Source organism: Streptomyces hesseae, assembly GCF_031845785.1.
GTDB lineage: Bacteria > Actinomycetota > Actinomycetes > Streptomycetales > Streptomycetaceae > Streptomyces > Streptomyces hesseae.
In genome coordinates this window covers 57672-170828 of the sequence record NZ_JAVRFI010000001.1, presented here as the reverse complement: position 1 = coordinate 170828, position 113157 = coordinate 57672, and the positions used below count along the sequence as shown (strand labels likewise).

105 protein-coding genes, 1 tRNA gene and 1 pseudogene (2 of these 107 running past the window's edge) are annotated in these 113157 nt (G+C 73.0%); 41 read left to right on the top strand and 66 right to left on the bottom strand.

The window, feature by feature from the left end; genetic code table 11:
* The 4 genes from RM609_RS00740 to RM609_RS00725 all read left to right on the top strand — a co-directional run.
* Window positions 1-1691, top strand: partial view of an Orn/Lys/Arg family decarboxylase gene (locus tag RM609_RS00740; protein WP_311606988.1) — the 3' portion only. It extends 673 nt beyond the left edge of the window; 1691 of the gene's 2364 nt are visible here — the last part of the coding sequence; its start codon lies beyond the left edge, outside the window; it ends in the stop codon at window positions 1689-1691.
* A gap of 16 nt (window positions 1692-1707) precedes the next feature.
* Window positions 1708-2505, top strand: coding sequence for a 3-hydroxybutyrate dehydrogenase (locus tag RM609_RS00735; RefSeq protein ID WP_311606986.1), 798 nt, complete (start codon window positions 1708-1710; stop codon window positions 2503-2505).
* Window positions 2506-2569: 64 nt separating this feature from the next.
* The gene (locus RM609_RS00730) at window positions 2570-3346 is read left to right on the top strand and encodes a hypothetical protein (protein ID WP_311606984.1); all 777 of its coding nucleotides are present in this window, start codon (window positions 2570-2572) and stop codon (window positions 3344-3346) included.
* Between the two features lie 65 nt (window positions 3347-3411).
* Complete coding sequence (locus RM609_RS00725; protein ID WP_311606983.1) at window positions 3412-4605, top strand: saccharopine dehydrogenase family protein; 1194 nt, start codon at window positions 3412-3414, stop codon at window positions 4603-4605.
* Window positions 4606-4639: 34 nt separating this feature from the next.
* Here the strand turns inward: RM609_RS00725 and RM609_RS34695 are convergent, their stop codons facing one another.
* Window positions 4640-4717 (bottom strand): hypothetical protein, encoded by a 78-nt coding sequence (locus tag RM609_RS34695; RefSeq protein WP_472926819.1) that lies wholly within the window; start codon window positions 4715-4717, stop codon window positions 4640-4642.
* A gap of 119 nt (window positions 4718-4836) precedes the next feature.
* Between RM609_RS34695 and RM609_RS00720 the strand changes: the two genes are divergently transcribed.
* Window positions 4837-5937, top strand: a complete 1101-nt coding sequence (locus RM609_RS00720; protein WP_311606982.1) for a calcium:cation antiporter — start codon at window positions 4837-4839, stop codon at window positions 5935-5937.
* 47 nt (window positions 5938-5984) lie between these two features.
* On the opposite strand, the gene RM609_RS00715 is transcribed toward RM609_RS00720, so the two are convergent.
* The 8 genes from RM609_RS00715 to RM609_RS00680 form a co-directional block, all read right to left on the bottom strand.
* On the bottom strand, window positions 5985-7175 hold the full coding sequence (locus tag RM609_RS00715) for an MFS transporter (RefSeq protein ID WP_311606979.1): 1191 nt from the start codon (window positions 7173-7175) through the stop codon (window positions 5985-5987).
* A complete protein-coding gene (locus RM609_RS00710) occupies window positions 7172-8191 on the bottom strand; it encodes an agmatine deiminase family protein (RefSeq protein WP_311606969.1) in 1020 nt (339 codons plus the stop codon). Before RM609_RS00710 ends, RM609_RS00715 begins: the two co-directional genes overlap by 4 nt.
* A gap of 76 nt (window positions 8192-8267) precedes the next feature.
* Window positions 8268-9134 carry an aminoacyl--tRNA ligase-related protein gene (locus RM609_RS00705; protein WP_311606968.1) on the bottom strand — a complete coding sequence of 289 codons (867 nt, stop codon included), beginning with the start codon at window positions 9132-9134 and terminating at the stop codon, window positions 8268-8270.
* Window positions 9124-9381 (bottom strand): phosphopantetheine-binding protein, encoded by a 258-nt coding sequence (locus RM609_RS00700; protein WP_311606962.1) that lies wholly within the window; start codon window positions 9379-9381, stop codon window positions 9124-9126. The genes RM609_RS00705 and RM609_RS00700 overlap by 11 nt, the downstream gene beginning before the upstream one ends.
* On the bottom strand, window positions 9365-10252 hold the full coding sequence (locus RM609_RS00695) for a diiron oxygenase (RefSeq protein WP_311606959.1): 888 nt from the start codon (window positions 10250-10252) through the stop codon (window positions 9365-9367). Before RM609_RS00695 ends, RM609_RS00700 begins: the two co-directional genes overlap by 17 nt.
* 116 nt (window positions 10253-10368) lie before the next feature.
* Window positions 10369-11739, bottom strand: a complete 1371-nt coding sequence (locus tag RM609_RS00690) for a condensation domain-containing protein (protein ID WP_311606956.1) — start codon at window positions 11737-11739, stop codon at window positions 10369-10371.
* Window positions 11740-11879: 140 nt separating this feature from the next.
* The gene (locus tag RM609_RS00685; protein WP_311606952.1) at window positions 11880-12647 is read right to left on the bottom strand and encodes an antibiotic biosynthesis monooxygenase; all 768 of its coding nucleotides are present in this window, start codon (window positions 12645-12647) and stop codon (window positions 11880-11882) included.
* A 132-nt stretch (window positions 12648-12779) separates the two neighbouring features.
* Complete coding sequence (locus RM609_RS00680; protein ID WP_311606950.1) at window positions 12780-13712, bottom strand: LysR family transcriptional regulator; 933 nt, start codon at window positions 13710-13712, stop codon at window positions 12780-12782.
* A gap of 86 nt (window positions 13713-13798) precedes the next feature.
* Between RM609_RS00680 and RM609_RS00675 the strand changes: the two genes are divergently transcribed.
* Complete coding sequence (locus RM609_RS00675) at window positions 13799-15187, top strand: MFS transporter (RefSeq protein ID WP_311606948.1); 1389 nt, start codon at window positions 13799-13801, stop codon at window positions 15185-15187.
* Window positions 15188-15212: 25 nt separating this feature from the next.
* On the opposite strand, the gene RM609_RS00670 is transcribed toward RM609_RS00675, so the two are convergent.
* From RM609_RS00670 to RM609_RS00650, 5 genes are all read right to left on the bottom strand, one after another.
* Complete coding sequence (locus RM609_RS00670; RefSeq protein WP_311606947.1) at window positions 15213-16124, bottom strand: LysR family transcriptional regulator; 912 nt, start codon at window positions 16122-16124, stop codon at window positions 15213-15215.
* 177 nt (window positions 16125-16301) lie between these two features.
* Complete coding sequence (locus RM609_RS00665; protein ID WP_311606946.1) at window positions 16302-16976, bottom strand: type 1 glutamine amidotransferase domain-containing protein; 675 nt, start codon at window positions 16974-16976, stop codon at window positions 16302-16304.
* 47 nt (window positions 16977-17023) lie between these two features.
* Window positions 17024-17752, bottom strand: a complete 729-nt coding sequence (locus RM609_RS00660; protein WP_311606944.1) for an HAD family hydrolase — start codon at window positions 17750-17752, stop codon at window positions 17024-17026.
* Between the two features lie 91 nt (window positions 17753-17843).
* Window positions 17844-18404, bottom strand: a complete 561-nt coding sequence (locus RM609_RS00655) for a DJ-1/PfpI family protein (protein ID WP_311606943.1) — start codon at window positions 18402-18404, stop codon at window positions 17844-17846.
* A gap of 38 nt (window positions 18405-18442) precedes the next feature.
* Window positions 18443-19228: a cupin domain-containing protein gene (locus RM609_RS00650; protein ID WP_311606941.1), complete on the bottom strand. Its 786-nt coding sequence runs from the start codon at window positions 19226-19228 to the stop codon at window positions 18443-18445.
* Window positions 19229-19520: 292 nt separating this feature from the next.
* Here RM609_RS00650 and RM609_RS00645 point away from each other — a divergent pair, with 292 nt between their 5' ends.
* The 8 genes from RM609_RS00645 to RM609_RS00610 all read left to right on the top strand — a co-directional run bounded on the left by RM609_RS00645 (window position 19521) and on the right by RM609_RS00610 (window position 28734).
* On the top strand, window positions 19521-20348 hold the full coding sequence (locus tag RM609_RS00645) for a DJ-1/PfpI family protein (protein ID WP_311606940.1): 828 nt from the start codon (window positions 19521-19523) through the stop codon (window positions 20346-20348).
* On the top strand, window positions 20345-21601 hold the full coding sequence (locus RM609_RS00640; RefSeq protein ID WP_311606939.1) for a ferritin-like domain-containing protein: 1257 nt from the start codon (window positions 20345-20347) through the stop codon (window positions 21599-21601). The genes RM609_RS00645 and RM609_RS00640 overlap by 4 nt, the downstream gene beginning before the upstream one ends.
* Before the next feature lie 26 nt (window positions 21602-21627).
* Complete coding sequence (locus tag RM609_RS00635) at window positions 21628-22359, top strand: SDR family oxidoreductase (protein ID WP_311606937.1); 732 nt, start codon at window positions 21628-21630, stop codon at window positions 22357-22359.
* Between the two features lie 134 nt (window positions 22360-22493).
* Window positions 22494-24536, top strand: coding sequence for a M6 family metalloprotease domain-containing protein (locus RM609_RS00630; protein ID WP_311606936.1), 2043 nt, complete (start codon window positions 22494-22496; stop codon window positions 24534-24536).
* A 101-nt stretch (window positions 24537-24637) separates the two neighbouring features.
* Window positions 24638-25702, top strand: a complete 1065-nt coding sequence (locus tag RM609_RS00625; protein WP_311606934.1) for a chitinase — start codon at window positions 24638-24640, stop codon at window positions 25700-25702.
* A 430-nt stretch (window positions 25703-26132) separates the two neighbouring features.
* A complete protein-coding gene (gene uppS, locus RM609_RS00620) occupies window positions 26133-26879 on the top strand; it encodes a polyprenyl diphosphate synthase (RefSeq protein ID WP_311606933.1) in 747 nt (248 codons plus the stop codon).
* Window positions 26880-26925: 46 nt separating this feature from the next.
* Window positions 26926-27513 (top strand): GNAT family N-acetyltransferase, encoded by a 588-nt coding sequence (locus RM609_RS00615; RefSeq protein ID WP_311606932.1) that lies wholly within the window; start codon window positions 26926-26928, stop codon window positions 27511-27513.
* Window positions 27514-27522: 9 nt separating this feature from the next.
* Window positions 27523-28734 carry a cytochrome P450 gene (locus RM609_RS00610; protein WP_311606931.1) on the top strand — a complete coding sequence of 404 codons (1212 nt, stop codon included), beginning with the start codon at window positions 27523-27525 and terminating at the stop codon, window positions 28732-28734.
* A 15-nt stretch (window positions 28735-28749) separates the two neighbouring features.
* On the opposite strand, the gene RM609_RS00605 is transcribed toward RM609_RS00610, so the two are convergent.
* Window positions 28750-28965: a ferredoxin gene (locus RM609_RS00605; protein ID WP_311606929.1), complete on the bottom strand. Its 216-nt coding sequence runs from the start codon at window positions 28963-28965 to the stop codon at window positions 28750-28752.
* Window positions 28966-28970: 5 nt separating this feature from the next.
* The gene (locus RM609_RS00600) at window positions 28971-30161 is read right to left on the bottom strand and encodes a cytochrome P450 (protein ID WP_311606927.1); all 1191 of its coding nucleotides are present in this window, start codon (window positions 30159-30161) and stop codon (window positions 28971-28973) included.
* A gap of 149 nt (window positions 30162-30310) precedes the next feature.
* Between RM609_RS00600 and RM609_RS00595 the strand changes: the two genes are divergently transcribed.
* Complete coding sequence (locus RM609_RS00595; RefSeq protein WP_311606921.1) at window positions 30311-30883, top strand: TetR/AcrR family transcriptional regulator; 573 nt, start codon at window positions 30311-30313, stop codon at window positions 30881-30883.
* A gap of 27 nt (window positions 30884-30910) precedes the next feature.
* Window positions 30911-32497 carry a phytoene desaturase family protein gene (locus tag RM609_RS00590; RefSeq protein WP_311606920.1) on the top strand — a complete coding sequence of 529 codons (1587 nt, stop codon included), beginning with the start codon at window positions 30911-30913 and terminating at the stop codon, window positions 32495-32497.
* A 47-nt stretch (window positions 32498-32544) separates the two neighbouring features.
* Here RM609_RS00590 and RM609_RS00585 read toward each other — a convergent pair whose 3' ends face one another.
* The gene (locus RM609_RS00585; protein WP_311606918.1) at window positions 32545-32940 is read right to left on the bottom strand and encodes a hypothetical protein; all 396 of its coding nucleotides are present in this window, start codon (window positions 32938-32940) and stop codon (window positions 32545-32547) included.
* 121 nt (window positions 32941-33061) lie between these two features.
* Between RM609_RS00585 and RM609_RS00580 the strand changes: the two genes are divergently transcribed.
* Window positions 33062-33931, top strand: a complete 870-nt coding sequence (locus tag RM609_RS00580) for an ATP-grasp domain-containing protein (protein WP_311606917.1) — start codon at window positions 33062-33064, stop codon at window positions 33929-33931.
* Between the two features lie 3 nt (window positions 33932-33934).
* Here RM609_RS00580 and RM609_RS00575 read toward each other — a convergent pair whose 3' ends face one another.
* Window positions 33935-34807 (bottom strand): class II glutamine amidotransferase, encoded by an 873-nt coding sequence (locus RM609_RS00575; RefSeq protein WP_311606916.1) that lies wholly within the window; start codon window positions 34805-34807, stop codon window positions 33935-33937.
* A gap of 165 nt (window positions 34808-34972) precedes the next feature.
* Here RM609_RS00575 and RM609_RS00570 point away from each other — a divergent pair, with 165 nt between their 5' ends.
* On the top strand, window positions 34973-35611 hold the full coding sequence (locus RM609_RS00570) for a maleylpyruvate isomerase N-terminal domain-containing protein (RefSeq protein WP_311606914.1): 639 nt from the start codon (window positions 34973-34975) through the stop codon (window positions 35609-35611).
* Window positions 35612-35638: 27 nt separating this feature from the next.
* Here RM609_RS00570 and RM609_RS00565 read toward each other — a convergent pair whose 3' ends face one another.
* The 11 genes from RM609_RS00565 to RM609_RS00515 all read right to left on the bottom strand — a co-directional run bounded on the left by RM609_RS00565 (window position 35639) and on the right by RM609_RS00515 (window position 48709).
* The gene (locus tag RM609_RS00565; RefSeq protein WP_311606913.1) at window positions 35639-36916 is read right to left on the bottom strand and encodes a CAP domain-containing protein; all 1278 of its coding nucleotides are present in this window, start codon (window positions 36914-36916) and stop codon (window positions 35639-35641) included.
* A gap of 102 nt (window positions 36917-37018) precedes the next feature.
* On the bottom strand, window positions 37019-37807 hold the full coding sequence (locus RM609_RS00560; protein ID WP_438828360.1) for an endonuclease/exonuclease/phosphatase family protein: 789 nt from the start codon (window positions 37805-37807) through the stop codon (window positions 37019-37021).
* A gap of 71 nt (window positions 37808-37878) precedes the next feature.
* The gene (locus RM609_RS00555) at window positions 37879-38511 is read right to left on the bottom strand and encodes a class I SAM-dependent methyltransferase (protein WP_311606911.1); all 633 of its coding nucleotides are present in this window, start codon (window positions 38509-38511) and stop codon (window positions 37879-37881) included.
* Between the two features lie 57 nt (window positions 38512-38568).
* Entirely contained in the window at window positions 38569-40461 is a 1893-nt protein-coding gene (locus RM609_RS00550; RefSeq protein ID WP_311606910.1) for a hypothetical protein, read from the bottom strand.
* Window positions 40462-40565: 104 nt separating this feature from the next.
* A complete protein-coding gene (locus RM609_RS00545) occupies window positions 40566-41798 on the bottom strand; it encodes an MFS transporter (protein ID WP_311606909.1) in 1233 nt (410 codons plus the stop codon).
* Window positions 41795-42988 (bottom strand): ATP-grasp domain-containing protein, encoded by a 1194-nt coding sequence (locus RM609_RS00540; RefSeq protein WP_311607624.1) that lies wholly within the window; start codon window positions 42986-42988, stop codon window positions 41795-41797. The genes RM609_RS00545 and RM609_RS00540 overlap by 4 nt, the downstream gene beginning before the upstream one ends.
* Before the next feature lie 29 nt (window positions 42989-43017).
* Window positions 43018-44196 (bottom strand): DegT/DnrJ/EryC1/StrS family aminotransferase, encoded by a 1179-nt coding sequence (locus tag RM609_RS00535; RefSeq protein WP_311606907.1) that lies wholly within the window; start codon window positions 44194-44196, stop codon window positions 43018-43020.
* Window positions 44193-45338, bottom strand: coding sequence for an arginine 2,3-aminomutase (gene blsG, locus RM609_RS00530; protein WP_311606906.1), 1146 nt, complete (start codon window positions 45336-45338; stop codon window positions 44193-44195). Before blsG ends, RM609_RS00535 begins: the two co-directional genes overlap by 4 nt.
* Before the next feature lie 69 nt (window positions 45339-45407).
* On the bottom strand, window positions 45408-46334 hold the full coding sequence (blsF, locus tag RM609_RS00525) for a CGA synthase-related protein (RefSeq protein ID WP_311606905.1): 927 nt from the start codon (window positions 46332-46334) through the stop codon (window positions 45408-45410).
* Window positions 46322-47311, bottom strand: coding sequence for a cytosylglucuronate decarboxylase (gene blsE, locus RM609_RS00520; protein ID WP_311606904.1), 990 nt, complete (start codon window positions 47309-47311; stop codon window positions 46322-46324). The genes blsF and blsE overlap by 13 nt, the downstream gene beginning before the upstream one ends.
* A 69-nt stretch (window positions 47312-47380) precedes the next feature.
* Complete coding sequence (locus RM609_RS00515; RefSeq protein WP_311606903.1) at window positions 47381-48709, bottom strand: hydroxymethylcytosylglucuronate/cytosylglucuronate synthase; 1329 nt, start codon at window positions 48707-48709, stop codon at window positions 47381-47383.
* Window positions 48710-49414: 705 nt separating this feature from the next.
* Here RM609_RS00515 and RM609_RS00510 point away from each other — a divergent pair.
* Window positions 49415-51073: an APC family permease gene (locus RM609_RS00510; RefSeq protein ID WP_438828368.1), complete on the top strand. Its 1659-nt coding sequence runs from the start codon at window positions 49415-49417 to the stop codon at window positions 51071-51073.
* Window positions 51074-51088: 15 nt separating this feature from the next.
* On the opposite strand, the gene RM609_RS00505 is transcribed toward RM609_RS00510, so the two are convergent.
* Entirely contained in the window at window positions 51089-51925 is an 837-nt protein-coding gene (locus tag RM609_RS00505) for an SAM-dependent methyltransferase (protein WP_311606900.1), read from the bottom strand.
* 89 nt (window positions 51926-52014) lie between these two features.
* Window positions 52015-53055, bottom strand: coding sequence for a hypothetical protein (locus RM609_RS00500; RefSeq protein WP_311606898.1), 1041 nt, complete (start codon window positions 53053-53055; stop codon window positions 52015-52017).
* Between the two features lie 107 nt (window positions 53056-53162).
* On the opposite strand from RM609_RS00500, the gene RM609_RS00495 reads away from it, so the two are divergent.
* Window positions 53163-53603: a MarR family winged helix-turn-helix transcriptional regulator gene (locus tag RM609_RS00495; RefSeq protein ID WP_311606897.1), complete on the top strand. Its 441-nt coding sequence runs from the start codon at window positions 53163-53165 to the stop codon at window positions 53601-53603.
* Between the two features lie 174 nt (window positions 53604-53777).
* Window positions 53778-54128 (top strand): peptidase inhibitor family I36 protein, encoded by a 351-nt coding sequence (locus RM609_RS00490; RefSeq protein WP_311606895.1) that lies wholly within the window; start codon window positions 53778-53780, stop codon window positions 54126-54128.
* 78 nt (window positions 54129-54206) lie between these two features.
* Here RM609_RS00490 and RM609_RS00485 read toward each other — a convergent pair whose 3' ends face one another.
* The 14 genes from RM609_RS00485 to RM609_RS00420 all read right to left on the bottom strand — a co-directional run bounded on the left by RM609_RS00485 (window position 54207) and on the right by RM609_RS00420 (window position 70666).
* The gene (locus tag RM609_RS00485; protein WP_311606894.1) at window positions 54207-56219 is read right to left on the bottom strand and encodes a PTS fructose transporter subunit IIABC; all 2013 of its coding nucleotides are present in this window, start codon (window positions 56217-56219) and stop codon (window positions 54207-54209) included.
* A gap of 92 nt (window positions 56220-56311) precedes the next feature.
* Window positions 56312-57256, bottom strand: a complete 945-nt coding sequence (gene pfkB, locus RM609_RS00480; RefSeq protein ID WP_311606892.1) for a 1-phosphofructokinase — start codon at window positions 57254-57256, stop codon at window positions 56312-56314.
* The gene (locus RM609_RS00475; protein WP_311606891.1) at window positions 57253-58014 is read right to left on the bottom strand and encodes a DeoR/GlpR family DNA-binding transcription regulator; all 762 of its coding nucleotides are present in this window, start codon (window positions 58012-58014) and stop codon (window positions 57253-57255) included. Before RM609_RS00475 ends, pfkB begins: the two co-directional genes overlap by 4 nt.
* Before the next feature lie 215 nt (window positions 58015-58229).
* Window positions 58230-60776, bottom strand: a complete 2547-nt coding sequence (locus tag RM609_RS00470; RefSeq protein ID WP_311606890.1) for an FtsX-like permease family protein — start codon at window positions 60774-60776, stop codon at window positions 58230-58232.
* Window positions 60773-61588, bottom strand: a complete 816-nt coding sequence (locus tag RM609_RS00465) for an ABC transporter ATP-binding protein (protein WP_311606889.1) — start codon at window positions 61586-61588, stop codon at window positions 60773-60775. The genes RM609_RS00470 and RM609_RS00465 overlap by 4 nt, the downstream gene beginning before the upstream one ends.
* Before the next feature lie 183 nt (window positions 61589-61771).
* Window positions 61772-62446: a transglycosylase SLT domain-containing protein gene (locus tag RM609_RS00460; RefSeq protein ID WP_311606888.1), complete on the bottom strand. Its 675-nt coding sequence runs from the start codon at window positions 62444-62446 to the stop codon at window positions 61772-61774.
* Between the two features lie 291 nt (window positions 62447-62737).
* Window positions 62738-63619, bottom strand: coding sequence for an SAM-dependent methyltransferase (locus RM609_RS00455; protein ID WP_311606887.1), 882 nt, complete (start codon window positions 63617-63619; stop codon window positions 62738-62740).
* A gap of 55 nt (window positions 63620-63674) precedes the next feature.
* Window positions 63675-63932: a hypothetical protein gene (locus RM609_RS00450; protein ID WP_311606886.1), complete on the bottom strand. Its 258-nt coding sequence runs from the start codon at window positions 63930-63932 to the stop codon at window positions 63675-63677.
* A complete protein-coding gene (locus RM609_RS00445; RefSeq protein ID WP_311606885.1) occupies window positions 63929-64678 on the bottom strand; it encodes a TNT domain-containing protein in 750 nt (249 codons plus the stop codon). The genes RM609_RS00450 and RM609_RS00445 overlap by 4 nt, the downstream gene beginning before the upstream one ends.
* Window positions 64679-64873: 195 nt before the next feature.
* Window positions 64874-65887, bottom strand: a complete 1014-nt coding sequence (locus RM609_RS00440) for an ETX/MTX2 family pore-forming toxin (protein WP_311606883.1) — start codon at window positions 65885-65887, stop codon at window positions 64874-64876.
* A 211-nt stretch (window positions 65888-66098) separates the two neighbouring features.
* Window positions 66099-67175: an FAD-dependent oxidoreductase gene (locus RM609_RS00435; protein ID WP_311606882.1), complete on the bottom strand. Its 1077-nt coding sequence runs from the start codon at window positions 67173-67175 to the stop codon at window positions 66099-66101.
* Complete coding sequence (locus RM609_RS00430; protein ID WP_311606881.1) at window positions 67172-68827, bottom strand: methionine--tRNA ligase; 1656 nt, start codon at window positions 68825-68827, stop codon at window positions 67172-67174. The genes RM609_RS00435 and RM609_RS00430 overlap by 4 nt, the downstream gene beginning before the upstream one ends.
* 53 nt (window positions 68828-68880) lie before the next feature.
* The gene (locus tag RM609_RS00425) at window positions 68881-69231 is read right to left on the bottom strand and encodes a cupin domain-containing protein (RefSeq protein WP_311606880.1); all 351 of its coding nucleotides are present in this window, start codon (window positions 69229-69231) and stop codon (window positions 68881-68883) included.
* A gap of 43 nt (window positions 69232-69274) precedes the next feature.
* Entirely contained in the window at window positions 69275-70666 is a 1392-nt protein-coding gene (locus RM609_RS00420; protein ID WP_311606879.1) for a lysine N(6)-hydroxylase/L-ornithine N(5)-oxygenase family protein, read from the bottom strand.
* A gap of 226 nt (window positions 70667-70892) precedes the next feature.
* On the opposite strand from RM609_RS00420, the gene RM609_RS00415 reads away from it, so the two are divergent.
* The 4 genes from RM609_RS00415 to RM609_RS00400 all read left to right on the top strand — a co-directional run bounded on the left by RM609_RS00415 (window position 70893) and on the right by RM609_RS00400 (window position 75801).
* Window positions 70893-71591, top strand: a complete 699-nt coding sequence (locus RM609_RS00415) for a pyridoxamine 5'-phosphate oxidase family protein (RefSeq protein ID WP_311606878.1) — start codon at window positions 70893-70895, stop codon at window positions 71589-71591.
* Window positions 71592-71702: 111 nt separating this feature from the next.
* A complete protein-coding gene (locus RM609_RS00410; protein ID WP_311606877.1) occupies window positions 71703-73082 on the top strand; it encodes a diaminobutyrate--2-oxoglutarate transaminase family protein in 1380 nt (459 codons plus the stop codon).
* Window positions 73079-74758 carry a pyridoxal phosphate-dependent decarboxylase family protein gene (locus RM609_RS00405; RefSeq protein ID WP_311606875.1) on the top strand — a complete coding sequence of 560 codons (1680 nt, stop codon included), beginning with the start codon at window positions 73079-73081 and terminating at the stop codon, window positions 74756-74758. The genes RM609_RS00410 and RM609_RS00405 overlap by 4 nt, the downstream gene beginning before the upstream one ends.
* Window positions 74759-74850: 92 nt before the next feature.
* Entirely contained in the window at window positions 74851-75801 is a 951-nt protein-coding gene (locus RM609_RS00400; RefSeq protein ID WP_311606874.1) for an esterase/lipase family protein, read from the top strand.
* A 25-nt stretch (window positions 75802-75826) separates the two neighbouring features.
* Here RM609_RS00400 and RM609_RS00395 read toward each other — a convergent pair whose 3' ends face one another.
* From RM609_RS00395 to RM609_RS00375, 5 genes and pseudogenes are all read right to left on the bottom strand, one after another.
* Complete coding sequence (locus tag RM609_RS00395; RefSeq protein ID WP_311606873.1) at window positions 75827-76423, bottom strand: HD domain-containing protein; 597 nt, start codon at window positions 76421-76423, stop codon at window positions 75827-75829.
* A 34-nt stretch (window positions 76424-76457) separates the two neighbouring features.
* Window positions 76458-77342, bottom strand: coding sequence for an NAD(P)-dependent oxidoreductase (locus RM609_RS00390; protein WP_311606871.1), 885 nt, complete (start codon window positions 77340-77342; stop codon window positions 76458-76460).
* A 159-nt stretch (window positions 77343-77501) separates the two neighbouring features.
* Complete coding sequence (locus RM609_RS00385; protein WP_311606870.1) at window positions 77502-79520, bottom strand: transglycosylase domain-containing protein; 2019 nt, start codon at window positions 79518-79520, stop codon at window positions 77502-77504.
* Between the two features lie 187 nt (window positions 79521-79707).
* Window positions 79708-80382, bottom strand: coding sequence for a zinc ribbon domain-containing protein (locus RM609_RS00380; protein ID WP_311606868.1), 675 nt, complete (start codon window positions 80380-80382; stop codon window positions 79708-79710).
* A gap of 141 nt (window positions 80383-80523) precedes the next feature.
* Window positions 80524-81189 (bottom strand): annotated as a pseudogene (locus RM609_RS00375) (NADPH-dependent F420 reductase); the annotation flags it as partial.
* A 279-nt stretch (window positions 81190-81468) separates the two neighbouring features.
* On the opposite strand from RM609_RS00375, the gene RM609_RS00370 reads away from it, so the two are divergent.
* Entirely contained in the window at window positions 81469-82140 is a 672-nt protein-coding gene (locus tag RM609_RS00370; RefSeq protein WP_311606867.1) for a hypothetical protein, read from the top strand.
* A gap of 102 nt (window positions 82141-82242) precedes the next feature.
* Here the strand turns inward: RM609_RS00370 and RM609_RS00365 are convergent, their stop codons facing one another.
* Window positions 82243-83343 (bottom strand): hypothetical protein, encoded by a 1101-nt coding sequence (locus RM609_RS00365; protein WP_311606866.1) that lies wholly within the window; start codon window positions 83341-83343, stop codon window positions 82243-82245.
* A gap of 149 nt (window positions 83344-83492) precedes the next feature.
* On the bottom strand, window positions 83493-84698 hold the full coding sequence (locus tag RM609_RS00360) for a cytochrome P450 (protein ID WP_311606864.1): 1206 nt from the start codon (window positions 84696-84698) through the stop codon (window positions 83493-83495).
* Window positions 84699-84918: 220 nt separating this feature from the next.
* On the opposite strand from RM609_RS00360, the gene RM609_RS00355 reads away from it, so the two are divergent.
* From RM609_RS00355 to RM609_RS00345, 3 genes are all read left to right on the top strand, one after another.
* Window positions 84919-86238 (top strand): aldehyde dehydrogenase family protein, encoded by a 1320-nt coding sequence (locus RM609_RS00355; RefSeq protein WP_311606858.1) that lies wholly within the window; start codon window positions 84919-84921, stop codon window positions 86236-86238.
* An 84-nt stretch (window positions 86239-86322) separates the two neighbouring features.
* Window positions 86323-87543 carry an anhydro-N-acetylmuramic acid kinase gene (locus RM609_RS00350; RefSeq protein WP_311606857.1) on the top strand — a complete coding sequence of 407 codons (1221 nt, stop codon included), beginning with the start codon at window positions 86323-86325 and terminating at the stop codon, window positions 87541-87543.
* A 155-nt stretch (window positions 87544-87698) separates the two neighbouring features.
* A complete protein-coding gene (locus RM609_RS00345; protein ID WP_311606856.1) occupies window positions 87699-88307 on the top strand; it encodes a trimeric intracellular cation channel family protein in 609 nt (202 codons plus the stop codon).
* A 36-nt stretch (window positions 88308-88343) separates the two neighbouring features.
* Here the strand turns inward: RM609_RS00345 and RM609_RS00340 are convergent, their stop codons facing one another.
* On the bottom strand, window positions 88344-88763 hold the full coding sequence (locus RM609_RS00340; RefSeq protein WP_311606855.1) for a DUF7144 family membrane protein: 420 nt from the start codon (window positions 88761-88763) through the stop codon (window positions 88344-88346).
* Between the two features lie 386 nt (window positions 88764-89149).
* Here RM609_RS00340 and RM609_RS00335 point away from each other — a divergent pair, with 386 nt between their 5' ends.
* Complete coding sequence (locus RM609_RS00335; protein ID WP_311606853.1) at window positions 89150-89824, top strand: transglycosylase SLT domain-containing protein; 675 nt, start codon at window positions 89150-89152, stop codon at window positions 89822-89824.
* Window positions 89825-89908: 84 nt separating this feature from the next.
* Here RM609_RS00335 and RM609_RS00330 read toward each other — a convergent pair whose 3' ends face one another.
* Both RM609_RS00330 and RM609_RS00325 read right to left on the bottom strand, forming a co-directional pair.
* The gene (locus RM609_RS00330) at window positions 89909-91378 is read right to left on the bottom strand and encodes a purine-cytosine permease family protein (protein WP_311606851.1); all 1470 of its coding nucleotides are present in this window, start codon (window positions 91376-91378) and stop codon (window positions 89909-89911) included.
* 108 nt (window positions 91379-91486) lie between these two features.
* Entirely contained in the window at window positions 91487-92146 is a 660-nt protein-coding gene (locus tag RM609_RS00325; protein ID WP_311606850.1) for an NADPH-dependent FMN reductase, read from the bottom strand.
* A 232-nt stretch (window positions 92147-92378) separates the two neighbouring features.
* Here RM609_RS00325 and RM609_RS00320 point away from each other — a divergent pair.
* Window positions 92379-92451 (top strand) — tRNA-Ala (locus tag RM609_RS00320).
* A gap of 62 nt (window positions 92452-92513) precedes the next feature.
* Here RM609_RS00320 and RM609_RS00315 read toward each other — a convergent pair.
* The 4 genes from RM609_RS00315 to RM609_RS00300 all read right to left on the bottom strand — a co-directional run bounded on the left by RM609_RS00315 (window position 92514) and on the right by RM609_RS00300 (window position 97318).
* On the bottom strand, window positions 92514-92885 hold the full coding sequence (locus RM609_RS00315; RefSeq protein WP_311606848.1) for a DUF937 domain-containing protein: 372 nt from the start codon (window positions 92883-92885) through the stop codon (window positions 92514-92516).
* Between the two features lie 90 nt (window positions 92886-92975).
* A complete protein-coding gene (locus RM609_RS00310) occupies window positions 92976-94199 on the bottom strand; it encodes a benzoate/H(+) symporter BenE family transporter (RefSeq protein ID WP_311607622.1) in 1224 nt (407 codons plus the stop codon).
* Window positions 94200-94509: 310 nt separating this feature from the next.
* Window positions 94510-95454, bottom strand: coding sequence for a phosphotransferase (locus tag RM609_RS00305; protein ID WP_311606847.1), 945 nt, complete (start codon window positions 95452-95454; stop codon window positions 94510-94512).
* Window positions 95455-95509: 55 nt separating this feature from the next.
* Complete coding sequence (locus RM609_RS00300) at window positions 95510-97318, bottom strand: fatty acid desaturase (protein WP_311606845.1); 1809 nt, start codon at window positions 97316-97318, stop codon at window positions 95510-95512.
* A gap of 159 nt (window positions 97319-97477) precedes the next feature.
* Between RM609_RS00300 and RM609_RS00295 the strand changes: the two genes are divergently transcribed.
* Window positions 97478-97852: an ArsR/SmtB family transcription factor gene (locus RM609_RS00295; RefSeq protein WP_311606843.1), complete on the top strand. Its 375-nt coding sequence runs from the start codon at window positions 97478-97480 to the stop codon at window positions 97850-97852.
* The gene (locus tag RM609_RS00290; protein WP_311606842.1) at window positions 97849-98331 is read left to right on the top strand and encodes an SRPBCC family protein; all 483 of its coding nucleotides are present in this window, start codon (window positions 97849-97851) and stop codon (window positions 98329-98331) included. Before RM609_RS00295 ends, RM609_RS00290 begins: the two co-directional genes overlap by 4 nt.
* A gap of 103 nt (window positions 98332-98434) precedes the next feature.
* Here RM609_RS00290 and RM609_RS00285 read toward each other — a convergent pair whose 3' ends face one another.
* Window positions 98435-99838, bottom strand: coding sequence for an amino acid permease (locus tag RM609_RS00285; protein ID WP_311606840.1), 1404 nt, complete (start codon window positions 99836-99838; stop codon window positions 98435-98437).
* Window positions 99839-99979: 141 nt separating this feature from the next.
* Between RM609_RS00285 and RM609_RS00280 the strand changes: the two genes are divergently transcribed.
* On the top strand, window positions 99980-100339 hold the full coding sequence (locus tag RM609_RS00280) for an MmcQ/YjbR family DNA-binding protein (protein ID WP_311606839.1): 360 nt from the start codon (window positions 99980-99982) through the stop codon (window positions 100337-100339).
* Window positions 100340-100363: 24 nt separating this feature from the next.
* Entirely contained in the window at window positions 100364-101149 is a 786-nt protein-coding gene (locus RM609_RS00275) for an alpha/beta fold hydrolase (protein WP_311606837.1), read from the top strand.
* Between the two features lie 18 nt (window positions 101150-101167).
* Here RM609_RS00275 and RM609_RS00270 read toward each other — a convergent pair whose 3' ends face one another.
* The 3 genes from RM609_RS00270 to RM609_RS00260 all read right to left on the bottom strand — a co-directional run bounded on the left by RM609_RS00270 (window position 101168) and on the right by RM609_RS00260 (window position 103107).
* The gene (locus tag RM609_RS00270; RefSeq protein ID WP_311606836.1) at window positions 101168-101587 is read right to left on the bottom strand and encodes a hypothetical protein; all 420 of its coding nucleotides are present in this window, start codon (window positions 101585-101587) and stop codon (window positions 101168-101170) included.
* 86 nt (window positions 101588-101673) lie between these two features.
* Window positions 101674-102387 (bottom strand): GNAT family N-acetyltransferase, encoded by a 714-nt coding sequence (locus RM609_RS00265; protein ID WP_311606835.1) that lies wholly within the window; start codon window positions 102385-102387, stop codon window positions 101674-101676.
* 246 nt (window positions 102388-102633) lie between these two features.
* Entirely contained in the window at window positions 102634-103107 is a 474-nt protein-coding gene (locus tag RM609_RS00260) for a MarR family transcriptional regulator (protein ID WP_311606833.1), read from the bottom strand.
* A 94-nt stretch (window positions 103108-103201) separates the two neighbouring features.
* On the opposite strand from RM609_RS00260, the gene RM609_RS00255 reads away from it, so the two are divergent.
* Window positions 103202-104734, top strand: coding sequence for an FAD-dependent monooxygenase (locus RM609_RS00255; RefSeq protein WP_311606832.1), 1533 nt, complete (start codon window positions 103202-103204; stop codon window positions 104732-104734).
* A gap of 28 nt (window positions 104735-104762) precedes the next feature.
* On the opposite strand, the gene RM609_RS00250 is transcribed toward RM609_RS00255, so the two are convergent.
* From RM609_RS00250 to RM609_RS00240, 3 genes are all read right to left on the bottom strand, one after another.
* Window positions 104763-105146 (bottom strand): hypothetical protein, encoded by a 384-nt coding sequence (locus RM609_RS00250; protein WP_311606830.1) that lies wholly within the window; start codon window positions 105144-105146, stop codon window positions 104763-104765.
* A gap of 117 nt (window positions 105147-105263) precedes the next feature.
* Window positions 105264-106310 (bottom strand): aldo/keto reductase, encoded by a 1047-nt coding sequence (locus RM609_RS00245; protein ID WP_311606829.1) that lies wholly within the window; start codon window positions 106308-106310, stop codon window positions 105264-105266.
* Between the two features lie 48 nt (window positions 106311-106358).
* Complete coding sequence (locus RM609_RS00240; protein ID WP_311606827.1) at window positions 106359-107645, bottom strand: alpha/beta hydrolase family protein; 1287 nt, start codon at window positions 107643-107645, stop codon at window positions 106359-106361.
* Between the two features lie 142 nt (window positions 107646-107787).
* Here RM609_RS00240 and RM609_RS00235 point away from each other — a divergent pair, with 142 nt between their 5' ends.
* From RM609_RS00235 to RM609_RS00215, 5 genes are all read left to right on the top strand, one after another.
* The gene (locus RM609_RS00235) at window positions 107788-108795 is read left to right on the top strand and encodes a helix-turn-helix domain-containing protein (protein WP_311606826.1); all 1008 of its coding nucleotides are present in this window, start codon (window positions 107788-107790) and stop codon (window positions 108793-108795) included.
* Between the two features lie 277 nt (window positions 108796-109072).
* Window positions 109073-110314, top strand: a complete 1242-nt coding sequence (gene hemA, locus RM609_RS00230; protein WP_311606825.1) for a 5-aminolevulinate synthase — start codon at window positions 109073-109075, stop codon at window positions 110312-110314.
* A 56-nt stretch (window positions 110315-110370) separates the two neighbouring features.
* Window positions 110371-111531 (top strand): MFS transporter, encoded by a 1161-nt coding sequence (locus RM609_RS00225; protein ID WP_311606824.1) that lies wholly within the window; start codon window positions 110371-110373, stop codon window positions 111529-111531.
* A gap of 110 nt (window positions 111532-111641) precedes the next feature.
* Complete coding sequence (locus RM609_RS00220; protein ID WP_311606823.1) at window positions 111642-113015, top strand: MBL fold metallo-hydrolase; 1374 nt, start codon at window positions 111642-111644, stop codon at window positions 113013-113015.
* A gap of 31 nt (window positions 113016-113046) precedes the next feature.
* Window positions 113047-113157, top strand: the 5' portion of a protein-coding gene (locus RM609_RS00215) for a hypothetical protein (protein WP_311606822.1). Its footprint extends 57 nt past the window's final position; 111 of the gene's 168 nt are visible here — the first part of the coding sequence; it begins with the start codon at window positions 113047-113049; its stop codon lies off the right edge, out of view.

Genomic DNA, 113157 nt, shown 5'->3' with positions numbered 1-113157 from the left:
AGGCCGAGCGCAACGCCGCCCGGATCTTCGGCGCCGACCGCACCTACTTCGTCCTCCACGGCAACTCCACCGCCGACCGCATGGTCGGCCACTACTGCGTCGCCCAGGACGAGATCGCCCTGGTGGACCGCAACTGCCACAAGTCCGTCCTCCACGGACTCGTCCTCTCCGGCGCCCGCCCGGTCTATCTCGTGCCCACCCGCAACGGCTACGGACTGGCCGGCCCGCTGCCCCCGGGGGAGATCGGGGCGGCGTCCGTGGCCGGCCGTATCGCCCGCAACCCGCTCACCCAGGGCGCGGTGTCACCCCACGCCGAATACGCCGTTCTTACCAACTCCACCTACGACGGCCTGTGCTACGACGCGATCCGGGTCGCCCGTGAACTCGCCCCCAGCACCCCGCGCGTCCACTTCGACGAGGCGTGGTTCGCCTACGCGCGCTTCCACCCCCTCTACACGGGCCGCTACGGGATGTCCGTCGGGCCCGACACCTTCGAGGGGCCCGACCGCCCCACGGTCTTCTCCACCCAGTCCACCCATAAATTGCTGGCGGCGCTGTCGCAGAGCGCGATGGTGCACGTCAAGCCCTCACCGAGGGCACCGGTCGAACACGAGCGGTTCAACGAGGCGTTCATGATGCACGGGACGACCTCGCCGCTCTACCCGGCCATCGCCTCCCTCGACGTGGCGGCCGGGATGATGGACGGGCCGCAGGGCCACTGGCTCATCGACGAGGCGGTCACCGAGGCGATCCGCTTCCGCCAGGCGGTCGCCCGCACCGGACGGCGCGTCGCGGAGGCGGGCGACCGCCCCGCCTGGTTCTTCGGCGCCTGGCAGCCCCCGGCCGTCACCGACCCGGCGACCGGCGAGCGCTACGACTTCGCCGACGCCCCCGCCGAGCTGCTGCGCTCGCACGCCTCGTGCTGGCAGCTCGAACCGGGCGCCGACTGGCACGGCTTCCCCGGCCTCGCCGACGGCTACTGCCAGCTCGACCCGGTCAAGGTCACCCTCACCTGCCCCGGTATCGACGCCACCGGCACCTGGGCCGACTGGGGCATCCCGGCCCGGATCCTGACGGCCTACCTCGCCACCCGCAACATCGTCGTGGAGAAGACCGACAGCTACACCACGCTCATCCTCTTCTCCATGGGTATCACCAAGGGCAAGTGGGGCACCCTGCTGGACGCCCTGATGGACTTCAAGGCGCTCCACGACGAGGACGCGCCCCTGGACCGCGTACTGCCCGGGCTGGTGGCCCAGTACCCCCGCCGCTACACCGGCACGACCCTGCGCGAACTGTGCCGCTCCATGCACGACCACCTGCGCGACGCGGACCTCGTCGGCCTCCTCGACACCGCCTTCCAGGAGTTGCCGCGCCCGGTCGTCCCGCCCCAGTGGTGCTACCAGCGCCTGATCCGCCAGGGCACCGAGCGTGTCCGTCTCGCCGACGCGGCGGACCGTGTGGCCGCGGCCATGGTCACCGTCACCCCGCCCGGCATCCCGGTCCTGATGCCCGGCGAGTCCATCGGCGCCGCCGACGGCCCCCTGTTGCGCTACCTCGGCGCGCTGGAGTCCTTCGACCGCCGCTTCCCCGGCTTCCGCAGCGAGACCCACGGCGTCACGGTGGACGACGAGACCGGCGACTACGCGATCGAGTGCGTACGTCAGGACGAGGACATCCCCGCTCCCTGACACCTAGGGTGCGGGTATGACCGCCACTTCCCTGCCCGCACCCCCGTCCGGCACCCCCGGCCACCACGGCCGCACCGCGCTCGTCACCGGAGCCGCGAGCGGCATAGGGGCGGCCTGCTCCTTACGTCTCGCGGCCGCCGGAGCCCACGTCCGCGCGCTGGACCGCGACGCGGCCGGTCTCGACGAGCTCGTCCGGCGGGCGTCCGGGCTGCCCGGAACTGTCGAGGCCGTCGTCCTCGACCTCACCGACCTCGACGCCGCCGAACAGGCAGCCGCCGGCGCCGACATCCTCGTCAACAACGCGGGAATCCAGCTCGTCCGCCCCGTCCAGGACTTCCCGCCCGACGCCTTCCACACGATGCTCACCATCATGCTGGAAGCCCCCTTCCGGCTGATCAGAGGCGCCCTCCCGCACATGTACGAACGGGGCTGGGGCCGCGTCGTCAACATCTCCTCCGTCCACGGGCTGCGCGCCTCCGCGTACAAGTCCGCCTACGTCACCGCCAAACACGGCCTCGAAGGGCTGTCGAAGACCGTGGCCCTCGAAGGCGCCGCCCACGGAGTCACCTCCAACTGCGTCGGCCCCGGCTACGTCCGCACCCCCCTCGTGGAGAAACAGCTCGCCGACCAGGCCGCCGCCCACTCCCTGTCCGTCGAGGACGTCCTGACCGACGTCCTCCTGCGCGACACGGCGCTCAAGCGGCTCGTCGAGCCGGAGGAAGTGGCCGAGGCCGTCGCCTACCTCTGCGCGCCGCACGCCTCCTTCATCACCGGCACCACCCTGGTGATGGACGGCGGCTGGACCGCCCACTGACCGGGCGAGCGTGAGGCAGGCCCCGGATAAACTCCCCGAAGATCATTACGGGGAGGACATGTTCATGACGGAGCGACAGCGGCCGGCGGCGGAGGAAGGCCATGGCTGCCTGGGGATACTGACCAACGCCCGCACGGTCGCGCACACCGTCTTCGCCACCCCCGGACCCGGCCGGGTGGCCGACCCGGTCGTGGACCGCGTCCAGAAGGCCCGCGCGGTCGTCGGCGCGCTGACGACGTTTCTGCTGATATCCGTCTACGGCGTGGACGGCGGCTGGAGCGCGGTGGCCGAGGACGGGTTCACCAAACTCTTCCTGGCGCCCCTGGTCCTCATCCTGGTCGGCCCGCTCGTCGTCGCGGGCTTCATCTGGTACGCGCCGCCGTCCCACCGCCCGCTGCTGCGCGCACGGCTGCGCTACCCGCTCAGGGCCATCGCCTGGTTCCTGGGCGCGCCGGCCGTGGCCGTCGGCGCCGTCATCGGCTTCGCCTTCCTCGCGAAGGTCCTCGACGACTACTACCTCGCCCAGATGCTGGTCTACCTGGTCACCCTGGTGGTGGGGATCCCCGTCCTGGTGTGGGCCGCGGCCTTCGTCTTCTTCGCCTCGGGCGCCGCCGCCCGCTACGCCTTCAACACCGCCGACGTCCACGCCGCGCTGCCCGCCGTCCTCACGGCCGTCCTGGTGTGGGTGCTCAACCTCGTCCAGCTCGGCGACGGCCTGCCGAACGGCCCCCTGGCCGTACGGATCGCGGCGTTCCTCGGCGGTCCGGCGTCCGTCACCGCCGTCTCCTGCTGGGAGCTGTACATCCTGCGGAATCGTTACGGCGTACGGGTGCGCGGCTGAGCAGGGCCCGTGCCCGCCGGGGCGCGCACGGTCTAGAGTGACCGGACCCTGGAGACGGAGGCGCCATGAACAGACAGGACGGGCCCCAACGGCCCTACGACGTCGTGCTCTTCGGAGCGACCGGGTTCGTCGGCGAGCTCACCGCCGAATACCTGCTGGCACACGCGCCGAAAACCTGCCGGCTGGCGCTCGCCGGGCGCGACCGGACCAAGCTGGAACGGCTTCGGGAACGGCTGGCGGCGGTGGACCCGGCGCGGGCCGCCGAGTTGGGGATCGTGACGGCCGACGCGTCCGACCCGGTGGCCCTGCGGGCGCTCGCGGAGTCCACGCACGTCGTCGCGTCGACCGTCGGGCCGTACATCCACTACGGCGAGGAACTGGTGGCTGCGTGCGCGGAGGCGGGCACCGACTGCACGGACCTCACGGGCGAGCCGGAGTTCGTGGACCTGATGTTCGTCCGGCACGGCGCGCGGGCCCGGGAGACCGGCGCGCGGCTCGTGCACGCGTGCGGCTTCGACTCGCTGCCGCACGACCTGGGGGCGTACTTCACCGTGCGGCAGCTCCCGGAAGGGGTGCCGCTGACGGTCGACGGGTTCGTCCGGGCGATGGGCCTGATCTCCGGCGGCACGCTCGCCTCTTCGCTGACGATCCTCTCCCGGCGGGCCCAGGCGGCGGCCGCGGCCCGGGAACGGCGACGGTACGAGCCCCGGCCGGCCGGGCGGCGGGTCGGGGCGCCGCTGGGGGCGCCGCGGTTCAGCAGGGAGACGGGCACCTGGGCGCTGCCGCTGCCCACGCTCGACCCGGTGGTCGTACGGCGCTCGGCCGAGGCGCTGGAACGTTACGGCCCGGACTTCCGCTACCGCCACTACGCGTCCGTGAAGACCCTGCCGATGGCGCTGGCCGGGCCCGTCGCGGTGGGTACGGTCGCGGCCCTCGCGCAGGTGCCGCCCGTCAGGTCATGGCTGACGGCGCGGTACGGGCCGGGACGTGGGCCGGACGAGCGCCTGCGGGACCGCGGCCGGTTCCGGCTGCGGTTCGTGGGGGAGGGCGGCGGACGACGGGTGTTCACCGAGCTCACCGGCGGCGACCCGGGCTACGGCGAGACCGCGAAGATGTTCGCCGAGGCGTCGCTGTGTCTGGCGCTGGACGACCTGCCGACGACGTCCGGACAGGTCACCCCCGCCGTGGCGATGGGCGACGCGCTGTTGGCACGGCTGGCCGCGGCCGGCCTCCCGTACCGCGTCAGGCACGCGCGCTGACGCGGTCCTCGGGACAGGGCCGCCGGGCCTTGTCTCAGCACTGGGGCCGGCGGCCGTGGTTGGCCGCGTGCTTGCGGCGCTGCTTCTTCTTGCGACGGCGCTTCGACGACATGACGCCTCCTATCCAGGGGAGCTTCCGTCCAATTTATCCGGCTCATGGCTGGTTCGCTCGGTGATGGTGAGGTCAATCCGCCTTGGTCGGGTTTTCAGGTCATCTGCGAAGCTTGGGGCATGACTACTCGCTTCCGCTTGCCCGTCGCCCACTGGCCCGCCGTCGTGCCCGTCGTGGCCGCCGTCGTGCTGGCCATGACCTGGGGACGGTCACTGTCCGTCGGGATGGTCGTCCTGGTCAGCTGCTGTCTGGCCGGCGCGGTCCTCGCCGCCGTGCACCACGCGGAAGTGATCGCGCACCGGGTCGGTGAACCATTCGGGTCACTGGTCCTGGCGGTCGCGGTGACGATCATCGAAGTGGCGCTCATCGTCACGCTGATGGCCGACGGCGGCGAGAAGAGCAGCTCCCTGGCCCGGGACACCGTCTTCGCCGCCGTCATGATCACCTGTAACGGCATCGTCGGACTGTCCCTGCTGGTGGGCGCGCTCCGGCGGCGGGTGGCGGTGTTCAACGCCGAGGGCACGGGCGCCGCCCTCGCGAGCGTCACGACGCTCGCGGGCCTCAGCCTGGTCCTGCCGACCTTCACCACCAGCACCCCGGGGCCCCGGTTCTCCCCGCCCCAGCTCGTCTTCGCGGCGACCGCCGCGCTCATCCTCTACGGCCTGTTCGTGGCGACCCAGACCATCCGCCACCGCGACTACTTCCTGCCCGTGACCGCCGAGGGCGAGGTCATCGACGGCGACGACCACGCCCACCCGCCCTCCACCCGCGTCGCCCTGGTCAGCCTCGGTCTGCTGGGCGTCGCCCTGGTCTCGGTGGTCGGGCTGGCCAAGGGCGTCTCGCCCACCATCGAGTCGGGCGTGGCGGCGGCCGGCCTGCCCGCCTCGGTCGTCGGCGTCGTCATCGCGCTGCTGGTGCTCCTCCCGGAGACGATCGCGGCCCTGCGCGCGGCCCGTCGCGACCGCGTCCAGACCAGCCTCAACCTCGGCCTGGGCTCGGCCATGGCCAGCATCGGGCTGACCATCCCCGCCGTCGCGGTGGCCTCGGTGTGGCTGGAGGGCCCGCTCGTCCTCGGCCTGGGCGCCACCCACATGGTGCTGCTCGCCCTCACCGTCGTCGTCGGTACCCTGACCGTCATCCCGGGCCGGGCCACCGTGCTCCAGGGCGGCCTCCACCTTTCGCTCCTGGCCGCCTACATCGAGCTCGCGGTCACCCCCTGACCGTGGGGGGGCGACTCGGCCGTCACCGAGTCGCCCCCCACGTGCCGTCAGCCTTCCGGCGTCCTGCGGTGGTCGTCGTGCGCGGGGACGGCCCGGCTGCCCGCGGCGATCAGGAGCGCCGCCACCGTCATCAGCCCGATCCCGGTGCGCAGCGTGCTCGCCTCGGCGACGAACCCGATGACGACAGGGCCCACCAGCAGCCCCGAGTAGCCCATGGCCGACACCTGGGCGATGGCCGCGTCCGAGCGGCCCGGCGCGACCGTCCCGGCCAGCGACATCGTCAGCGGGACGACCACGCACACCGCCAGGCCCGTCAGCGCGAACCCCGCGATCGCGCCCGGCGCCGTCCCGGCGGTGACGACCACCAGGACGCCGACGGCCGTCGCCCCGCCCGCCGCCGCGAGCAGCGGCCGGCCGCCGACCCGGACGCGCAGCCGGTCGCCGAACAGCCTGCCCGTGAGCGTCGCGAGCTCGAACGCCGGGTAGGCGAGCGCGGCGAGCGCCTCGGAGGCGTGGAGGTCGCCGTGGAGGAGCAGTCCGCTCCAGTCGGCGACCAGCCCCTCCAGCAGCAGGCCCAGGAACGAGATCGCGCCGATCACATAGACGCTGGCGGGCAGGCCCCGCCGCCCCTCGGACGTCTCCTCCTCGGCCGGCTCGTCCAGATACGTCCTGCCCACCGCCAGCGCGACCGGCAGCGCGCACACCGCGACGGCCACCACCGACGCGGTGTACGAGACGTGGAGGGCGGCCAGCAGCGCCGCCAGCAGCCCGCCCGTCACCGCCCCGGTGCTCCACCCGGCGTGGAGACCGTTCATCAGCGGCCGGCCGGAGAGCCTTTCGACCAGACTGCCCTGGGCGTTCATCATGGTCTCGGCGACACCGGAGGTCATCCCGAAGCAGGCGGCCGCCGCGAGGAGCAGCGGATAGCTGGGGCTGAGGCCGAAGAGGCCCACCGCGACGGTGACCGCCGGGGCGCCGACGCGCAGCAGTGCCCGGTTGCCCAGGGCGGCGACGAGCCAGCGTACACACTGCATCGTCACCGTGGCCGCGATGCCCCAGGTGAGGATGAGCACGCCGACCTTTCCGGCGTCCAGCCCCAGCTTGCCGGCGAGCCCCGGGAGGCGCGCCACCAGGATGCCGTTGACCACGCCGATCAGCGCGAAGGTGGCGAAGACCCCGATGTGGGCCCGGCGCAGGGTGTCCGCTGGTACGCGTATGTCGCCGACGGGGGCGCTCACGGTGCCCCCGCTTCCCGGCGTGCCGCGGGCAGTTGCAGCGTCACGCAGTGGATTCCGCCGTCGCCCAGGGCGAGGGCGCGGGCCTCCACGCCGACGACCTTGTGCTCCGGGAAGACGGCCGCGAGGGTGGCGAGGGCGTCCGCGTCCGCGTCGGTGCCGGCCAGGGGCACCACCACTCCGCCGTTGGCGATGTAGAAGTTCGTGTAGCTGACGCCCACGTCCTCGCCGTACGCGCGCACGGTCTGCCGGGGCGGCAGCTCGACGATGTCCAGGGGGCGCCCGTGTGCGTCGGTGGCGGCCTCCAGGACGGCGCGGTTGGCCTTGAGCCGCGCGTGGTCCGGTCCGGCGGGGTCGCCGGGGGCCTCGACGACGACCCGGCCCGGCCCCACGAACTGGCACACGTGGTCGACATGCCCGTCGGTGTCCCCCTCCAGGTGGCCGTACGGCAGCCAGATCACCTTGGTCACCCCGAGCAGGTGCCCGAGCTCGGCCTCCATGTCGCGCCGGCCCAGCCGGGGGTTGCGGTTGGGGTTGAGCAGGCACTGCTCGGTGGTGACGAGGGTGCCCTCGCCGTCGACGGTGATCGCCCCGCCCTCCAGCACCGTCATGGTGCCCCGGCGTTCGACGCCGAGTTCGCGCAGGAGGCGTTCGCCGGCCTTCTCGTCCTGGTCGTAGGGGAAGAACCGCTCGCCGAAGGAGTTGAACCGGAAGTCCACGCCGACCGGTTCGCCCGCCGGGCCGTGGACGAAGACCGGGCCGGAGGCCCTGAGCCAGGAGTCGTCCAGCGGGATCTCGACGGTGTCGATCTCCACGCCGCACAGCTCCCGCACCCGGCCGGCCCGGCCGGGCGGCACCACGACGGTGACGGGCTCGAACTCCGCGACGGCCCGGACCGTCGCCGCGTATTCGCGCTCGGCGCCCTCGAAACCCTCACCCCACAGCGACTCCCGGGTCGGCCACGCGATCAGGCAGGCCGCGTGCCGATGCCACTCCGCGGGCATCCGCAGTTGTGTCACAACACATCTCCTCAATCAAAAGGACGGCCGGTGAGCCCGCTTTGGAGGGGCTCACCGGCCGGGTACGTCCGCCCCGTCAGCCGGCCGTCACGGGGGCGAAGGACGTCACCGCCTCGTACGCCGCGTCCCAGTCGCCGTCGAAGCGGCCGGCGAGCACGTGCAGCCACCGTTCGACGCCGAAGGCCACGCACGAGGTGCTGGCCTGCACGCCGGACACCAGGATGTCGGCCCGTTCACCGAAGAAGTTGCGGTGGTAGTTCACCGACGCGATGGCGAGCCCGCCGCCGCTGACGAACTCCTCCTTGGTGGGGAAGAGCTTCTGCATCACGGCACGGGAGCCGTTGGCGTCGAAGAACGGGTCGGTGGCCGTCTCGGTCGCCAGCTTCAGCCCGAGGTGGTCGGCGAACCGCAGGATGAGCGACTTGTGGGTGTCCAGGTGTTCCTTGACGGTCTCCGGGTCGCCGATCGCGATGATCTCCCGCATGGTGAAGCCGTGCAGCCGGCGCAGCCCGGTGTACTCGTTCTCGCGGCGGAAGCACTGCGCGATCGTCGTCAGCTTCACCGGCCGGTCCAGCCGGGCGCCCGCCAGGGCCAGATAGGCGTTGTAGCAGGCCGCCGACGGGAGCATCAGCCCGGCGTCGCCCAACCGGTCGGCGCGCAGCCGCTCGTCGCGGGCGACCGGGTGCCGGGGCAGGCCGCCGGTGTCCGAGGTGTCCACGGGCGCCGCGGCGAGCGCCAGGTGCGGGAAGTTGACGAAGTAGTCGAAGCGCGCCAGGTCGGCGACCCGGGTCAGCGGGGGATAGAGGACCTCGGCGGCACCGGCCGCGGCGGCCCAGCCGGTGAAGACCGCGTCGAGGGCCGAGCGGAGCCGGACGGCGGTGGGGCCGAGGGTGACGAAGCCGTCGGCGACGTCGACCGGCGGGAACAGATGGTCACTGGGCATGTCCGGCACCGCCGATCAGCGCGTGGATGCGGTTGAGGGTCCGGAAGTTCTCCACGTCGATCGTCCCGGGATCGACGGGCGCACCCGTGACCTCCTCCAGCAGGACGAGGAACTCGACGAAGGCCAGCGAATCGAGGATCCGCAGCTCGATGAGGTCCTGGTCCCAGTTGAGGGCGTCGGTGGCGTCGTTGGTCCTCCGGAGGAAGTCGACGACCTTCTCCATGGCCTCGTCACTTGCTGACGTCATTGCCGACCCCCCAAGCGGTCTGGAAAATCCCGGCTGCCACGAAGAACCTGTCGACGCGAGCCATCACCTTGCTGTGGAACGCCTCCCGCACCGGGTGCGCCATCGCCTTCCGGCGCGTCTCGAGGGCGTTCGGCATCCCGGAGTCGCGATAGGCGTGGGGGCTGTAGAGGCTGCGCACCGAGTACGTCATATAGGACTTGATGTAGTTCTCTATCTCCAGGCGGCGCTCGGGCCCCGCCTGGTCCTGCTCGCAGGCCCGCGCGTAGAGGTGCTTGAGCAGCTGCTTGCCGAACGCCACGTGCCGGCTCTCGTCGTGGTGGTGCACGGCGTGGATCTCCCGCAGGATCCCGGGGATCTCACCGGACTTGCCCAGCCGGCTGTTGAAGTAGTCGAAGATCTCTTCGAAGATCAGGATCCTGGCGAAGACCACGACGTCCTCCCAGGCGGGGCCGAAGCCCTCGCCGCGTACCGGGGAGTACGCCTCCGGGTAGATCCCGCCCGCGTAGCGGTAGCAGAACTCGGCGAAGAACCACATGTGTGCGTTCTCTTCGCCGATGAAGTGGTGGAGGTATTCGTTGTAGTCGGCGAAGTCCGGGGTGTGGATGCGCCGGGACACCCCGATCATCAGCTCGCGGATGCCGTGGACGTGGAGGCTGAAGAAGTTGACGGTCTCACGGCGGGCCAGCGCCTTGAGGATCCTCTCGTCCTCGACCAGGCCCGTGCCGTGCACGGTGAGGTACTCCGGCGTCATCCACCAGGAGTCCTCGGGTACCTGATCCGGCCAGGAGAACCGGGTGTACGGGTTGTAGTGGTCGTGCCGCGACTTCTCGGAGAGCCGCGCGAGCATGGCGCCGGTACCGGCGTCGTTCATGGTGCACCTCTGACTGGCCGCCCGGAGGACGGCGGAGGGTTCGCGATGGGTTGTCGTGAGTGGGGGATTGCGTGGGGGATTGCGTGGGGGATTCGGAAAGCCGGTACGGCCGCGGGTCAGCCGCCGGCGGCGCGCACGTGGGCGGCCGCGGTGACGAGGGAGCTCTCCAGTGCCCGGAGGAAGCCCTCGGTGTCCGCCGGCGTGAAGTGCGCGGCGTCGCAGGTCAGGGAGAACTCCATGGCCTCCTGGTCGCCGTCGACGACCAGGTAGAAGGGTTCCCGCTCGGTGACCGGGAGCCGGGTGAGCGTGGAGTCGTCCAGGAGGTCCTGGGGGTCCGTCCCGGGGGCGAGGGGGACCGGTTCGGTCCGGCCGCGCTTGTCGTTGAAACAGTGGAGGAGCTTCAGCGGGGCGTCGGGCCCGTCCCCGAGGCGGCCGAGCAGGGCGGCCAGCGCGTCGGTGGCGCAGCCCGCGTTGCGGTAGGCGCTGATCGACGCCCGCCACGAGCGCTTGATGATCTCGAAGACATCCGCGCCGGTGACGTCGACGGAGAAGTACGCCTCCTGCATCAGGGTCGCGACCATGTGCCGCAGGTCCCGGTCGAACCGCTGGGAGCTGGTGAGGAGGAGGTCCACGGTGCCGCTGCCGGTCGTCTCGCCGAGCAGCGCGGCCGCGCAGCCGAGGACGACCGACGTCGTGCTCATGCCCATGTGCCGGGCGATCACGCCGGTCGCGAGGTTCGCGGCGGGCGAGCGCAGGGCGGCCCGGTGGTGCCCGGGGCCGGCCGCGTCCGTGCCGAGCGCCGGGGGCAGGAACAGCAGTGGCCGGCCGCCGAAGGTCGCCTCGATGTGGCGCAGGGCGCGGGTGCCCTTGGCGACGCCCTCGGGCGACGCCTGCCAGTTCGCCAGGTCGGCCGGGCGCGTCGCGTCGTCGGCGAGCGGAGGCAATGTCTCGCCGTCGCGGAAGTAGGCGCGGACCTCCTGGAGCAGGGCGTCGAGCCCGAACCAGTCGACGGCCATGTGCGAGAACGCGTAGACGGCCGCGCGGACGTCGCCGCCGGAGACGACCAGCCCGATCCGTACGGGGAGTTCGTCCGCGTACGAGAAGGGCCGGGAGCCGAAGTCCTCGCGTAACGCGGCGGTGAGCCCGGCGACGCCGAGTCCGGCGGTGTCCGGCTCGTCCGTGCGCGCCACCGCGACGGGGACAACGCCCTCTCGCAGCACCCGCTGGGAGACCCGTCCGTGCCGGTCCCGGGGGAAGAGCGTGCGCAGTGCCTCGTGGCGCGAGACGAAGAAGGACACCGCCCGCAGACAGCGGAGTTCGTCGACGCGCGTGCCGTCCGGGACGTCGATGACGCCCACCACGTTGTAGACGTGGTCCTCGGGTGCCGCGTCCTCGATGAGGGACCAGATCTCCTGCTGGCTCCAGGTGAGCCCGGCCTCGACGCTCCGTGTGCCCGTGAAGGCCGCCTGTTTTCGTTCGGGACTCATCACGCCGTCGTTCCGCCCCCGTGTCGACCACCGCTTGTCATGAGCATCTCTGTCGGTTCAGAGGGTGATCATTATTGGGGAGCGGTACCGGCGGCACAAGACTTCCCGCGCACTTGATCGTTGGGAGCAGAACGTCCCGTTCACTCCGGGTAGCGCCCGGTGCGCACCCACTCCTCGATCGGCGGCCGGTCGCTCAGACCGACGTACTCGACACGCGCGCCCAGCAGATCGGGAGCGGTGATCACGGCGAACGGGGTGGCGCCCGGACCGGAGCGGAAGCAGGCGTCCACGCCGACGCCCTGTTGCCGCAGCCGCTCCAGCCGGGCGTCCATGTCGGGCTCCCAGACGCCGTAGTAGAGGATCCTCCCGCAGTGGGCGGCCGAGATGATGCCGTCCCCGGCGGCCTGGATGAGCTCGTAGTAGGGCGCTCCCGTGCGGGAGAACACGGCGGTCAGCTCCGCAGGGTGCGGATCCGGGTCCTCCAGCCGGGGGATCCGGAAGACATGCGGTTCGGTGAACTCGATGCCGAGCACGTCGGAGTGGAGCGCCATCGCCTTCTCCAGGTCGGGCACCACCATGCCGACGTGGAACAGGGAATCCGGCACGGAATCCGGCCCGGGCGCCACGTTCCGGTATGTGGTGACCTTCGGGAATTCGGTCAGGCAGGCCAGCAACCGGGGCAGGAATTCCCGGAGATGACGCGATCCCCGGTGGGTCTCCAGCGCCGCCGCGTCACGGTACTCCTCGACGACGAGGCGGCGCAGCGGTGATTCCTCGGTGCGGACGTAGTCGAAACGCAGACAGCCCGGCTCGCTCTCGAGAATGGCGTCGCGCAATCCGGTCATCAGGGCGTCGAGTTCCTCTTCACGGCCCGGGACGACCCGCTGCTCGGCTATCACGGTGATCACGTGGTTTCCCCCTTGAACTCCGTTGGGAACCCGAGTGAAGCAGCGGCCCGGAAGCGCGGCAAATAAGGAGAGGCCGCAGGGGCATCGCCCGCTGAATATCCGCATATCCGCGGTCACCCACCGCCGGGCGGGTCAGGCGGAGCGCGCCACACCGGTGAGCGACGACTCCGCGGCCCAGGGCGCGTTGCGGCGGGCCAGGGAGATCAGCGCCTGGAGGGGGCGCTCGGCGGGGCCGAGCCCCGTGCGCCAGCGGGCCTCGATACTGACCGGCTCCAGGCCCTGCCGGACGTCCAGCTCGACCAGCTCGCCCGTGTCCAGATCCTGCCGGGCGGCGAGGTGGGGGAGGAGCGCGATGCCCCGGCCGTGGGCGGCGAGGCGGCGGAGGGCGGCGAGGGAGCCGGTGACCATGCCCAGACGGGCGCGCGGGGACAGGTCGCGGCCGAAGCGGTCGACGAGCATCTGCGAGGTGCAGCCCGCCTCGGCCACCAGGAACTCCTCCTCCAGCAGCTCCTCCGGGGCGAGCCCCCGGGCCCGGGCCAGCCGGTGCCCGGGCCCGGTGACCGCGACGGTCCGGTCGTGGCCGACCACCAAGGACGGGCCGCCACCCGGAGCCCCGTTGTCGAACAGAAAGACGAGGTCCAGCCGCCCGGCGGCCAGCTCCTCCTGGAGCACGGCCCGCCCCGCGACCTTCAGCCGCACCTCCGCCGCCCCGGTGCCCGGCCCGGCCGCCCCGCGCCCGAACGCCGCGAGGATGTCCGGCAGCCACTCCACCGCGAGGGACTCCAGTGCCCCCAGCCGCAGCCGGGGCGCCCGGTCGCCGACGGCGCGCCGCATCCGCTCCTCCAGCTCCAGCGACTCCCGGGCGTACGGCAGCAGCAGCCGTCCCGCCTCGGTGAGGGTGGTGCCGGTCGGCGAGCGGCGCAGCACCTCCGCGTCCAACTCCTTCTCCAGCCGCCGCAGCTGGACGCTGAGCGTGGACTGCGCGTAGCCGAGCGCGGCGGCCGCGGCCGAGATCCCGCCCGTGTCCACGACCGTCACAAAGGCCCTGAGATAGCGAGAGTCCATGGCCCCAGCATGCCATCGGGAAGTTCGATGGGGTCATCGAAGAACCGGCCTGGCCGGATGTCCCCCGGGCCGCGAGCCTTGGGGCCATGCCGACAACGAATGACAGAGCCGAACGGATCCCACGGACGGAGCCCGGGGCGAAACACGGCGCGGCGCGCCCGTCCGGCCCGCGCCTGCTCTTCGCCGGGGTGGTCGCCGGCAACTTCCTCGTCCTCCTGGACACTTCGATCCTCAATGTGGCGCTGCCGGACGTACGGGAGGACCTCGGCGCCCCGGCGGCGGCCCTGCCGTGGGCGGTCGACGCCTACACCGTCGTCTTCGCCGGGCTGCTGCTCGTCGCCGGCGTCGTCTCCGACCGCTTCGGGCCCCGCCGTGTCTACCGCGCGGCGCTCGTCGGCTTCGGGGCGATCTCGCTGCTCAGCGCCCTGGCCCCGAACGTGGGCACGCTGATCGCCGGACGGGCGCTGCTGGGCGTGGCAGCGGCCGGGCTGGTGCCCGCCTCGCTGGCACTGCTGGCCCGGCTCCATCCCGACCCCAAGGAACGGATGCGGGCGGTGGGTTCCTGGGCGGCGCTCAGCAGCATCGGGCTGATCGCCGGGCCGGTGCTGGGCGGCCTGCTCGTGGACCAGGGCGGCTGGCGGCTGGTGTTCCTCGTCAACCCGCCGATCGCCTTCCTCGCCCTGCTGGCCGCCCGCCGGCTCAGCGGGGAACGACCCGAGTCCGCCGCCCGCCCCGACCGCGCCGGGATGCTGCTGTCGGTGCTCGCCCTGGGCTCGCTCACCTACGGCCTGATCGCGGCGAACACGGACGGCTGGGGACGGCCGCTGCCGCTGGCGGCGCTGGGCGTGGCGGCGCTGGCCCTGGTCCTGCTGGCGCTCGCGGAGCGGCGCGCCGAGGCCCCCGCCCTGCCGCCCGCGCTGACCGGCCTGCCCCGGGTCCGCGCCGACCTGGTGGCTGGCGGGATGGCGTCCTTCCTCTTCTACGGGCTGTTGTTCGCCCTCACCCAGTGGCTCGTCGACGAGCGCGGGCTCTCACCCTTGCGGACCGGGCTGGCGTTTCTGCCGATGACCCTGCCCATGTGCTTCATGCCGTACTTCACCGGCCGGATCGTCGCGCGCTGGGGCGCCCGGCCCGTGCTGTACGCGGGGCTGGGGCTGGACGCCGCCGCGGGCGCGGCCCTCGCGTTCTGCTCGCAGGACTCCCCGTTCGCCCTGATCACGGTCGCGCAGGTGCTGCTGGCCTTCGGCTCGACCCTGGCCATCCCCGGGGCCACGGCCGACATGGCGGCCGCCGCCCCCGCCCGGTACGCCGCCACCGGCCAGGGGGCGCTCAACGCCTGCCGGCAGGCGGGCGCCGCGCTGGGCGTCGCGGTGCTGGGCACCCAGGCCACCCTCCACGCCTCGGGCGTCACCCTGGCCGTGGGCGCCGTCCTCGCGCTGGCCCTGGTGGCCGCGGCCCGGCCGGCGCCCGCGTGACCGCCGGGCGCGGCACGGGCCGGGCTCAGCCCCACAGCGGCGCCTTCAGCAGCAACTGGCCGTGCACCAGCTGGACATGAGGCTGGTGCCGGCCGCCCGCGCGGGTGGTGAGGTAGATGGTGTTGATCGGCGGGATCTCCGGCTCCAGCAGCGGCACCACCTCACCGCGCGCCAGCTCGTCCCCGCACAGATACGTGGGCAGGACGGAGATTCCGGCGGAGGCGCGGACGGCCGCCAGGACGCCCCGTAGATCGGGCACCACCACGGCGGGCGCCGTCCCGGGCGTGGCGTCGAAGACGCTGCGCCAGTAGCGGCGCACGATGGGCAGCGACTCCGCGTAGGCGATGACCGGGTACTTCTCCAGCACGGCGGGGCCCTCGTCGACCATCCGGTCCAGCGGGATCTCGTCACGCAGCCCGGGCGAGGCGAGCAGGACGAACTCCTCGTCGAAGAGGGCGATCGCCGAGAACGCCCGCGACCGCGGCCGCTTGGTGGACAGCACCAGGTCGAAACGGCCGTCCGACAGCTCCTGGAGCAGCGCGTCGGCCAGCCCGAACCCGCACCACAGCCGCACCCCGCCGCGTACGAGCTCGCTGACGGCGGGCAGGACGCGGGTGGTGAGCAGCTCGTTGGGCCCGCCGAGGAGGACGGGCCGGTCCGGCACCGCCCTGGAGCAGCTGGTGATCCGGTCGGTGACCAGCCCCAGGGTGTCGATGGGCGACTCCACCTCACGGATGAGGGTCTCGGCGGCCGGAGTGGGACGCGCCCCTTCCGGCATCCTCTCGAAGAGCTGTCTGCCGAGCTTCGTCTCCAGCGCCCGGATCTGCTGGGTGACCGCCGGCTGGGACAGCCCGAGCTCCCGCGCGGCCCGGGTGAACGAACCACGCCGGTATACGTAGACGAAGGTACGGAGCCACCCCAGCTGCATGGACTGCATCGGCCTGTCTCCCCCGTGATGACGCCGACAGTATGTTCGCTGTTCGTACATTTCGCTGTTCGTACATGAAGATGCTCGGCGGCGGTGAGGCGTTGCGGCGGACGCCGAGCTTGTGGGTACGGCATACGGAAGCACCAGCTCCCAGGGGGAGCTGGTGCTTTGTGTTCGCGCCGTCGCTCAGGGCCGCGACGCGGCCAGCGCGAGCCGGGCCACCTTGACGGCGGAGGCGGGGTTCTGCCCGGTCACCAGGCGGCCGTCGGCGACGGCGTGCTCGGTGAAGTCCGGGGCCTTGGAGAACTTCGCGCCCCGCCGCGTCAGCGTGGTCTCCAGCGGGAACGGCACCACGCCGGTCAGTCCGACGGCCGCCTCCTCGTCGTCGGTGAACGACGAGACCTGTTTGCCCTCGACGAGGTGGGTCCCGTCGGAGAGCCGCAGATCGACCAGCCCGGCCGGCCCGTGGCACACCGCCGCCACCACGCCGCCGCGCTCGTACACCCGGGCGCCGAGCGCGGCCAGGGCGGTGTCGTGGGGGAAGTCCCACATGGCGCCGTGCCCGCCGGCGTAGTAGAGGATGTCCACCGATCCGGCGTCCACCGCGTCCGCGGTGGGGGTCTCGCTCAGCGCGCGCCGCGTCGCGGGGTCGGCGAGGAAACCGGCGACGACGGTGTCGTCCGGCTTCACCCCGTCCCGGGGCGGCGCGCCGCCCTGCACCGAGACGAAGCCGATCTCGCAGCCCGCCTCCGCGAACACCCTGGCCGGATGGGCCACTTCCGGTACGTAGAAGCCCGTGGCGCGACCCGTGTCGCCCAGCCTCCCATGGCTGGTGAGGGCGAACAGAACCTTGACGGTCATGACAGTGCGCTTCCTCTCGCTCGCGTTCCCGATGGCCGTGGCGGGCGTCATGCCGAAAGCCCGGCCAGTTCCGGCAGATAGACGCGGGGCACGCGCCGCCGCAGCGACTTCCGTACGTCGTCGGCGGTGTGATAGCCCCAGTAGGCCCACAGGGCGCGGGCGCCGGTGTCCCGCACCTGGAGGGCGTTGCGCAGGTTGTCGTCGACGAATGTGGCGTGCTCGGGCCGCAGCCCGTCCTCGGCGACCAGCTCCAGCACCGCGGCGCGCTTGTCGGAGCACTCGCCCACCACCGACACCACGGCACGGTCGAGGCCGTGGTGGGCGAGGATCTCCCACACGGACGCCTCGTCCTTCGCGGTGACGATGCCGGTGCGCCCCGAGTGCCGCTCCAGCAGGCCGCGGATCCCGGGGTACAGCCGGTGCATCCCCAGCCACTCGGCGCGGTGCCGGCGGCGCAGTTCCGCCCGGAGCGCGGTGGCCCCCGCGACCAGCCGCTCCCGCCGGTCGGCCGGGATGTCGTCGAACAGGGCGGTGAACTCCTCCTGGCCCCCGAGGCGTTCGCTGCGGGGGTCGAGGGCCACCATGAAGTGGTCCAGCAGCCGGGAGTGCGGGCGCACGGCCCGGAACCGGTCGAGGAACGCCGGGGCGAGCCCGGCGGCCAGCTCGGCCGGGGACTTCGCGGCGGTGGCCGCGGCGCCGTCCCCGGCGTGGCGGGTGACGACCGCGCACTCCTCGAAGGCGTCGCAGACGACGCCGTCGAAGTCGAGTATCAGCATGGCTGTGCTCCTTCGTGGGCGCGCGGGGACGGGCGGGGGTTCCGGGACGGAACGGCTCGCCCGTCCCCGCGCCTGCGGTGGGCCCGCACGCTCAGGGCGCCACCGGCTCGGGAGTCGCCGTACGGTTCCGTACGGTCTCGAGGACGGCCTGCATGAAGCGGCCGACGTAGCCGTAGTAGGAGCAGGTGACGATGTGGCCGTCCACCACCACGTCGCCGTCCACGACATGGGCGCCCGCGTTGACGACGTCGTCCCGCAGCCCGATGTAGGCGCACGCCTTGCGGCCCCTGAGCACCCCGGCGCTGACCATGATCCACGGGCCGTGGCAGAGCCCCGCGACGACCTTCCCCGCGGCGTCCATGCCCCGGACGAAGTCCAGCACCCGCGCGTCCTGGCGCACCCGGTCCGGGGCCTCGTGGCCGCCGGTGAGGATGACCGCGTCGTACCCGGCCACGTCTAGCTGGTCGAAGGAGACGAGCGGCTTGGCGGTCTTGTCCATGGGCAGCGGCACCCCGTACTTGCCGGTGACCTCGCCGCCGTCCCTGGTGGCGACGTCCGCGTGCCAGCCCTCCTCCAGGAGGCGGTAGTAGGTGTAGACGACGTCGTGGTCCTGGAATCCCGGACCGGTGACGATCACCGCGCGATAAGTCATGACGGATCCTTTCTCCTGTTCGTTCATGACGTGTGCGTTCATGCCGTGGTGGCGAGCGCGAGGCTCAGGTAGTACTCGTCGACGGCCGGCCGCCGGTTGTCGCCGCGGGCCGGCGCGAGGATCCCCAGCTCCCCGGTGACCACTCCGGTCAGTCCCAGCGGGATGTGGAAGAGGTCCTCCGGGCGGGGCCGGTAGAAGATGTCCATGCCCGCCCGGATCTCGAACCGGAAGCCGCCGCAGGGCGAGCGGTCGCGCATCCGGGCCTCGGGCAGATACGGCACCGGGCGGACGGGCAGCTCCGCCAGTTCCCGGTGCTCGGACTCGTAACCGCTGTTCTCCCGGCTGTACCCGTCGCGCAGCCGGATCAGGTCGAACTTGTTGCGGGGCGCCTCGACCTCGACGAGGAAGAGCGGGCCGGGCCCGAGCGAGCGCGTGGAGTGGAACGCCCCGCCGCCGATCCTCAGCAGGGTGCCGACGCCGACCGGATACTCCGCGGAGAGGGTCCTGGCGACGCCCTGCCCACCCAGGCAGAGCAGATAGGTCAGCTTGCGCGGATGGACGTGCAGCGAAGTGGCGTGCCCCTCCTCGATCCGCAGATTCCATACGTCGAGGAAGTCGTCGACGAACACCCGGTATTCCAGGCCCCAGGGCTTGGGAATGACCTCGTTCAGATGCTCGTCCGCGTCCAGCCGCTCGTTTCCCACCCGGCTTCCCTTGCGGACCACTTCACGGAGCACCGCGAAGTCGCGCGGGCCCGGATCGATCCGCACCACTAGGTTTTCCGCGACGTCGACGGGTATGACGTCATTACTCGGTACGGGCATTGTCTCCCCCTCTTGCGTGCAATCCCCGCGGCCCCCGGGAAACCGTCCCCGAACCCCCTCGTCCGGCGGGCCGACGCACTGACGCTATACCGTCCGGGAAGGCGGGCCAAATAGTTCTCCATGCACCCCCGATAAGGAATCCTTTCGTCCGGGATCCCCGATACGGATTGCGTCATTTCCTCTTATGGGCGGCCCCGGTTCCGTTATTTGCCGGGGCGTCCGGGGCGCTGATTCACTCTTCTGCGTTCACCGCGCGCAGTGCCGCGCGAACGAATCCGAGGGGGAAATCGCCATGACGACGGGGACACGGGAGACGGCGGAGGAAGTACGTCCGGGCGCGGGCGGCGGTGTCGTCCGCTCCATCGCGGTGCTCGGCTACGAGAAGTGCAGCGAGCAGGACACCATCACCCCGCTGGAGATCTTCAAGGGCGCCGCGATGGTGACCTCCGGCGGCATCGCGCCCTGGCAGCGCGAAGCGGCGCCCCGGGAGCTGGACGTCCGCCTGGTGGGGCTGACACCGGGGGTGGTGACCATGCAGATGGGCACCCAGGTGGTCGCGGACTCCGTCCTCGACCCGGACGAACTGTTCGACATCCTCTACGTGCCCGGCGGCGTCGGCTCCGGGGAGCTCACCTCCGACGAGCGGGTACTGAAACTGATCCGCCGTCACCACGAGGCGGGCCGGGTCGTGGCCGCCAACTGCTCCGGCGTCGGCGTGCTCGCCCGCGCCGGCGTCCTGGACGACTCGCCCGTCACCTGCGTCGCCGCCGTGGCCCGCGGACTGCGGGCCGAGGGCTTCAACGTGCCGGCCGGCCGCCGGATGTGGATCGGCAACCCCGGCACCGGCATCTGGACGTCCACCGGCTCGTACGGGGTGCACGGCGGCGCCGTCGCCATGGTGGCGCACTACCTGGGCCGGGAGACCGGGACGATCGTGTCGATGATGTTCGACACCCTCAGCGGGCTGGGCGACGTCATCTTCGAGGAGGTCGGCCCGGAGTTCTACCAACACCCCGAACTCGAGCAGTCCTTCCAGGACTACTTCCAGGACATGCTGCTGCCCCGCGTCGCCGAGGAGCCGTCCGCCGGCGCCCCGGCCGGCCGCGAGGGACGCCGGTGAGCCCGCGTTCGGTCGTCACCGCCGCCGGACCGCCCGGGGCCGCCGTACGCACCGGGCCCGGCATCCGCACCACGCCCCCGGCCCTGCGCGACCTGGACTGGATCCGGGGCGCCCTCCAGACCGCGGTGGCCCTCGAACACGCCACCATGCCGCTGTACTCGGCCGCCATGTACTCGCTGGAGGTGCAGAACTACCCCTCCTACAACACCATCCGCAGCGTCCTGATGGAGGAGATGGTCCACATGGCCATCGCCGCCAACATGCTCGCCGCGCTGGGCGGTTCACCGGACATCAAGGGCCTCGGGCCCCGCTACCCGGCACCGGGCGGCGGCCTGCCCGGCGGGGTGATGCCGGACCTCACCCCGGTCCTCGCCCGGCTCTCCGCCCGCCAGCTGGACGACTTCCTGCGGATCGAGGCCCCCGCCCGCCTCCTCTCCGAACGCGAGCGGCGCTCCGCCTACCCCACCATCGGCCACTTCTACGACGCCCTGCGCCAGGCCGTCACCGCCAACGCCGACCGGGTGCGCCGGGCCGTACGGGCCGGGGGACCGGCCAACCAGGTCGGCGGCAACCTCGGCTACCCCACCTTCGGCCCGGACGACCCCGCCGACCCCGTCGAGCGGTTCCTCCACGGCATCGACATCATCACCCACCAGGGAGAGGGCGAGCACGAGCACACCATCGAGGCGGGCGGCACCTATCAGCACGAGGGCTCGCACTACGCCCGGTTCGCCGAGCTCCGCCACCGGCGCCGCTACCGCGCCCCCGACCCGGCGCGGCCGCTCACCCGGGACACCGAGGCGGACTTCTTCCGGGGTGAGGAGATCCCCTGGCCGGTCGTCATCAACACCCTCGCCGTCCCGGCCGACGGCTACGCGGCCGTGCTCGCCGAGGACCCGGACGGCCCGGCCGCGCAGCTGGAACTGGACGCCTTCGACGCCGCGTACACCGCGATGATGACGGCCCTGGACCGCGCCTGGAACGGCCCCGCCGAGACCTGGTGGCCCGCCCTGGGCGCCGCGGTGGAGCGGATGAACGACATGCGGGTGCTGTCCTGCTTCAACGTCATGCGGCAGCCGGTCCCGGAGGCGGTCGTGGAGCGGCTGGAAATCCTCTACCCGGGGGAGCACAAGCTGCTGGCGGACCGCACCGATCTCGGCCGGCCGGTGTTCTACGGGCCCAGGTTTCAGAACAACGCCGCCCGTAACAACGCCGCCCGCAACAACGCCGTCCGTAACAACTCTGCCCTCTGATGAAGGAGTTGAGTGAGAATGCGGCCATGACGGACACCACCGCACCGAACGGGCCCGAGGGTCCCGTCACTCTGATCACCGGCGGCTCGACCGGCATCGGCGCCGCCACCGTGCTCCGGCTGCTGGGGGCCGGCCACCGGGTCGCGGCCACCGGCCGGGACGCCGACAGGCTCGCCGCGCTCGCCGGGCGGGCGGCCGCCGGGGACCGTCTGCTCACCCTGCCCGGCGACGCCGGCGACCACGAGGCCGTCGCCTCGGCGGTCGCGGCGACGGCCGAGCGGTTCGGCAGGCTCGACCACGCCGTCGCCAACGCCGGGTTCTCCACCCACGACACCGTCGCCGACGGCGACCCGGCCGGCTGGCGGGACATGGTGCTCGCCAACGTCCTGGGACCGGCGCTGCTGGTGAACGCCGCCCTGCCGGCCCTGCGCGAGACCCGTGGGCGGATCGTCCTCATCGGCAGCGTCGCCGGGGTGAAGAACACCCCGGGCAATATGTACTCCGTCACCAAGTGGGCCGTGCACGCCCTCGCGGAGAACACCCGGATGCAGGTCACCGCGGACGGCGTCGGCGTCAGCCTGATCGCCCCCGGCAGGGTCGAGACGCCCTTCTGGGACAGCCGCCCCGGCGGCACCCGCCCGCCCGGCCCGGCCCTCTCCGCCGAGTCGATCGCGGAATGCGTCGCCTGGGTGCTGTCCCAGCCCGAGGGAACGGACGTCAACCAGGTCCTGGTACGGCCACTGGGCCAGCCCAACTGACCCGGGCACGCCGGGAGCCACGTAGGCGCCCTGGCGTCACTCCTCCCTCCGCCCTACCTTGACGGCGATGGGCACATCCCATCGAACGGCTTGCCATCTCCTCGTCCGAGGACGTCAGACAAGAGGTAAGTCCCGTGCTCCCTCGCCGTGGACGCAACAGACACATCCTTCACACCCGTCGCTTACGGCGCCTGGGCATCGTCGCCGCGCTCCTCGGTGCCCTGGCCGCCGTGGCCCCCGGAGCCGCCCGGGCCACCCCCGACGCCACCGCCCGGGCGAGAACGCCCCTCGTCCAGCCGGTCGACCCGCAGCACTGGCGCAACCCCGACGACATGACCTGGGCCGAATACCGCCCCGTACCCGGCACCGACTGGGCGAACCCCGGCGTCAAACCCACCCGGCGCACCTTCAAGGGCGCCCTCGTCCTCCTCGACTACCCCGACGAGGAGTTCGCCGTCACCCGGCCCGCCGGGTCGAACGTCTTCGGCAACCCCCAGCCCACCGCCGCCGGCATCCCGCGCGCGCAAGTGCCCCGCTTCTACCAGGACTTCCTCAACAAACCCGGGACGCTCAACCACGGCCACACCATCAACGAGTACTGGATGGAGGACTCCGGCGGCCGCCTCGGCGTCGACCTCACCGCCTTCGGCGTCTACCGCATGCCCGGCAAGTCCCACGAGTACGGCATCGACACCGGCATGAACCCCGGCGCCTGCCCCAGGAGCGACACCTGCGGCAAGGACATCCGCGCCGACGGCAAGAACGCCTGGGTCACCGACGTCGGCGCCGACAGGGCCGCCGAATTCGACTTCGTCTTCTACCTCGGCGCCGGCGAGGACGAGTCCGCCACCTGGCAGGAATTCGGCCAGATGAGGTTCGCCGGGCCAGGCGACGTCCCGCCCGCCTGGGGGCCGCCGTCGCCCGTCCCCGGCGGGGGCAACGCCGCCCGGACCCGCTACGTTCCCTGGACGTCCTGGCAGGCGGCCGCCCGCATGTGGCCCAACGCCGAGAACGGCTCCTCCACCCAGGCCGAGAGCTCCGGCATGGCCACCTACGCCCATGAACTCAGCCACATCCTGGGCATCGGCGACAACTACAACAACCCCTACGGCACCCCGCTGAGCCGCGCCTACACCGGCATCTGGGGCATGCTCTCCCGGGGCACCTTCAACGGCCCCGGCGGACCGCACACCCGCTGGAAGATACCCGCGACCGGCGGCGGCTCGATGGGCGCGCAGCACGTGCTGCGCGACAAACTCAAGCTCGGCATCGTCGACGAGAAGAACGTGCTGCGCCTCGACCGCGACGCCCTCAAGGACTCCGGCCCCGTCGTCGCCCGCGTCACCGCCCGCTCCGCGCCGCCCGGCGACAAGGGGCTCACGGGGGTCAACATCACCATGCGCGGCGATCTGTCCCCGTCCTGCGACCGCGCCACCGACCCGCTGTGCGACGGCGGCGGCTACGACAACTACACCGTCGAGGTCGTCGACCGCATGGGCATGGACTCCTTCACGCCCGACAGCGGCGTGCTCCTGAGCAAGACCAAGAACGCCGACCGCGCGCCCTTCGCCTGGGTGGTCGACGCCCACCCCGAGGACATCGGCATGGTGGACTTCACCCGCCCCGACGGCACCCAGCAGAAGATCACCATGGGGGACTACCGCCAGCTCAGCGACGCCCCCTTCCACGCGGGCGCCGACTCGGGCAGCTCCTACGAGTACGTCGACCGGGCCAACCGGCTGCACTTCTACATCGTCGACGTCCGGCGAGACGCCTCCGGCGTCCTGTCCTACACCGTGGGCGTCAGGTCCCTGGACGGCGCCGGGACGGCCCGGACGCGCGGCGTGGCCCTCGGCCGGGGCGCGCCGAAGGGCAGGCCGGCCGGCGGCCGGGCGCTGTGCACGTTCGCCCTGGCCAACACCGGCCGGGCCGCGCCCCAGGACGACCCGTACCGCGCCTCCGACATCTACCGGCTCTCCGCCACGGCCTCCGGACGCGGCTGGTCCGCCTGGCTCCCCAACCGTCTCGCCACCGCGGCCCCCGGCGCCCGGGTCCCCGTCGACGTCGCCGTGAGCGCGGCGGCGGGCGCCGACCGGAACGGCAAGGTCACCCTGACCGCGCGCTCGGAGAGCGACCCGGACAGGACGGCCACGGCCACCTGCTCGCTCAAGAAGTAGGGGACTTGGTCCAGACCTATTGACGCCGGTCGTGGGCTCTCCTACCGTGCGGTCGACCCCACCGCACCAGTCTCCAGGCCCCCACAGCCCCGGAGGTGGACATGTCGCGCGCACTGTTCCGGAGAGCCCTGCCACTGGCCGCCTGTGCGGCCCTGGCCCTCGCACCGCAAGCGCCGGTCGCGGCCACCGCGACCGGCGCCCCGCGCGACGACACGTGCGCGCTCAAGCCGAGACCCGCGGGGAAGGTGCTCCAGGGGTACTGGGAGAACTGGGACGGCGCCGCCAACGGCGTCCACCCGCCCTTCGGCTGGACCCCCGTCGACGACCCCCGTCTCCCCGCCCACGGCCACAACGTGCTCAACGCGGCGTTCCCCGTCATCCGCGCGGACGGCACCGCCCTCTGGGAGGACGGGATGGACGCGACCGTCAAGGTCCCCACCCCGGCCGAGATGTGCCGGGCCAAGGCGGCCGGGCAGACGGTCCTGCTGTCCATCGGCGGCGCGGCGGCGGGCATCGACCTGAGCTCCGCCGCCGTCGCCGACCGGTTCGTCGAGACGATCGTCCCCCTGCTCAAGACGTACAACTTCGACGGCATCGACATGGACATCGAGACCGGTCTCGTCGGCAGCGGGGACATCAACCGGCTCTCGCCCTCCCAGACCAATCTGATCCGTATCATCGACGGGGTGCTCGCCCGGATGCCCCAGGGCTTCGGACTCACCATGGCGCCGGAGACGGCCTACGTCACCGGAGGTAGCGTCACCTACGGCTCGATCTGGGGCGCGTACCTGCCGGTCGTGAAGAAGTACGTGGACGACGGCCGTCTCTGGTGGCTGAACATGCAGTACTACAACGGCAGTAACTACGGCTGCTCCGGCGACTCCTACTCCGCCGGGACGGTCGAGGGGTTCACCGCCCAGACCGACTGCCTGAACAGTGGACTCGTCGTCCAGGGCACCACGGTCAGGGTCCCGTACGACAAGCAGGTCCCGGGGCTCCCGGCCCAGCCGGGCGCGGGCGGCGGCCATATGTCCCCCGACCTGGTGGCCCGCGCGTGGAACACCTACGGCGGCGCCCTGAAGGGCCTGATGACCTGGTCGGTCAACTGGGACGGGGCGCGGAACTGGACCTTCGGCGACAACGTCAAGGCTCTCCAGGGACGTTGAGACGCGGACCGGGAACGGACCGGCACCTGCCTCCGGCGAGCCGCCTACGGAATATGCCGCCCGCCTTGTGGCCGAAGGTGTCGTAGCGCCGTAGCCCGGGCGAACAAAGTTGCCGAGGTTGAGTCAGCCGCCTCACGGAAAGTGTGTGACCGTGGCTCAGGTTCATCACCATCGCGGCGGCCGGCCGATTCCGGCGTACGAGGCGCGGAGCGCGGGCGCGCGGAGCGAGAAGCCCGGGGCTCCCTGTCGCCGGATGTAGCTGTGCGCCCCTGAGGCGCGTGAGCCCCCCGTGAGGGTGATTGCTCTCCGGGGCTCAGAGGTGTGAGGTGTGACGGTCCCCGGTCCACCACCGAGACAGGCCCTGCGTACGTTCCCGGCACCCGGGCGGCAACAGCCGGCGGAGCCCGGGTGAGCGGCAAGGAGGCACCGCATGTCAGGAGTGGTCAGTACGACTCCCGCCGTGGCCCGGCCGGCCACGGCCCGGCCGATACCCCAGCACGTGGGCATCATCATGGACGGCAACCGGCGCTGGGCGCGGGCCCGGGGGCTCGACCCCGTCGAGGGCTACCGGGAGGGCGCGCGCCGGCTCGGCGAGGTGTGCGAATGGGCCGAGCAGGCCGGGCTCACCGCGCTGACCTTATGGGGGCTGTCGACCGACAACCTGAAGCGGTCCGACCAGGAACTGTCCGGACTGCTCCCGCTGATCGGCGAGACCATCGAGGAACTGGCCGCCCTCCGGCGCTGGCCCGTCAACCCCATCGGCGACCTCATGGCCCTGCCGGGCCATCTGCGCGCCGCCATGGAACGGGCCCGCGACGCCAGCCACCGGGCACCCGGCATGACCGTGAACGTCGCGGTCGCCTACGACGGCCGCCGGGAGATCGCCCACGCCGTACGCCAGATCCTGTGCGCCGGCACGATACCGCCGGCCGACGCCGACGACCCCGCGGGCAACTGGCAGCACCTGATTGCCGAACACCTCTACACCCGCAACCAGCCCGACCCCGACCTGATCATCCGGACCTCGGGGGAGCAGCGGCTCTCCGGCTTCCTGCTCTGGCAGACCGCCGCCTCCGAGTTCTACTTCTGCGACGTCCCTTGGCCTTCCTTCACCCGTGACGAATTCGACCTGGCCCTGGACTCGTACGCGTCGCGGCACCGGCGCTACGGCTTGTGAACACCCCGCCCGGCACGGGCGAAAGGAGGTCGGCTACAACACAGGGATGACCTTTGCGACACCGTCCCTCGCCCCGACGACCCTCTCCGCGAAGGGCCTGCTCCTGCGGCCCTTCCGGGAGAGCGACGAGCCCGCCGTCGCCGAAGCGCTGCGCGACGCGGACATCCTCCGCTGGGCGACCGGCTCCGCCACCGTCCGGGCGCCCGTCCCCGAGCGCGCCGCCGTGTGGCTGGGGCTGCGCATGGCCGGGTGGGCGACGGGGGACGCCTGGTTCGCCATCACCGACGAGGCGACGGGAGAGTTCCACGGGGCGCTGGGCGTCCGTGAGGTCAACCGGCTTCCGGACCAGGCGGTCGTCGGCTACTGGGTCACGCCGCGCTCCCGGGGCCGGGGCGCGGCCCGGACCGCCCTCGACACGGCGGCCGGCTGGGCCCTCGCCGCCCCCGGGGACGGCGGGCTCGGCGTCCACCGGATCTCGCTCGACCACGCGCGGTCCAACGTCGCCTCGTGCCGGGTGGCGGCCGCCGCCGGCTTCCGCCTGGAGGGTGTGATGCGGGACTTCGTCAAGGAGCCCTCCGGGCGGCGCCACGACGCCCATCTGCACGCCCGGCTGGCGACCGACCACCCCGAGTAACATCCGCACATGGATGCGAGCGCCGATTTCGACCCCTGGTCCCCCCGGTTCGTCGCCGACCCCTATCCCGGATTCGAAAGGCTGCGCGCGGCGGGGCGCGCGCACTGGTTCGAGCCCAGCCGGCAGTGGCTGGTGCCCCGGCACGCCGACGTCTCGGCGCTGCTCCGCGACCGGCGGCTGGGGCGCAGCTATCTGCACCGGTTCACCCACGAGGAGTTCGGGCGGACGCCGCCGCCCCCCGAGCACGAGCCCTTCCACACCCTCAACGACCAGGGCCTGCTGGACCTGGAACCACCCGACCACACCAGGATCCGGCGCCTGGTGTCGCAGGCCTTCACCCCGCGCACGGTCGAACGGCTCGCGCCGGTCGTCCGGCGGCTGGCCCGCGAACTGGTCGACGGCCTCCTCGCCGAGGGCGGCGGCGATCTGATGGCGACGCTGGCCGAGCCCCTGCCGGTGGCCGTCATCGCCGAGATGCTGGGGCTCCCCGCGGCCGACCGTGGTCTGCTGCGCCCCTGGTCGGCGGACATCTGCGGGATGTACGAGCTGAACCCCGGCGAGGAGACGGCGCGGCGCGCGGTACGGGCCTCGACCGAGTTCTCCGCGTACTTGCGGGAACTGATCGCCGCCCGCCGCGCCGACCCCGGCGAGGACCTGATCAGTGCGCTGATCGTCGCCCATGACGAGGGGGACCGGCTGACGGAGCAGGAGATGGTCTCCACCTGTGTCCTGCTCCTCAACGCCGGTCACGAGGCCACCGTCAACACCACCGGAAACGGCTGGTGGACCCTCTTCCGCCATCCGGAGCAACTCGCGGCCCTGCGCGCCGACCATGGGCTGCTGCCGGGGGCGATCGAAGAGCTGATGCGCTACGACACGCCGCTCCAGCTCTTCGAACGGTGGGTGCTCGACGACATCGAGATCGGCGGCACGGTCATCCCGCGCGGCAGCGAGGTGGCCCTGCTCCTCGGCTCCGCCAACCACGACCCGGCCCGGTTCGCCGCGCCGGACCGGCTGGACCTCACCCGCGCCGACAACCCCCACCTCACCTTCGGCGCGGGCATCCACTACTGCCTGGGCGCGCCGCTCGCCCGGCTCGAACTCGCGGCGTCCTTCGGCGAACTGCTGCGGCGGGCACCGGGCCTGCGGCTCGTGGCGGAGCCCGAGTGGAGACCGGGCTTTGTCATCCGGGGACTCCGGGAGCTGCTGGTGGAATGCTGAGCCACCGGGTCGGGCTCAGTCGCGGGGGCCGATCACCCGCCCGTCCTCGACGACGGTGATGGCCCCCGCCGGGCAGGAGTCGGCCGCGTCGAGGAGCTCCTCGTCCGGCCCGCACTCCCCGTCCGGCCCGTGCGACCGCTCGCCGTCCATCGTGAACCGCTCCGGCGCCAGGGCCGTACAGATCCCCGAGCCCATGCACCGGACGCGGTCCACCGTCACCCGCCAGGCCATCGCCCTCACCACCCCACCGGCATCGAACGCGGCCCCCGGACCAGCATCTCCGTCTTCCAGCCGATCTCCCCGGCGACATGGACGCCGGGCAGCCGCAGAGCCAGGGCCCGCAGCGCCTCCTGGAGCTCCAGACGGGCCAGGGGCGCGCCCAGGCAGTGGTGGACGCCATGGCCGAAGCCCAGGTGCTGATTGCCCTCCCGGCCCAGGTCGAGGCTGTCGGGGGAGTCGAACCGCCGCGCGTCGCGGTTGGCGGAGCCCACGGCCACCAGGACCGGCTCGCCCGCCCGCACCAGCGTGCCGCCCACCTCGACGTCCTCGGTGGCGTACCGGGCGAAGCCCGCGGCCATGCCCAGGGGGACGAAACGCATCAGCTCCTCCACCGCGGCCGGGACCCGCTCCGGGTCCTCGCCCAGCCGCGCCAGCTCACCGGGGTGCTCCAGGAGCGTCAGCAGGAAGTTGGGGATCTGGGTGGCGGTCGTCTCGTGACCGGCGACCAGGATGCCCACGCACAGGTCCACCAGCTCCAGTTCGGAGAGCCGGCCGGTGCCGTCCCGCGCCTCGATGAGAGCCGTCATCAGGTCGTCGGCGGGCCGGGCGCGGTGCTCTGCGACCAGCCCGGCCATATAGGCCCGCAGCTCGTCCCGGCTCGCCTCCCACTCCTCGGCGGTGAGCGAACTGGTCGACAGCGCGTCGTCGCTCCACTTGCGGAAGAGCGGCCGGTCCTCCTCCGGCACGCCGAGCATCCGGCAGATCACGGCGACCGGGAGCGGCAGCGCGAAGTGCTCCACCAGGTCGGCGGGCGGGCCCGCCGCGACCATGTCGTCCAGCAGACCCTCGGCCAGGGCGCGGATGCCCGGCCGCAGCCGCTCCACACGCTGCACGGTGAACGCCTTGGTCACCAGGGTGCGCAGCCGGGTGTGGTCGGGCGGGTCCATGGACAGGAGACCGGCGTCGCTCCGGCCCTCCGACTGGCGGGGCGCGTCGTGCTCCTGGGCGGCGGCCCGGCTGAACCGGCGGTCGCCCAGGACGAGCCGGGCGTCCGCGTACCGGGTCGCGAGCCAGGCCGGCTCGCCGTAGGGCAACCGCACCCGCAGCAGGCCTTCTTCGTGCCGCGCCCGCTCGTAGGCCGTGGACAGGGCGAGGCCCTCGGCGTTGTTGAAGGGATAGACGACGGGTTCGTCGTGGGAGGTGGACATGAGACCCCTCTTCGCGATGTAAGCATCTGCTTACAAAAACGTAGGGCGGAGTGGGTAGCGCGTCAACGGTGCCTTCGGCCAGGGTTGTCGGACCCGCCGGGGATCACCGTGCGGTCTCATGGGGACTCGTTGGGGAGGAGAACCGGGGGATGACCGAGGAAAAGCCCGTACGACGACGTCACGCCGACACCACCCGGCAGGCGCTGATCGACGCCGCGGCCGGGCTGTTCGCCGAGCGGGGGTACGAACGGACCACCGTCCGAGCGATCGCCGACCGCGCCGGCGTCAACCAGGCCCTGCTCTTCAGGTACTTCGGCTCCAAGACCGCCCTCTTCGGCGAGGTCATGGCCAACGACGGACGCAGACGGCTGCGGGAGACCCCGCCCGAACGGCTGCTGGAGTCGGCCCTGCGCGGGCTGCTCGCCCCCGGCGACGCCCCCCACGGGGACCGCTCCCTGGAGGTCTTCCTGCGCTCCGCCGGGGGCGACGACGAAGTGGCCGAGACCAGCCGGAGCCTGGGCGAGGAGTACACCCGGGCCCTGGCCCGGCTCACCGGCGAGGAGGACGCCGAGCTGCGCGCGGCCCTCGTCCTCGCCTGGCTGCTCGGCATCGGGCTCACCCGGCTGGTCGTACGCCAGGAGCCACTGGCCGGCGCCGACCCGGAACGGGTGAGCCGGCTGATGCTCGACGCCTCCCGGACCCTGCTGGAGGGGCTGGCCTGACCTCGGGCCCGCGTGCCACCATCCATCATGCGGCGTTACGACGTGGTGGTGGTCGGCAGCGGCCACAACGCCCTGGTCACGGCGGCATATCTGGCCCGGGCGGGCCGGGGCGTCGTCGTCCTCGAAGGAAACGACCGGCCCGGCGGGCTCGTACGCACCGAAGAGCTCACCGTCCCCGGCTTCCTCCACGACACCTACTCCTCCGCGCACCCCCTGTTCACCACCGGCCCCGCCTACGCCGAACTGGGCCCCGAGCTCACCGCCCTCGGCCTCACCTACCGCAACTCCCGTTACTGCGTAGGCGTGTCGATGCCCGGCGCGCGGACGGCCGTGCTGTCCACGGACCCCGAGGAGAACGTGGCCGAGGCCGAGCGCCTAGCCCCCGGCGACGGCGCCGCCCTGACCGCCCTGCTCAAGGACTTCCAGCCGCACGCCGGGCCGGTGTTCGGGCTGTTCGCGGCGGAGCTCGACAGCCCCGGCTCCGCCCGCGTCATCCACGACCTGATGCACGACGACGGGCACTGCTCCACCTTCGCCCAGCAGTTCCTGCGCACCGCCCGGGACCTGCTGGAACACACCTTCGCCTCACCGGTCGCGCACGGCCTGCTCGCGCCCTGGGCCCTCCACCTGGGCCGCGGCCCCGACGAGGTCAACAGCTCCTTCTGGACCGTCATGGTGCTCCTCGCCGTCACCTCCGCCGGCATGCCCACCCCCGAAGGCGGCAGCGAACGCCTCGCCCAGGCCCTCGCCGCCCTGACCGAACGGCACGGCGGCCGGATCGAGACCGGCCGCCGGGTGGAACGGATCCTCGTCGAGAACGGCCGCGCCGTGGGCGTCCGCACGGCCGACGGCGAGGTCGTACGCGCCGCCGAGGCCGTCGTCGCCTCCGTCAACCCCGACCAGCTCTACCTCCGGCTGCTCGCCCACGAGGACGGCGTCGTCCCGCCCCTCATCCGGCGGCAGGCGGGCGACTACCGCTACGGGCGCGGCTGTGTACAGATCCACCTGGCCCTCTCCGAACCGCCCCGCTTCGCCGACGAACGCCTCGCCAGGACCGGCCAGTCCCACCTCACCGGCGGCCTCGACGCCCTCTCCCGCTCCGTCAACGAGGCCACCCGCGGCCTCCTCCCCGCGGAACCCACCATCTCCATCGACACCCCCGCCGCGGCGGACCCCACCCGCTGCCCACCGGGCGCGGCCGTGGCCAGACTGCAACTGCTCGACGTCCCGCTGCGCCTGCGGGGCGACGCGGCGGGCGAGATCGACACGGCCGGCGGCTGGACCGACGACGTCAAGGACGCCTTCGCCGACCGCGTCCTCGCACTCGCCGCCCGCCACGCCCCCAACCTGCCCGGCGCCGTCCTCGGCCGCCACGTCATCGCACCGCCCGACCTGGCCCGCTTCAACCCCAACTGCGGCCCCGGCGACCCCTACGGCGGCAGCCACGAACTCGCCCAGAGCTACCTCCTGCGCCCCCTCCCCGGCCAGCCCTCCCACCGGACCGTCGTCCCCAACCTCTTCATGGTCGGGGCCGCTACCTGGCCCGGCCACGGCGTCAACGGCGGCTCCGGCTACATCGTCGCCAAGGAGCTGACCGGCCCCGCGCGGCCCTGAAGGCGCCCCCGCCCCGGGAGTGTCGCCAGGCCCCCTATGGCGAGCGCCTACCCGTGGATCTGCACACACGCGTGCCCGTGCGGCGCGAGGCCGCCCTCGTCGAGCTTCCGCCACCCGTCGACGCAGATCCACGTGCGGTCCGGCACCGTCCGGCCCAGCGCGATCCCGTACAGCTGGCCGGGCCGCCAGTGCCGCAGCGCGCTCTTGCCGTCCAGACCGCCGCCGTACATGTGGAACAGGCCGAGGAAGTCACCGTCCGGCGCGGGTGTGGCCGACGCCCGCAACACGTACCGGCCCTTCGCGTCCACCGTGAGGCACGACTGCCCACCGCACGACGTCGCCGCGAACGCCGTCGGCCCGGTGGCGAGGAGCAAGGTCAGGGTGCCCACCGCGCTCACGGCCGCCCGCAGCGCCCAACGCGTCCTCGCCGCCAACCACTTCATCACAGCTCCGCCCTTCGTTCGCCGGTGTGCGACGAGCCTGCCAGCCCACCCGGCCCCGGCCTGCCGCACGCTCGCGCCGACCGCCGATATCACCCGAACGGAGACCCTCTACGGTGGGGCGATGACCGACTCCCTGCTGCTCTGCGCCGACCCGCTCCGCCCCGCCCGCAGCGACCCGCACTTCGCCGCGCAGGCCGCCGCCGCCCGCGCGGCCGGCGCGACGGTGGCGCTGCTCGACCACGACGCGCTGCTCGCGGGCCGCGCCGACGAGGCCGTACGGCGCGTACCCCGGGACATCGGACCACTGTGGTACCGGGGTTGGATGATCCCCGCCACCGCCTACGCCGGGCTGGAGACCGCGCTCGCCGCGCGCGGCGCCCTCCTGCGCACCGGCGCCGAGCGCTACCGCACCGCCCACGAGCTGCCCGGCTGGTACGGCACGTTCACGACGGTGACACCGGCGAGCACCTGGCTGCCCTGCGCCCCCTTCCGGGCACCGGGACCGGCGGCGCTGGCGGAGGCCGCCGCCCGCCTCCCTCAGGGTCCCGGCATCGTGAAGGACTTCGTGAAGTCCCGCAAACACGACTGGGAGCGGGCCTGCCACGTGCCCGACCTCGCCGACACGACGGCGCTCCACGCGGTGGTGTCCCGGTTCGTGGAGCTCCAGGAGGACTCCCTGGCCGGAGGCGTCGTCCTGCGCGCCTTCGAGGAACTGCGCCGCGAGGAGGGCGAGGCACGGGTGTGGTGGCTCGACGGGCTCCCGCTGCTGACCACCGCCCACCCGGACACCCCCGGCCTGACACCGATGCCCGGCCTCGGCGAGGTCGCGCCGCTGGTGGCCGCGCTCGGGTGCCGGTTCGTCACCACCGACCTCGCCCGGCGGGCCGACGGCGCCTGGCGGGTGATCGAGGTCGGCGACGGCCAGGTCGGCGACCTGCCCGCCGGGACCGACCCCTCGGCGCTGCTGGGACCGCTGCTGAACGCGGGGTGAACCTCAACGCGCCTTCTGCGACCGTGCCGCCTCGGGGCGCAGGTCGCCGAGGGCCAGCCGGTGGCGGGGCGGGCCGGGAAGGACGATCCGGCCGGTGGCGGCCAGACCCGGCCCGACGTGGAGGAGCTCACCGCTCTCCAGCGGCCGCCAGCCGGGGTTGTCGTCCATGGGCTCGCTGGCGACGACCACGGCCGGGGCCTCGCTGAGGTCGTGCGAGTGGACGCGCAGCCGGCCGCCGGTGCCGCTGTGGTCCAGGTGCCGGCTGCCGTGGTGACCGCCCGCCGCGCGCTCCAGCACATACAGCTCGTGGGTGTCGGGATAGCGCAGCGCCCACAGCTCGTCCCGCGTGGTGAGGACGAGGTTGAGGGAGAAGACGGGCAGCTCGTCGGCGATCCACCGGGCGGCCCCCACGATGCCCGCCGTGACGTCGCCGCCGTGCGCGGCGGTCTCACGGGTGATCAGGGCGAAGAACCGCTCGGAGTCGGTGTCCCCGCGCACCGTGGCCCGGGCCGCCGGGCCCAGGCGGGCGTCGAGCGCGTCGAGTCCCTCGATGACGCCGTTGTGGGCGAACAGCCGCCCGTCCTGCTCGAACGGATGGGTGTTGCGCGTCTCCAGCCGCCCGGTCGAGGCGAACCGGATGTGGGCGAGGAACGTCGCCGACTCCACCTGCCGCGCCTCCTCGGCGAAGGCCCGGTCCGCGTAGGCGGCCACGGGGGCCTTGCGCACCTGCGGCGCCCCCGCCGCGTCGAAGAACCCCAGGCCCGTCCCGTCGGGATCGCGACGGCTCTGGACATTGAGGCTGTCGGGCGCGTCCAGCAGCCAGAACGTGGCCCGGGTACGGAGCGGAGTGCTGCTCATGCCGAACAGACGGCACATGGCCCGGTCCCCCTCTCCCCGTAGGTCCCGCCGGCTGACACCGCGTCGCCGCGTCGCAACATCGCCGCGTCGCCGTGTCCAGCATCGTCGCGCCGCGTGTACGCCGACAGTCGGTATCCGGCTGCGTTCCGCCCGGATCAGGGCCGCCGGGGGAAGGATGGGGGGATGACCGACATCAGGGACGACTTCCTGTCCATGGCCCGTGTCGCCGCGGGCCTGTTGCGCGAGCCGGCGGTCGCCATGGCCTGGGACCGGCCGAGCTCCCTGCCGGAGTTCGCGGTGGGCGGCCTGGCCGGGCATCTGGCCTACCAGGTCCTCGCCGTCCCCGGGATCCTGGGCACGCCGGTGCCCCGGGAGCCGGTCGTATCGCTCCTGGAGCACTACGCGCGCGTGGAGTGGGCCGGCGCCGCCCTCGACGCCGACATCAACGTCCGCATCCGGCGGTCCGGCGAGCGGGAGGCCGCCGCGGGGCCCGAGGCGCTGGCGGCCCGTGTCGACGCCGCCGTCGGGGAACTGACCGCCCGGCTGCCGGCGGAGCCGGACCGGGCGGTGCGCATCCCCTTCTGGGGGCCGTGGTCGCTGACGCTCGACGACCTGCTCGTCACCCGCATGATGGAGCTCGCGGTGCACTGCGACGACCTGGCGGTCGGCGTCGGCGTCCCCACGCCCCGCTTCCCGGACGGAGCCCTGGCACGGGTCCTCGGGCTGCTGTCCGCTCTGGCCGTGCGCCGGCACGGCCAGAGCGCCGTCCTGCGGGCCTTGAGCCGCGCCGAGCGAGCCCCGGCCAGCATCGCCGCGTTCTGAGCCTCTCAGAACGCGGCGGCCCGACGCTCAGGCCATGCCGAAGAGCTGCGTCCAGTACGTACCGGCCGGGCCGCCGCCCGCGTAGCCCACGCCGAGGTGGGTGAAGCCGGGCTTGAGGATGTTCGCGCGGTGGCCGGGGCTGTCCATCCAGCCCTGGACGACCTCGGCGGGGGAGCGCTGACCGCACGCGATGTTCTCACCGATGCCCCGGTGGCCCGCCCCGGCGGCCGCAGCCCGGTCCCAGGGCTCGGTGCCCTCGGGGGAGGTGTGGGAGTAGAAGCCGCGCGTGGCCATGTCCGTGCTGTACGCCTGGGCCGCCGCGGCCAGCCGCGCGTCGGCGGCCAGCGGCGGAAGACCGGCGGTGGCCCGTTCGGCGTTGGTGAGCGCCAGGACCTCAGCCACCGTGCGCGCCAGGCTCTCGTCGGTGAGCGGCGCGGCCCAGAGCGCCGTCCAGTACGTGTCACCCGAAGCGGCGACGGCGTGGGCGATGCCCACATGGGTGAAGGCCGGGTCGTGCGCCGGATGACCGGTTCGCGCCCGGCCCTCGGCGAGGCAGTAGTCCAGGAACGCGTCGACGGTACGCGGCCCGGACACCAGGTGCTCCGCCATCCGCACGTACGCGTAGCCACCGGCGGTGACCCGCTGGAAGACCGATGCCCCGTCAGGGCCCGTGGCGTCCAGGCGCCGCTGGGCGGCCATGGCCGTCGCGTGCGCCCGGGCCGCCGCCACGAGGCGGGCGTCCGAGGTCAGCGGGGGTGCGCCGGCGCGCGAGCGTACGGCGTTGACCAGCGCCGTCGTGGCGGGATCGGCGTCCGGTGCGGCGTCGCCCTCCGCCACCGCGACGCCGAAGTCGCGGACCAGGCCCGCCAGCCCGTCGGCGTACCCCTGGCCGAGCGCGCGCAGCTTCCACTGCGGCCCGCGCCGGTAGATCTCGGCGAGCAGCAGCACCGTCTCGTGGACCGGCCGCGCGGGCGCGAACCGGGCGAGCGCGCCCCGCCCGTCGGCGGCGACGCACAGGACGGGCGCGGGCAGCCCGCCGAGCACGGCACCGGGCTCGGCGGGGGTGACGACCACGGTGACCCGGGTCGCGCCGGCCCTCAGCCGCCGCGGGTCGAGGGCGAGCCCGCCGGGCGCCAGACGGGCGCCGGGGGCGGTGGGCTGGTTGTAGAAGACGAAGTCGCCGTCGCCGGAGACCTTGCCGTCGTCCCCGGTGATCAGCGCCGATATGTCGAACGGGCCGGGCACCTGGACCGACACCGGGCCGTCCGGCAGCGGAAGGTTCCCTCCGGAAGTCAGATCGCGCACCGGTTCCGCCCGTCGTGAGGGAGACGGGCTCCCACCCGCCCCGGATCGAGGTATGTGCTGAGAGGAACGCCCGGCGGACGGCGAGGGTTCCCCGCCGGACGATCAGAGCTCGACGAGCGCCTGCACCGGCAGGTGGTCGCTGGGGAAGCGGCCGTCGTCGGAGAACGTGTTGATGGCGGCGCCGAGGGTGCGCACGGCGGGCGAGGTGAGGATCCAGTCGATACGGTCGCCGTCGGGCACCAGTGGCTTGTAGCCGTGGAAGGTGGCGTACTGGGGGCCGCGTTCGTCGGCGGTGTCCCAGCTGTCGGCCAGCGCGCCGCCGGCCAGCATCGCGTCGTAGACGGGGTTGCGATGGGCGGCGACGTTGAAATCGCCGGTCACCAGGCGGGGGAGGGCCGGGTCCGGCTCCCTGAGCCGGCGGGTGATCAGTTCCGCGCTGCGCTCGCGTGAGTACTGGTGGGCGTGGTCGAGGTGGGTGTTGAGGGCGAGGAACTCCGTGCCCGTGCGCAGATCGGCGAAGTGCACCCAGGTCGCCATCCGCACCACGGTGTTGCCCCAGGTGGCCGAGCCGATGAGAGCGGGGGTGTCCGACAGCCAGAAGTGGTCGTACTCGAGGGGAACGAGCCGTTCGGCGTCGTAGAAGACGGCTGCGAACTCGTCGTGGCTGCCCCCGAGGCGGCCCAGTCCGATCCAGGCGTGGCCGAGGTCCTCGGCGATGTCGCGCAGCTGCCCGTGCAGCCCCTCCTGCGTGCCCAGCAGATGGGGGCGTTCCTCGCGCAGCAGCCGGCGCATCACCGGCCGGCGCTGCGACCAGGGGTGCGGATCGCTCTCGGAGGCGTAGCGGAGATTGAAGGACATCACCCGAAGCGCGTGCGACACGTGTGAGGTCACGGTTCCGGTGTTCCCCGGCCGGGCCGCCCGTAACCACGCGGCCCTGCCGGGCGCTCACCGGGCCGGCTCTTTCACGAAGCGGCCGCTTCCTTCACGAAGCACTGGATGTAGGCGTCGCCGCTGGTGCCGTGGGTGTACTCGGTGGAGTCGTACGCCACATACGGGTGACGCTCCACCCGGATCGCGCGGAAGTGCGGGGTGTACTGCCACCGCAGCTCGGGGCGGGTGCTGAAGAAGGGGATGAACGCCCCGCCGGGCCGCAGCACCCGCACCACCTCCGGCATGGTCCGGCGCCACAGCGCCTCGTCCTTCCACACCTCCATCTCCAGGGCCGGGTCGAAGAGCATCCCGTCGACGCTCTCCGAGGGCAGCTCGAAGATCCGCTGGAAGAAGTCGCCGCGCTCGACGGTGAGGTTGTCGGGTGGCTCGGGGTGGCGGGCGCGGAAGAGGTCCTCGACCTCGCCGTAGAGCTCCAGGACGGTGTGACGGCGGGTGGCGGGATTGCCCGCGATGCGCAGGGCCGACAGGCCGAGACCCAGGCCGACCTCGTAGAAGTCGTGGCCGTACGCGCAGAGCATGTCGGCGCTCGCCCACATCAGGTCGCGTTCCCAGGCCTGCATGGCCTGTTCGCCGCCGATGCTCAGGGTCACCTCGCCGTCGTGCTCGACGAGTTCGATCGCGGGCCCGTTCGCGTTCCGTTCCATGAACAACCGTCCTTCGCGGGAGGTGACGGGAGGTGACGGGAGATGATCGGTGGGCACTCAGGCCCGGGGCGGTACCACTCCGAAGTGCCGCCGGGCGGTGGAGACGGCGAGGTCCTGCACGGCGAAGACCGTGAAGTAGTAGGCCTGGGGCGCCGTCGAGGGCGCGAAGCGCACCCGGAAGACGACGTCCTCGACCCGGCCGGGGACGGCCCGGACCTTGGTCGTGGCCGGTTCCACCGTGGTGTCCTCGCGCAGATAGGTGGGGACGAACAGACCCAGGCGGACGGGCCCGGGGCGCGCGGCCGTCAGCGCGGCCCGCACCTCCAGCACCCCGCCCCGCTCGGCCTCGTCGGCGGCGTGGGCCAGCAGCGAGGGCGCGTCGGGCACCCGGAAGGTGACGTCGCCGCAGCGCATGCAGACCACGCACGTGGTGTCCAGGACGTAGGGGAGGAGCCCGCGCCGGGTGAACTCCTGGGCGGGGCGGCCGCAGTGGCAGGTGACCTCGCGGACGTCCGGGTCGAGGGAGCTGCGGTCCCCGAAGTGCGCGGGGTAGTTCATGATCTCGTTCTCGGGGTTGGCGGCCACCAGCTCGGCGATGGCGTGGTCGAGGGACTGGAGGTCCGCCGAGAGCGAGCGGTGGATCTCCTCCCGCGACCGGTCGGCGAGATGGGTGGGCCGGGCCGCCCACAGGTCCACCTTGCGGGCGAGCTTGGTGAGGCGGGGACGCAGGGGGTGGTGGTGCGGCAGCAGGTCCGAGGCGAGCAGCGCGGTGAGCCTGCGCGAGGTGGTGAGGACGAGCGGGTCGGGCCGGTGATCGGCCGGGGCCGGCGCGGCGGGCGCCCGCCCGGGCGCCTCGGGCAGGCCGAAGCGCATGAACGCCGGATAGGGGTGCGAGCCCGCCAGGCTGGCGTTGAGGGCGTCCACCGAGTCCGCGCCGCGGGCGGCGGCCCGCATCCACGCCACGTTCTCCGGCCGGTCGGAGTCGTGGACGGACACGGCGGAGACGACCGTGCGGGCCGGCCCGTCCAGGGCGTTGAGCAGCAGCTGGTACTTGGGGTCGTAGAGCGCGAGGTCGGCGAGCGGGCCGCTGTTGCAGGCGCTGAGGACGAGCTCCACGGCCGCCACCCGGTGGAGGGGCACGAGCTTGTCCTCGGGCTTGTAGCAGGGCAGGCCGTAGGCGCAGCGGGGGCCGAGCAGCCCCGGCCGCGCGGGCACGGCCGGGTTCATGCCGCAGATGGTGAACTCGCCGAGGTTCACGCTGTCGTCCTTGCCGTGCCCCTGGAAGACGACCCGGCGCCAGCGGGTGCCGAGGATCTCGGCCTGGATGTCGACGCGTTCGAAATCGCGGTCGTCGAAGACCCGCACGCCCTCCGGAGGCGGCGGCCGGTCCGTGTCGGTGAACAGGCCGAGCGCCTCGACGCCCGGGTCCGGCGCGGCGTACTGCTTGGCGACGTTCCAGGCGACGGAGGCGCCGTCGCGGCCGCTCAGCACGGTCAGCCCGTGCTCCGCGCCGCGATAGGTGGCCAGCAGCAACTCCCGCACCGGGTCCAGGGTGAGCCGGTCGTAACAGCCCACGACCAGCAGGGTCCCGGGATGCCGCGCCGCGAACGGGCCGTCGCCGCCGGACACCTCCTCCTCGGCCACCCAGGTACGGGCGAGCGGCCGGGCCAGCTCCACCGTCCCCTCGGGCAGCTCCTTCTCCCCGAGCACGACCCCGACGTCCAGGGGGTGGGGGGAACACGGCCCGGCGTACAGCCCGGCCGCCAGCTCCACGCTCCGCTCCAGGTCCGCGCGGCCCTCGACCGGGACGGGCACGGCCGTGCCGCCCGGCGCGGCCAGGAACTCCCGTACCGCCTCGGGCAACTGCCCGAAGGAGACCGTACGGAAGAGGGCGGCGCCCGGCCGGGGGAGCTCCTGGCCGTGCGCGGGACCGGTGGCGACGGTGTTCATGACGGGTTACCTCGTGTTCTCGCGCTGACCTGGGAAGAGTGAGGACGGGACCTGGAGCCGGGGGAGGGGCGCGACCGGCGGGGGTCTCGCCGTACGGGCGCGGCTCACGCCGCGCACTCCGCGCGCTGCCGGGAGCCCCGGCCCAGCAGTCCCTGGCAGCCGAAGGCCAGACCCGCCCCCGCCACGGCCGTGGCGAAGGCGACGGTGAACACCCCGCGCGGCCCCAGCGGTTCCATCAGCAGCCCCCCGGCCTGCTGCCCCACGGCGTCCCCCACGACCGTCGCCAGCGACGCCCACGTGAACGCCTCCGCCAGCGCATCCCGGTCCGCGACCGTGCTGACCAGCGTCATCTCGCTCGCCGACACCAGGGCGATGGGCGCGCCACCGACCGCGAGGGCCAGGCCCAGGGTGAGCTGGGACGTGGCGAGCAGGGTCAGCCCCGTGCCGACGGCGTAGGCGGACACCAGGCGCGGGAAGCGCCGGTACGCGGCGACCTCCGACTGGGCGCGCCCCAGCCACAGCGCCCCCACCGCGCTGCCGACGCCCCAGCAGGCGTACACCACGCCCGTACCGCCCGTACCGCCATGGGCGGCGACCGATGCCGGAATGGCCAGCGTCATCAGGCCGATGGGCACGGCGCACACGGCCATGATGCCGGTCAGGGCCAGCATCGCCGGTGACCGCAGCGGCCCCGGCGGATGCCGCGGCCCGGCCTCCCGCGCCCGGGGGGCGGGCCGGTCCGTACCGGCGGGCAGCGGGGTGAGGGCGAGCCCCAGCGCCCCGGCGCCGCCGATCACGGCCACCGTGGTGAGCGCGAGCCCCGCGGACCCCACGAGCATCAGCGCGGCCAGCGCCAACGGCGCCCCGATCACCAGGACCTCCGTGAGCAGCGCCTCCCACAGATAGGCCAGCTCCCGCTCGTCGTCCTCCAGCGGCAGCCGCGCCCACAGCGAGCGCATGCAGGCGTTCGCGGGCGGCAGCGTCAGCCCGGCGGCGAACGCCATGACGGGCTGCGCCCAGCCGCCCGGACGGGTGGCCCACACCAGCGCGCAGAGCGCCGACGGATGGCACACACCGGTGACGAGCAGCACCGCTCGCCGCCCGGCGCGGTCCACCCGCCGGGCGATCAGCGGCCCGCCCAGGGCCATGCCCGTGGTGCACAGCGCGGCCGTCATACCGGCCCGCGCGTAGCCGCCGCCCTGCTCCCGTACGACGAGCACCATGGCCAGGGACAGCAGATAGACCGGCATCCGGGCGACGACGCTCCACCAGGCCGGGCCCGCGACATGACGCCGGGTGAGCAGGGCGAGGAAACGGCGGGGCAGGGTGCCGGTCACGCGGGGGCCACCTCGATCGTGAAGACGTCCAGGACCTTCCGCATACGGCTCTCCACCTCACCGATCGACGCTCCCGCGACATGCACGTACCCGGACGCGTTGTGCGACGCCCGGCGGGCCGCCACCGGCTCGCCGACGCCCACCTTGAGAACGGCGTCGATGACCCCGGGGATGCGCAGCAGCTCCTCCCGCGGGGTGATGCGGCGCACGGTCCCCGAGCGCGGCAGCGGCAGCAGCAGATCGCCCGCGCAGCGCCGCTCGCGGTAGTCGAGGACGGGACGGCGGCCCAGATAGACGTCCAGGGTGGCGCCGAAGACATCGAAGCCGTAGGCGTGCCCGTGGTTGGCGGGGATCTCGCAGCCGGCCAGCCGCACCCCGATCTCGCCCGCGTACACCTCCCCGCCGACCACGAAGAACTCCATGTGCGCGTAGCCGTGGTCGATGCCCATCCCGGTGACGACGCGCTGGAGCAGGGCCCGCAGGTCCACGGGCGGGCCCTCGCCGCTGCCGACGCTGATGTTGGCGTTCATCGCGCCGTCGACGATGTCCAGCGGCCGGCAGGGCATCGCGCTCGGCCAGGCGTCCAGCACCTCCCCGGCGTGGATCAGCCCGCACACCTCCCACTCGGTGCCCCCGAGGTGCTCCTCCACCATCCACCGCCGCGCCCCGAAGTCGAGGCCGGCCGGGGCGCCGGGCCCGGTCAGCCGGTGGGTGTCCACACAGGCGAAGGAGTCCACCGGCTTGAGGACGACCGGCCAGCCGTACCGCCCGGCGAACCGCTCCACGTCCCGGGCCGAGCGCACCCGCGCGTACCGGGCCGTACGCAGCCCCAGCTGCCGGAAGCGGTCCTTCATGGCCGTCTTGTCCCGCACCCACGCCACCTGCCGCTCCGTCAGGTGCGGCAGCCCGGCCAGCGCGGCGAACCGCTGGGCGACACCCTGGCGGGGCTCGGACGGATTGCAGAAGCGGGACGGCCGCGCCGGCAGCCGCCCGGCCCACCGCTCGTACCGCCGCACCTCCACCTCCAGCGGCACCCCTTCGCGCACCCAGAACGCGGGGAGGTGCGCGGTCCGCCGCAGATACCCCTCCGGGAGGTCGTGGCGGAGCCCTTCGAAACGCAGCAGCACCAGCCCGCCGGGGAGGGCACGGACCGCGTACCGGGTGAAGGAGGACGGGCGGTCGTCCACCATCAGCAGCACCGGCCCTCCTCCGGGCGCGCTCACACCGCGTCCAGGGCCTGCCGGATCGCCTTGACGGCGAGGATCTGGTCCGGCTCGGAAAGCTCCGGCGACAGCGGGACGCACAGGGTCCGGTCCAGCAGGTCGCGGGTGCGGGCGAAGCCGTCGCGGCTGAGGACGAGGGGCGCGTCCGGGACGAGGCTCCAGGGGAAACCGTCGGCGTACAGGGAACGCCGGCCGGTGAGCACCGGATGCTCCGGCAGGAAGTACTTGCCGAGGGTCCAGTTGGCGATTCCCCGGGCGGTGAGCCCGGCCACGGCCGCGTCGCGCAGCTCACGGCTCTCCCACCGGAACCGCAGACTGACCTTCACATCCCCCGCCGCCCGCGGCAGCGCCTCCAGACCGGGACGGTCCGGCAGCTCCTCCACGGCGATGGCGTACATGCGCTCCAGCCCGGCCAGGAGCGCGTCGAGATGACGGAACTGCTGGCTCTGGATGGCGGCCACGCCCTCGCTGGTGACGAAGTTCTCCCCGAAGTGCGCGTCCTGATCCCACGTCGGATACCGCCCGGGGACCCGCGCCGAGCCGTGGTCGTGATAGCCGCGCATCCTCGCCCACGCCTCGTCGTCGCCGGTGACGACCAGACCGCCCTCGCCCGAGGTGAGCACCTTGTTGTGGTGGAAGCTGAACGTTCCGGCGTAGCCCGCGGTCCCGGCGTGCCGGCCGTCGGGCAGCCGGGCGCCCAGGGACTGCGCGCAGTCCTCGATCACGAACGGCACGCCCTCGGGCACGGGCCCCACCGTGCCCTCCATGTGCGCCACCACGACCCGCCGGGCGTCCGGCGGCAGAAGGGCGGGGTCGAGGGAGAGCGATTCGTCGGCATCGACGAGGACGGGGATCAGCCCGCTCGCCAGAACCGCCCCGGCCACCGCCACGAAGGTGACGGCCGGGACGAACACCAGGTCGCCGACGCGGGGACGGGTGGAGACCAGGGCCAGGCGCAGCGCCTCGGTGCCGTTGTGCACGGCCAGCGCGTGCCGCGCGCCCAGGCGCCGCGCCACGTGCCGCTCCAGCCGGGAGGCCATGCTCTCGCCCTCCGTCTGGTAGCGGAACAGCACCCGCTGGTCGATCACCTCCCGCAGCTCCGTCATGTCGGACCAGTCGAGGTAGTTGGCGCCGTAGGGCAGGAAGCGCTGCCCGAGCCGCTTGTCGAGGGTCATCGCGCGTCGGACTCCGTGATCGGGTGCCCCGGGCCGCCGACGGCCAGCTCCTGGCCGTGGTGGTTGCGGAGCAGCAGGCCGTCGGGGGTGCGGGTGAAATACGGGCGGGTGACGGGGATCTTGCCGATCTCCGTGGTGAGGACGTACTGGGGGACCCCGAAGCCGGTGATGTGTCCCTGGAGGCCCTCCATGATCTCCCAGCCCTTCTCCACGGAGGTCATGAAGTGCGAGACGCCGGTGACGTTGTCGCAGTGGTAGAGGTAGTAGGGCCGGACGCGGACGCGCAGCAGCTCCGTCATGAGGGTGCGCATGGTGGCGACGTCGTCGTTGACGCCGCGCAGCAGCACGGTCTGGTTGCCGACGGGGATGCCGTGGCGCAGCAGGCGGTCCACGGCGCGGGCCGCGTCGGCGGTGATCTCCTTGGGGTGGTTGAAGTGGGTGTTCAGCCACACCGGGTGGTGGCGGGCGAGCATCGCGCACAGGTCCTCGGTGATCCGCTGCGGCAGCAGCACCGGGAAGCGGGTGCCGATACGGATGATCTCCACGCTGGGGATCGCCCGGAGCCCGGCGACGATCTCCTCCAGCCTGCCGTCCGGATAGGACAGCGGATCGCCGCCGGTCAGCAGCACGTCCCGGATCTCCGGGTGGGCGGCGATGTAGCGCAGGTCCTCGTCGAACGAGCCGCCCTCGTCGTCGCGGAAGTACGTGCCGTCGACGTCGGTGGTGTGGAACTTGCGGGTGCAGTGGCGGCAGTAGACCGGGCAGGCCTCGGTGACCAGCAGGATCACCCGGTCCGGGTATTTGTGCACCACGCGGTTGGTCCTGCGGTACGTCATGTCCCCGACCGGGTCGACCTCGGCGCCGGGGAACTCCTCCAGCTCGGCCGGCGCCGGCACGGCCTGCATACGGACGGGGCAGGAGGGGTCGTCGGGGTCCATCAGGGACGCGTAGTACGGGGTGATGCTCCACCGGTACCGGCCGGCGGACCCGGCGATCGCCTTCTCCTCGTCGGCGCTGAGCCGGAGCCACTGCCGGGCCCTGGCGATGGTGGTGATGCGTTTGCGCATGTGCCAGCGCCAGTCGTCCCACAGCTCGGCGGGGACTTGAGGGCGGAAGGGCGGGTCTGCGGTCGTGCCGGGCATGGCGGCTCCAGGGTGAGGGGATCGACAGCGGGGCTCACAGCGGACTCACAGCAGGGCTCACAGTGGGGCTCACAGTGGGGCGAGCGCGAGCTGACGGAGGGTCCGGGCGACGCGCTGCGCGCCCCGCAGATCGTCGAGGCCGGGATCGACGGCGTCCCACAGCCCGTGCGGGCCCGCCCCGGGCGCTGTCCACACGGACGGGTCCGCCGGATCGGAGACCCGGGGCACCGGGACGACGCGGCCCACGCGCTCCGCCAGGTCCCGCTGGGCGGCGCCCAGCGGCGGCAGGAAGCACAGGGGCGCGCCCCGGGCGTGGGCGAGGGCCAGCGCGCCCGTCGTGGGCGAGGCGAGGAACACCTCGGCGGCGGCGTGCAGCGCGTCCACGTCCACCTCGGCGGCGGCGCGCACCGGCCGTGCCCCGCCGAGGCCCGCGCGGACGGCCGCGAGCCGGCCGTCACAGACGACCTCGCACCGCCCGGTACGGTGCTCGGCCTCGTGGACCAGCGTGCGCAACGGCCCGGCGGCGAACGCGCCTGCCTCCTCGTCCGGCACGCCCCACAGGGACAGCAGGAGCAAGGTGCCCGCGCGGTCGCGGTCGCGGGTGAGCCGGGCGGGCGCGAGCACCCCCGTGGTCCGCGCCCCGGCCGGCCGGGGGCCGGGCAGCCACCCGGGCCGGTGCAGCCGGCGCAACGCACGGCCGTCGTCGCCGGTGGCGGGGCCCGGGCCGGGGTCGTGCCCCGACCGCAGGTGCACCACGGGGACGCCGAGGGCGAGCAGCCGGGCGGTGGCCCGCTCGTCGTCGCAGACCAGCGCGGCGTCCGGGGGCGGGCCGCCGGGGGCGAGGGGCACGGAGCGCAGGCCGCCGAGGTGGGCGGCGACGCGGCGGCGGGCCAGGACCGAGTCCAGCTCGTCGTCCCGGGACACCAGCAGTACCCGGCGGTACGGGGCGGCGGGGTCCGGGGGGCCGGGCCGGCGGCCGGGGGTCAGTAGCTCCACGGCGCCGCCGTTCCGAGCCGGGCGACGTCGTCGCTGTAGCCGGCGGCCGTCGTGGAGCAGCCGCCGCAGAGCTCGGGGCCGCGCTCGCGGAAGAAACCCGCGTGGGCGGCGAAGTCCGGGGTGTCGAGGCGGAGCGCGCCGCCCTCGCGCAGGGCCGCGCCGCCGGGCCCGTGGTCGTCGTCGCGGTGCGGGAGGCAGCTGCACGCGTACGCCCGCCCGTACTTGCCGTCGACGTAGATGACGTCGTCCACGACGTGGCACAGCGGCGCGGAGGCGCGCGGGGTCCGGGAGCGGAGGAAGTAGTCCTCCTGTTCCTCGGGCGTATCGCCGTAGAACCGTTTGCCCAGGGGGACGAGCAGCGCTTCCGGGTCGGCGTCGTAGACCGGGTCGCAGACGGCGCGGACGTGGCCGGGGTCGGGATAGGCGATGGGGCGGTCGAGCTTGAGCGCGGACAGCTCCCACTGGCGCACCCCGGCGTCGGTGAGGACCCGCTGGAGCCGGGGCGTCTCGGTGTAGTTGTGCGGCCCGACGACCGTGTTGACCCGCGGCAGGACGCCGAGCCCGGCGGCGGCCACCAGACCGCGCAGGGCGCTGTCGAACATGCCGGGGGAGCGGCGGTACACGTCGTGGGTGGCGGCCGACGCGCCGTCGACGCTGACGACGACCTGGGCCAGCCCCGCCTCGGCGAGCCGCCCGGCCATCCTGGGCAGCAGCGCGCCGTTGGTGATGAGGGACATCCGCATGCCCTCGGCCGCGCCCGCGCGCACCAGCTCGACGACGCCGGGGTGCATCAGGGGCTCGCCGCCGGTGAAGCGCACGTACCGCACCCCGGCCTCCCGGGCCTCGGGCAGCAGGCCGGCGAAGTCGGCGAGGGAGAAGCGGAAGGCGTCGCGGGAGAGGGCGTACTCGCACATGAAGCAGTCGGCGTTGCAGGCTTCCAGGATCCTGATGAAGAGATAGCGGTCGCGCTGGCGCATGGGGGTGACCTTCCGGACCGTTCGCGTGCGTACGGGGACGGGGCGATGCGGGGCGGGGCGCAGCCGGGGTCAGGCAGGCAGGGGTGCCCGCCGCGCTATCTCCAGCAGCGCGTCGGCCACCTGGGCGGCGCCGCCGGTGCCGACGGCGGCGGTGAGCCCGCCCCAGTCGGCGCCCTCGGCCGCCCGGCGCAGCGCGGCCAGGACGCCCTCGCGCAGGGCGTCGCCGGTCGTACGGCCGCCCGGCGCGGGGGCGGTGCCGGCGGCGGCCCGGGCGATCCCGCCGTAGATCAGCTCCAGGGCGCTGTCCTCGCCGCCAGAGCGGAGCGCGAGGGCGGCTTCCTCGGAGAGGACGTCCTCGGGCCAGGTGACGCGGACGTCCGCGCCGACGGCCCGGCTGTGGAACCGGCCGTTGAAGATCTGGCTGAGGTTCTGCGGCGGCAGGCACACGGTCGGCACGGCCGTCCGGCCGGCCTCCAGCAGGGTGGTGAGCCCGGGCGAGGCGAGAAGGACGTCGCAATCGCCCAGGCGGCGCAGGAACGCGTCATGGGGGAGCGGCCCCGCCGTGACGCGCGATGGGACGGCGGGACCGGCGGTGAGCCTGGCGGCCAGGCCGTCGGGGAGGTTGCCCGCGATGTGCGCCTCCTGGACGCCGTGGGCGGCGAGCGCGGCGAGGACCGCGGGCACGACGGCGCGCGGGTAGCACGCCGGATCGGCGAGCCGGGGGGCCCGGAGCCCGCCGAGGCTGACGAGGGCCGTGCGGTACGGGCGGCCGCCGGCGCGGGTACCGGGGCCGGTGGGCGCACCGGGGGCGGTGGCGACGACCGCCTCGACCCAGCGCGGGTGACGGACGGCGGCCAGGACGCCCCGGCACTCGGCGGGCAGCTCGACGGAGCGCTGGGCGCAGTAGGCGGACGCCTCCAGCGGCAGCGCGTCCCGGTCGCCGTCGGTCCACAGGAACGGCAGGCTGTCGACGAACACGGTGGGCACCCCGGCGGCCTCCAGGGCCATGGCGACGGGCCCGTCCAGGACGACGAGCGCCGCCCGCACCCCCTGGGCCCGGACGACGCGGGCGACGGCGTCGCGGGCGGCGTCCGCGGCGCCCGGCAGGTCGTGCCAGGACGCGACGGGATGCCCGGTGAGCAGGGGACGGCCCAGACCGGTGCCCAGTCCGACGATCCTCGGCGGCCGCCCGCCCGAACGTTCCCGCAGCGCGCCGAGCACGGCGCTCAGCTTCCCCGAGCTGCCCCAGCCGAACTCCGCCCCGGCGATCGCCACGGTGACGGGCTCATCGACGGGCTGGTCGACGGGCTGGTCGACGAGCCCGTCGTGCGGGGCCGGAGCCGGGGGACCGGGGACGGCGCGGAGGTGCCGCGATCGTGGACCGGGAACAGGGCGCATCGGTTCCTCTCGGCTTCCTCGGCTTCCTCGGCTCCCCGGCCCGTCCGGGCAGGGGAGGACCACGTTCGCGGCCGCGACCGGTACGGCGCAAGGACGGTGGCATCGGCTTCCGGCCAGGAGCCGGACCCCCTTTGCCCGAAAGGGGCAGGTCATATGAAGAACCCCGAGAGATGTGCATCAAGGATGAGTCGGAATATATGCGCTGATCCCTGGCTCGCTGTGCTCCATGGGGGAGGCGGTGCGAGTGAGACGTGGCTCTCATGGAGGTCGTACGCCGGGGCGCGCACCCGGCCAGGACACAACCGCATGGCCGAAAGGCGGCGGAACGGACGTTCCGGGCCGCCGGACCACCGGGACTGATGGGGTGGTTGGAGGTGTTACTCCTGGTTGGCGTAGTATGACCGGCGTCGCTATTGCGTCCTCGGCCATCTCGTCGTCAACGAGCCCGGACCGTTCCCGAACCCGTTTCGGGGGGGGGCAGTCCCCGGGCTCGTCGCGTCGTACCCGGTGTCCGTTCCCGGGGCCGATTTCGGCGAAGCCCAACAGGCCGGTACGCGGTGTCGGCGACTGATCCCCGCTCAGTTCGACAGGCGTCGCCGTCCATCGGCGCGAGCCGGTGGGACGGCCCCGGCGGCCGTACGCCGAAGAGGCGCATAGGGACTTCCAGTCCTTGTCTCCCGGCAGAACGGAAAACAGCTCGTGGACATGAGCGCGGCCAACAGGAAAGGCCTCAGCCTTTTCGCCCTGATCATGATAGGCCTGGGGTCGATCTTCGGCTCCGGCTGGCTCTTCGGAGCCGGTCAGGCGGCCCAGGTGGCCGGGCCCGCCGCCCTGGTCGCCTGGGTGATCGGCGCGATCTTCATCGGCATGATCGCCATGACGTACGCCGAGGTGGGCGCCGCCTATCCGCTGCCGGGCGCCATGGCCCGCTTCGGCTCCATCTCCCACGGCCCGGTGCTGGGCTTCATCACCGGCTGGGCCGTGTGGATCGCGACCGCCTCCCTGATCCCCATCGAGGCCATCGCGGGCACCCAGTACATGTCCTCCTGGAGCTTCGGCTGGGCCAAGGGGCTGGTCTCCGGCGGCAGCCTCACCGCCACCGGCATCGCGACGGCCCTGATCCTGACCTTCGCGCTGTGGCTTGCCTGCTACTGGTCGGTCGAGCTGCTGGCGCGCGCCAACAACCTCCTGACCCTGGTCAAGTTCGCCATCCCCGTCCTCGCGGTCGGCGCGCTCATCGCCTCCGGCTTCCACACGGAGAACCTCACCTCCCACGGCGGCTTCGCCCCCAACGGCTGGTCCGCGGTCCTCACCGCCGTCACCGCCTCCGGCGTCGTCTTCGCCTTCAACGGCTTCCAGGCCGTCGTCAACCTCGGCGGCAACGCCAAGAACCCCGGCCGCGCCATCCCGCTCGCGCTCGTCGGCGCGCTCTCCCTCGGCCTGGTGATCTACCTGGCCCTCCAGGTCGCCTTCCTCGGCGCCGTCCCGCCCGAGAAGCTCGCCGAGGCCGGCGGCTGGAGCGGCGTCAACTTCGCCTCCCCCTTCGCCGACCTCGCCAAGCTGCTGATGCTGCACTGGGTCGTCACCATGCTCCAGTTCGGCGCCTTCATCTCGCCGAACGGCGCCAACATCGGCAACGTCGCCTCCTCCGCCTACCTGGCGCAGAACCTCGCCGAGACCGGCTTCTTCCCCAAGAAGATCGCCGAGGTCCACCCCCGCTACGGCGTCGCCCGCCCCGCCATGTGGCTCAACCTGGGCTTCTCCGTCCTCCTGCTGCTGACCATCGGCCACAGCTGGGAGGCCCTGGCCAGCGTCGTCTCCGCCGCGATGGTCGTCTCCTACCTCATGGGCCCCATCGCCGTCGGCGTCTTCCGCGAGACCAAGCCCGAGCTGCCCCGCCCCTTCCGGCTCCCGGCCGCGAAGATCCTCTGTCCCATCACCTTCGCCTTCGCGGCCTGCGCCCTGTACTGGTCGAAGTGGCCCAACACCGGCAAGGTCGCCGTCCTCACCCTGATCTCGGTGCCCATCGCCGCGATCGTGCTGCGCCGCCGGGGCGAGAGCGATCTGCGCCGCCAGTTCGCGCCGGCCTGGTGGATGGCCGCGTTCCTGCTGTGGCTCTCGACGCTGTCGGCGCTGGGCAGCAAGGAGTTCGGCGGTCACGGGGTGATCCCGGGCGGCCTCGACATCGCGCTGGTGGGCGTGTCCGCGCTGGGCTTCTACTTCTGGGCGGTCCGCGCGGGCGTCCAGGCCCATCGCGCGGGGCTGCCGGACCCCGACCCCGTGCTCGGGGCCGAGGCCCGCACCGCGCGCGCGGCCGAGGACGAGCAGGAGGCTCCCGAGCCCGCGGCGGTCTCGGCGGTCTGACAGGCGCGCGCCGCCTCAGCGTCGCGTCGCGGTATGGAAGCCGCCCCGGGCCGGACCGGTCCCGGGGCGGCCGTATGTCGCCGACAGTTCCTCGATGGGGTGGGTCGCCACGTCCCAGCCGTTGGCGCCGAGCCAGTCGCCCAGACCCGGGCCCAGGCCGCCCAGCCACAGCGGGGCGATGTGCGCGAGGGCCGGTTCGGCGTCGGCCGCCGGGAGGTCCCGGCCGCGCTCCATGGCGAACCGGTCGCCCGCGCGGGACAGCCCGCCGAGTGTGCGGAGCAGACCGGTGGCCTGCTCCTCCGTGAGATAGACCAGGAGCCCCTCGGCCAGCCAGGCCGTCCGCGCGGCCGGGTCGAAGCCCGCCTCGACCAGCAGGCCGGGCCACTCGTCGGACAGCAGATCGGCCGCCACCGCCGTCCGGTCACAGCGCGGCCGGGCCGCCCGCCCGGCCAGGACGTGCTCCTTGAAGGCCAGCACCGGCGGAAGATCCAGCTCGTACAGCCGCACCCCGTCCGGCCAGGCCAGCCGGTACGCGCGGGTGTCCAGCCCGGCGGCCAGCAGGACCGTCTGACGGCACCCGGCCGCGCAGGCGGCGAGCAGGAAGTCGTCGTAGAAACGGGTGCGGATCACCGTGTGATGGGTGATGGCGGCGGCGTACGGCCCGGGCTGTACGGCCGGCTCGGCGGGGTATCCGGCGGCGGTGAGGAACGCCGTGGCGTGAGGGTCCGTGAAGAGGGCGTCCGGGCGCCGGCTCTCCTGTGCCCGGACCCGGGCGACGGTCAGGGCCGTCCTGCTGACGGGGCTGAACGACGCGGCCCCGGTGGGCCCGGCGGCGGGTTCTGGTGTGGTCATGGGGGCAGGATGCCCACCGGCGCGGCCGGGGACCATGGTGAGCGCCCGCGCGCCCGCCGGATCCGGCGGGCGCGCTCGGGCGGTGTCGCTCAGACCCCCACGGCCTCCTCCATCTCCTCCTCCGCGTCGTCGGTGGCCTTGGCCGCCACGGGCGTGGCGGGCCGGGCGCGCCGTGCCTCGGTGGCCCAGGCGGCGCAGACGACCGCGATGCCGGCGACCAGCCACAGCGCCAGCGTCCACACGTGCCGGCCCAGGCCCGCGTGGTCGAAGTAGACGAGGCTGCGGATGCCCTCGACGAACCCGGCGCCGTTCCAGAAGGAGTGCAGCGCGGCGAAGAAGCCGTTCTGGAGCTCGGGTCGGTAGACACCGCCCGCGCTGGTGAAGTTGAGCATGACGAAGAGGACCATCACGCCCAGCGTGGTCCAGCGCTTGAGGAAGGTGTGGAGTCCGGTGCCGACGAGCAGGACGCCCGCCGAGTAGACCCACGCCATGGCCCACAGTCCCGGCAGGCCCTGGTCGACCAGGTGGAAGACGGGCCCGGCGAAGGCCGCGCCGATCACGCTGACGACGAGCGACATGGCGCCGGCGAGCGCCACCCGCAGCCGCATCGGCAGCACCGCGCCCGCCCCGCCGATCACGGCGACGGAAGCGTACGAGCCGATGCTGAGCGCGACCAGCAGGAAGAAGATGCCCTGGCCCGTGGGATCGCCCTCGGCGGGCGGCACCACGTCGGTGACCTTCAGCGGGGCGCCCTGGCGCGCGGCGACGGGCTGGAAGACCTTCTGCACGGCGACGGCCGTGGTGTCCGAGCCGGCCGAGGCGATCAGCAGCTCGGGGGAGTGCCGGCCGGGGACGTAGGCGCCGAAGACCTTCTGGTCCTTGAGCTGCCGGACCGCCTCCTCGCGGTCGGCGACCGTCCGTACGGCGAGGCGGTCGCCCGCCTTGTCGCCGATGGTCTGCGCGAGCACCTGGGTGCCGGTTCCGGAGCCCACGACGGCGACGGGCAGCCGGTGCGGCTCGGGGTGGGCGAACGCGCCCAGGTAGGCGAGGCCCATGCCGACGCACATCAGCAGGGGGGTGAGCAGGTGGGTCAGCACATGACGCAGCGCGCCGCCGTTGGTGGATCTCATCGGTGCCTTCCTCGGGCTCCCCGGTGCGGGAGCCGTCGCGATAGTTGGCAAATACAACTCTGTCTTCAAGTTGTACTCTACAACCACATGGCCTGAAAGGAGTCCCCGTGCCCCACCGTGACGAGTCCGTGGAGATCATCCAGCGGGAGCTGACCGCCTTCGCCCGCCGCGCCCGCGCCTCCGCCGCCCGGATGCACCCCGAGCTCTCCCTGGTCTCCTTCACCCTGCTGTCCCACCTGGAGGACCGGCAGGGCTGCCGCGCCACCGACCTCGCGGCCCACTACCTGCTGGACAAGTCCACTGTCAGCCGGCAGATCGCCACGCTGGAGCACCTCGGCCTCGTCGAACGCCGCGTCGACCCCGACGACCAGCGCGTTCAGGTCCTCCACCTCACGGCGGCGGGCCGGGAGACCCTCGCCCAGGTCGCCGCCCGACGCCACACGGCCTTCCAGGAGCGCCTCGCCGACTGGAACGAGGACGATCTCGCCGGCTTCGCCGCGCACCTCCTGCGCTACAACGCGGCGCACGAGTCCTCCGGGGACGCGTAGCCGCCGGGGTGCGGCGGGGTACGGCCCTTCGACGGTGATCGAAGCGCTCGACCGCGCTCACCAAGGGTGCGGATGATGTCGCTGTCGGTGGCGGTGAAGCAGCTGCTTCAGGACACCGCCGCCGCCTTCCGTGACCGTCGTAGAAGCCGTAGAAGCCGTAGAAAAGGATGAAACATGCGAATCGTCTCCGCCGTCACCATGTCCCTGATCGCGCTCCTCATGCCCGCGACAAGCGCCTTCGCCGCCCCGGCCGCCGGGCCGCCGGCCTGCCCCAACGGCTCGGTCTGCTTCTTCAGCGGGTCGGACTACCACGGCTCGAGCTGGGAGTGGACGGCCTCCAGCGGCTACCGCGACATGCCCCCGGCCCTCCACGACAACGTCGGCTCCTTCGTCGCGAGCACCGACGCCTGCTTCATCAACTGGGACCCGAAGGAGACCCGCCAGGTGCACGGCGGCGACTGGCGCCGGGCGTACGGGGGCGACTTCGGCGGCCGGATCGACGGGGTCAACGGGGGCAACTGCTGACCCCATGACCCACGGCAGACGCCTGCGGGTCCCGGCGTGGGAGGCCGGGACCCGCAGGCGTTCGCGAGGACAGCGGTGTCAGGCGGCGGTGACCACCGCCGCCGGCGTCTCCGTTTCCGTTTCCGGCTCCGTCCCCGGCTCGGGGCGGCGCAGCCCCTTGAGGAGGACGACCAGCGCGGCGCCGACCCCCGTGCCCGCCGCGATCGCGACGAGGTACAGCAGCGGCTGCCCGATCAGCGGGACGACGAAGGCACCGCCGTGCGGGGCCCGCAGGGTGCAGCCGAACGCCATGGACAGGGCGCCCGTCACCGCGCCGCCCGCCATCGCGGAAGGGATCACGCGCAGCGGGTCCGCCGCCGCGAAGGGGATCGCGCCCTCGGTGATGAAGGAGGCGCCCAGCACCCACGCGGCCTTGCCGTTCTCCCGCTCGGCCCGGGTGAACAACCGTCCGCGCACGGCCGTGGCCAGGGCCATCGCCAGCGGCGGCACCATCCCGGCCGCCATGACCGCCGCCATCACCTTCAGACTGCCCGCGTTGGGGTCGGCCAGCCCGCCGACCGCGAAGGTGTACGCGCACTTGTTCAGCGGGCCGCCGAGGTCGAAGCACATCATCAGGCCCAGCACGGCGCCCAGGACGACCGCGTTCGTCCCCGACAGGCCGCCCAGCCAGTCGGTGAGCGCCTTCTGGAGCGCGGCGACCGGCTTGCCGACCACCAGGAACATCAGGAACCCGACCACCGCCGACGAGAGCAGCGGAATCACGACCACGGGCATGATGCCGCGCAGCACGGGCGGGACGGTCACCCGCCGGACGCCCAGGACGGCCGCCCCCGCCAGGAGACCGGCGATCAGCCCGCCCAGGAAGCCCGCGTTCACGGTCAGGGCGATCGAACCGCCCACGAAACCGGGCACGAGCCCGGGCCGGTCGGCCATCCCGTAGGCGATATAGCCCGCCAGCACCGGCACCAGGAACGCGAACGCGGCCCCGCCGGTCTGGAAGAACAACGCGGCCCAGCTCGCGGACTCCGTCCACAGGAAGTGGTCGGCGACGGACGGCGCCTTGTTCACCTGGTAGCCACCGACGGCGAAGGCCAGGGCGATCAGCAGACCGCCCGCCGCGACGAACGGCACCATGTAGCTCACGCCCGTCATCAGCCACGTACGCAACCGGGTGCCGAACCCGTCGCCCACCCCGGCCCCCGCGTCCATGGGCGCGGCCGGGCGCGCCACCGGCGCACCGCCGGCCGCCGCCAGCTCGCGCACCTCGGCGATCAGCTCGGCGGGCCGGTTGACGCCCGCCTTCACCCCGACGTCCACGGTGGGCTTGCCCGCGAAACGGGCCCGCTCGCGCACCTCCACGTCATGGGCGAGGATCACGCCGTCGGCCGCCGCGACGACCGCCGGGTCGAGCCGGGTGAACCCGGCGGAACCCTGCGTCTCGACGACGAGCTCCACCCCCGCGTCCAGGGCGGCCTGCCGCAGCGCCTCGGCCGCCATATAGGTGTGCGCGATACCGGTCGGGCAGGACGTGACCGCGACGATACGGAGCGGCTGCCGCCGGGAGGTGTCGGCCGCGGCCGGAGACGTCGGCTCCGCCGCTGCGGCCGCCCGGACTTCCTCCCGCGCCGGAGGCGCGTCGCCGCGCAGCAGTGCCGCGACGGCCTCCGCGCTCTCCGCCGCCCGGAGCGCGCCCGTGAACTCCGCGTTCATCAGCTGCCGCGCCAGCGCCGACAGGATGGTGAGATGGTCGCTGTCGGCGCCCGCCGGGGCGGCTATCAGGAAGATCAGGTCCGCCGGGCCGTCCGGCGCCCCGAAGTCGATCCCGGCGGAGGCGCGGCCGAAGGCCAGCGTGGGCTCGGTGACGTGCGCGCTGCGGCAGTGGGGGATGCCGATGCCACCGTCGAGCCCCGTCGGCATCTGCGCCTCGCGCGCGGCAACATCGGCCAGGAAGCCCTCCAGGTCCGTGACCCGGCCCAGGGCCCGCATCCGTTCGGCGAGCGAGCGCGCCGCCGCTTCCTTCGTACCGCCGGTACCGGCGGTACTGGCGGACAGGTCCAGGTCGACCAGTCCGGCCGTGATCAGTTCACTCATCGCGGGCTCCCTTGCACGCGCTGACGCCCGGCGGGCGGTGGGGGACGGAGAGGGGGAGGAGAAAAGGGGAGGAGAAGGGGGAGGAAAAGACGTCACGCGGGCTCGGCCAGCGCGCGGTCGTACGGCACCGTCGCCGTGACCGTCACCGCCTCCGGCACGAGATCGGCCGGGGCCGGCATCACGCTGCCGGGCAGTCCCACGGCCGCCGCGCCGTGCGCGAGGGCCGAGGCCAGGGCGGCGGGGCCGGTCCCCCCGGCGACGAGGAAACCGGCCAGGGACGCGTCGCCCGCGCCGACGTCGCTGCGCACGGTGGTGACGGGCGCCGTCCCGAAGTGCGTGCCGCTGTCGTCGACCAGCAGCTGGCCGTCCGCGCCGAGGCTGGCGAGGACCGCCCGCGCGCCCAGGGCCCGTAGCTCCTCGGCCGCGTCGGCCACATCGCCGATCGTGGCCAGCGGACGGCCCACGGCCTGGGCGAGCTCGTGCACGTTGGGCTTGACGACGTCCGGGCGCTCCCGCAGGGCCGCCGTGAGCGCGGGCCCCGAGGTGTCCAGGGCGATCCGGGACCCGCCCGCGTGCGCGGCGGCCACCAGTCGCCCGTACCACTCGGGGGCCAGGCCGCGCGGCAGGCTGCCGCAGCAGGCGACCCAGTCCGCGCGGGCCGACCGCGCCCCCACGGCGGCGAGCAGGGCGTCCGCCTCGGCCGGGTCCAGCTCGGGACCCGCGGCGTTGATCTTGGTGAGGGTGCCGTCCGGTTCGGCGACGGCGACGTTCACACGCGTCGAGCCATGGACGGGCACCCCCGCCACCTCGATGCCGTGCTCGTCCAGCAGCCGCTCCAGCAGCGCGCCCTCCGCGCCGCCGAGCGGTAGCACCGCGACCGTGCGCCGCCCGGCGGCGGCCACGGCACGCGAGACGTTGACGCCCTTGCCGCCGGGGTCGACCCGGTCGGCACCGGCCCGCAGCACCGCGCCGCGCTCCAGACGGGGAACCTCGAAGGTGCGGTCCAGGCTGGGATTGGGAGTGACGGTGAGGATCACGCGCGGACCACCGCCGGCCCGGCCAGCTCGACGGCCCGCGCGTCCTCCGGCGACAGGCCCGTATCCGTCACGACCAGGTCCACGTCGGCCAGGTCGCCGAAGCGCGCGAAGTGCCGCTGACCGTACTTGGCGGAGTCGGCGAGCAGCACCACGCGCCGCGCCGCGCCCGCCACCGCCCGCTTGACGGCGGCCTCCGCCAGATCGGGCGTGGTCAGACCGCCGTCGGGGGAGAAGCCGTTGGTCGCCAGGAAGGCGACGTCCGCGTGGATCTCGGCGTACGCGCGCAGCGCCCACTCGTCCACGGCGGCGCGCGTACGGCGCCGCACGCGGCCGCCGACGAGGTGCAGCGTGATGCCCGGGTGGTCGGCCAGCCGGGCGGCGACCGGGAGGGCGTGGGTGACGACGGTGAGCGTGGCGTCCAGGGGGAGCAGCCCGGCGAGGCGGGCGGCCGTCGTGCCCGCGTCGATGATGACGCTGCCGTCGGCGGGGAGCTCGGCGAGGGCGGCCCGCGCGATGGCGTCCTTCTCGTCCGCCGCCGTGGTCTCCCGCTCGGCGAGGTCCGGCTCGAAGTCGAGCCGTCCGGCGGGGATGGCGCCACCGTGGACCCGCAGGACGAGCCCGGCCCGGTCTAGGGCCTTGAGGTCGCGCCGCACGGTCTCGGCGGTGACCCGGAAGTCCTCGGCGAGGGAGAGCACCTCCACCCGGCCGCGCTCACGGGCGAGACGCAGGATCTCCTGCTGACGCTCCGGTGCGTACATGAAGGACTACTTCCGTTCGATGCCCGAATCTGTTGTTATCGGCCACCCTACTGACTGGATGGAGAAGAAGTAAACAGAATCGGGCAATCAAACGGACATGATCGGGCATGGCGAGGGGGGAGAGGAGGAGTCGCGTCGACGGCCCGTTCGACAGCGAATCCCTCCCTCATCTCGGGTGTGGTGCCGATGGTCAGCGCTGTGAAGTACTCCGGGCTCTACTGCCGTCCCACCCCCGCCTCCAGCGGCCGGGTGCGCAGCAGGGCGCGCGTGGGCAGGCCGGTCGCGGCCAGGGTGAGGACCACCGCCCCCGCGGCGAGGGACAGCGCGAGACCGGCCGGTACGTGGGGTGCGGCACCGGTGACGCCCCGGGCGACGGGCACCAGCGTGATCCAGGCGATCGCGCCGCCCACCAGCAGCCCCGTGCCCGCCACCAGCAGCGCCTCCCAGCGCATCATGCCGCGCACCTGGCGCCGGGTGGTGCCCGACAACCGCAGCAGGGCCACCTCGCGGTGCCGGTCGAGGACGGTCATCACAAGGGTGTTGGCGGCCGCGACGGCGGCGAAGCCGCCGAGGACCGCCGCCATGACGGTGTTGGCCCAGCCGTTGAGCTCCTGATTCCGGTCCGCCTGCGCGCTGTACCCGGCGGCGTCCGTGACGGTGGCGCCCGTGGCGAGCCCGGCGAGCCGCCGTGCCACCTCCGCCCGGTCGGCGTCCGGGGCGTCGGCGACGAGCACATGGCTGTCCAGGGCGGCGGTCACGTGCGGGGCCACGACCGCACGCGGCAGCAGCACCTGCCCCATGCCGAGCCCGCGCTCGTACGTGGCGACCACCGTGGGCCGGACGGCGGTGCCGTCGCCCAGCCGGAGCGGGACCCGGTCGCCGGTCCGCACCCCGAGGGTGTCGGCGAGCGAGGCGTCGAGCGCGACGGTATCCGTCGCGGCCCCGAGCCCCCGCAGCGACCCGCTGGTCACGCCCAGGTCGAGGACCTTCGGCAGGGTCGCCGGATCACCGGACACCCCCAGGGCGGTCACCGACGACAACCCGTCCCCGGGCCGGACGACGACCCCCGTGCGCAGCAGACCCGTCGCGGACGCCACCCCCGGCACCCGGGACGCCGCGTCGGCGGCGGTCGCGGGCAGACCCGGGCCGGTGGCCGCGAGCACATGGTCGGCGACCACGGCCCTCTCGACCTGCTGGGCGGAGACGTGCCGGATCGTGCTCTGAAGGAAGACCAGCGTGCCGCAGAACGCCGTCACCATCACGATCGGGGTGATGGCGGACGCCAGCCGGCGCGCCTGGGCGCGGGCGTTGTCGGCGGCCAGCGAACCGGCGGCCCCCGCCGCGCCCGCCCGCAGCGGCAGCCCGAGAAGGCCCGTGCACAGCCGGGCCAACAGCGGCCCCAGCAGGGCCACGGCCAGCAGGAAACACATGACCACGCCGAGCGCCGTGTTGGCGGCGTCCGCGCCGTCGAGCCGCGCCGAGACGAACGCCAGGACGACGGCACCGGTCGTGCTGAGCGCACCGAGGACGATCCGTACGACGCCGGGGCGGGCGCGCTCGAGCGCGGCCTCGCCCAGGGCCTGGCCGGGCCGCAGCCGCGCGGGGCGGCGGGCGGCCGCGTAGCCGGCGATCAGTGCCGCCAGCACGCTCGTCCCCACGGCGATCACCATCGGCAGCGGACCGGTGTCCAGGGACACCTGCCCGGGGACGGCGCCGCGCGCCACGAGCTCCCCGAACCACCAGCGGGCCAGCGCCAGGCCCGGCAGAATGCCCAGGGCACCGGCCACCGGGGCGACGAGCATCGCCTCGGCGGCGATGGTGCGCCGGATCTGGCGCGGGGTCGCGCCGATCGCCCGCAGCAGGGCGAACTCCCGGGCCCGCTGAGCGGTGGCCAGGGCGATCGTGCCCATCACCACGAAGACCGCCGTCATCGCCGCGATACCGCCGAACGACCCGCCCAGCGCTGTCAGGACCGTCCTGCCCTCGGCCAGGCCCGGCTCCTCGGCGCCGCCACGCGCGGCGCCGGTCAGCACCTCGGCACGGCCGTCCACGGCTCGCCGGACCTGCTCGGCCAGGGCGGTGCCGGTGACACCGGCCCGGGGCCGGACCGCGATGGCGTCCACCGTCCCGGGATGCCCGGACATCCGCCCGGCCACCGCGTCCGCGAACCACACGCTCGCGCCGCCCGCCCGCGCGGCCGCCAGCCCCGAGACGCGGTAGCTTCCGCCGCCGCCCGGGGCGGTCAGCGCCACGCGGTCGCCCACGGACAGCCGCGCGGCCCGCGCGGTGGCCTCGTCCAGGACCACCTCCCCGGCGCCGGGCCCGCGCCCCGCGACGAGGGAGGACGCACCGGGCGCGGTGAGCCCGACCGCCGCGATGGCGCGGCCGGTGAGCACGGAAGGCAACGCGCCCCCGCCCGGCTGGACGGGGAAGGACAGGTCCGGCACGGCAGCGGCCACCCCGGGCCGGGCGGCGATACGCCCCACCAGGGCACTGTCCACGCGGCCGCGCTCCGGCAGCGCGACCGATTCCTCCTCCTTCTCCTTGCCGTGCTTGACGTGCTGGGTCCGGACGAACGGGTCGCCCGCGACCACCACCGGAGCGTGTGCGTACCGCACGGGCTCCACCTCGGCGGTGATACCGGTCTGCAGGAGGAGGCCGCAGGCGGTGAGGACGGTGGCGCCCAGCAGCAGCGCGACGAAGCCGCCCACGAACGACGCGGGCCGAAAACGCACGGACGCCCGCGCGAGGCCGTTCATCATGCCGCGACCCCGTTGAGCAGATCATTACGGACGGTGCCACCGCGGGTGGTGAGCGCCACCATGCGGTCGGCCACCGCCTGGGCGTCCGGCCGCCACAGCTCACCGGCGAGCGACCCGTCGGCGAGGAAGAGCACCCGGTCCGCGTGGGAGGCGGCCACGGGGTCATGGGTGACCATGACGATCGTGGCGCCCATGGTGTCCACGGCCCGGCGCAGCAGCCCCAGGACCTCCAGGGCGGTACGGGAGTCCAGCGCGCCGGTGGGTTCATCCGCGAACACCACCTCCGGCCCGGTGATCAGGGCCCGGGCGATCGCCACCCGCTGCTGCTGCCCACCGGACAGCTGCGCGGGGCGCCGCCCGCCGTGCTGCTCCAGACCGACGGAGGCGAGCAGCTCCCGCGCCCGCGCGCGGTCCTGCCGCTGCCCCGCGAGCCGCAGGGGCAGCAGGACGTTCTGGAGCACGGTGAGCGAGGGCAGCAGATTGAACGACTGGAAGACGAACCCGATGCGCGAGCGGCGCAGCTTCGTCAGCCGGTCCTCGCCGAGCCGGGTGATCTCCTCCCCGCCCAGCAGCACCTCACCGGAGCTCGGCAGGTCGAGCCCGGCGGCGCACTGGAGAAACGTGCTCTTGCCCGACCCGGACGGGCCCATCACGGCGGTGAAGCTCCCCCGAGCCAGGGCCAGGTCCACCCCTCGGAGCGCGTGGACGGCGGAGTCGCCCCGTCCGTAGCGGCGCGTCACCGCCCGCAACTCGATCGCGGGGGACCCACCCGGGTCCCGGTCGGTGCGTACGGGGTCGTGGCGCCAGGCCATGATGCCTCTTCCTTCGCTGATCGATGACGCACTCGACGCTACGGAGGGGAGGGTGGCCGGACCATGGAGATCGCTGGGCTCTCCGGGGTGGGGCTATCCCCCGGCGATGAAGGGGGAATGCAGCGAGGGCGGCGGTGCCCCGGGTGTGGGGTGCCGCCGCCCTGTGGCGATCGTTGGTGTTGATCAGTATGCGGAGTTGACGTTGTCCATGGAGCCGTACTTGTCGGCGGCGTAGGCGCAGGAGGCGGTGATGTTGGCGACCGGGTCGTAGATGTCCCAGGAGGTGCCTTCGACGTGATACGCCTTGAAGGTGGGGTCGATGATCTGGAGCAGGCCCTTGGAGGGGACGCCGTTGACGGCGTTGACGTCCCAGTCGTTGATGGCGTGGGGGTTGCCGGTGGACTCACGCATCACATTGCGCTTGATGCCGTCGTAGGAGGCGGGGATGCCCTTGGAGCTCAGGATGTCCAGGGACTGCTTGATCCAGCCGTCCAGGTTGTCACCGTAGGCCTTGGCAGCCGGGGCGGCCTTGGCGGGCTTGGTGGCGGGCTTCAGGGCGGTGCGCTCGGTGGAACGGCTGGCGCGCTCGTCGTCGGCCTTCTTGGCCTCCGCCTTCTTGGCGGTGGCCGTGGTGGTGGCCTGGGCGGTGGCGGCGTCGGTGGCCTTGTCCAGCTCGGCCTGCTGCGTGGCACCGAACTCGTTCGCGCTCTGCGCCACCGTCTTCACACCGGTGGTCTCGGCGGCGGTGGCCGGGACGGCGGCCAGGGCCACAGCGGCACCAGCGGCCACCAGGACAGCGGTGGCGGAGATCTTGTGAGCCTTGGGCAGAGCGGTATAGCCGGAGATGGTGGAGCGCATAACTGAGCTGAACCCTTCCAATCGCTTAATCGCCGGTGGCCGTCATTGGCGCAAACAAGAGCGCCGTTTCTCGATCGACGGCGCCAGGCGACTCCGCAATTGTTAGCGGCGCCCGAACCCCCTGGCAAAGGTGTGACCTACTACCCCACACCCCCACAAACAAGGTCCAGACCACAACCCAAATGCTCGAATTGCACCCACGGGCACACCACCCACCCACTACCCCACCTCGTAGGTGACCCACCTCTCATGGCCCGGCTCACATCCCGCCACCCTCCCCCTCACCACACGTCACTCCGCATGCGCGTGGCGTGCGTGGAAAATGCCCCACCGCAGCAGGTCGTCGCGGCAGGCGTCCACCCATAGGGGCAGGTTCTCCATGAGGCCCGCCAGATAGCCGGCGCTGATGACGTCGCCGAGCTCCGTGGCCCGGCTCCGGGTCTCGTCGGTGAGCCGGGTGTAGTGGGTGAGCAGCTGCTCGCTCCGGTCGTCGAAGTCGACGCGCGCCAGTCCGAGCGCGGTGAGCTGACGGCGGTAGAACGAGGGCGTGGCCAGGGCGTCCACCTCAAGCCGCGCGATCGTCCGGTGCAGGGCCTCCGGAGGGGTGTCCTCGGCCGCCATCAGATCGGTGAAGACCAGGTCGCCCCGGGGTGCCAGCACGCGGACCGCCTCGCGGAGCAGCCCCTGGCGATCGCCGCTGTGGCAGAAGGCCTCTTGGGACCACACCACGTCGAAGTGCCCGTCCCTGAAGGGGATGTCCTGGAACGACCCCGTGACGACCTCGATGAGGCCGTCCAGTCCGCGCTCGGCGTTGACGCTGCGGTGGTGCTCGTTCTGGTTCTCGCTGATGTTGAGGGCGACGACGCGGCAGCCGAAGCGTTCGGCCAGGTAGCGGGTGGGGCCGCCGTAGCCGGAGCCCAGGTCCAGGATCCGGCACTCCGGGCCGAGCCGGGCGAGGCGTTCCGCGATCTTGTCGGCCGCGCGCTCGATCGTCCGGCGGGAGGCGGCGGCGACCGGCTCCTCCTCATGGGCGTAGATCCCGGTGTGGATGTCCTCGCCGCCCCAGATCCTGGCGTAGAAGGCATCGACGTCACTGGTGTCGTAGTAGCGGCGCGCCGCGTCGACGGGGTCTCCGGTGAGCGGCGTGTTCGGCGTGCTGTCGTCGTAAGACATGGTCTTCCTCGGGAGCTCTCTCGCAGAAGCGCTTGTTTTCCGGTGGTGGCCCGGCTCACTCGCCGGGGAGCAGTTGCCGCAGGAGTTCATGGCAGGCGGCCGTCTCCTCCGAGGCGGGGAAGCGCGCCGTCACGGCGTACTCCCCGCGTTCGAAGAGACCGGTCTCCCACATCCCGGAGCGTAGGCGCAGGAAGTGGAAGTCGGGGAGCGGCGCCGCGGGCTCGTGGACGCCCTCGACGGAGTAGAGGCGGTCGTTCACCCCCGCCGCGCGCAGCGCCGCGCACATCCGCCGCCGGTCCAGCGGTTCGGTCATCCCGTCGTGGCGCCCGTGGTGGCGCTCGTGTCGGCGCGCTTGAGGTAGCCGTTGTCGATCAGCCACTTCACGCTGAGCTTCGGGGTGGGGGCGCCGGGTACGAGGGCCGGGTCGAGCTGGATCTGTTGGCCGCCGCCGCGCTGCTCGAACCACGCCGCGATGCCGCCCTGCCAGACGGTGAAGGGCTTGGCGACGGTGTAGACGTGGTAATTGCAGGGGTACTTGTCGTCGATGGTCTGGAGGCTGTCCGGCGGCAGGGCGCGCTGGGAGTACGGGGCGCCGGCGGGGGCGAGGAAGGAGCCGCCCTCGTGGCCGAAGCGGTCGAGCTTCTGGCCGGCCTTCAGCTGGGTCTTGTTCTTGTCGAGTTTGCCGCCGTGCTTGGCGAAGCCGTCGTCCGGCGGGTACTTCCAGGTGGGCTTTCCGGTCCAGTAGGCGCTCAGGAACGCGTCTGGCTTGAGGTGCCCGGTTCTGTCGTAGCCCTTGAGCAGCGGTCCGACGGGCTTCTGCGAGGGCCCGGGGAGGGTATTGGCGGCGGGGCCGAGCTGGGGGTTCTTCGCGTCGAACGCGCCCGTGCACAGCTTGGCCCGGAGGTCGGCGGCCTTTGTCTCGCCGCCCGCTCCCATGGCGGCCGCGGGGACGCGGCCCCGGCCGTCCTCCGCCGGAGCCGCGGTCGCGGGGCCGGCGAGCAGCGAGCCGGTCAGCGTCGCGCCGCAGACCGCCACGAGTAAGCGTATTCGGGTGTTCATTCTCTTCCTGCTCCCCTTCACCTGGGATGTCGTGCACACACGGAGAGCACGGGAACCCCATGGGTCGCCGTGCTCTCGCATGTTCTCCCGGACCCCGGTCGTGCGGGCAGACCAAGATCAGCCAGATGAAGAGGAGGGAAGTATTCCGGCAGTTCCGGCCGTGCGGACCGCTTCAGCCGTGCCGGCCGTTCCGGCTCAGCGGCCCGGGACGCTCGCCTTCCTGCCGTTCCGGTCGAGGGCGACCGGGATCGTCTGCGTCTCGACGCTGCGCTTCTGCCGGCCGTCGAGCGGCTTCTGGACAGCGTTGATGTTGAGGGACACGCCCTGGCCGCCGCTGAACTTGCCGCTCGCGAAGGCGCTCACGCCGTCCGCCGTGATCTCGTAGCCGGTGACGTCGACGATGCCGTTGGCCCGGCAGTCACGGAGGACCTCCTCGATCGGCACGAACCACAGCCAGTGGTTGTCGCCGTCGTGGTTGAGGTCGACCTTCTCGTTGAACCAGATGGCCACGTTTCCGCTGAGGTTGACGGTGGCGGTCCAGTCGATGTCGTACTTCTGGGTGCCGACCACGAGCGACGCCTCGACGACCGACTTCGCGGGGATCTTCAGCGGGAGGTCGACGCTCCAGTTCTGTGTCTCCTTGTGGGTGTACTCCTGCGTGGAGGAGAGGCTGGCCTCGATCGACGTGGTCTCGCTGACCTTGGCTACGGCGGGGATCTCCGCCGAGACCTCCATGGTCACGCCGATCTTCAGCGACTCGGTGACCGAGATCCGCAGGTCCTGCTCGGTGGTCTTGCTCTGCTTGTACGTGACCAGCTGCTCGACGTCCGTGCCGTTGCGGTAGTTGGTGGAGACGGAGGTGACCTGACCCGGCACGGGAGAGGGGGCGTTGGGGTCGTAGACGATGCCGCTGTACTTCGCGGAGACCTGGTGCTTGTGGTAGTCGCCGAGGGCGCTCTGCTTGCCGTACTCGGTGGACGCGGTGAAGCGGCAGCCGTTGGACTTGGGGAATCTCTCCCTGGCCATCCACTTCCCCCACTCGTCCGTTATCTCCTGGAGCGAGCGGACGGCGCCCTTGCCCTTGGCGCTCGCCTGCGGACGCGGAGCGGCGCCGGCGGCGCTCGCGGTCGCTACGGACAGGGGGACGGCGGCGGCGACTCCGACAGCGGGAGCGAGCGCGAGAACGCGACGTCGGGAGACATAACTCATTGAATTCCGTACCTTCTTGGGGTCGGTGGCGGAGGGGCGAGCTGCTTGTTGATCATTGGATTCCGCTTTCACCGGCCTGCATAGGGACTTTGGTCCCGAAGACCCCAGGAGTATCGGAAGAAACCCTGAAATCCCCCGACTTGCTCACGCCATGCCGTCGCCCGGACGCACACGGCCACGGTCGCAGCCGCAGCCGCAGCCACGGCGACCGTCAGCGCAGCGCGAACCGCGGCAGGGCCTCGCGCCCGCCCTCGACGACGTCGGCCACGTACTCGCCCCACGCGGGCCCGTGCTTGAAGCCGTGCCCGGAGTCGCCGCCCACCAGCCAGACGTCCCGGCGGCCGGGATGCCGGGCGAGCAGGAAGTGCTCGTCCGGGGTCAGCGCGTACGAGCAGACCTCGCGGCGCAGGACAGGCGAGCCGGCGAGGTGGGGAAGCCGGGCGCGGAGGTAGTCCCGCAGGGCTCGCGGGATCTCCTCGGGGCCCATACCGGCGGAGGCGTCCGGATCGGTCTCCACATCCGGTACGACCTTGACGCCGAGCTCCCCGACCGCGGGGATCCCGTAGCAGCCGTGCGCCCGGTCCAGCCAGGCCGGCTGCCCCTCGGTCTCAGCCGCTGCCCAGGGGCCCAGCGGCCGCACGTACCAGCTGTCCTGGCGGTACGGGCGGATCGAGGTCAGCCCGGGGAAGAGCGCGGGCAGCGCCGGCCCGACCGCCCAGACGGTCAGGTCGGCGCGCAGCGGCTCGCCGTCGACGACGGCCGTGCCGCCGTCCGGGACGGCGGCGCCGCGCAGCAGCTCCGCTCCCCGCTCCCGGGCGGAACCGGCGAGCGCGCGCACCGCCGCCCGGGCCAGGAGCACCCCGGCCTCCGGCTCGAACAGGGCCGTACCGGTCCCGCCGCCGTCGAAGCCCGGGAAGCGGCGGGTCACGGCGTCGGCGGTGAGGGTCTCGACCGGTGCGCCGAGGCGGCGCAGTAGTGCCGCGCTCGCCCGCTCCCAGTCGTCGCCGTCGCGGGGGCCCAGGGTGAGGACGCCGGTGGGCAGCAGGAGCCGCCGGCCGGACTCCCGTTCCAGCTTCCGCCACAGCGCGGCCGCCCGGTGGGCGAGGCCCGTGTACCAGTCGTCCGTGCCGTGGGCGAGGCGCAGGATACGGGTCTCGGCGCTCGAAGCGCCTGCCGTCCCGGGCTCGTTGGGGTCGATGACGCGCACCGACCAGCCGCGGAAGGCGAGCGCGCGGGCGGCGGCCAGGCCGAAGACCCCCGCCCCGACCACCAGGGCCGTACGGCTCACGACGCCATGACCCGCGCTTCGAGATCGGCGGGCAGCGGCGTGAAGAAGCGGGCGGCGGTGTCGACGCGCAGGCCGGCGGCGGGCGTCCGTACGCCGTCCCAGCGCGGCTCGCCGGTCTCGCCGAGGGCGGTCCACAGCCGGCTCGCGAAGTCCGGCATGACCGGGTGGGCGAGCTGGGCGAGCGTCCGCGCGGCGGCGGCCTCGGCGGCGATCGCGGCGGCGGCCCGGCCGGAGTCCTGTCCCGAGTCCCGGGTGCGGCTCTGGGCGGCCGCGAAGTCCTGGGCACAGACGACCAGTTCGCGCAGCAGCCGGGTGGCGCGGCGGGGGGAGAAGTCCGCGGCGGAGTAGGCGCTCAGACAGTCCTCGGCGATGCGCTCCAGCAGCCGCAGGAACCGTTCCTGGGAGGGCAGGGGCTCGCCCGCCGGTATCGCGCCCCCGGCCTGCGTCTCGATCCGGGTGAACAGGCCGGTCAGCCAGGACTGCCAGCGCCCGGCCAGCTCGCCGTCGGCCAGCTCGTGGAAGCGCTCCCAGCCGAACGAGGTCCGCTCGCTCTCGGGGCGGTCGTGGGAGAGGACGAAGCGGGCGGTGTCGGCGGGCACGGCGGCCAGCAGGTCGTTGGCCCAGACGGCGTGGCGGCGGCTGGTGGAGAACTTGGACGAGCCCAGCTGGTAGAACTCATTGGTCACCAGGGCCCGGGGCAGCTGGAAGCCGGCGTCGTAGGCCATCAGCAGGGCGGGCTGGAGCAGGGCGTGGAAGTAGCCGTTGTCGAAGCCGAAGAACTGGACGATCTCGGTCTGCGGGTCGTTCCACACCGAGCGCCACTCGTCCGCGTCCCGGCCCGTCGCGCGCAGCGCCTCGGCCAGCTCGGCGAAGTAGCCGGGCATCATCTCGGCCCAGACGTAGATCCGCTGGTCCTCGAAGCCGGGGACGGGCATCGGCAGGCCCCAGTCGGTGGGGTGGCTGACGGGGATGTCGGGCAGGCCCCGCTCGATCATGTCCGCGCACAGGGCCTCCAGCTGCGGGCTCATGGCGGTGGCCGCGTGGAAGGCGCGCAGCCGGTCGGCGTACTCGCTCAGCGGGAAGACCAGCCGCTCGACGGGGCGTTCCTCGGGCGTGCCGCCGCAGGCGTTGCAGACGGGGGCGACGACGTCGGTGACCCGGTTGGGCAGCGCGCAGTTCTCGCAGGAGTTGCCGTCGCTGGCGCTGCCGCAGTGCGGGCACTTGCCGGTGAGGTGCGCCTCGAAGAGGTACCGCTCGCAGTCGCCGCAGAACAGGGCCTGCTCGGTACGGACGCGCAGCGCCCCCTGGGCGTGCAGCCGGGCGAAGAACTCGCCGACGATGGCCCCGTGGAGCTCCGAGCGCCAGGGGCGGACGTAGGCGTCGGGGGCGAAGCGGGCGGAGTCGAAGATCCGGGCGATCTCGTCGGCGAAGCCCTCCGCCATCTCCAGGGGGTCGGTGCCGTCCCGCCGGGCCTTGGTGGGCACATAGCTCTGGTGGAGGTCGGAGCCGGTCACGAACAGGCCCTCGGCGCCGAGCAGGCGGTGGGCGCGGATCCGGATGTCGGCGCCCGAGTAGGGGCCCGACAGATGGCCGAGGTGGAGATCGCCGTTGGGGGTGGGCGGTGCGGCGGTGACCAGGGTGAACGAGGACATGACGGGGCTCCGGATCGGAAGTCTCGGCGATAGGTGGTACGCGGCGCGGTGGCTCAGAGGTCGATGGGCCCGTGGTCCGTGGGCCAGTAGACGGAGAGGAAGACCAGCCGCTCGGTGTCGCTGGTGTTGCGCACGTGGTGCCGGCTGCCGGCCGGGAGCAGCGCGGTGACCTCGGGGCCGACCTCGCACTCCTCGCCGTCGACGGTCAGTACGCCGTGGCCGGAGAGGAACACGAACATCTCGTGGTCCTCGTGGTCGTGGGGATCGGTGGTGCCGCCCGGCTCGACGACGGCACGGCCCACGCCCCAGGGAGCGAGCTCCTCACCGCCGTGCGGGTAGATCTGCTGGAAACGGATGCCGTAGGCGTCGACCAGCTGGTCTTCGCCCGTCTTCCTGATCAGCATGGCTGCTCCGGAGGGTAGGGAAGGGGAACGGTGAGGGCGGGGATCAGCGTCGGGCGGCCGAGCCGGCCGTGTCGTCGGCGCCGTCGGCGGACCGGTCGGCGCGCGGGATCCCGAAGGTGGTGAACGCGGTACGCGAGGGCAGCGGGTGGACCTCGCGGCCCGTCAGCGCGTTGAGGATGACGGCCGAGCGCCAGGCGGCGAGCCCCAGGTCGGGGGCGCCGACACCGTGGGTGTGCCGTTCCGCGTTCTGGACGAAGACGGAGCCGGTGACCGGTCCGTCGAGGGTCAGCCGGTAGTCGGCGTCGACCACCGGCCGGCCGGCCGAGTCGCGGACGAGGAAGGGGGCGAGGCCGTGCAGCAGACCGTCGCTGGGGCGTTCGGTGTAGCCGGTGGCGAGGACGACCGCGTCGGTCGTCAGCGTCTCGCGGCCGCCCTCCTGGATGTGCTCCAGCTCCAGCTCGATACGTCCCCCGCTCGCCCGTCCGCCGCGGACGGCGGTGGCCGGGCGCAGGACGGCGTCGGGCCAGCCGCCGGTCAGGGTGCGCCGGTAGAGCTCGTCGTGGATGTCGCCGATGGTGTCGCCGCTGATGCCCTTGTACAGCTGCCACTGTGCCGGCACCAGCCGGTCGCGGGTCTCCTCGGGCAGCCGGCGGAAGAAGCGGGTGTAGTCCGGGGTGAACTGCTCCAGGCCCAGCTTCGAGTACTCCATGGGCGCGAAGGAGGGGGAGCGGCTGATCCACTGGAGGCCCTCGGCGCCCTCGGGCCGGGCGCGCAGCAGGTCCAGGAAGACCTCGGCGCCGGACTGGCCGGATCCGATCACCGTGACGTGCCGCTGGGTGAGCAGCTCCGCGCGGCGGGACAGATAGTCGGCGGAGTGAATGGCCGTGACGGCCGGGTCGTCCGTCAACGGCCGCAGCACCGGCGGAATGGCGGATTCCGTGCCGATGCCGAGCACCAGGTTGCGGGCGTGCCCCCGGCCGGCCAGGACCTCGTCGCCGTTCTCGTAGGTGTAGTCGACGGTGAACACCTGGTGCCGCTCGTCCCACGTGATCGCGTCGACCTGGTGGCCGAAGTGACACTGGGTCAGCCGCTCGCTCACCCAGCGGCAGTACGCGTCGTACTCGGCGCGGTGGATGTGCAACTGCTCGGAGAAGTAGAACGGGAAGAGCCGCCCGATGGCCTTGAGGTAGCCGAGGAAGGACCAGGGGCTCGTCGGGTCGACCAGGCTGACCAGGTCCGCCAGGAACGGGACTTGGAGCGTCGTACCGTCGATCATCAGCCCCGGATGCCAGCGGAATTCCTGCGTCCGCTCCAGGAAGGCCGACCGCAGACCGGGCACGCCGTCGGCCATCGCGGCGAGTGAGAGATTGAACGGGCCGATGCCTACGCCCAGGAGGTCGAGAGGCTCCGCGGCGGAGTGCATATCTGTCGTCATTCCCACTCTTTCGTGCCAGAGGGTGCCAGGGAGGGCGGGTTCCGGGGAGGGCCGGAGGCGGAGGCTCGCCACAGGACGGACCGCTCGAACACCTTTGCCCAGGTCGAGGCGAAAGGCAAGTAATCCTTTGGTATTTGAGTGGCTCACGGTGTATTCGGCGCAACCGCGGCCTCTGGGCGAAGAGATCTCTTGCCAAAAGCCCGCAGGGCGGGCAGGCTGACGCATCGTGTTCGAACATGATCCAGATCAGGCCACCGCACTGCCCGACACCCTCGCCGTGACGGAACGCACCCGTCACCGACGCCTGCGCGAGCAGGGCAGCACGAGCCGGGCCGAGCTCGACGCCATCCTCGGGGCCGGATTCCTGTGTCACCTGGGCGTGGTGGTCGACGGCGTGCCCATGGTCGTACCCACCGTCTACGGCGCGGACGGCGCGACGCTCTACTTCCACGGCTCCGTCGCCAGCCGCAGCCTCGTCGCCTCGCCCGAGGCCGCCGTCTGCCTGACGGTCACTCACGTCGACGGACTGGTCCTGGCCCGTTCCGTCTTCGAGCACGGCGTCAACTACCGCAGCGCCATGGTCTACGGCGTGCCGAGGGTCGTGACCGACCCGGAGGAGAAGCTCGCCGGACTGCGCTGCCTCACCGAGCACGTCACCCCCGGCCAGTGGGACTACGCCCGCCGGCCCAGCCGCAAGGAACTCGCCGCGACCGCGCTGCTCGCGCTGTCGCTGGAGGAGGCCTCGGTGAAGGTCCGTACCGGCCCGCCCGACGACGGCGACGGCCCCGACGCCGAACTGGGCGTCTGGGCGGGCGTCCTGCCCCTCCGGCAGTCCTGGGGCGCCCTTGAGGCCGACCCCGCCCTGGCCGAGGGCATAGCCGCCCCCGCCCACCTCGCCGACCGCGCCCACCGCCCCCTCGGCTGAGCCCTCTGCTCGGCTGAGCCCTCCCCCTTCGGCTCCTCCCTCCGCCCGGCTCCCACGGCCGCTCCGCAAGCGCCGGGCCCCACGTCTGCCCGGATCCACAGGAGTTACGCGATGACCCTCGCCACCGGCAACGCCCTCGACGGCAAGGACGCCGTCCTGCGGCGGCAGCACAGCCGTGAGTCCTCCGCCCGCACCTACGCCCGTACCTTCCCGATCGTGCCGGTGCGCGCCGAAGGGATGACGGTGGAGGGCGCGGACGGACGGCGCTACCTGGACTGCCTCTCCGGCGCGGGCACGCTCGCGCTGGGCCACAACCACCCGGTCGTCCTGGAGGCGATCCGGCGGACCCTCGACAGCGGCGCCCCGCTGCACATGCTCGACCTCGCCACCGCGGACAAGGACGATTTCACCAGCGTCCTCTTCGAGAACCTGCCCAAGGGCTTCGGCGACCGCGCCCGCGTGCACTTCTGCGGCCCCGCCGGCACCGACGCCGTCGAGGCGGCCCTGAAGCTGATGCAGACCGCGACCGGCCGCCGCGGCCTGCTCGCCTTTACGGGCGCCTACCACGGGATGACCGCCGGCGCGCTGGCCGTGACCGGCAACGTCGCCGTGAAGGAGCCGCTGCCCAGCGGCGGCGAAGTGACCCGCCTGCCCTACCCCTACGACTACCGCTGCCCCTTCGGCGTGGGCGGCGAGCGCGGCGCGGAACTGTCGGCCGCCTATGTCGAGCGCCTCCTCGACGACCCCGCGGGCGGGGTGCTGCCGCCCGCCGCGATGATCCTGGAGACCGTCCAGGGCGAGGGCGGCGTGGTCCCCGCCCCCGACGCGTGGATGCGCGAGATGCGGCGGATCACCGCCGAGCGCGGCATCCCGATGATCGTCGACGAGGTGCAGACCGGCGCCGGGCGCACGGGCGCGATGTGGGCCGTGGAGCACAGCGGGATCGTCCCCGACGCGATGGTCCTCTCCAAGGCCATCGGCGGCAGCCTCCCGCTGGCCGTGGTCGTCTACCGCGAGGACTACGACGCCTGGCGGCCCGGCGCCCACACCGGCACCTTCCGCGGCAACACCCTCGCCATGGCCGCCGGTGCGGCCACCCTGCGCCACATAGCCGCCGAGGGCCTCGCCGAGCGCGCCGCGGTCGTCGGCGCCCGGATGACGGCCCGTCTGGAGGGCCTGCGCGCCTCGCTGCCGGTCATCGGCGACGTCCGGGGCCGCGGCCTGATGCTCGGCGTCGAACTCGTCGACCCCGGCGCCGAGCCCGACTCCTGCGGCGCCCGCCCGGCCGACCCCCACCTCGCCGCACGCGTCCGCGCCGCCTGCCTCAGCCGCGGCCTGATCGTCGAACTCGGCGGCCGGCACGACGCCGTGCTGCGCCTGCTGCCGCCGCTGACCATCACGGACGAGCAGGCCGAAGCGGTGCTGGACCGGCTGGCCGACGCCATCGAGGAAGCGGCGACGGGCACGGACGTCGCGGGAGGCCGGCTGTGACACGCGCCATCCCCCACGACGGGCACGACGCCGACGCGCCGGCCCCCGCCCTGTCCGGCGGCGTCGCCGGCCCCGAGGCCCTGCGGCCGCTCCTCGACGCCGTGCTGGCCGGCCTCGCCGACGGCGCGGCGCTCCGCGGCGGACCGCTGCCCGCGGGCGGCCCCGCCGGGGTCGCCTCCTTCGTCAGGGCCGCGCTGGGCGGCCAGGACCTCCCGGCCATGAGCGCCACCGGCGAGCCGGCCGCCCTCACCGGCCGGGGCCACCCGGGCGAAGCCCTCGTCGACGACGGGGACCACCCGGCCCAAGGCCCCACCGGCGAAGCGGCCGCGCCCGACGACGTCCTCCGCCGGCTCACCACCCTGCTCACCCGGGGCAGCGCCGACCCCGCCGACCCCGCCTGCGCGGCCCATCTGCACTGCCCGCCGCTCGCCCTCGCGGTCGCCGCCGACCTCGCCGTCAGCGCCCTCAACCCCTCCCAGGACTCCTGGGACCAGGCACCCGCCTCGACCGAGCTCGAGACCGCCCTGGTGCGCGACCTCGCCGCCCTCGTCGGCTACGACCCGGTGGCGGCCGCCGGGGTGATCACCTCCGGTGGCACCGAGTCCAACCTCATGGGCCTGATGCTCTCCCGCGACCACGCCCTCGGCCGGTCCGGCGGACACGCCACCGAACTCGCCGGACTGCCCCACGACCTGACGCCCCGGATCTTCGCCTCCGAGGCCGCCCACTTCTCCGTCCAGCGCGCGGCCGCCGTCCTCGGCCTGGGGGAGCGGGCCGTGACCGCCGTACCCGTCGACCGCGACCTGCGCATGGACCCCGCCGCCCTGGACGCGCTCCTGGCGGAGTCCGTCGGCCGGGGCGAGACCCCGGTGGCGATCGTCGCCACCGCCGGCACCACCGACACCGGCGGCATCGACCCCCTGCCGCGGATCGCCGACATCGCCGAACGGTACGGCGTCTGGCTCCATGTGGACGCCGCCTACGGCGGCGGGGCGCTGCTCTCCGACCGGCTCGCCCCCCTCCTGGCGGGCGTCGAACGCGCCGACTCCCTCTCCCTCGACTGGCACAAGCTCGGCTGGCAGCCGGCCCCCGCCGGGGTCTTCCTGGTCCGGCGCGCCGAGACCTACGCACCGCTCGCCCGCCGCGCCGTCTACCTCAACCCGGCCGACGACGAGGAAGCGGGCTACCCCAGCCTCCTGGGCCTCTCCCTGCGCACCACGCGCCGTCCCGACGCCTTCAAGATCGCCGCAACCCTGGCGGCCCTGGGCCGCGCCGGGCTGGGCCGGCTCGTGGACACCTGCCACGACCTCGCCCACCACGCCGCGGCCACGGTCCGGGCCCACCCGCTGCTGGAGCTCCACACGACCCCGGTCCTCACCACCGTCGTCTTCCGCTACCGGCCCGCCTCCGGCCTCCCCGCCGACGCGGACCGCCTCAACGCGGCGCTGCGCCGCCGTCTGCTGACGGAGGGCCGGGCGGTAGTCGGCCGCACCGAACTCCCCGGCCGGGGCCCGGGCCGCGTACGGCTCAAGCTCACCCTGCTCAACCCGCACACCACCCCCGCCCAGGTGGACGCCCTGCTGGCCGTCGTCGTGGCCGCCGGGCAGGCGGAGGAGCACGAGGAAGCCGAACGGGCCGGGGAACCGGAGAGAGCCCTCGACGGCGTACCGGCCTGACCTCGCCGCACAACCGTCCGGGCCGTCCCTCCGTCAGGTGCAATGCCCGCGCGCGTCGTTCAGTGTGTGAGGCGTGCGGCCATTGTCCCTGTGTGCGGACGAAGAGACATGGGACGAGGACGGGCCGGTTCGTCCGGCTGGTGACGGCCGGGGCGCTGGGAGCGGTGCTGACGCTCGCGTCGGCACCGCCCGCGGGGGCGGAACCGGCGGGTCCGGAGCAGAGCGACTTCCTGGCCGCGCTGCTGTACTCCGTGGCCCATCCACGGGCCCTGCCCGCCGGGGCCGACGAGCCCGGGTGCCGGCCCGGCCCGCGCCACCCACAGCCGGTGGTACTGGTCAACGGCACCCTGGAGAACGCCTACGCCAACTGGGCGCGGCTCGCTCCACTGCTGCGGAGCGACGGCTACTGCGTCTTCGCCTTCAACTACGGAGGCGTCGAAGGCAGCCCGTTCCAGCAACTGGGCCCCATGCGGACCTCGGCGCGCCAGTTGGCCGCCTTCGTGGACCACGTGCGCGCTGTGACCGGCGCCCCGCGCGTGGATCTGGTCGGCCACTCCCAGGGCGGACTGCTGCCGCTCTACTACATCAACCGCCTGCACGGCCGGGACAAGGTCCGCCGCATGGTCGGCGTCGAACCCGTGAGCCGGGGCGTGCGCGTGTACGGCCTCTTCACACTCCTCGGCCGGACCCCCGGCCTCGCCCAGGTCCTGGCCCTGCCCTGCGCCGCGTGCGTCGACTTCACCGCGGGCTCGGCGTTCCTGCGTGAGACCGTCGAAGGCGGCTACACCCGGCCGGAGGTGCGGTACACCACCATCATCTCCCGCACCGACGGCGCGGTCACGGTCCCCGAGGCCCAACTGCCGCCTGCCACCAATGTCACCAACATCGTGACGCAGGACGTGTGCCCACAGGACCTCACCGACCACGTCAAGGCCGTCTACGACGACATCACCCTCCGTCTGGTGCGCAACGCCCTCGATCCGGCCGCCGCCGTACCGCCCCGCTGCCACATCGTGCTGCCGCTCCTGCCCGCTCAGGGCTGACGGGCGTCGGGAATTCCGTGGGCGTTCATGCCGGGGCGTGCCCGTAGTGCGTGCTGAGGGCCGCGAGATCCGGTTCGCCGAACCGGGCGCGGAGTTCGTTGAAGACGCCGACCTTGTCCTCGCCGAACCGCCGCACATGGACGGCGTAGGAATCGGCGGAGACGAACTTCGGCGGCGTGCTCTTCGTATGGAACTTGTCCGCGTACATCACCAGCTGTTCCTCGGCGCTCTCGGCCAGGTAGTCGGCGACGGGCAGATCGAGTTTCTGGTGGTGGACGTCATGCCGGGAGATCCCGACCCCGGTGTGGCACGAACAGAACCGGCACAGCCGCTCCGGGAACCCCTCCCGGCGCAGGATCTCGTGCCCGAGCACACCGTGGCGGATGTAGCCGCGCGTATCGAGCCGGCCCGATTCGTCGAAGAGCCGGTAGACGCCGATGTCGTGCAACAGCGCCCCCGCGCGCACAAGACCGGCGTCCAGCCGGTGACCGGTACTCGGAAGCAGCTGTTCCGCGATACGGGCGACGATCTCGCAATGGGCGTACACGAGTTCCAGCGCGGCCGGAGTCGGCGCGTACTTCTCATGCAGCGCGTGTATCTCCCGCGCCGTGGGGATGACCATCCCGACAGCCTAGCAATCGACAGGGCGCCTGAATTCAGTGTTTTCCGCTCTTGCGGACGAACTCCACCAGCCGCGCGTAGCTGTCGTCGCCGTGGCCGGCCGCGACCGCGCGGCCCGTCAGTTCCCGGAGGAGATCCGGCAGACCCGGTTCCACACCGCGGAGTTCGCTCGCGTGGGCGAGGAGGTCCATCATCGAAAGGTGGAGGGTCAGGGGGAATTCACCCCCCGGATAGCGGCCCGCGTCGATCTGCGGCGCGTATGTGTTCATGAAGGCGCCGACGCTCTTCATCCAGTGGTTGACCACGTCCGTGAATTCCGTCGCCGTCACCCCGCCACCGGGGCCCTCGGCGCCGATGAGCGCGACGCCGTGCAGCCAGCCCGTCAGCGTGGACCACAGCAGGCCCAGCAGTGCGCTGTCGTAGACGGACGGCAGGGCGGGGTCGGTGCCCAGGTGCACCGGGTGGCCCAGCGCGGCGAGCGTTTCACGGTGCTTGTCGAAGGCGGCGCGCGGGCCGCTGTAGAGCTGGAGGAAGTCCGGGTCGCCGATGCCCGACGGCGTGGACATGAGCGCGCCTTCGAGATAGGCGATGCCGTGCCGCTCCGCCCAGGCGGCCGTCTCGCGCGCCTGCGGCGGCGAGCCGGAGGTGAGGTTGACGAGGGTGGAGCCCGTGAGGCCGGCGGCCAGCGGGCCGACGACGTCGTGGACCGCGTCGTACGCGGATACGCAGATCACGACCAGCGGGCTCGCCGCCACGGCCTGGGCGGCCGACGGCGCCTCCACGGCGCCACGTTCCATCAGGGCGGCGGCCCGGCCCGCGGTCCGGTTCCATACGGTCGTGCGGTGGCCGGCCGCCGTAAAGGCCCCGGCCAGTGTCGCGCCCATCGCCCCCAGTCCGAGGACGGTCACCTTCGTTCCCACTATTCCCCCCTATTACGTGGAGTCATATGAGAATGGAGAAAAGTACCCCTGCGTAATCACCTTCACCCATTCTCCCCGCGCGGCGAATCATCTACCCATGCGGAATGGCGGGACGTACGGCACCGGGCGGCACACCGGTGCCGTCCGGTACCGTCCTGCTCAGGAATTCTTCCCGGAATTCCTGGACGCCACGTACGCGCCCATGTAATCCGTCCAGATCCGGGCCGGGAAGACGCTTCCGCGCCGCGAGTCCGCCCCGCCCACATCCGTCATGGGCAGCAGCTGGGGCTCGTCCGGCTTCGTACGGAACATGGTCACCGCCGTGGACAGCTCCTCTGTGGAGCCGACGAACCACGCCGATCTGAGCCGGTCCTGGTCCCCGGTCCGGCCCGCCGCGAACGGGCCGATGCCGCGGGCGGTGCGCTCGTCGACGCCCTGCGCGTCCCCCACGCTCTGCTCCCCGGCCTCCCGCAGGGCGTCCGTGACCTCGGCCGCCACCCCCTCGGGCAGCGCCCGGCGCGCCTTCGCCCTGCTCTCGAAGCCGCCGACGGACCGGCCGTCCTTCACCAGCTTGGTCACCGAGTACGGATCGCTCTGGAGCCCACGGTTGACGAACGTGCCGTAGCCGGCCGCCACGCGGATCGCGCTGGGAGTGGAGGTGCCGATGGGGAAGGTGTCCTCCAGCGGGGCCATGCTGTCCCCCAGCAGCCCGGCGGCGACGGCGGTGTCCCGCACCCGCTCCAGTCCCACCTCCCGGCCCAGCCGGGTGTACGTGGCGTTGCCCCCGGCGGCCAGGGCCTGGCGCAGCGTGGGATGCGCGTCGTCGGGCCCCTGGGCGCCGGCGTCACCGGACGGCCGGACCAGCGTGCCGTCGTCGCCGTAGTGGCTGCCGGACGTCACGTCCCGCCGCTCGCCGTCCCGGGAGGAACGCGCGCCGTGCCGCAGGGCGGCGGCGAGGACGAACGGTTTGAAGGCGGACCCCGTCGGCACACCGGCGGTGTCGGCGTTGTTGACGAACCGTTTGGTGGCGTCCGGGCCCCCGTAGAGCGCGACCAGCGCACCGTCCGAGGGCCGCACCGAGGCGGCGCCGACCTGGACGTGCTCGTCGGCGGACCGCTTCTTCGGGTCGATGTCCCGCTCCAGGACGCCCTCCACCGCCTTCGTCAGCTGACGCGTCCGGTCCTTGTCGAACGTGGTGTGGATCCGGTAGCCGCCGTGGGCGAGGTCCTGGTCGGTGAGGAGGGCGCGCTGCTTGATGTACTTGTTGACGACGTCCACGAGATAGCCGGTCTGCCCGCCCATGCTGGTGGACGTGGACTTCTTGAGCGGCTCGGGGAACGTCCGGTACTTCTCCCGTTCCTCGCGCGACATCCGACCGGTCGCGACCTGCCGGTCGAGGATCCACGCCCAGCGCTCCCGCGCCCGTTCGTGGTTCTTCGGCCCCGTGGAGGGGTCGTACAGCTCGGCGCCCTTCAGGAGAGCCGCCAGCAAGGCACTCTGACTCGGATTCAGCTGTTTCGCGGGAATGCCGTAGTAGGCCTGGGCGGCCGCGTCGATCCCATAGGCGCCGCGCCCGAACCAACTGGTGTTGAGATAGCCCTGGAGGATCTCCTTCTTGCTCTTCGAGCGGTCCACCTTCAGCGAGATGACGAACTCCTTGACCTTGCGGGAGACGGTCTGCTCCTGCGTGAGGTAAGTGTTCTTCACATATTGCTGGGTGATGGTCGAACCGCCCTGGGTCTCCTGCCCCTGGACCGTACTGACCACGGCCCGCGCCAGGCCCTTGAAGGAAACGCCGGAATCGCGGTAGAAGCTCTCGTTCTCGGCGGCGATCACCGCGTTCTGAGCGGAACCCGGCACGTCCGACAGCCGGACGATGGTCCGGTTGAACGCCCCGAGGCTCACCATCTGCGTACCGTCGGCCCAATAATAGATATTGGCCTCCTGACGGGCCGCCACATTCTCATCGGGGATGTCGACGCTCACATACACATAGGCGAACAGCCCGGCCGCCCCGCCCGCGCCGAGCACGAACACCGCCGAGGTCTGCCGCCACGACGGCAACCAGCGCCGCACGCCGCGTCTGCCCCGGCGCGGATAGTCGACGAATCGCCGTCCGGCCGCCGCTCCCTCCTTTCTGCGACTGCGCGAACGGGACATATGCCGGTGCTTGCTCAAGGGCCGGTCGCTCCTCGATGAGTTGGCTCATGCGGACGTCGGTGTGATCGGAGACAGGACTGTCTGTGATCACTGAGATGACGTTGAGCGATACCGGGTTGGTTGGGGTTTCATGAGCATTGTGTGACAGGAGGGGGGGGAGGTGTACGGTTCCGGGCGCGGGGCCGCCCCGACGCGGGGGCCGCCCCTACTGGCGCTGCCCGCATGTGGGGCAGAACGCCACGCCGTCCGGCAGCGTGGCCCGGCAGCCTGTGCACGTCGCCTGCTGTGCCAGCTCGTAGCCGCAGCCGGGGCAGAACCGGCCCCCGTGGGACTCGGCCCGGCACCGGGGGCAGACCAGCTGGCGCGCCGTTCGCCCGTCCTCCGGCTTGCCCTGCCGCTGTCCCTCGTCGTACGCCTGCTGCGTCACCATGTCGTTGACGCCCCGCTGCCGGGCCGCCATCATCTCGCCCGCGGTGTCGGGGGCGCAGGTGAAGCAGAGGCCCTGCTCCTGGTGCCAGCAGCGGCCGCACACGTACGTGGCGCAGCGCGCGCAGCGGTTGAAGTGCCCCTCGGCCGCGCCGATCGCCCGCTGGAACGCCGCGTCGCGCGCGTTCCCCCACCCCGAGCCGGCCAACCCCTCGGCGGCGCTGGTGACCCCCCACCACGCCCTGCCGAGCAGCCCCGGCGCCGTCCCGATCCCCCGGTTGAGCCACCCGGCGAGCCGCCCGCCCCGGTAGGGCTCGAAGGGGGAACGCCAGGTGTCGTGACAGCGCCAGCAGTAGAACTCGAACTGGAACCCCGATGCCGTACCGTGCTGCTCGCACAGATCCCGGTAATTGTTGGCGAAGTAGATCTCCGTGCTCACCGCGTGCTCCCCCATGGACTGGACGGTGGGTCCTCTAGCCCTCTTCTAGCCCCACGACGCGGGTCATGGCGTCGCCGGTTCTGCCAACGGGGGGTGCTTGACGGGGAATTGCCGTTCGAGGTGGTCAACCAGTGCCGCGGTGCGCCGGGGCCCGGGCTATGCCCGGAACGCCGCCGGCCGCTCCGGGGACGCCTCGGCGAGAGCCTTGGTGACGGCCTCGACGCCCGCGCGCAGGCCGTAGACGGGGGTGTCGGGCTGCTGGCGCCAGGAGTCGTCGATGCCGCCCGCGTCGACGGTGTCGAAGCCCAGCTCGTCGATGAGCGCGCGGACCGTCCGCTTGGCCGCCTCGTCGTCCCCGGCCACCGGGAGCGCGAGCCGCTCCGGGTCGCCCTCGGGGCGCGGCCCGTCGAGGATGTCCTGGGCGTACGTGCCGTTGAACGCCTTGATCACCGCATGGCCCAGCTGCCGCTCGATCCAGCGGCTCTCGGCGAGGCCGTCCTCGATGGCGGCGATGAGGCCGTCACGCTCCTTGGGGTAGTAGTTGTTGGTGTCGATGACGACGAAGCCCTCCGCGGCCCCGTCGAAGAGGTTGGAGGGCAGGTCCGGGACGGCCTTCAGGGGAATGGTGACCACCACGACCTGAGCGCCGCGCGCGGCCTCGGTCACGGTGACGGGCGTGGCGCCCGTCTCCTCGGCGAGTTCGGTGAGGGTGTGCGGGCCACGCGAGTTGGCCACGGACACCTCGTGGCCGAGGGCGGTGAGACGCCGCGTGAGGTTGCCGCCGATGTTGCCGGCGCCGATGATGCCGATCTTCATGGAGCGTCCTTCCGGAGTGGGCGACCGTGTGTCGCGTCAGCGGACAACTCCCTGAGCAGGGGGTCTATTCCGCCCCGTGTGCCAGTGATGTTTCACCGGTGTGACATCTGCGGCCGGGAGCGCGCGCGTGCGCCCGCCGGGTGCTGGGGTGCGCCGTCCGCGCCTCCTGGCGACCCGGACGACCGCCGGGGTTGCCTGGGGGCGTCACGTCCCTTCGTGACGTCCCTTCGTGCGCGGTGAGATCCGGCGCAGAGAGCGGAGAGAAAGGAAAGGGGAGACGCGCTCGTGATCCATGTCAGCGAAACACTGATCACCCATTCGGTGGAGGACTTCCTGACCGCCGAGGAGATCGACCGGCTCAACAAGCTCGTGGACGCTCACCTCGAAGAGGTGCCGTGGACGGTCGCGCGGGCGGCGCGCTACGAGGAGCTGTTCCCGGTGCCGGAGGTCCAGGACGTCCTGGCCGAGGCGGCCCGGCGCGCGCTGCCGGCCGTCCGCCGGGTCGCGCCGTCCCTGGCGGGCTGCACGTCGTGGGGGATGTACCAGGGGGCCGTGGGCGACCGGGTCCCGCCCCATCTGCACGGTGTGGACCGGCACGCGTTCGACGGGCCGCGCCGGGTCGCCCGGCTCGCCGTGGTCGTCCGCGCGGCGGACCGGGGCGGCGACTTCTTCGTCGACACCACCAGCTCCGCGAGCGTGTGGTGCGGCGGTGAGGCCGAGCCGCAGGAGACCGACTTCGCCGTGGGGATGCACTTCACCCGCCGCCCCGGGCCGGGCCACGGCGTGCAGGAGGCCGACTGGCTCGCCGGCACCCCGCGGGCCCGCTGGACGGTCGTCGCGCCCGTCGGCACCGCCGTGGTCTACGGGACGCAGCTCGTCCACGGTGTGACCCCGGTCGTCCGGGGCACCCTGCGCAAGTTCGTCACCAGCCTCACCGAGCCGGCCGACCACCGTTGACCCGGCCCCCGCCGGCCGGCCGTAACGGGAGGCGGGGGGGCGAGGGACTGCCGTCCGGCGGGGGATCCGGACGGCAGTCCCCGTACGTTCGGCGCCGGTCGTTCAGCAAGCGTTCAGCGGCCGGAATGCCGGACCGTCCGCGCCGGAGCCCATCGTGCCCGGGCACACGGGACGCGTGCGGAACCAGTACGAGCGGGCGGCGACCGCCAGCGCGACGCCGTACACGGCGAAGGCCGTCAACCCGATCCAGGCCACCAGCAGGGTGTCGTCGGCGGTGGGGAAGTCGCCGCGCCGTACGGGCAGGACGCCGGCCGTGGCGAGGGAGACGTAGCCGACGCCGACGACACCGTAGGGCAGCAGCGTCCCGACGCCGATGAGCGCCGGGGCGAGCGGCAGCCAGCGGGGTACGCGCCGGCCGGAGAGGAGGAGGGTCCAGCGGGGGAAGACCTGGCCCCAGGGCCGGATCAGCCCGAAGAGCAGGAAGACGCCGAGGGCGGCGAGCAGCGCGGTGCCGTCCACGCCCCAGGACTCCAGGGTGAGCCACAGGTCGGAGGCGCCGTTGCGTCTGGCGCCCGCGAGCACGTCGTCGTCGGTGATCCCGGCGAACGTACCGCCCGTCACCCAGGTCGTCTTCATCCACGCGTACGGGGCGAACGCCAGGCTCCCGGCCCAGGCGAAGGCGTGCACACGGCGCGACGCCGCGGAGGGCGCCGGCCTTGCCGCGGTCCGCGCCGTGTGCGGGGCGCCGCAGCGGGGGCAGCCGGTGGAGCTGTGCGCGCGGGCCGTGGCGGCGAGGAGGACCACGCCCACCAGGCCGAGGGCGTGGAGCACGGCGCGGGGGGTACTGTCGACGCCCTGGCCGAACAGCAGCCCCACCACGTCCATCAGCAGACTGAACGCCGAGAGCGCGGACAGTCCGCAGACCGCCCACAGCAGCCTCCGCACGGCGGGACGCCCCGGGTTCCGCAGCGCGTACACCACCGCGCCGACAGTCGGCACGGACACCACCGTGACGTACCAGGACAGCCAGCGCGTCAGCCGGCTGTCGTCGCCGGACGGCAGGGCGCCCGTCGGCCCGCAGGCCAGCGCGAACGCGCCCTGTGCCACGGCCCACCCCAGGGCCGCTCGTCCCACCCGGCGCGGCCGGTCCCGCCATCGCTCGCCGAGCGAGCCCCTCTTCGTCGTCCACATGCTGTCGGTCATGCGTCGAACGTCGCACGCACGGTTTTCGCGCACGTCGTTCGCGCGAACGACCGGCCTCCGCCACGCGACTGAAGCGTTCCGGCCCGCCGTCGGCCTCAGGTTGCCGGTGGTGGGCGGGCCGGCGTCGAGGACGGGTGCGGCCCGGCCCGCTACCAGGCGACCGGGAGACCGACCGGCCCCCGGATGACGACGTCGGTCTGCCAGCGAATTTCCTCCACCGGCACCCCCAGCCGCAGCCGGGGAAAGCGCGTGACCAGGTTCGACAGCAGAAGCTCCGCTTCCATACGGGCCAGCATCGGCGCCACGCAGTAATGCGGGCCGTGCCCGAAGGCCACGTGCTGCGGCCCTTGGCGCTCGAAGTCGATCCGGTCCGGATCGTCGTACGTCCGCTCGTCGCGGTTGGCGGCGACGTACGAGACGTAGACGAACTCGCCCGCCCGGATGAGGACTCCGCCGACCTCCACGTCCTCGGTGGCGACGCGCGGCTGCCCGATCGCGTGCTTGTGGGGCACCCAGCGCAGGAGTTCCTCGACGGCCTGGGGGACGAGGGACGGCCGCTCGCGCAGCCGGTCGGCCAGCCCTTCGTGGGTGAGCAGGGCGTACACCATGTTGGCGGCGTTGTTGCGGACGGCGTGCCAGCCGTTGATCTGGAGCAGGGTGGCGAGCGCGAGGAGTTCCTCCTCGTCGATGCGTCCGGCGTCGACGGCGGCCGCCATGACGCTCATCAGGTCGTCCCGGGGCTCGGCCCGGCGCAGGGCCGCGAGCGCGCGGAAGTAGTCGCGCGCGGACTCCTTGACCCGCTTCACCCGTGCCGCGGCGGCCTCGTCGTGGGCCCGGGTGAAGATGATCTGCGTCCACTCGCGCCAGAGCGGCCGGTCCCCGGCGGGCACCCCGATCACCTCGCCGATGATCTCCGACGGGAACGGCGAGATGACGTGACGGACGAGGTCGGCCGGCGGGCCCGCGCTCTCCAGGTCGTGGATCAGCCGGTCGAGCAGCGCCTGGGCCGGGCCCCGCAGCCGGTCGACGGCGCGCTGGCTGAACGCCTGGGCGACCACGGCCCGTACGCGCGCGTGCTCCGGTGGGTCCGCGTAACTGATGGCGCGGTCCAGGGGGATGGTGTGCCGGGTCATCTTGGGGGCGGAACGGCCCAGGATGTCGCGGCTGAAGCGGGGATCGGAGGTGACGAACCGGACGTCGTCGTACCGGGTCACCAGCCAGCAGTCGCCGTCCCCGTGCGGCACCCGGATGCGCGAGACGGGCGCCCGCAGCAGGGACTCTCGGAGGAAGGGGTCGAAGTCGAGGGCCGGTATGTCGGCGCAGTCGTATATCCGGGAGCTGTCGCGGTCGGCCATGACGGCCTCCTTGCCTGGAGCCGCTTGTGTCAACGCTACGCGGGGAGGGACGAAGGGCAAGGGAGCGGACAAAAGGATGATTGTAGGAGCGGGGATTACTTGACAACTTTAAGTGTTGGCATTTACATCTATCCAGGTGGTTGCTTGAGGACATCAAGCAATGGCCGGACCCCTCCCCACACCCTTCCCGCACCCTCCCCGCACCCGAGAACGAGGCACCATGCACCAGCTCGCCCCCGAGCCGCCCGCCGACGCCGTCGCCCGGCTCCGCGCCACCTTCCGCACGGGCCGCACCAAGCCCATGAGCTGGCGCGTCACCCAGCTGCGCGGCCTGCGCGCCATGCTCACCGAGCACCCCGCCGACCTCGTCGAAGCGCTCCACGAGGACCTGGGCAAGAGCTCCTACGAGGCATTCCGCACCGAGATCGACTTCACCATCCGCGAGATCGACCACACCCTCGACCACCTCGACACCTGGCTGCGCCCCGAGCCGGCACCGGTCCCGCCGCACCTCGCGGGGGCGACGGCGTGGACGCAGTACGACCCGCTGGGCGTCGTCCTGGTCATCGCCCCCTGGAACTACCCGGCCCAGCTGCTGCTGACCCCCATGGTGGGCGCGCTGGCCGCGGGCAACGCGGTCGTCGCCAAGCCCAGCGAGCTGGCCCCGGCCACCTCCGCCGCCCTCGCCAGGCTGCTGCCGCGTTACGTCGACCCGGACGCGGTCGCCGTCGTCGAGGGCGGAGTCCCCGAGACCACGGCGCTGCTGGCCGAGCGCTTCGACCACATCTTCTACACCGGCAACGGCACCGTCGGCCGCATCGTGATGACCGCCGCCGCCCGCCACCTCACCCCGGTCACCCTTGAGCTCGGCGGCAAGTCCCCCGTGTTCGTCGACCGCGACACCGACCTGGAGGCCGTCGCGGCCCGCCTAGCCTCCGGCAAGTTCCTCAACGCCGGCCAGACCTGCGTCGCGCCCGACTACGTCCTCACCGACCCGGACACGGCCCGCGCGCTCGAACCCGCCCTGATCCGGGCCGTCGAGGCGCTGTACGGCACCGACCCGGCCACCTCCGAGCGGTACGGGCGCATAGTCAACGAGCGCCACTTCGACCGCCTGACCGCCCTCCTCGGCTCCGGCCGCGTGGTGACCGGCGGCGCCGCCGACCGCGCCACGAAGTACCTGGCGCCGACGGTCCTGGCCGACGTCGACCCCGGCTCCCCGGTCATGAGCGAGGAGATCTTCGGCCCCATCCTTCCCGTCGTCACGGTCCCCGGCCTGGACGAGGCCATCGCCTTCATCAACGACCGCGACAAGCCGCTGGCGCTGTACGCCTTCACCGAATCGGACGAGACGCGGCGGCGCCTGGCGTCCGAGACCTCCTCCGGCGGCCTCGGGTTCGGCCTGCCCGTCGCCCACCTCACGGTCTCCGACCTGCCCTTCGGCGGCGTGGGCGAGAGCGGCATGGGCAACTACCACGGCCGCTACTCGATCGAGACGTTCAGCCACCGGAAAGCGGTGCTGGAGAAGCCGCTGGGCTGAGGAAAACGCTGCCCGAAGGCAGGGTTCCGGAGGGCAGACTTGGGTCAGCGGCCGGTCCCTCCCCGGGCGCCCGGGGAGGTCGTCATGAGGGTGATCGGCCTGATGTCGGGCACGTCGTACGACGCCGTCGACGCGGCGGCCGCCGACCTGAGCGTCGAGGCCGGCACCCTGCGCCTGACCCCGCTCGGCCTGATCAGCCAGGCGTACGACACCCGGCTCCGCGACGAACTCGCCGCCGCGCTGCCCCCGGCGGTCACGACGCTGGAGACCGTGTGCCGCCTGGACACCCGGATCGGCCAGGCGTTCGCCGAGCTCGCCGCGCGGGCCGACCGCGAACTGTGCGACGACCGGGCGGACCTCGTCGCCTCCCACGGACAGACCGTCTTCCACTGGGCGGACGGCGGCCGCGTCCACGGCTCGCTCCAGATCGGGCAGCCCGCCTGGATCGCCGAGCGCACCGGACGCCCCGTCGTCTCGGACCTCCGCCCCCGGGACATCGCGGCCGGCGGGCAGGGCGCCCCGCTGGTCGCCGCCGTGGACGTCATGTGGCTGCGCGACAGGCCGGGACGCCCCGTCGCCCTCAACCTCGGCGGCATCGCCAACATCACCGTCCCCGGCGACGACGGCCGCGAGCCCCTCGCGTACGACACCGGGCCCGCCAACGCCCTCGTCGACGCGGCCGTACGGCACCTCACCGGCGGCCGCCGGGACATCGACGCGGAAGGCGCCATGGCCGCCCGGGGCACCGTCCACCGGCCGCTCCTCGCCCGGCTGCTCGCCGAGCCGTACTACGCCCGCCCCGCACCCAAGACCACCGGCAAGGAGCTCTTCCACGAGGGCCACCTGCTGACCGCCCTCGACGGGCTCACCCTCCCCGCCGACGATGTCGTGGCCACCGTCACCGCGCTCACCGCGCACACCGTGGCCGACGCCGTCCGCTCCCACGCGGGAACCGAAGTCATCGCCTCCGGCGGCGGCACCCGCAACCCGACGCTGATGCGGATGCTCACCGCCGCACTGCCCGGCATCCCCGTCCGCACCTCCGACGCCCTGGGCCTGCCGGCGGCGGCCAAGGAGGCGTACGCCTTCGCCGTCCTCGGCTTCCTTACCCTGCACGGCCTGGCCGGCACGGTGCCCGCCTGCACGGGCGCCCGGCACGCCGCCGTCCTCGGCTCGCTCACCCCCGGGGCCGGACCGCTGCGGCTGCCCCCTCCGGTGCCGGGCGGCGCGCCCACCCGGCTGCGGGTGACGAGCCCACAACGGCTGCGGGGCGGGACCGGGCCGGATCGGCCGTTCGGCCGGTGACCGGCCCGCCGGGCCCGTTCTTTCGGCCGGGACGGCGACGGCCGGACGGCCGAGGCGGCGAGGGAGCGGCCGGTGGTTGGCTGGGGTGGTTGTCCGGCGGGCCGACGGCGCCCCTGCCTGTCTCGCGGATCCCGCGACATGGAGTGGAGGCAGCGGTGCTGCACGTGTTCTACCTGGTGGGTATCGCCGCCTTCGCGGCCAGCGGCGTCCTGGCCGCCCACGAGGCCCGGCTGGACCCCTTCGGCGGGCTGGTCCTGGCCTTCGCCGCGTCCATCTCCGGCGGCACCCTGCGCGATCTGATCCTCGGCCGGCACCCGCTGTACTGGACCCACGACTGGGTCCTGCTGGCCGTCATCGCGTCCGTCGCGGTGATCACCATGCTCTTCCTGCACCGCCGCGAGCTGCCGCGCCGTGCCCTGATGACCGTGGACGCGGTGGGCCTGGCCGTCGTCACGGTGATCGGCGCGCGGGCCGCCGTCGACGCGGGCGTCACCCCGCTCGCCGTCGTCATGCTGGCCGTCCTGACCGGGGTGACCGGAGAGGTCGTCCGCGATCTGCTCTGCGGCCAGTTCCCGCCCATCCTGCTGCGCGAGGAGATCTACGCGACCGCCGCGGTCGCCGGCGCCTGCTGCTACCTGCTCCTCCACTGGGCCGGAGCGGGAGCGGCCGTCACCGTCGTGGCGCCCGCCGCGCTGGTCTTCACCGTGCGCATGGCCGCCCTGTACTTCGGCCTCCATCTGCCCCGGCTCGCCCGCGCCCGCTGACCTGGGCGAGCACGGGAAAACCAGGCACCTGCCGGGTCAGCCGGGCGGCGAGTCCTCGGGCCGGACGACGCACAGGCCCCAGATGACGAAGGCGCAAATGGCGATCACCACGATCGACCAGAGCGGGTAATAGGGAATGGACAGGAAATTGGCGAGGATCAGCAGCGCCGCGACGGCGATGCCGAGGATCCTGGCCCAGAGCGTCACCTTGAACAGGCCGACGCCCACCATGATGGCAAGAATGCCCAGCAGTAGATGAATCCAGCCCCAGCTCGTCAGATTGAACTTGAAGACGTAATGGGGAGTGGAGACGAAGACACCGTCATGGACGATTCCCATGATGCCCCGGAAGAGATCCAGGAATCCCACGATCAGCATCATCACGGCGGCGAAGACGGTCAGCCCTTCGGCTGCGGCCTTGGAGCTGTCGCTACGGGGACCGAGGGTGGATGACATACGCCCACCTCCTTCTTGTCCATCGTCATCCGGGTGCGGAAGTGTCGCTAGGCGGGGCGGGATTCGCCGTTCACTTGCTGTGTGGGGACGAACGCGGAGGGTGGGTGAACGGGGTGCGGGGTGTGAGCCGGGCCATGAGAGGTGGGTCACCTACGTAGTGGGGTAGTGGGTGGGTGACCCGCCGGTGGGGTGCAATTCGGACATTCGGGGTCTGGTCTGGACCTTGTTTGTGGGGGTGTGGGGTAGTAGGTCACACCTTTGCCAGGGGGTTCGGGCGCCGCTAACAATTGCGGAGTCGCCTGGCGCCGTCGATCGAGAAACGGCGCTCTTGTTTGCGCCAATGACGGCCACCGGCGATTAAGCGATTGGAAGGGTTCAGCTCAGTTATGCGCTCCACCATCTCCGGCTATACCGCTCTGCCCAAGGCTCACAAGATCTCCGCCACCGCTGTCCTGGTGGCCGCTGGTGCCGCTGTGGCCCTGGCCGCCGTCCCGGCCACCGCCGCCGAGACCACTGGTGTGAAGACGGTGGCGCAGAGCGCGAACGAGTTCGGTGTCACGCAGCAGGCCGAGCTGGACAAGGCCACCGACGCCGCCACCGCCCAGGCCACCACCACGGCCACCGCCAAGAAGGCGGAGGCCAAGAAGGCCGACGACGAGCGCGCCAGCCGTTCCACCGAGCGCACCGCTCTGAAGCCCGCCACCAAGCCCGCCAAGGCCGCTCCGGCTGCCAAGGCCTACGGTGACAACCTGGACGGCTGGATCAAGCAGTCCCTGGACATCCTGAGCTCCAAGGGCATCCCGGCCTCCTACGACGGCATCAAGCGCAATGTGATGCGCGAGTCCACCGGCAACCCCCACGCCATCAACGACTGGGACGTCAACGCCGTCAACGGCGTCCCCTCCAAGGGCCTGCTCCAGATCATCGACCCGACGTTCAAGGCGTATCACGTCGAGGGCACCTCCTGGGACATCTACGACCCGGTCGCCAACATCACCGCCTCCTGCGCCTACGCCGCCGACAAGTACGGCTCCATGGACAACGTCAACTCCGCATACTGATCAACACCAAAGATCGCCACAGGGCGGCGGCACCCCACACCCAGGGCACCGCCGCCCTCCCCGTATACGCCCGCACGCTCCCTGTCACTCCGCGTGCTGCGGGGCGTCCGGCAGCCGCTCCCGCGATGCCTCCGGGGCGGGGGCGGTGGTGGTGCGGCGGGCCCAGGGGTAGTAGACGGCCGAGGTGACGGCGAGGCCGACGATCCACGAGACGTCCGCGCCGCCGAGCAGGGAGGTCAACGGTCCGGTGTACAGCTTCGTCGCCAGGAACGGCACCTGGGAGAGGATTCCGAGGGCGTAACAGCTGAGCGCCGGAACGTTCCAGCGGCCGTAGCGGCCGTCCGGGTCGTACAGCGCCGGGACGTCGACGCGCTCGCGTGAGACGAGGTAGTAGTCCACCAGGTTGATGGCGCTCCACGGCGTGAACACCGTGAGCAGCAGCAGGATGAAGTTCTTGAAGTTGTCGAGGAAGTCCGCGCTGGCCGCCATCGCGATGACCGTGGCCACCGCCGAGAAGCCCGTGATGTACGCGACGCGCGCGGCCGGTGTGATCCTCGAACGGCCGTCGAAGGCCGTCACGGTCGTGAGGACCGACATGAAACCGCCGTACGCGTTGAGGCAATTGGCCGTGACCTTGCCGACCAGCACCACCAGATACATGACGTAACCCAGGGCCGCCGGCCCGGCCAGCTCGCCGACGAAGCCGACCTGGTCGGACAGGAACCGGTCCCCGGCGACGGCGGCGATCAGGGCGCCCAGGGACATGGCCCACACGGAGCCGGTGACGGTGCCCGCGAAGGTCGCCCGGAACGTCGCGCGTTCGCTGGTCGACCGGGGCAGATAGCGGGAGTAGTCGGCCACGTACGGGCCGAACGTCAGCTGCCAGCCGGCGCCGAGGGAGACGGCGAGCAGGAACGTCGCGGCGTCGAAGGGCTTGACCCCCACGTGCTCGGAGACGTCGTAGCGGGTGAACACGGCGACCACGAGATAGCCCAGCCCCACGATGCCGGTCACGGTCGCCACGCGGCCCGCGAGGTGGATGAGCCGGTATCCGCCGACGGCGACCACGGCGGTGAGCGCGCCGAACACCGGAATCCCGAGCGTGGCGTCGGGCAGATGGAGGATCCTGCGGACGGCCTGCCCGGCCAGCACACTGCCCGTGGCGGCGAACCCGAGGTACATGAGGATCACCAGCACCAGCGGGAGCACGGCGCCGAACACCCCGAACTGCGCCCGGCTGGAGATCATCTGAGGCACTCCCAGCCGTGGCCCCTGAGCGGAGTGGAGGGCCATGACGACGCCGCCGAGAACGTTGCCGATCAGCAGGGCGGGGATCGCCCACAGCGCGTCGGCGCCGAAGACCACCGCCAGCGCGCCGTCGACGACCGCCGTGATCTGCATGCTGGCGCCGAACCACAGGGTGAACAGGCCGGCCGGCGAGCCGTGCCGCTCCTCCTCGGGTATCGGGTCGATCGTCCGGCGCTCCATGGCGAGAGGGGAGGGGGACGGGGACGGGGAGGGGGACGGGGGCGGTCGCTCCGGCGTCGTCGTCATGGGTGCCACACTCCTGGCTCGCGCGATGTTGCGCAGAATCTGGCACGGTGGGAAATCCCACGTCAACGCTTGGGAGCCGGGAGAGGGTTACGGGTTCGCGGGCCGTCCTCAGACTTCCGCGCGGTGGGTGATGGGCGCGTCGGAGCGGTCGCCCAGGAACTCGTACCAGCGGCGCTGGAGGCAGACGTAGCGTGTGTCGGCCTCGACGAGTTTGAGGAACGCCTCCACCGTCTCGGTGAGGCGTTGCTGATGCCCGGGGTCGGCCAGCGACCCGTCCTCCGTGAAGCCGTCGTACGAGCGGGCGAGGCTGAACATGTCCGGGTAGACGCGCGTGCCGAGGTGCTCCAGGGGCACCCGGAGGGCCCACAGCCCACGGTTGCCGCCGACGAGCGACGGGGAGGCGGAGACGAGCAGCGCGTGCTTGGTCTTGAACGCCTGCGGTTGTACGCGGGAGACCCAGTCGATGGCGTTCTTGAGGATGCCGGGCACGGAGGCGTTGTACTCGGGGGAGGAGATGACGAGGGCGTCGGCCCCCTCCATCCGTTCGTGCAGCGCGAGCGCGCCGGCCGGGACGCCCTGGGCCTCCTCCGCGTCCCCGTCGTACAGCGGCATGTCGAAGTCACGCATGGTGGCGAGGTCGGCGTCGGCCCCGGCCTCGGTGATCAGCCGGGCCACCAGGGAGGCGAGGCGGGCGTTGGTCGATCCGGCCCGCAGCGCGGCACCGAAGACGAGGACCCGCAGGGGACCGGGGCGGACGTCCGTGGCCATGAATCTGTCCCTCCGGCGGGTGGGTCGTGCGCCCGGCGGGGCGCCGTCCGGACCAGTGTGCTCCGGCTGCGGGCGGCGCGCGACGGGGCTGGGCCTTCCGGGCGAGAGAGCCGCCGGTGGGCCCGGGGGCACCGATTTGGTGGAAGGGCAGGGGGGCCGTGTAATGTTCTCCGTGTCGCCAGGGAGACCGCGAGGGAAGCCGGGTGGACAACAGAGCAGGACAACAGAACACGGGGCTATAGCTCAGTTGGTAGAGCGCCTGCATGGCATGCAGGAGGTCAGGAGTTCAATTCTCCTTAGCTCCACAGTGAACCGAGAGGCCGCCCGGAACGGGCGGCCTCTCGGTCTTTGTGCGTGAGGGCGCGCGTCAGCGCTTGCGGCGCTTCGCGATGGTCGTCATCACCACGGGGAGCAGCAGCTCCAGCGCCTTGGCGACGGTGGCGGGCGGCAGCCCGGTCCGCTTCGCGACGGCCTCGGCCACGGGCCGTGTGATCTTGCCGATGACGCCGGACATCAGTCCGCCGCCCAGTCCGCCCGCCAGTCCTCCGCCGAGCCCGCCGAGGCCCAGGGCCCCGCCGGGCGGCCCGCCCCCGGTCAGCTCGGCGGGGAGCTCGTCGACCGTGGCCGCCACGACCTGTTTGGCGCCCTCGGTGTCGGTGCCGAGCTCCTGGGCCAGCTCCTCGATCCGGTCGTCCCCCAGCTCGTCGAGCACGTCGGCTCGCAGCGAGTCATCTGCCATGCCGTCGACACTACGCCGACCCGTCGGCCTCGGTACCCAACGCGCTACCCGCCAAGCCGGTGACGCCCGTGCCCGGGCGGTACGTACGGATCAGGCGCCCGCCGGCGTCCGCTTCCCGCGCCCGAGCGTCAGCAGCACATGGGTGGCGACGCCGAGGACCAGCCCCCAGAAGGCCGAGCCGATGCCGAGGAGGGTGACACCGGAGGCGGTGGCCAGGAAGGTGACCAGCGCGGCTTCCCGGTCCCGCTCCTCCTTGACCGCGCCCGCCAGACCGCCCGCGAGGGCCCCGAAGAGGGCGACTCCGGCGATCGCGGCGACGAGCTCCTTCGGCAGGCCGGCGAAGAATGCCACGAGGGTCGTGCCGAAGGACCCGACGAGGAGGTAGAAGGCGCCGCACGCGACTCCGGCGACGTAGCGGCGCCGCGGGTCGCGGTGGGCCTCGGGGCCGGTGCAGATGGCGGCGGTGATGGCCGCGAGGTTGACGGCGTGCGACCCGAATGGGGCCAGCAGCGTCGACGCGATGCCGGTGGAGCCGATCAGCAGCCGGTCCTTCGCCTCGTAGCCCGACGCGCTGAGCACCGCCATGCCGGGGGCGTTCTGCGAGGCCAGCGTCGCCAGGGTCAGGGGCACCGCGATCCCGATCAGGGAGGCGACCGAGAAGGCGGGAGTGGTGAACACCGGCCGGGCGAGCTCGAAGTGGTCCAGGTGGATGTGGACGCGCGAGGTGGCCGTGGCGCACAGCGCCCCCGCGGCGAGCGCGAGGAGCACCGCGTACCGGGGGAGCCACCGCTTGCCCAGCAGATAGGCGAGCAGCACGGCGCCGGCGATCCAGGGCGCGGTGCGCAGGGAGGTGAACACACCGGTGCCGAAGGAGAAGAGGATGCCCGCGAGCATGGCCGAGACCACCGCCGTGGGCACCTGCCGCATCAGCCGTCCGAACACCCCGGTCAGCCCGACCAGGCTGATGACCAGGCCCGTGACGACGAACGCCCCGACCGCCTCCGCGTACGAGTAGGCGCCGAGGCTGGTGACCAGCAGGGCAGCGCCCGGGGTCGAGAAGGCCGTGATGACCGGCATCCTCGTGTACAGGCTGAGGGCTATGCAGGTCAGGCCGCTGCCTATGGATATGGCCCAGATCCAGGAGCCGGTCTGCGCCGTGTCGAGGCGTCCCGCCGACGCGGCGGCGAGCACGATGACGAGGGGGCCGGAGTAGGAGACGACGACGGCCACGAACCCCGCGAGGACGGCGGACAGCGAGATGTCGCGCGAGAGCCGCGGCCGGCCTTCCGCCGCTCTGCCGACCGGTGGTGACACGGCGTCAGGGGTGTCAGGGGCGTCGAGGGTGCCGGTGTCACGGGATTCGGTGCTCACGAGATGTCCTCCGTCGCGCGGTTCCACTGATTCCTCGGGCCGGCCACGGGCCCGGTGGGGGCCGCGAGGCCGGCCGGAGTCCAGGGCCGGACGGCGCTCCGGCGGCCGGAGCGTCCCCCACCTCGCACGCGGCGACCGTCGCACGGCAGCGTAGCGTCATGAACGGCTCCGGCCAGGGTTGTGATCGTTACGTCCGGGACGGCCTCGGCCCGATCCGGCCCGGCCCGGCTTCCGGCCCGGCCCTGTCCCGGGCTCACCCCAGTCGCCGGGCCAGCCACCTCAGCGTCGCCGTCCCCTGGGCGGCCTGGAAGGCCCGGAGGGTCGGCAGGCCGGGCGGGTCGGGGAGGAGCGACTGGCGGACGAAGTACCCGGCCAGCGCGGCGAGCACCGCGGTCACGCCCTCCGGGCCGGCGGCCCGGCCCAGGGGGTGCGCGGTGAAGACGGACTCAGGGTCGGGACCGCCCTGGGCCGCCACGCTCGGGAGCATCACCAGCAGGTCGAACCAGGGGGCGGCCCGCAGCGCGTGGGGCCAGTCGACGAACACCACCCGGTCGTCGGTGAGCAGGATGTTGTCGGCGCGCAGGTCGCCGTGGGCGAGACTGTCGCCGGTGGCGGGCTCCGCCCAGCCGGCCTCCAGGCCGGCCAGCAGCGCGAGCCGGTCGGCCGCCCACGGGTCGAGGCGCGCGGTGTCGCCCGCGGCGAGCAGGGACCGCCAGCCCGTGAACGCCTCCGCCTCGCTCTCCGCCACGGCGGGCACCTCGAACGGGGCCGGGGTCATGGCCCTGCTCAGCCCGTCGACGGCGGCGAGGACCCGGTCCAGTTCGGCGGGGAGCCAGGGGACGCGGGGCTGACGGCCCGCGATGTCCTCAAGGAGCAGGGCGACCCAGATCCCGTCGTCGTAGATGCCCAGCAGCCGTGGTGTGGGGGTGCCGGGCGGCATGGCGGCGGTGTTGCGGGCCTCGGCGCGGTGCAGCCGGGGGCTGTGGGCGTTCGTCTCGGCGCTGACGGCCTTGACGAAGGCGCGCCGGCCGTCGGCGAGCCGGACCCGGGCGGCGACGCCCGGTGAGAAACCGCCGCTCTGGCTATGCGCCTCGACGACGCGCCCGCCGAGGGTGTCCTCCAGGGCGCTGCGGACGGCAGGCGGCAGGTCGGCCCAGGGCCGGCGGACACCGGAGGCCGGGGGTGCGTTCGTCTTCATCCTCGTATGGTTGGCCACGGGGCGGGCGCGGGCCAACGGTTTTCCTTCCGGCCGCTCAGTCGGCGGGGCGGCCGGGGTCCTTGACGGCCGTGGCGACGGCGGTCAGGGGGAGCAGGGGCGGGCCGGTCCGCCGGTACGGCCGGGCCCGCAGGAGCGACGGCACGGTGTGCGCGATGTGCCAGCCGGCCGGCCGCAGCCCCGAGGCGCGCATCAGGGCCTCGACCTCGCGCCGGGTGCGCATGCGGCCGCGCTTGCGCGCGACGGCGAAGAAGGGCCGCAGCCAGCCGACGGCGAAGTGGTCGGCGATGACGGCGCACCCGTTCGCCCGGAGCACGCGGTGAATCTCCGTCAGCCCCTGCCGCTGGTCCGCCCAGTGGTGGAAGGAGAGGGTGCTGAGGACCAGGTCGAACGAGGCGTCGGGGAACGGGAGCCGCTCGGCGCGGCCCACCACGTAGCGCTCCCGGCCTGCCGCCCCGTCCCGCGCGGCGGCGGTGGCGTGGGCGAGGCGCACCATCGACGGCGCGGGGTCGACGCCGGTGAGGGCGCTGCCCGGGAAGCGGGTACGGGCCCCGCGCAGCAGCGCTCCGGTGCCGCAGCCGATGTCCAGGACGCTCGGCGGGCGGGGCGCGAGGGACCGGGCGTGGTCGAGGACCACGTGCTGGACGGGGTGGAAGTAGCGTTTCTGGAGCATGCTCGCGTCGTATGTGGGCGCCCAGGACTCGAAGTACCCCACGTCCTTGTCCTTGTTCTTGTCCTTGTCTGCGGGGGAGACGTTAGCCCGGGCCGGGTCGCCTCCGTAGTGGGCGACGACCTTGGGGTCCATCACCCGCCGCCACAGCGGTGGGAACCACGCGAGCGGGATCATGGACAGGTATCCGGCGGGCAGTCGCAGGGCCTCGTCGACGAGACGCAGCGTCTGGTAGTGGCGTCCGGGGGCGACATGGTGGTGGGAGTGCCGTGGCGCGTTGCACAGGAGGATGTTGCCGACGAGGGCGTTGCTGTTCCAGCTGTGCCGCGGGGCGGGGCGTTCGTGGCGCCCCGTCGCCCCGGCCTGCCTGAGCAGCCCGTAGTGCTGGATGTAGGAGGCGCTCTCCTGGATGAGTAGCGCCAGGGCCACCTGAACGGCCAGGTACGGCATGGGCCGGGACCCGAAGGCCGCGACGAGGCAGGCGTACAGGACCACGGTCGGCGCCCATGACCGGAAGAGCTCGTTGCGGACGTGCCAGGGCCCCCTGCCCTGGCGGGCGAGCCGCAGGACCTCCGACCGCCATCCCGCGCGGACCCGGCCCACGAGGACCCGGGGGAGGAAGGCCCAGAAGCCCTCGCCGAGCCGGGCGCTGGAAGGGTCCTCCGGGGTGGCGACGAGCGCGTGGTGGACCCGGCCGTGCTCGACGTAGTAGTGCCCGTACGCGAAAGGCGCGACGAGCAGCCTGCCCGCCCACCGCTCCGCGCGGAGCCGGCCGTGCCCGAGCTCGTGCGACACGGTGAACGCCACGCCGCCGCCCCAGCCCACGGCCAGCGCCAGCCCCAGCCCGTCCGGGACGGGGAACCCGGGGGCCGCCCACCGGGAGCACGACCATACGAGGGCGCCGAAGTACACGGGCACGAAGGCGTACAGGAGCGCGCGGTGGTACGGGCCGCGGTCGAGCAGCGCGTGGACGGAGGGCCGCGGGCCGAACGCGTCGGCGCCCACCAGCGCCTCCAGGACGGCCGCACCCACGACGGCCGCCTGGGGCACCCACCAGCCGTAGCGGCCGAGCCCGGCGGCGACGGCCAGGCCGGCGAGGAAGGGCAGGGCCGGTCCGAGCAGGAGGAGGGGCCAGAGGAGTTCCCTCGCCGCCGGAGGCAGCCGGGTCCTGTCCACGCTCACCTCCCCGTATGACACCGGGACACGAGTGGGCTACCCACGGTGAAGGGCCGGAATCGCCCTTGATGTCAACGTCCTGTCGTGATTCCGGGGAGGGTTGCCGGAGATCCTTGATCGAAGTGACGGGTAGGAAATTTCCTACCTATAGTGGGCTTCATGAACACCACCCACACCCGTTCCGCCCGGACCGAGGCTGCGACCGGGACACCGGAGGGTCGAGTTTTCGCGGCCCTGGCCAGCCCCGTGCGCCGTGAGGTGCTGCGGCTGCTGCGGGAGCGCGGGCCGCGGCCCGTCGCGGAGCTGGCGGGCCACTTCGACATGGCCAGACCCAGCTTCTCCGAGCACCTGCGGGTGCTGCGCGAGTGCGGGCTGGTGAGCGAGAACAAGGTGGGGCGCCAACGCTTCTACGCGCTGGAGGCCGCGCCCCTCTTCGAGGTGCAGGAGTGGCTGCATCCGTACGAGCGCTTCTGGCGCGACAAGCTGTCCGCCCTGCGGACGGTGCTCGACGAAATGGAGGACGAGAAGTCATGAACGAGCGAGGACTCATGAACGAGCACGACGACCTGACCGCGGTACGGGTCGACGAGTTCCTGCCGCACCCGCCCGCCAAGGTGTGGCGGGCCCTGACCGAACCCGAGCTGCTCGCCCAGTGGCTGATGCCCGGCGACTTCCGCCTGGAGGTCGGCCACCGCTACACCATGCGGGCCGCCGCCATGCCCGCCACGGGCTTCTCCGGCACCATCGCGGCCGAGGTCCTGGCCTTCGAGGACGCGAAGATGCTGCGGATCGGCTGGCAGGACGCCGATCCGGAGAACGGCGTCGAGGTCGACTGGACGATCACCTGGACCCTTCGGCCGGAGGGCCGGGGCACCCGGCTCTTCCTGGACCACGAGGGCTTCGACCCGGACAACCCGCTCCAGCAGAAGGCCCGCGCCATCATGGGCGGCGGCTGGCGCAGCCACGTCATGCGCTCCCTCCGGTCCTGCCTCGACCGTATGGAGGCCGCCTAGTCCGCCATACCCGTCGTACCCGCCGGAAAGACCCGAGGCCGGTTCCCGTGCGAAACGGGAACCGGCCTCGGATATACAGGCGGTGAAGGCGTGGCGGTCGCGGTCAGCGCGCCGCGACGGCCCGCTGACGCGTGTAGCCCACGACGGCCAGGGCCACCGCCAGGCCACCGGTGAAGTACAGCTGCACCCGGGTGTCGGCGTCGAGGGCCATGAGGGCCAGCGCCCCGGCCACCCCGGCCAGCGTCACCCACGTCAGATACGGGAAGCCCCACATCCGCACCACCAGACGCTCGGGCGCCTCGCGCTCCAGGCGGCGGCGCAGCAGCAGCTGGGAGACGGCGATGAAGCCCCACACCACCAGCACGACCCCGCCGACCATGTTCAGCAGCCAGGTGAAGACCGTGGTGGGGTACCAGTACGACAGCAGCACGGCGAAGAAGCCGAACGCGGACGACGCGAGCACCGCGCGCCGCGGCACCCCGCCCGAGACCTTGCCCAGCGCCTTGGGGCCCTGGCCGCGCGAGACCAGCGAGTAGGCCATGCGCGAGGAGCCGTAGATGTTGGCGTTCATGGCAGACAGCAGCGCGATCAGCACGACCACGTTCATGATCTGGCCGCCGCCGGGGACGCCCAGGCGTTCGAGCACGGCGGCGTACGGGCCGTCCTCGGTGACGGACTTGTCGTTCCACGGGATGAGCGTGACGATGGCGAGCATCGAGCCGACGTAGACGATGCCGATGCGCCACATCGTCGTCCGCACGGCCTTGGCCACGCCGCGCACCGGGTCCTCCGACTCGGCGGCCGCGATGGTCACCGTCTCCAGGCCGCCGTACGCGGCGAGCGAAGCCAGCAGGCCGATGAGCAGCCCGTTCATACCCGTGGGCAGGAACCCGCCGTCGCCGGTGAGGTGCGCCGTGCCGGGGGAGTCCGTGCCGGGCAGGACGCCCAGGACGGCGAGGGTGCCGAGGATCAGGAAGAGCGCGATGGCGCCGATCTTCAGGGCGGCGAACCAGAACTCGAACTCGCCGAAGTGCGCGACCGCGCCCAGGTTGGCGCCGCAGAACAGCGCCATGAAGAGCAGGACCCACAGCCAGGACGGGGTGCCCGGCAGCCACCCCTGCACGATGTGGGCGGCGCCGATCGCCTCGATCGCCACGCCCACGACCAGCAGGGTCCAGAACATCCAGCCCGCCGTGAAACCGGCCCACGGGCCGATCGCCCGGTCGGCGTGCACGGAGAAGGAGCCGGAGGCCGGATTGGCGGCGGACATCTCGCCGAGCATCCGCATCACGAACATCACGAGCAGACCGGACGCGGCGTACGCGAGCACGATCGACGGGCCGGCGGCGGCGATGCCGGCGCCCGAGCCGACGAAGAGGCCCGCGCCGATGACGCCACCGAGGGCGATCATCGAGAGGTGCCGCTGCTTGAGCCCGTTCGACAGCGGGGAGCCCTGCTGAGGGGGGCTCTCCACCGGCGGGGGAGGAGACGGGAGTGTCCGGCTCATGGTCGCTACCTGTCCAATATCCGAGATTGAGGAGTCTCGAGTATGGAGAAGCCGGCGAGGGCCCGGTCGGTGCGTCCGATATCCGGACGGTCGCTTCACGCAGGGTGATCGCCGGACAGCGCGCGCATTAATGTGGGGACCATGATCGATGCTGATGACATCCGCCGTATCGCGTTGTCCCTGCCGGAAACCGTGGAGAAGGAGGCATGGAGCATGCCCACCTTCCGCGTCGCGGGAAAGATGTACATCACGATCCCCGACGACCAGACCTCCTTCGCCGTCCGCTGCCCCAGACACGAGCGGAGCGAACTGATCGCGGCCGAGCCGGAGAAGTTCTGGGTGCCGCCGCACGAGGCGAGCTCCTCATGGGTGCGCGTACGCCTCGCCGCTCTGGAGGACATGGACGAGCTGCGCGACATCCTCGTGGACTCCTGGAAGCAGGCGGCGCCCGAGAGACTGCTGGAGGCGCTGCCCGCCGCCCTGCGCTCCGGCGACGCCTGACCGGGCCCGGGGGAGGGAAACACCATGCGGTACGCCAAGAGCGCCGACGGAGCCCGGATCGCCTACCAGGTGCGGGGAGCGGGCGAGCCCCTGCTCCTGCTGGCCGGACAGGGCAACACCCACCACTGGTGGGACGGCGTCATCGACGACTTCGACACCGCCCACCGCACCATCACGCTCGACTACCGGGGGACCGGCGAGAGCGACCGGCCCGACGAGCCCTACAGCACCGAGGGGTTCGCCCGGGACGCGATCGCGGTGCTCGACGACCTCGGCGTCGAACGGGCCCACGTCTACGGCACGTCCATGGGCGGCCGCGTCGCCCAGTGGCTCGCCGCCCGCCGGCCGGACCGCGTCCGGGCCCTCGTGCTCGGCTGTACGTCCCCCGGCGGACCGTACGCGGCCGACCGGGGCGACGACGTGCGCCGGTCGCTGGCCCGGCCCGCCCCCGAGGGCCTGCGGGCCCTGCTGGACCTGATGTACACACCGGCCTGGCTCGCCACCCACACCGGCCCGTACCACACGCTCGGCGACCCCACCATGACGCCGAAGGACCGGCTGCGGCACCTGATCGCCAGCGAGCGGCACGACGCGTGGGACGCGCTCCCCGGCATCCAGGCGCCCACGCTCGTGGTGCACGGCGACGACGACCTGCTCAACCCCACCGCGAACGCCGCCCTGCTCGCGGAGCGCGTGCCCGGCGCCCGGCTGTGCCTGATCCCCGGGGCGCGGCACGCCTACTTCGAGGAGTTCCGGTCCGTCGCGGGCCCGCTCGTCCTGGACTTCCTCCGGGAGCACGAGCGGGCCTGACGGGGCGCGGGGCGTGGCCTACCGCTTGGGCTTGGGCTTGCCGTGCCAGGCGTGGTGGCCCCTCGGGTGGTGGCCCTCGGGGTGGCCGGCCTTCGGGTGGTGGCCCTTCGGGTGGTCGCTCTTCGGGCCCGTGCCCTTGGGGTCGGCACCCTTGGGGTTCGTGCCCTTGGGGTTGGTGCTCTGCGCCGCCTTGTCCTCGGCGGTCGGCGGCTTGATCCAGCCCTTCTTCACCAACTGGTCGCAGTGCCACTTGGCGTGGTCGGCGGTCTCCTTGCGCTGCTTGACGGCCGCGTCCATGCAGTCCTTGTAGGGCCAGGGCGGGTCGGCGCGCAACTGGGCCCGGTGGTGCGAATCCCGGTCGACCTGGGCGGCGGCGGCCGGGGTGCTCATGACGCCGACCGTGGCCACCGCGGCCAGAGCGATGCTCATCCAGCGCACAGCGCTTCTCCTTTTCCTCGGGTTCGGGGTGCGGCTCGCCTTCGCACAACGAGCCCGGGACACCGAGGAAACGGGATGTCGGGCTGTTACGCCGAGACGAGCGGACGCGTCCGCTCCGGAGCGTGGTGGTGCCCCGCCCCGGCCCGGTGCTCCGCCCGGTGCTCGACCCGGTGCTCGAGCCCGGCCCGTACGCCGGGCCACTCCTCGTCGAGGATCGAGTAGAAGGCCGTGCCCCGGACCATGCCGTCGAGGCCGCGGGTGTGGGCGCGGTGGACGCCCTCGAGGACCGCGCCGAGGCGTTCGATGGCCGCGCGTGAGCGCGCGTTGCGGGAGTCCGCGCGCAGGGAGACGCGCCGGACGCCCCAGGTCTCGAAGGCGTGGCGCAGCATCAGGAGCTTGGTCTCGGTGTTGATGCCGGTGCCCTGGGCGTGCGCGGAGAGCCAGGTCCCGCCGATCTCCACCGCGTCGGGTATCGCGGTGAGGGGATCGCCGAGCGGGCCGCGCGGGGCCGGGGGCCACTGCACCGGGCCCTGCCAGTAGTCCAGCTCGCAGAACCGCGTCGAGCCCATGACCAGGCCGTCCGCGATCCGCACGGTGGCGAAGGGCAGTGCCCGGCCCGCGGCACGGGCCGCGAGGGCCTCGGCCACATAGCGGGCCGTGGCCTCGGGGCCGTGCGGCACGGGAGTGAAGGCGTAGCTGCTGCGGTCCTCGGCCGCCGCGGCGGCCAGGCCCTCGATGTGGTGCTCGCCGAGCGGTTCCAGCCGCACGGTGCGGCCGTGGAGGAAAACGGGTACGGGCACGGCGCCGGGATCCTTCAGCGATGGGGGTGACGACAGAGAAAGGAGAGACGTCCTGCTGCTTTCCTGCACGGTGGTTCTCACGCTCACCGTGGGGCTTGCGGGACGGGTGTCGTCAGTATGGGGTGGGGATACCCCCGCGCGAAGGGCGGAAAGGTAAACAGAGGGAAACGGAACAGTAAATCCGCCGTGCCGCCCCATGCCTTGTCCGCTATAGGGCCCGCTATAGGGCCTTCCCCTGCCCCCCCGTCAGGCCTTTCGGCTGTCGGTGAGCTCCTCCGTGGCCTCGTGGACGGCCCGGGTGAGGCGGTGCGTCACCTCGAGCAGGAAGGCGAGCCGCTCGTCGTCGTAGTCGTCCAGGACGTCCAGTACCGTCCTGCCGAATCCGGCGAAGACCTCCTGCATCTCGGCGTCGTGCCGGCCGGTGGCGACCACGACGACCTTGCGCCGGTCGGTCGTGGAGCGCCGGCGCTCGATAAAGCCGCGCCGCTCCAGACGGTCGAGCACGGCGGTGACGGCGGAGGTGCTCAGTCCGGTGGCCGTCGCGAGCCTCCCGGCCGTCAGTTCCTCCTCGTGGCGGGCCAGGTCGAGGCACTTGAGGTCCGTGAAGTTCAGCCCGAACCGTTCGGCGATCGCGCCGTGCAGCATCAGCCCGCGACCCGCCTGGTCGCGCATGGCCTTCATCAGATCGGCGATCAGCTCGGACCTGTTCTCGGTTGACACGGCACACCTCGGCAGATATATCTCGATGCGATGGATATTTCGATGGATGGGAATATCCGCTTCCTGGGATTAGTCTAGGCTCCTGGAGGGCATCGTGCACACCCGGTCCACCCCTGTCCTGATCGTCGGAGCGGGCCTCGGAGGCCTGTCCACCGCGCTCTTCCTCGGGCTGCACGGCGTGCCCGCGCTGGTGGTCGAGCGCCACCCCGGCACATCGCTGGAGCCGAAGGCCCGGGGCCAGATGCCCGCCACCATGGAGGCGCTCCGCGCCGCCGGCCTGGAGCAGGCCTTCCTCGACGCGGCGCCCCCGGGCCGGCCCGAGATGACCATCGTCATCGCGGAGAGCGTGACCGGGCGGGTGTTCCACAGCATCACCGAGACCATGCCGGACTTCGCGCGGTACTCGCCGGCCCCCACCGGCATGGTCAGCCAGGAGCGCGCCGAGCCGCTGCTGGCCGCGCGCGCCGCCGAGCTCGGCGCGGACATACGGTTCTCCACCCGCCTGGAGTCCTTCGCCGACGGGTCGGACGGGGTCACCGCCGTCCTGCGCGACCTGGCCACCGGCGAGACCTACGAGGTCGAGGCCGCCCACCTGGTGGGCGCCGACGGCCATCGCGGCGGGATCCGCGAGGCGGCCGGCATCGGCTTCCACGGGCGCGGCGCCATCGGCGAGAACACCAGCCTGCTCTTCGAGGCCGACCTGGAGGTGTCCCTCGACGGCGCGGCCGTGCAGATGCACTACCTCCAGAATCCCGCGCTGCCCGGCGGGTCGGGCGCGTTCGTCTCCACCGACACGCCCGGCAGGTTCGTGGCCGCCGTCGGGGCGACCGGGGACGACGAGCACGCCCGTGAGGTCGTCCGGCTGATCACGGGCCTTCCGGAGCTGGAGGTGAAGCTGCTCGGCGCGACGACGTGGTCGACCGCCTGCCGGGTCGCGGACCGCTTCTCGTCCGGCAGGGTGCACCTGGTCGGGGACGCGGCCCATGTGATGCCGCCGACCGGAGGCCAAGGCGGCAACACCGCCCTGATGGACGGCCACCACCTCGCCTGGAAGCTCGCCGCGGTCGTCCGCGGCCAGGCCGGCCCCGGGCTGCTGGACAGCCACGACGCCGAACGCAGGCCCTTCGCGGAGTTCCTCGTCGAGCAGCAGTACGCGAACATGGTGCACCGGATGTCACCGGACCTGGCCGACGACACCGTGGCCGAACGGATCGACCCGGCCCGCCTGCTGTTCGGCTACCGCTGCCCGGCGGGCGCGTTCGTCCCCGAGATGACGGCCCCGTCGGACGACGCCCTCTTCGAGGACCCGGCCACCCCCAGCGGCCGCCCCGGCACCCGGGCGCCGCACGTACCGCTGGGGGACGGGTCCACGCGTGACCTGTACGGCCGCGGCTTCGTGCTCCTCACCGACGACCCGGGCTGGCGGTCCGGAGCGGAACGGGCCGCCGAGAGCCTCGGCGTCCCCGTCACCGTCCCGGCCCTGGACGGGGAGTGGGCGGCGGCGCACGGCGTCACCCCGTCCGGGGCGGTGCTCGTCCGGCCCGACGGCCTGATCGCCTGGCGCGGGAGGGCGCAGGGCGACCCGGCGGAGGTCGAACGGGCCCTGCGGGTGGTGCTGGACCGGTGACCGGGCGGCCGCCGGCCGCCCGGCCGGGTCAGCCGTCCTCGATGTCCGAGATGAGCTTGGTGCTCAGATCGCTCTGCACCGCCAGCCGGGTGTGCCCGGCGTCCGGGCCTGTGCCCCAGGTGAGCGTGACCGTGGTGAACAGGTGCCCGGCACCGGAGTCGTGGTAGCGGACCTCCCAGTGGGTGGGCACGTCCTGGGCGCGCAGTACGCCGTCGGCGTGGTTGGCCTCCTCCCAGGCGGCCAGGCGCTGACGGAGATCTTCCGTGAGGTAGTGGGCGCGGAGCTCCTGGCCCAGGTCGTCCGTGCCGTCATCGACGGCGTCGATGTAGGCGCCGTAGAAGTCGGCCACCCGGTCGACCGCCGAGTCCGGGCTTCCGCCGCGGACCGCGTCACCTGCCTGATCGTCCGTCATGAATTCCCCCTGAGAGCAATGGTGTTCAGTTCACGCCCTTGATGACAATCTGCCCCTCTTCTTGTGGAAACAGTCCTTTCAGGTGACATATAGCTGGACGTGATGGTCTGGCCCCGGCTAAGTCCCGGGGGAGGGCGACCGCCCCGGCAGCAACCCCGCCGTCTCCAGGTCCCGCCACAGCTCCGGCGGGATCCTGGTGCCCGCCAGGGCGACGTCCGTCCCGACCTCCTCCGCGCTGCGCATCCCCACCAGTACGGACGCCACCGCCGGGTGCCGGGCGGGCCAGGCCAGGGCCGCCGCGGGCAGGGGTACGCCGTGGCGCTCGCACACGGCGGCCAGCCGCCGGGCGCGGGCCACCGCCGGGGCCGGCGCCCGGGCGTAGTCGTAGCGCGGGTCCGTGTCCGGGTCGGCCAGGACGCCGCTGTTGAAGACACCGGCGGCCACCACCGCCACCCCTCTCCGCTCGCACAACGGGAACAGCCCGCGCTGCGCACTGCCGTCCAGCAGGCTGCACCGGCCCGCGCACAGCACCACGTCCAGGTCGGTCTCGGCGATGAAACGGGCGAGCATCGCCGTCTGGTTCATCCCGGCCCCGATCGCACCCACGACCCCCTCGTCCCGCAGCCGTGCCAGCGCGGGGAACCCCTCGCCGGCCGCCTGCTCCCAGTGCTCGTCCGGATCGTGGAGGTACAGCACGTCGACCCGGTCCAGGCCGAGCCTGCGCAGGCTCGCCTCGACGCTCCGCAGCACGCCGTCCCGGCTGTAGTCGCGCACCCGGAGCCGGTTCGGGGCGCCGGTGAACTCCGTACCGTCCCCGCCCGGCGGCAGGTCCCCGGGCCCGTCGGCGAGCAGTCGGCCCACCTTGGTGGAGACCGTGAACTCCCGGCGGGGAAGCCCGCGCAGGGCCGCGCCGAGCCGTTCCTCGGAGAGACCGGCGCCGTAGTGCGGGGCGGTGTCGAAGTAGCGGACGCCCGCGTCCCAGGCCGCGCGTACGGCCTCCGCCGCGTCGTCCGCCGTCACCGGGCGGAACAGCCCGCCGAGCGCCGCGCCGCCGAAGCCCAGCCGGGTGACCGGCACCCCCGACCGGCCGAGCAGGGCCCGGCCGGCGGGACCGCCGGGCAGGGCGGGCGACGAGCCGTCATGATCTGATGCTTCGTCAATCATGAAGCCATTCCGGCAGGTTCGGCGCTGTCGGCGACAGGCGGTTCCCGGTCAGCGCGTCGGCAGGTGCCGGGCGAAGAACGAGCGCACATGGTGACGTACCCACGGCACCGACACGGCGGGATCGACCGCGCCGACCAGCCGGACCCGGTCCTCGGCGGTCAGCAGCCGCGCCGACCGCAACTGGGGCACGAAGGCGGCGTAGTCCGTGAACACCCCGTGCGCGGCCCGGTCGAGCTGCCGCCGGTCCGTGCGCCCGCCCGGGTGGGCGAGCATGGCCGACCAGGACCGTTCGAGCCGCCGTCGATCGGGGAAGCCGTCGGTGCCCAGCAGGAGCAGCGGCCGGTCCACCCCGTGGCGGGCGACCGGATACAGCTCTCCCACCCGCCCGGGGCCCTCGGCCGGGTGGTCGAGATAGCCCTCCATGTCGACGGCCGCGCGGACACGCCGGTCCTCGTACATGAGCTCGGCGGCGGTGGTGCCGCCCGCCGAGTGGCCGTACGCGCCGACGCGGCGCGGGTCCAGCGCGCGGCCGAGACCCTCCGGCAGCGGCCGTCCCGCGGCGTCCGGGTTCCGCCTCGCCGCCAGTGCCTTCAGCGCGTCCAGGACGAAACGCGTGTCCGCGACCCGAGTGTCGATCATGGTGCGGAAGAGCGGTGGGTCCATGCGGGGATCACCCCGGAAGGCGGTCTCGCGCCAGGGTTCGGGACGGTGGTCCGTCGTGCCCGGGAACTCGACCACGCCGGCGTCGCCGGGATGATCGACGGTCACCACCGCGTAGCCATGGCTAGCGAGCTCCTCGGCGAGCCCGGTGCCCATGGTGCGCGGATCGCCGCCGCCCGGGCTGTACAGCAGCACCGGCCGCTGCCCGGCGAGCGCGGGGGCGTCGGCGTACGAGCGGGTCATGGTGGCCGCCCAGTCCACCCCGCTCGGGGGCAGGCCCGGATGGACGGCGGGGGCGGTCTCCGGGAACCTCCCCGCGGCGATGGCGGACATCTGCGGTGCGACGGACCGGCCGTGGACCTCGCGGGCGGGGTAGAACACCGTGACCATCAGCTCCCGTTCCGGAATCGAGGGCGTCAAGGGGTCGGGCCGGGAACGGTCGACCAGATACAGCGTGGTGACCCCGGTCCGGTACGGGCCGGTCGGCCCCGGCAGGCGCAGGGCGACGCCGGTCGCGGCACGCGACCGCTGCCGCGCCCGCGCAGGTGTCGCGCCTCCCGCGAGCAGCAGCGCGGCACCCGCCAGTACGGCCGACCCGGCGACGCCCCGCCGGGATATCCCGGCGGTCTTTCCCCCGCCGTCGGTTCCCTCATGAAACGTTCCTGTAAGGAACATGGCTCTCCCCTCACCTCTCCGTGAACGCGCCCCTTACGACGCGCCCCTTACGACGCGCCCCTTATGCTGCGGCCCGGAGGGGAACGGGGGCGAAGGTTCAGGCCCTGACCGAAACGATGGCGCGTCGCGGACGGGGAGAGCAGTGATCAGGATCCACCTCACGGCCGCCGACTTCGCCGGGATCCGCTTCGCGCCCCGCGCGGCCCCGCTGCTGGAGCTGAACACGGCCCTGATGAAGCTGCTGACCCCCGGCGACGAACTGCTCTTCGGCCGCTGGCGGAGACGGTCGCTCCGCTCCTTGCCGGCCGCCGTCGAGGCGCTGGGGGACCTGGTTCCCGCCGGCCGGGCCCCGGGCTTCCTCGACGTGTTCGACGACTCCCTGGAGGAGGGGCTCGACGCCGCCCGGGAGTGGCGCCCCGACGAGGTCCGTTCGGAGATCGAGCGCGTCTACGCCGGGCACCCGGCCCCGCCCCCGCTCTGGGTCCGCGATCTGCACCGCGGCGAAGCCGGCGCCTGGCGCGTCCTGCGCCGCGCCCAGCACACGGCGTTCGACAGCGTGCTGCGCCCCGTATGGCCCGTGGTGCGGGACCTCCACCAGCGGGAGTTCACCCGCCACGCCCTGGCGGTGGCCGAGCACGGTCTCGGCGCCGCGCTCGCCGGACTCGTGCCGGGCGCGCGGCTGTTGGGGAGCGTCTGGGAGTTGCCCGGGGCCCGGGAGCGGGACGTCGAGCCCGGCGGACGCGGTCTGGTGCTGCGGCCCACCTTCCACTGGAACGGGCACCCGCTCGTCTCCGACCTGCCCGGCCGCCCGGTGCACGTGACCTTTCCCGCCGGGCCGGGCCTGCCGATCGCCCCGCCGCTCACCCCGTCCGGACCGGACGACCCGGATCGCCAGGAGGAGGCGCTGGCGCGGGTGCTCGGGCGCACGCGTTGCGAGATGCTGATCCTGCTCGCGGAGGAGCACACCACGAGCGGACTCGCCAGGCGGCTGGGCGTCAGCAACGCCACGGCCTCCGCCCATGCCGCCGCCCTGCGCGGGGCGGGGCTCGTCACCACGGTCCGCGCCGGGCGGGCGGTCCTCCACCGGCGCACCGCCATGGGAAGCCTCCTGGCCGGGCGGCCCGCCCCGGCACGCGGCGCGTCAGGCTGACGGCGTGCCCCCGGACCCCGCCCACGAGGGCAATGAAATGCGGGAAATGAAATGGGGACACAAGCCGTAGATCGTCGGCATCGTGCTGGGGGCGGTCTTCGCCGCGGCCCTCTCTCCTCCGCCGGCCTGATGCCTCCGTCCGGGGGATGCCCCGTCAGGAGGAGCGTGTCCGATACCCGGTGACGATGCGGCGGAGCGGGCCTCACGCCATTCTGATTAGGCACGCTAAGCGAGTCGGGCACGGGCGACCGTGTCCCTCAACGGGGGTTCGCGAAAAGTGTTTGATTACATCGGCCACTTCGCCGATCGCATGGAGAAGCTCAAGGAATCCGGGCAGTACCGCACGTTCGTCGAGATCGAACGGCTCGCCGGTCGCTTCCCACAAGCCCTGCACCACGGGTCCCAGGGGACACGTGAGGTCACCGTCTGGTGCAGCAACGACCATCTGGGCATGGGCCAGCACCCCGACGTGCTGGCCGCGATGCGCAGGACGCTCGACACCTCCGGCGCCGCGGCCGGCGGGTCGCGGAACATCTCCGGGACCACCCCGCACCACGTCGCCCTGGAACGGGAGGTCGCCGACCTCCACGGCAAGGAGAGCGCGCTGACCTTCATCACCGGCTACGCGGCCAACGACGCCGCCCTGTACGTCCTGGGGAAGACCCTCCCCGACTGCGTGTTCTTCTCCGACCGGTTCAACCACGCCTCGATGATCATGGCGATGCGGGCCAGCGGCGCCGAGCGCCACGTCTTCGACCACAACGACCCCGCCGACCTCAACCGGCGGCTGAACGACGTGAGCCCCGGGCGCCCGAAGGTCGTGGCCTTCGAATCCGTCTACTCCATGGACGGCGACGCAGCCCCCATGGCCGAGCTCTGCGCTGTCGCCCAGCGGCACGACGCGTTCGTGTACGTCGACGAGGCGCACACGGTCGGCATGTACGGGCCCGAGGGCGCCGGCATGGCCGCCCAGCTCGGCGTCGGCGACGAGGTCACGCTCCTGATGGGCACGTTCGCCAAGGGATACGGCACCGCCGGCGGCTATGTGGCGGGCCCCGGGCCCGTCGTCGACGCCGTCCGCAGCCTCGCGCCCGCCTTCATCTTCACCCTGTCCATGCCGCCGGCGCTGGCCGCCGGAGCCCTGGTCAGCGTGCGGCACCTGCGACGCAGCGACATCGAACGCCAAGGACTCCACGAGCGGGCCCGGCTGCTGAAGACCCTGCTGCGCGACGCCCGCATCCCGCTGGTGAGCGAACAGAGCCACATCGTGCCCGTGCTCGTCGGGGACCCGGTCCGGTGCCGCGAACTGGCGCGGATCCTGCTGGAACGGCACCGGATGTACGCCCAGCCGATCAACTTCCCCAGCGTGCCCAAGGGCACCGAGCGCCTGCGCATCAACCCGTCCCCGGTCCACCAGCCGCTGGAGGTCCACCGGTTCGCCGACGCGCTCCGTCGCTGCTGGGACGAGCTGGACCTGCCCCGCACCGCACCGGCGCGCGTACGCGCCCGGTCGGCGTGACCGGCTCCGGCCCGGCGACCGGCCTCGCCCCCCGCCTTCCGGCAGGGGGCGAGGCCGTGGTCACCCCATGGGCCCGCTGCGCGCTGCTGTACCTCTTCTTGTTCCTCATGGGCGCCGAGACCTTCCTGGTGTCCCCGCTGCTGCCCACGATCGCCGCCGACCTGCACGTGGGCACCGGGGCCGCGGCCCAGGTCGTCACCGCCTACGTCCTGACCTACGCGGTGGCGGCCCCCCTCCTCGGCGGCGTCTCCGACCGGTTCCCGCGCCGCTTCTTCATCACCGCCGGAGGCGCGCTCTTCGTCGGCGGCAATCTGCTGTGCGCCACGGCGGACAGCCTCACCGCCCTGACCGCCGCCCGCGCCCTCACCGGACTCGGCGGGGCGACGGCCGCCCCCGCCATGTGGGCCTACCTCTCCGAATCCGCCGCCGGCCACCAGCGCGGCCGCGCCGTCGCCATGGGAGTCTCCTGCTACGCCCTGGGACAGGTCCTCGGCGTGCCGCTCGGCGGGCTCCTCTCGGACGCGGCGGGCTGGCCGTGGGCGTTCGCGGCCGTCGGCGCGGGGCTGGCCCCGGTCGTGCTGCTCATAGGGTGGCGACTGAAGGGCCCCCGGCCCCCGGCCGCCTCCGTCTCCCTCCTGGCCGGTTTCGCCGTGTGGCGGCAGCGGCGCCTGGCGGTGCCCCTGCTCTCCACCGGCTTCCTCCAGGCCGGCCGGCTCGGCGCGTACACGTTCGTCGGCGCGCTCTTCGCGGAGCGGTACCACTACGACACGGCGCGGCTCGGACTCATCGGCCTGCTCGTGGGGGCGGGGTCACTGACCGGCTCGGTGCTTCTCGGCCAGGTGAGCGACCGGGCGCGGCGGCGCGGCATCGGTGAGAACGCGCTGTCGGCGGGCTGCGCGCTGGTGTTCGTGGGAGCGAGCGTCGTCGCGCTGGTCAGCACGGTCGCGGCGGTCAGCCTGGTCGCGGTGTTCGTGTGGATGATGGCCGGGGGCGCCTTCTACACCAGCCAGCAGACGTACCTCGGCGGCGCCGATCCGGCGCGGCGCGCGAGTGTCATCTCCTGGAACGGCACGCTCGACCACCTGGGTGTGGCCCTGGGAACGGCCCTGCTCAGCCCGTGGGCCGTCGCGGGCCCCGGCTTCGTCGCCGTCACGGCGGCCCTGGGGCTGACGGCCGCCGCGCTCTCGGCGGTGGCGGCGCGCCGGGCGGCCGGATAGGTTCCGCTCGGCCTTCAGGAATACCCCTGGGGTCATTACGGTGGAAGAGAGCTCCGAATCCACCCCCGGGGTGCGTCGACTGTGAGGTCGACCGGTGAGGAGTCGCCGCCGTGCATGCCGTCGAGACCCTCGAACTGGAAGGCCTGGGCAACCGCAGCTATCTGGCGGGCGGTGCCGCCGTCGCCGTGGCGGTCGACCCGCCCCGCGACATCGACCGGGTCATCGCGGCCGCCGCCCGGCGCGGGGTGCGGATCGGCCTCGTGGCGGAGACCCATGTGCACAACGACTACATATCCGGCGGGCTGGAGCTCGCCCGGGTCACCGGCGCCCGGTACCTGGTGCCAGCGGCCGCCGCGGTCTCCTTCGCCCGTACCCCGGTCGCCGACGGCGACACGATCCCGGTGGACGACGGCCTGACCCTCCGGGCCCTCGCCACCCCCGGCCACACCCCCCACCACACCTCCTACGTCCTTGAGGAGCACGGCCGGCCCGTCGCCGTCTTCACCGGCGGCTCGCTCCTCATCGGCACCGTCGGCCGGCCGGACCTGGTCGAGCCCCGGCTCACCGGGCGCCTGGCCCGCGCCCAGCACGCCTCCGCCCACCGGCTGGCCGACGAGCTCGACGACGACGTGCCCGTCCTGCCCACCCACGGCTTCGGCAGCTTCTGCTCGTCCTCCCCGGCCCGGGGCGACGCCACGACGATCGGCGCCGAACGCCGGACCAACGCCGCCCTGACCGAGGACGTGGAGACCTTCGTCGCCGGACTCCTCGCCGGCCTGGACGACATCCCCGCCTACTACGCCCACATGGGCCCGGCCAACGCCGCCGGGCCCGCGCCCGTCGACCTCACCCCGCCCCGGCGGGCCGACGCGAACGGGATCGCCGCGCGGCTGGCGGCGGGGGAGTGGGTGGTGGACCTGCGCCGGCGCGTCGCCTTCGCCGAGGGGCACGTCGCCGGTTCGTTCAACTTCGAGGGCGACGGGCAGCTCGCCACGTATCTCGCGTGGCTGATCCCCTGGGGCAAGCCCCTCACCCTGCTCGCCGCCGGCCCAGAGGAGCTCGCCGCCGCGCAGCGGGAGCTGGTGCGCGTGGGCATCGACCGGCCGGCCTCGGCCGCCACCGGCACCCCCGCCTCCTGGGCCCGCCCGGGAGAGGCGCTACGCTCCTTCCGCCGTGCCACCTTCGCCGACCTCGCCGCCGCCCGCGCGGCAGGCGAGCCGATGGTGGTGCTGGACGTGCGCCGGGACTCCGAGCGCGCGGCGGGCTTCGTCAGCGGCTCGGCGCACATCCCCGTCCACCAATTGCGCGACCGCGTCGGGGAGGTGCCACCGGGAGTGGTGTGGGCGCACTGCGCGGGCGGGGCGCGCGCGGCGATCGCCGCGTCCCTGCTGGACGCCGCGGGACGGAACGTCGTCGCCGTGGACGACGTCTTCGACGCCGCCACGGCCGTGGGGCTCACCGTCCCCGGGCGCGGCGCCGCCTGACCGTTCCCGTCCCATAGGAAGTGATCGAACGATGTTCCCGCAGTCCCTCCACGGCTTCGGCTGTCCCGGCCCGGTGCGCACCCGGCCACAGGAACGCGTCCGCCACGACCTCGCCACGACGGCCCGGGCCAGGGAAGGAGGG

Bases quoted from the DNA above. Each gene is read 5' to 3' on its own strand.
- RM609_RS00735 (WP_311606986.1), top strand. From the start codon at position 1,708: ATGACCGCCACTTCCCTGCCCGCACCCCCGTCCGGCACCCCCGGCCAC.
- RM609_RS00730 (WP_311606984.1), top strand. From the start codon at position 2,570: ATGACGGAGCGACAGCGGCCGGCGGCGGAGGAAGGCCATGGCTGCCTG.
- RM609_RS00725 (WP_311606983.1), top strand. From the start codon at position 3,412: ATGAACAGACAGGACGGGCCCCAACGGCCCTACGACGTCGTGCTCTTC.
- RM609_RS34695 (WP_472926819.1), bottom strand. From the start codon at position 4,717: ATGTCGTCGAAGCGCCGTCGCAAGAAGAAGCAGCGCCGCAAGCACGCG.
- RM609_RS00720 (WP_311606982.1), top strand. From the start codon at position 4,837: ATGACTACTCGCTTCCGCTTGCCCGTCGCCCACTGGCCCGCCGTCGTG.
- RM609_RS00705 (WP_311606968.1), bottom strand. From the start codon at position 9,134: ATGCCCAGTGACCATCTGTTCCCGCCGGTCGACGTCGCCGACGGCTTC.
- RM609_RS00700 (WP_311606962.1), bottom strand. From the start codon at position 9,381: ATGACGTCAGCAAGTGACGAGGCCATGGAGAAGGTCGTCGACTTCCTC.
- RM609_RS00695 (WP_311606959.1), bottom strand. From the start codon at position 10,252: ATGAACGACGCCGGTACCGGCGCCATGCTCGCGCGGCTCTCCGAGAAG.
- RM609_RS00690 (WP_311606956.1), bottom strand. From the start codon at position 11,739: ATGAGTCCCGAACGAAAACAGGCGGCCTTCACGGGCACACGGAGCGTC.
- RM609_RS00680 (WP_311606950.1), bottom strand. From the start codon at position 13,712: ATGGACTCTCGCTATCTCAGGGCCTTTGTGACGGTCGTGGACACGGGC.
- RM609_RS00675 (WP_311606948.1), top strand. From the start codon at position 13,799: ATGCCGACAACGAATGACAGAGCCGAACGGATCCCACGGACGGAGCCC.
- RM609_RS00670 (WP_311606947.1), bottom strand. From the start codon at position 16,124: ATGCAGTCCATGCAGCTGGGGTGGCTCCGTACCTTCGTCTACGTATAC.
- RM609_RS00665 (WP_311606946.1), bottom strand. From the start codon at position 16,976: ATGACCGTCAAGGTTCTGTTCGCCCTCACCAGCCATGGGAGGCTGGGC.
- RM609_RS00660 (WP_311606944.1), bottom strand. From the start codon at position 17,752: ATGCTGATACTCGACTTCGACGGCGTCGTCTGCGACGCCTTCGAGGAG.
- RM609_RS00655 (WP_311606943.1), bottom strand. From the start codon at position 18,404: ATGACTTATCGCGCGGTGATCGTCACCGGTCCGGGATTCCAGGACCAC.
- RM609_RS00650 (WP_311606941.1), bottom strand. From the start codon at position 19,228: ATGCCCGTACCGAGTAATGACGTCATACCCGTCGACGTCGCGGAAAAC.
- RM609_RS00645 (WP_311606940.1), top strand. From the start codon at position 19,521: ATGACGACGGGGACACGGGAGACGGCGGAGGAAGTACGTCCGGGCGCG.
- RM609_RS00635 (WP_311606937.1), top strand. From the start codon at position 21,628: ATGACGGACACCACCGCACCGAACGGGCCCGAGGGTCCCGTCACTCTG.
- RM609_RS00625 (WP_311606934.1), top strand. From the start codon at position 24,638: ATGTCGCGCGCACTGTTCCGGAGAGCCCTGCCACTGGCCGCCTGTGCG.
- uppS (WP_311606933.1), top strand. From the start codon at position 26,133: ATGTCAGGAGTGGTCAGTACGACTCCCGCCGTGGCCCGGCCGGCCACG.
- RM609_RS00615 (WP_311606932.1), top strand. From the start codon at position 26,926: ATGACCTTTGCGACACCGTCCCTCGCCCCGACGACCCTCTCCGCGAAG.
- RM609_RS00610 (WP_311606931.1), top strand. From the start codon at position 27,523: ATGGATGCGAGCGCCGATTTCGACCCCTGGTCCCCCCGGTTCGTCGCC.
- RM609_RS00605 (WP_311606929.1), bottom strand. From the start codon at position 28,965: ATGGCCTGGCGGGTGACGGTGGACCGCGTCCGGTGCATGGGCTCGGGG.
- RM609_RS00600 (WP_311606927.1), bottom strand. From the start codon at position 30,161: ATGTCCACCTCCCACGACGAACCCGTCGTCTATCCCTTCAACAACGCC.
- RM609_RS00595 (WP_311606921.1), top strand. From the start codon at position 30,311: ATGACCGAGGAAAAGCCCGTACGACGACGTCACGCCGACACCACCCGG.
- RM609_RS00590 (WP_311606920.1), top strand. From the start codon at position 30,911: ATGCGGCGTTACGACGTGGTGGTGGTCGGCAGCGGCCACAACGCCCTG.
- RM609_RS00585 (WP_311606918.1), bottom strand. From the start codon at position 32,940: ATGAAGTGGTTGGCGGCGAGGACGCGTTGGGCGCTGCGGGCGGCCGTG.
- RM609_RS00580 (WP_311606917.1), top strand. From the start codon at position 33,062: ATGACCGACTCCCTGCTGCTCTGCGCCGACCCGCTCCGCCCCGCCCGC.
- RM609_RS00575 (WP_311606916.1), bottom strand. From the start codon at position 34,807: ATGTGCCGTCTGTTCGGCATGAGCAGCACTCCGCTCCGTACCCGGGCC.
- RM609_RS00570 (WP_311606914.1), top strand. From the start codon at position 34,973: ATGACCGACATCAGGGACGACTTCCTGTCCATGGCCCGTGTCGCCGCG.
- RM609_RS00555 (WP_311606911.1), bottom strand. From the start codon at position 38,511: ATGGAACGGAACGCGAACGGGCCCGCGATCGAACTCGTCGAGCACGAC.
- RM609_RS00550 (WP_311606910.1), bottom strand. From the start codon at position 40,461: ATGAACACCGTCGCCACCGGTCCCGCGCACGGCCAGGAGCTCCCCCGG.
- RM609_RS00540 (WP_311607624.1), bottom strand. From the start codon at position 42,988: ATGGTGGACGACCGCCCGTCCTCCTTCACCCGGTACGCGGTCCGTGCC.
- RM609_RS00535 (WP_311606907.1), bottom strand. From the start codon at position 44,196: ATGACCCTCGACAAGCGGCTCGGGCAGCGCTTCCTGCCCTACGGCGCC.
- blsG (WP_311606906.1), bottom strand. From the start codon at position 45,338: ATGCCCGGCACGACCGCAGACCCGCCCTTCCGCCCTCAAGTCCCCGCC.
- blsE (WP_311606904.1), bottom strand. From the start codon at position 47,311: ATGCGCCAGCGCGACCGCTATCTCTTCATCAGGATCCTGGAAGCCTGC.
- RM609_RS00515 (WP_311606903.1), bottom strand. From the start codon at position 48,709: ATGCGCCCTGTTCCCGGTCCACGATCGCGGCACCTCCGCGCCGTCCCC.
- RM609_RS00510 (WP_438828368.1), top strand. From the start codon at position 49,415: ATGAGCGCGGCCAACAGGAAAGGCCTCAGCCTTTTCGCCCTGATCATG.
- RM609_RS00505 (WP_311606900.1), bottom strand. From the start codon at position 51,925: ATGACCACACCAGAACCCGCCGCCGGGCCCACCGGGGCCGCGTCGTTC.
- RM609_RS00500 (WP_311606898.1), bottom strand. From the start codon at position 53,055: ATGAGATCCACCAACGGCGGCGCGCTGCGTCATGTGCTGACCCACCTG.
- RM609_RS00490 (WP_311606895.1), top strand. From the start codon at position 53,778: ATGCGAATCGTCTCCGCCGTCACCATGTCCCTGATCGCGCTCCTCATG.
- RM609_RS00485 (WP_311606894.1), bottom strand. From the start codon at position 56,219: ATGAGTGAACTGATCACGGCCGGACTGGTCGACCTGGACCTGTCCGCC.
- RM609_RS00475 (WP_311606891.1), bottom strand. From the start codon at position 58,014: ATGTACGCACCGGAGCGTCAGCAGGAGATCCTGCGTCTCGCCCGTGAG.
- RM609_RS00470 (WP_311606890.1), bottom strand. From the start codon at position 60,776: ATGATGAACGGCCTCGCGCGGGCGTCCGTGCGTTTTCGGCCCGCGTCG.
- RM609_RS00465 (WP_311606889.1), bottom strand. From the start codon at position 61,588: ATGGCCTGGCGCCACGACCCCGTACGCACCGACCGGGACCCGGGTGGG.
- RM609_RS00460 (WP_311606888.1), bottom strand. From the start codon at position 62,446: ATGCGCTCCACCATCTCCGGCTATACCGCTCTGCCCAAGGCTCACAAG.
- RM609_RS00455 (WP_311606887.1), bottom strand. From the start codon at position 63,619: ATGTCTTACGACGACAGCACGCCGAACACGCCGCTCACCGGAGACCCC.
- RM609_RS00450 (WP_311606886.1), bottom strand. From the start codon at position 63,932: ATGACCGAACCGCTGGACCGGCGGCGGATGTGCGCGGCGCTGCGCGCG.
- RM609_RS00445 (WP_311606885.1), bottom strand. From the start codon at position 64,678: ATGAACACCCGAATACGCTTACTCGTGGCGGTCTGCGGCGCGACGCTG.
- RM609_RS00440 (WP_311606883.1), bottom strand. From the start codon at position 65,887: ATGAGTTATGTCTCCCGACGTCGCGTTCTCGCGCTCGCTCCCGCTGTC.
- RM609_RS00430 (WP_311606881.1), bottom strand. From the start codon at position 68,827: ATGTCCTCGTTCACCCTGGTCACCGCCGCACCGCCCACCCCCAACGGC.
- RM609_RS00425 (WP_311606880.1), bottom strand. From the start codon at position 69,231: ATGCTGATCAGGAAGACGGGCGAAGACCAGCTGGTCGACGCCTACGGC.
- RM609_RS00420 (WP_311606879.1), bottom strand. From the start codon at position 70,666: ATGACGACAGATATGCACTCCGCCGCGGAGCCTCTCGACCTCCTGGGC.
- RM609_RS00410 (WP_311606877.1), top strand. From the start codon at position 71,703: ATGACCCTCGCCACCGGCAACGCCCTCGACGGCAAGGACGCCGTCCTG.
- RM609_RS00395 (WP_311606873.1), bottom strand. From the start codon at position 76,423: ATGGTCATCCCCACGGCGCGGGAGATACACGCGCTGCATGAGAAGTAC.
- RM609_RS00380 (WP_311606868.1), bottom strand. From the start codon at position 80,382: ATGGGGGAGCACGCGGTGAGCACGGAGATCTACTTCGCCAACAATTAC.
- RM609_RS00365 (WP_311606866.1), bottom strand. From the start codon at position 83,343: ATGACCGACAGCATGTGGACGACGAAGAGGGGCTCGCTCGGCGAGCGA.
- RM609_RS00360 (WP_311606864.1), bottom strand. From the start codon at position 84,698: ATGGCCGACCGCGACAGCTCCCGGATATACGACTGCGCCGACATACCG.
- RM609_RS00355 (WP_311606858.1), top strand. From the start codon at position 84,919: ATGCACCAGCTCGCCCCCGAGCCGCCCGCCGACGCCGTCGCCCGGCTC.
- RM609_RS00350 (WP_311606857.1), top strand. From the start codon at position 86,323: ATGAGGGTGATCGGCCTGATGTCGGGCACGTCGTACGACGCCGTCGAC.
- RM609_RS00340 (WP_311606855.1), bottom strand. From the start codon at position 88,763: ATGTCATCCACCCTCGGTCCCCGTAGCGACAGCTCCAAGGCCGCAGCC.
- RM609_RS00335 (WP_311606853.1), top strand. From the start codon at position 89,150: ATGCGCTCCACCATCTCCGGCTATACCGCTCTGCCCAAGGCTCACAAG.
- RM609_RS00330 (WP_311606851.1), bottom strand. From the start codon at position 91,378: ATGACGACGACGCCGGAGCGACCGCCCCCGTCCCCCTCCCCGTCCCCG.
- RM609_RS00325 (WP_311606850.1), bottom strand. From the start codon at position 92,146: ATGGCCACGGACGTCCGCCCCGGTCCCCTGCGGGTCCTCGTCTTCGGT.
- RM609_RS00315 (WP_311606848.1), bottom strand. From the start codon at position 92,885: ATGGCAGATGACTCGCTGCGAGCCGACGTGCTCGACGAGCTGGGGGAC.
- RM609_RS00305 (WP_311606847.1), bottom strand. From the start codon at position 95,454: ATGAAGACGAACGCACCCCCGGCCTCCGGTGTCCGCCGGCCCTGGGCC.
- RM609_RS00295 (WP_311606843.1), top strand. From the start codon at position 97,478: ATGAACACCACCCACACCCGTTCCGCCCGGACCGAGGCTGCGACCGGG.
- RM609_RS00290 (WP_311606842.1), top strand. From the start codon at position 97,849: ATGAACGAGCGAGGACTCATGAACGAGCACGACGACCTGACCGCGGTA.
- RM609_RS00285 (WP_311606840.1), bottom strand. From the start codon at position 99,838: ATGAGCCGGACACTCCCGTCTCCTCCCCCGCCGGTGGAGAGCCCCCCT.
- RM609_RS00280 (WP_311606839.1), top strand. From the start codon at position 99,980: ATGATCGATGCTGATGACATCCGCCGTATCGCGTTGTCCCTGCCGGAA.
- RM609_RS00275 (WP_311606837.1), top strand. From the start codon at position 100,364: ATGCGGTACGCCAAGAGCGCCGACGGAGCCCGGATCGCCTACCAGGTG.
- RM609_RS00250 (WP_311606830.1), bottom strand. From the start codon at position 105,146: ATGACGGACGATCAGGCAGGTGACGCGGTCCGCGGCGGAAGCCCGGAC.
- RM609_RS00245 (WP_311606829.1), bottom strand. From the start codon at position 106,310: ATGATTGACGAAGCATCAGATCATGACGGCTCGTCGCCCGCCCTGCCC.
- RM609_RS00240 (WP_311606827.1), bottom strand. From the start codon at position 107,645: ATGTTCCTTACAGGAACGTTTCATGAGGGAACCGACGGCGGGGGAAAG.